This window comes from Xanthomonas codiaei, assembly GCF_002939785.1.
In the GTDB taxonomy this organism is placed as follows: Bacteria; Pseudomonadota; Gammaproteobacteria; order Xanthomonadales; family Xanthomonadaceae; genus Xanthomonas; species Xanthomonas codiaei.
Genome location: NZ_MDEC01000021.1, coordinates 1 through 90,682, shown reverse-complemented (window position 1 = coordinate 90,682; position 90,682 = coordinate 1). Strand labels below are relative to the sequence as shown.

General features: G+C 65.3%; 84 protein-coding genes and 4 pseudogenes. 42 read left to right on the top strand and 46 right to left on the bottom strand.

Annotated elements, in window-relative coordinates; translation table 11 throughout:
• Both XcodCFBP4690_RS15175 and XcodCFBP4690_RS15170 read left to right on the top strand, forming a co-directional pair.
• A partial coding sequence (locus tag XcodCFBP4690_RS15175) for a transposase (RefSeq protein ID WP_146091915.1) occupies positions 1–464 on the top strand: 464 nt, incomplete at its 5' end.
• Between the two features lie 8 nt (positions 465–472).
• A pseudogene (locus tag XcodCFBP4690_RS15170) lies at positions 473–1,201 on the top strand (XVIPCD domain-containing protein); the annotation flags it as partial.
• A gap of 123 nt (positions 1,202–1,324) precedes the next feature.
• Here the strand turns inward: XcodCFBP4690_RS15170 and XcodCFBP4690_RS15165 are convergent.
• A protein-coding gene (locus tag XcodCFBP4690_RS15165) for an IS3 family transposase (protein ID WP_104542104.1) occupies positions 1,325–2,427 on the bottom strand; the annotation gives its coding sequence in 2 pieces (ribosomal slippage) (positions 1,325–2,178 and positions 2,178–2,427; 1,104 coding nt in all).
• A gap of 90 nt (positions 2,428–2,517) precedes the next feature.
• Positions 2,518–3,176: pseudogene (locus XcodCFBP4690_RS15160) on the bottom strand (transposase); the annotation flags it as partial.
• 584 nt (positions 3,177–3,760) lie between these two features.
• Here XcodCFBP4690_RS15160 and XcodCFBP4690_RS15155 point away from each other — a divergent pair.
• The 4 genes from XcodCFBP4690_RS15155 to xopF1 all read left to right on the top strand — a co-directional run bounded on the left by XcodCFBP4690_RS15155 (position 3,761) and on the right by xopF1 (position 11,532).
• Positions 3,761–5,146: a hypothetical protein gene (locus tag XcodCFBP4690_RS15155; RefSeq protein WP_244183674.1), complete on the top strand. Its 1,386-nt coding sequence runs from the start codon at positions 3,761–3,763 to the stop codon at positions 5,144–5,146.
• A 504-nt stretch (positions 5,147–5,650) separates the two neighbouring features.
• Positions 5,651–8,503 (top strand): HrpF/NolX family T3SS translocon protein, encoded by a 2,853-nt coding sequence (locus XcodCFBP4690_RS15150; RefSeq protein ID WP_104542084.1) that lies wholly within the window; start codon positions 5,651–5,653, stop codon positions 8,501–8,503.
• 567 nt (positions 8,504–9,070) lie between these two features.
• Positions 9,071–9,514, top strand: coding sequence for an Hpa3 family type III secretion system protein (gene hap3, locus XcodCFBP4690_RS15145; protein WP_104542082.1), 444 nt, complete (start codon positions 9,071–9,073; stop codon positions 9,512–9,514).
• Entirely contained in the window at positions 9,511–11,532 is a 2,022-nt protein-coding gene (xopF1, locus tag XcodCFBP4690_RS22475; RefSeq protein WP_146091914.1) for a type III secretion system effector XopF1, read from the top strand. Before hap3 ends, xopF1 begins: the two co-directional genes overlap by 4 nt.
• Positions 11,533–11,636: 104 nt before the next feature.
• On the opposite strand, the gene xopZ is transcribed toward xopF1, so the two are convergent.
• The 13 genes from xopZ to sctU all read right to left on the bottom strand — a co-directional run bounded on the left by xopZ (position 11,637) and on the right by sctU (position 25,608).
• Positions 11,637–15,599 carry a XopZ family type III secretion system effector gene (gene xopZ / locus XcodCFBP4690_RS15135; protein WP_104542080.1) on the bottom strand — a complete coding sequence of 1,321 codons (3,963 nt, stop codon included), beginning with the start codon at positions 15,597–15,599 and terminating at the stop codon, positions 11,637–11,639.
• Positions 15,600–15,835: 236 nt separating this feature from the next.
• The gene (locus XcodCFBP4690_RS15130) at positions 15,836–16,945 is read right to left on the bottom strand and encodes a pectate lyase (RefSeq protein ID WP_167394645.1); all 1,110 of its coding nucleotides are present in this window, start codon (positions 16,943–16,945) and stop codon (positions 15,836–15,838) included.
• Between the two features lie 172 nt (positions 16,946–17,117).
• The gene (locus XcodCFBP4690_RS15125; RefSeq protein WP_104542078.1) at positions 17,118–17,600 is read right to left on the bottom strand and encodes a CesT family type III secretion system chaperone; all 483 of its coding nucleotides are present in this window, start codon (positions 17,598–17,600) and stop codon (positions 17,118–17,120) included.
• 54 nt (positions 17,601–17,654) lie between these two features.
• On the bottom strand, positions 17,655–17,927 hold the full coding sequence (hrpE, locus tag XcodCFBP4690_RS15120) for an HrpE family protein (protein ID WP_104542076.1): 273 nt from the start codon (positions 17,925–17,927) through the stop codon (positions 17,655–17,657).
• An 85-nt stretch (positions 17,928–18,012) separates the two neighbouring features.
• On the bottom strand, positions 18,013–18,255 hold the full coding sequence (hrpD6, locus tag XcodCFBP4690_RS15115; protein WP_104542074.1) for an Hrp regulator HrpD6: 243 nt from the start codon (positions 18,253–18,255) through the stop codon (positions 18,013–18,015).
• Positions 18,256–18,265: 10 nt separating this feature from the next.
• Positions 18,266–19,213, bottom strand: coding sequence for an HrpD5 family protein (gene hrpD5, locus XcodCFBP4690_RS15110; RefSeq protein WP_104542072.1), 948 nt, complete (start codon positions 19,211–19,213; stop codon positions 18,266–18,268).
• Entirely contained in the window at positions 19,210–20,022 is an 813-nt protein-coding gene (locus XcodCFBP4690_RS15105; protein ID WP_104542070.1) for a 4-hydroxyphenylacetate catabolism regulator HpaA, read from the bottom strand. The genes hrpD5 and XcodCFBP4690_RS15105 overlap by 4 nt, the downstream gene beginning before the upstream one ends.
• The gene (sctS, locus tag XcodCFBP4690_RS15100; protein WP_104542068.1) at positions 20,019–20,279 is read right to left on the bottom strand and encodes a type III secretion system export apparatus subunit SctS; all 261 of its coding nucleotides are present in this window, start codon (positions 20,277–20,279) and stop codon (positions 20,019–20,021) included. Before sctS ends, XcodCFBP4690_RS15105 begins: the two co-directional genes overlap by 4 nt.
• Positions 20,280–20,283: 4 nt before the next feature.
• Entirely contained in the window at positions 20,284–20,928 is a 645-nt protein-coding gene (gene sctR, locus XcodCFBP4690_RS15095; RefSeq protein WP_104542066.1) for a type III secretion system export apparatus subunit SctR, read from the bottom strand.
• A complete protein-coding gene (sctQ, locus tag XcodCFBP4690_RS15090; protein ID WP_104542064.1) occupies positions 20,915–21,829 on the bottom strand; it encodes a type III secretion system cytoplasmic ring protein SctQ in 915 nt (304 codons plus the stop codon). The genes sctR and sctQ overlap by 14 nt, the downstream gene beginning before the upstream one ends.
• A 129-nt stretch (positions 21,830–21,958) precedes the next feature.
• The gene (gene sctP, locus XcodCFBP4690_RS15085) at positions 21,959–22,603 is read right to left on the bottom strand and encodes a type III secretion system protein SctP (RefSeq protein ID WP_167394642.1); all 645 of its coding nucleotides are present in this window, start codon (positions 22,601–22,603) and stop codon (positions 21,959–21,961) included.
• Positions 22,603–24,525 (bottom strand): FHIPEP family type III secretion protein, encoded by a 1,923-nt coding sequence (locus XcodCFBP4690_RS15080; protein WP_104542062.1) that lies wholly within the window; start codon positions 24,523–24,525, stop codon positions 22,603–22,605. Before XcodCFBP4690_RS15080 ends, sctP begins: the two co-directional genes overlap by 1 nt.
• Positions 24,526–24,534: 9 nt before the next feature.
• Positions 24,535–25,608 (bottom strand): type III secretion system export apparatus subunit SctU, encoded by a 1,074-nt coding sequence (gene sctU / locus XcodCFBP4690_RS15075; RefSeq protein ID WP_104542060.1) that lies wholly within the window; start codon positions 25,606–25,608, stop codon positions 24,535–24,537.
• 212 nt (positions 25,609–25,820) lie between these two features.
• Between sctU and XcodCFBP4690_RS15070 the strand changes: the two genes are divergently transcribed.
• From XcodCFBP4690_RS15070 to sctC, 9 genes are all read left to right on the top strand, one after another.
• Positions 25,821–26,276 carry an HrpB1 family type III secretion system apparatus protein gene (locus tag XcodCFBP4690_RS15070; protein ID WP_104542058.1) on the top strand — a complete coding sequence of 152 codons (456 nt, stop codon included), beginning with the start codon at positions 25,821–25,823 and terminating at the stop codon, positions 26,274–26,276.
• A gap of 31 nt (positions 26,277–26,307) precedes the next feature.
• The gene (locus tag XcodCFBP4690_RS15065; RefSeq protein ID WP_104542056.1) at positions 26,308–26,700 is read left to right on the top strand and encodes a type III secretion protein HrpB2; all 393 of its coding nucleotides are present in this window, start codon (positions 26,308–26,310) and stop codon (positions 26,698–26,700) included.
• Between the two features lies 1 nt (position 26,701).
• Positions 26,702–27,466 (top strand): type III secretion system inner membrane ring lipoprotein SctJ, encoded by a 765-nt coding sequence (gene sctJ, locus XcodCFBP4690_RS15060; RefSeq protein WP_104542054.1) that lies wholly within the window; start codon positions 26,702–26,704, stop codon positions 27,464–27,466.
• Between the two features lie 9 nt (positions 27,467–27,475).
• Positions 27,476–28,105: a type III secretion protein HrpB4 gene (locus XcodCFBP4690_RS15055; RefSeq protein WP_104542052.1), complete on the top strand. Its 630-nt coding sequence runs from the start codon at positions 27,476–27,478 to the stop codon at positions 28,103–28,105.
• The gene (sctL, locus tag XcodCFBP4690_RS15050) at positions 28,090–28,785 is read left to right on the top strand and encodes a type III secretion system stator protein SctL (RefSeq protein WP_104542050.1); all 696 of its coding nucleotides are present in this window, start codon (positions 28,090–28,092) and stop codon (positions 28,783–28,785) included. The genes XcodCFBP4690_RS15055 and sctL overlap by 16 nt, the downstream gene beginning before the upstream one ends.
• Positions 28,782–30,110 (top strand): type III secretion system ATPase SctN, encoded by a 1,329-nt coding sequence (gene sctN, locus XcodCFBP4690_RS15045; RefSeq protein WP_104542048.1) that lies wholly within the window; start codon positions 28,782–28,784, stop codon positions 30,108–30,110. Before sctL ends, sctN begins: the two co-directional genes overlap by 4 nt.
• Entirely contained in the window at positions 30,103–30,612 is a 510-nt protein-coding gene (locus XcodCFBP4690_RS15040) for a type III secretion protein HrpB7 (RefSeq protein WP_104542046.1), read from the top strand. Before sctN ends, XcodCFBP4690_RS15040 begins: the two co-directional genes overlap by 8 nt.
• Positions 30,609–31,439, top strand: a complete 831-nt coding sequence (gene sctT, locus XcodCFBP4690_RS15035) for a type III secretion system export apparatus subunit SctT (RefSeq protein ID WP_104542044.1) — start codon at positions 30,609–30,611, stop codon at positions 31,437–31,439. The genes XcodCFBP4690_RS15040 and sctT overlap by 4 nt, the downstream gene beginning before the upstream one ends.
• Before the next feature lie 176 nt (positions 31,440–31,615).
• Complete coding sequence (sctC, locus tag XcodCFBP4690_RS15030) at positions 31,616–33,439, top strand: type III secretion system outer membrane ring subunit SctC (RefSeq protein WP_104542042.1); 1,824 nt, start codon at positions 31,616–31,618, stop codon at positions 33,437–33,439.
• A 78-nt stretch (positions 33,440–33,517) separates the two neighbouring features.
• Here the strand turns inward: sctC and xopA are convergent, their stop codons facing one another.
• The gene (xopA, locus tag XcodCFBP4690_RS15025) at positions 33,518–33,910 is read right to left on the bottom strand and encodes a XopA/Hpa1 family type III secretion system protein (protein ID WP_104542040.1); all 393 of its coding nucleotides are present in this window, start codon (positions 33,908–33,910) and stop codon (positions 33,518–33,520) included.
• A gap of 427 nt (positions 33,911–34,337) precedes the next feature.
• On the opposite strand from xopA, the gene XcodCFBP4690_RS15020 reads away from it, so the two are divergent.
• On the top strand, positions 34,338–34,859 hold the full coding sequence (locus XcodCFBP4690_RS15020) for a lytic transglycosylase domain-containing protein (RefSeq protein ID WP_372360531.1): 522 nt from the start codon (positions 34,338–34,340) through the stop codon (positions 34,857–34,859).
• 122 nt (positions 34,860–34,981) lie between these two features.
• Here the strand turns inward: XcodCFBP4690_RS15020 and XcodCFBP4690_RS15015 are convergent, their stop codons facing one another.
• The gene (locus XcodCFBP4690_RS15015) at positions 34,982–35,596 is read right to left on the bottom strand and encodes a LysE/ArgO family amino acid transporter (RefSeq protein WP_104542036.1); all 615 of its coding nucleotides are present in this window, start codon (positions 35,594–35,596) and stop codon (positions 34,982–34,984) included.
• 107 nt (positions 35,597–35,703) lie between these two features.
• Between XcodCFBP4690_RS15015 and XcodCFBP4690_RS15010 the strand changes: the two genes are divergently transcribed.
• Both XcodCFBP4690_RS15010 and XcodCFBP4690_RS15005 read left to right on the top strand, forming a co-directional pair.
• On the top strand, positions 35,704–36,597 hold the full coding sequence (locus tag XcodCFBP4690_RS15010) for a LysR family transcriptional regulator ArgP (RefSeq protein WP_104542034.1): 894 nt from the start codon (positions 35,704–35,706) through the stop codon (positions 36,595–36,597).
• Positions 36,590–36,934: a GNAT family N-acetyltransferase gene (locus XcodCFBP4690_RS15005; protein WP_146091913.1), complete on the top strand. Its 345-nt coding sequence runs from the start codon at positions 36,590–36,592 to the stop codon at positions 36,932–36,934. Before XcodCFBP4690_RS15010 ends, XcodCFBP4690_RS15005 begins: the two co-directional genes overlap by 8 nt.
• Positions 36,935–37,199: 265 nt before the next feature.
• On the opposite strand, the gene XcodCFBP4690_RS15000 is transcribed toward XcodCFBP4690_RS15005, so the two are convergent.
• Genes XcodCFBP4690_RS15000 through XcodCFBP4690_RS14990 form a run of 3 tightly spaced genes read right to left on the bottom strand, consistent with a single transcriptional unit; the run spans position 37,200 to position 39,124 of the window.
• A complete protein-coding gene (locus XcodCFBP4690_RS15000; RefSeq protein WP_208622752.1) occupies positions 37,200–37,721 on the bottom strand; it encodes a PaaI family thioesterase in 522 nt (173 codons plus the stop codon).
• Positions 37,722–37,751: 30 nt separating this feature from the next.
• The gene (locus tag XcodCFBP4690_RS14995; RefSeq protein WP_104542030.1) at positions 37,752–38,312 is read right to left on the bottom strand and encodes a thioesterase family protein; all 561 of its coding nucleotides are present in this window, start codon (positions 38,310–38,312) and stop codon (positions 37,752–37,754) included.
• Positions 38,309–39,124 carry an alpha/beta hydrolase family protein gene (locus tag XcodCFBP4690_RS14990; RefSeq protein ID WP_208622751.1) on the bottom strand — a complete coding sequence of 272 codons (816 nt, stop codon included), beginning with the start codon at positions 39,122–39,124 and terminating at the stop codon, positions 38,309–38,311. The genes XcodCFBP4690_RS14995 and XcodCFBP4690_RS14990 overlap by 4 nt, the downstream gene beginning before the upstream one ends.
• 139 nt (positions 39,125–39,263) lie before the next feature.
• On the opposite strand from XcodCFBP4690_RS14990, the gene XcodCFBP4690_RS14985 reads away from it, so the two are divergent.
• The 4 genes from XcodCFBP4690_RS14985 to XcodCFBP4690_RS14975 all read left to right on the top strand — a co-directional run bounded on the left by XcodCFBP4690_RS14985 (position 39,264) and on the right by XcodCFBP4690_RS14975 (position 41,398).
• A complete protein-coding gene (locus XcodCFBP4690_RS14985; protein ID WP_104542026.1) occupies positions 39,264–39,875 on the top strand; it encodes a TetR/AcrR family transcriptional regulator in 612 nt (203 codons plus the stop codon).
• A 225-nt stretch (positions 39,876–40,100) separates the two neighbouring features.
• The gene (locus XcodCFBP4690_RS22765) at positions 40,101–40,262 is read left to right on the top strand and encodes a hypothetical protein (protein WP_167394641.1); all 162 of its coding nucleotides are present in this window, start codon (positions 40,101–40,103) and stop codon (positions 40,260–40,262) included.
• 506 nt (positions 40,263–40,768) lie between these two features.
• On the top strand, positions 40,769–40,999 hold the full coding sequence (locus tag XcodCFBP4690_RS14980) for a DUF1653 domain-containing protein (protein WP_104542024.1): 231 nt from the start codon (positions 40,769–40,771) through the stop codon (positions 40,997–40,999).
• A 63-nt stretch (positions 41,000–41,062) separates the two neighbouring features.
• On the top strand, positions 41,063–41,398 hold the full coding sequence (locus XcodCFBP4690_RS14975) for a hypothetical protein (RefSeq protein WP_104542022.1): 336 nt from the start codon (positions 41,063–41,065) through the stop codon (positions 41,396–41,398).
• Between the two features lie 315 nt (positions 41,399–41,713).
• Here XcodCFBP4690_RS14975 and XcodCFBP4690_RS14970 read toward each other — a convergent pair whose 3' ends face one another.
• From XcodCFBP4690_RS14970 to XcodCFBP4690_RS14950, 5 genes are all read right to left on the bottom strand, one after another.
• Positions 41,714–42,451 carry a DNA/RNA non-specific endonuclease gene (locus XcodCFBP4690_RS14970; protein ID WP_064510124.1) on the bottom strand — a complete coding sequence of 246 codons (738 nt, stop codon included), beginning with the start codon at positions 42,449–42,451 and terminating at the stop codon, positions 41,714–41,716.
• 587 nt (positions 42,452–43,038) lie between these two features.
• Entirely contained in the window at positions 43,039–45,171 is a 2,133-nt protein-coding gene (locus tag XcodCFBP4690_RS14965; RefSeq protein WP_104542020.1) for a methyl-accepting chemotaxis protein, read from the bottom strand.
• Positions 45,168–45,596 (bottom strand): type 2 periplasmic-binding domain-containing protein, encoded by a 429-nt coding sequence (locus XcodCFBP4690_RS14960; protein WP_104542018.1) that lies wholly within the window; start codon positions 45,594–45,596, stop codon positions 45,168–45,170. Before XcodCFBP4690_RS14960 ends, XcodCFBP4690_RS14965 begins: the two co-directional genes overlap by 4 nt.
• Positions 45,597–45,606: 10 nt before the next feature.
• Positions 45,607–46,776: a hypothetical protein gene (locus tag XcodCFBP4690_RS14955; protein WP_104542016.1), complete on the bottom strand. Its 1,170-nt coding sequence runs from the start codon at positions 46,774–46,776 to the stop codon at positions 45,607–45,609.
• A 501-nt stretch (positions 46,777–47,277) separates the two neighbouring features.
• A complete protein-coding gene (locus XcodCFBP4690_RS14950) occupies positions 47,278–47,679 on the bottom strand; it encodes a Rid family hydrolase (protein WP_104542014.1) in 402 nt (133 codons plus the stop codon).
• 124 nt (positions 47,680–47,803) lie between these two features.
• Between XcodCFBP4690_RS14950 and XcodCFBP4690_RS14945 the strand changes: the two genes are divergently transcribed.
• The gene (locus XcodCFBP4690_RS14945; RefSeq protein WP_104542012.1) at positions 47,804–48,730 is read left to right on the top strand and encodes a LysR family transcriptional regulator; all 927 of its coding nucleotides are present in this window, start codon (positions 47,804–47,806) and stop codon (positions 48,728–48,730) included.
• Positions 48,731–48,996: 266 nt separating this feature from the next.
• On the opposite strand, the gene XcodCFBP4690_RS14940 is transcribed toward XcodCFBP4690_RS14945, so the two are convergent.
• From XcodCFBP4690_RS14940 to XcodCFBP4690_RS14925, 4 genes are read right to left on the bottom strand one after another with little or no spacing between them, the layout of a single operon-like run.
• The gene (locus tag XcodCFBP4690_RS14940; protein ID WP_104542010.1) at positions 48,997–49,656 is read right to left on the bottom strand and encodes a DUF2894 domain-containing protein; all 660 of its coding nucleotides are present in this window, start codon (positions 49,654–49,656) and stop codon (positions 48,997–48,999) included.
• Positions 49,653–50,318 carry an OmpA family protein gene (locus XcodCFBP4690_RS14935; protein ID WP_104542008.1) on the bottom strand — a complete coding sequence of 222 codons (666 nt, stop codon included), beginning with the start codon at positions 50,316–50,318 and terminating at the stop codon, positions 49,653–49,655. The genes XcodCFBP4690_RS14940 and XcodCFBP4690_RS14935 overlap by 4 nt, the downstream gene beginning before the upstream one ends.
• Complete coding sequence (locus tag XcodCFBP4690_RS14930; protein ID WP_167394640.1) at positions 50,315–52,975, bottom strand: DUF802 domain-containing protein; 2,661 nt, start codon at positions 52,973–52,975, stop codon at positions 50,315–50,317. The genes XcodCFBP4690_RS14935 and XcodCFBP4690_RS14930 overlap by 4 nt, the downstream gene beginning before the upstream one ends.
• 10 nt (positions 52,976–52,985) lie before the next feature.
• On the bottom strand, positions 52,986–53,723 hold the full coding sequence (locus tag XcodCFBP4690_RS14925) for a DUF3348 domain-containing protein (protein WP_167394639.1): 738 nt from the start codon (positions 53,721–53,723) through the stop codon (positions 52,986–52,988).
• A 475-nt stretch (positions 53,724–54,198) separates the two neighbouring features.
• On the opposite strand from XcodCFBP4690_RS14925, the gene XcodCFBP4690_RS14920 reads away from it, so the two are divergent.
• Positions 54,199–54,411: a hypothetical protein gene (locus XcodCFBP4690_RS14920; RefSeq protein ID WP_104542002.1), complete on the top strand. Its 213-nt coding sequence runs from the start codon at positions 54,199–54,201 to the stop codon at positions 54,409–54,411.
• Between the two features lie 126 nt (positions 54,412–54,537).
• Here XcodCFBP4690_RS14920 and XcodCFBP4690_RS14915 read toward each other — a convergent pair whose 3' ends face one another.
• Together XcodCFBP4690_RS14915 and XcodCFBP4690_RS14910 are read right to left on the bottom strand one after the other, a co-directional pair.
• A complete protein-coding gene (locus XcodCFBP4690_RS14915) occupies positions 54,538–54,756 on the bottom strand; it encodes a hypothetical protein (protein WP_104542000.1) in 219 nt (72 codons plus the stop codon).
• 9 nt (positions 54,757–54,765) lie between these two features.
• Positions 54,766–55,017 carry a YkgJ family cysteine cluster protein gene (locus XcodCFBP4690_RS14910; protein WP_244183671.1) on the bottom strand — a complete coding sequence of 84 codons (252 nt, stop codon included), beginning with the start codon at positions 55,015–55,017 and terminating at the stop codon, positions 54,766–54,768.
• A 423-nt stretch (positions 55,018–55,440) separates the two neighbouring features.
• On the opposite strand from XcodCFBP4690_RS14910, the gene XcodCFBP4690_RS22760 reads away from it, so the two are divergent.
• Positions 55,441–55,602 (top strand): hypothetical protein, encoded by a 162-nt coding sequence (locus tag XcodCFBP4690_RS22760; protein ID WP_167394638.1) that lies wholly within the window; start codon positions 55,441–55,443, stop codon positions 55,600–55,602.
• A 211-nt stretch (positions 55,603–55,813) separates the two neighbouring features.
• Here the strand turns inward: XcodCFBP4690_RS22760 and XcodCFBP4690_RS14900 are convergent, their stop codons facing one another.
• The gene (locus tag XcodCFBP4690_RS14900) at positions 55,814–56,977 is read right to left on the bottom strand and encodes a zinc-dependent alcohol dehydrogenase (protein WP_104541996.1); all 1,164 of its coding nucleotides are present in this window, start codon (positions 56,975–56,977) and stop codon (positions 55,814–55,816) included.
• A 247-nt stretch (positions 56,978–57,224) separates the two neighbouring features.
• Between XcodCFBP4690_RS14900 and XcodCFBP4690_RS14895 the strand changes: the two genes are divergently transcribed.
• Positions 57,225–57,854, top strand: coding sequence for a DUF4142 domain-containing protein (locus XcodCFBP4690_RS14895; protein ID WP_104541994.1), 630 nt, complete (start codon positions 57,225–57,227; stop codon positions 57,852–57,854).
• Between the two features lie 238 nt (positions 57,855–58,092).
• Here XcodCFBP4690_RS14895 and XcodCFBP4690_RS14890 read toward each other — a convergent pair whose 3' ends face one another.
• A complete protein-coding gene (locus tag XcodCFBP4690_RS14890; protein WP_104541992.1) occupies positions 58,093–58,959 on the bottom strand; it encodes an SDR family oxidoreductase in 867 nt (288 codons plus the stop codon).
• Between the two features lie 218 nt (positions 58,960–59,177).
• On the opposite strand from XcodCFBP4690_RS14890, the gene XcodCFBP4690_RS14885 reads away from it, so the two are divergent.
• A complete protein-coding gene (locus XcodCFBP4690_RS14885) occupies positions 59,178–59,819 on the top strand; it encodes a DUF6766 family protein (protein WP_104541990.1) in 642 nt (213 codons plus the stop codon).
• A gap of 103 nt (positions 59,820–59,922) precedes the next feature.
• Entirely contained in the window at positions 59,923–60,108 is a 186-nt protein-coding gene (locus XcodCFBP4690_RS14880) for a hypothetical protein (protein ID WP_104541988.1), read from the top strand.
• 217 nt (positions 60,109–60,325) lie between these two features.
• Here the strand turns inward: XcodCFBP4690_RS14880 and cydB are convergent.
• The 3 genes and pseudogenes from cydB to XcodCFBP4690_RS14865 form a co-directional block, all read right to left on the bottom strand.
• A pseudogene (cydB, locus tag XcodCFBP4690_RS14875) lies at positions 60,326–61,349 on the bottom strand (cytochrome d ubiquinol oxidase subunit II).
• Positions 61,340–62,749 carry a cytochrome ubiquinol oxidase subunit I gene (locus tag XcodCFBP4690_RS14870; RefSeq protein ID WP_104541986.1) on the bottom strand — a complete coding sequence of 470 codons (1,410 nt, stop codon included), beginning with the start codon at positions 62,747–62,749 and terminating at the stop codon, positions 61,340–61,342. Before XcodCFBP4690_RS14870 ends, cydB begins: the two are co-directional and overlap by 10 nt.
• 268 nt (positions 62,750–63,017) lie before the next feature.
• Positions 63,018–63,299, bottom strand: coding sequence for a hypothetical protein (locus tag XcodCFBP4690_RS14865; RefSeq protein ID WP_104541984.1), 282 nt, complete (start codon positions 63,297–63,299; stop codon positions 63,018–63,020).
• A gap of 521 nt (positions 63,300–63,820) precedes the next feature.
• Here XcodCFBP4690_RS14865 and XcodCFBP4690_RS14855 point away from each other — a divergent pair.
• Both XcodCFBP4690_RS14855 and XcodCFBP4690_RS14850 read left to right on the top strand, forming a co-directional pair.
• Complete coding sequence (locus XcodCFBP4690_RS14855) at positions 63,821–65,101, top strand: sigma-54-dependent transcriptional regulator (RefSeq protein ID WP_146091912.1); 1,281 nt, start codon at positions 63,821–63,823, stop codon at positions 65,099–65,101.
• On the top strand, positions 65,101–65,340 hold the full coding sequence (locus XcodCFBP4690_RS14850; RefSeq protein WP_104541978.1) for a hypothetical protein: 240 nt from the start codon (positions 65,101–65,103) through the stop codon (positions 65,338–65,340). Before XcodCFBP4690_RS14855 ends, XcodCFBP4690_RS14850 begins: the two co-directional genes overlap by 1 nt.
• Before the next feature lie 98 nt (positions 65,341–65,438).
• On the opposite strand, the gene XcodCFBP4690_RS14845 is transcribed toward XcodCFBP4690_RS14850, so the two are convergent.
• Together XcodCFBP4690_RS14845 and XcodCFBP4690_RS14840 are read right to left on the bottom strand one after the other, a co-directional pair.
• Positions 65,439–66,338: a manganese catalase family protein gene (locus tag XcodCFBP4690_RS14845; protein ID WP_104541976.1), complete on the bottom strand. Its 900-nt coding sequence runs from the start codon at positions 66,336–66,338 to the stop codon at positions 65,439–65,441.
• 129 nt (positions 66,339–66,467) lie between these two features.
• Entirely contained in the window at positions 66,468–66,974 is a 507-nt protein-coding gene (locus XcodCFBP4690_RS14840; protein ID WP_104541974.1) for a YciE/YciF ferroxidase family protein, read from the bottom strand.
• A 424-nt stretch (positions 66,975–67,398) separates the two neighbouring features.
• Between XcodCFBP4690_RS14840 and XcodCFBP4690_RS14835 the strand changes: the two are divergent.
• A pseudogene (locus tag XcodCFBP4690_RS14835) lies at positions 67,399–67,590 on the top strand (hypothetical protein); the annotation flags it as partial.
• A 15-nt stretch (positions 67,591–67,605) separates the two neighbouring features.
• Here XcodCFBP4690_RS14835 and XcodCFBP4690_RS14830 read toward each other — a convergent pair.
• Positions 67,606–68,823: an FAD-dependent oxidoreductase gene (locus tag XcodCFBP4690_RS14830; RefSeq protein ID WP_104541972.1), complete on the bottom strand. Its 1,218-nt coding sequence runs from the start codon at positions 68,821–68,823 to the stop codon at positions 67,606–67,608.
• Positions 68,824–69,101: 278 nt separating this feature from the next.
• On the opposite strand from XcodCFBP4690_RS14830, the gene XcodCFBP4690_RS14825 reads away from it, so the two are divergent.
• The 5 genes from XcodCFBP4690_RS14825 (at position 69,102) to XcodCFBP4690_RS14800 (ending at position 73,805) form a co-directional block, all read left to right on the top strand.
• Positions 69,102–70,400: a sensor histidine kinase gene (locus XcodCFBP4690_RS14825; protein WP_104542092.1), complete on the top strand. Its 1,299-nt coding sequence runs from the start codon at positions 69,102–69,104 to the stop codon at positions 70,398–70,400.
• The gene (locus XcodCFBP4690_RS14820) at positions 70,397–71,173 is read left to right on the top strand and encodes a LytR/AlgR family response regulator transcription factor (RefSeq protein WP_104541970.1); all 777 of its coding nucleotides are present in this window, start codon (positions 70,397–70,399) and stop codon (positions 71,171–71,173) included. Before XcodCFBP4690_RS14825 ends, XcodCFBP4690_RS14820 begins: the two co-directional genes overlap by 4 nt.
• Before the next feature lie 34 nt (positions 71,174–71,207).
• On the top strand, positions 71,208–71,579 hold the full coding sequence (locus tag XcodCFBP4690_RS14815; protein ID WP_104541968.1) for a hypothetical protein: 372 nt from the start codon (positions 71,208–71,210) through the stop codon (positions 71,577–71,579).
• Positions 71,580–71,894: 315 nt separating this feature from the next.
• Positions 71,895–73,490, top strand: coding sequence for an APC family permease (locus XcodCFBP4690_RS14805; RefSeq protein ID WP_104541964.1), 1,596 nt, complete (start codon positions 71,895–71,897; stop codon positions 73,488–73,490).
• A gap of 24 nt (positions 73,491–73,514) precedes the next feature.
• Positions 73,515–73,805, top strand: coding sequence for a hypothetical protein (locus tag XcodCFBP4690_RS14800; RefSeq protein ID WP_104541962.1), 291 nt, complete (start codon positions 73,515–73,517; stop codon positions 73,803–73,805).
• Positions 73,806–74,070: 265 nt separating this feature from the next.
• On the opposite strand, the gene XcodCFBP4690_RS14795 is transcribed toward XcodCFBP4690_RS14800, so the two are convergent.
• Positions 74,071–74,673: a hypothetical protein gene (locus XcodCFBP4690_RS14795; protein ID WP_244183669.1), complete on the bottom strand. Its 603-nt coding sequence runs from the start codon at positions 74,671–74,673 to the stop codon at positions 74,071–74,073.
• A 371-nt stretch (positions 74,674–75,044) separates the two neighbouring features.
• On the opposite strand from XcodCFBP4690_RS14795, the gene XcodCFBP4690_RS14790 reads away from it, so the two are divergent.
• Entirely contained in the window at positions 75,045–75,977 is a 933-nt protein-coding gene (locus tag XcodCFBP4690_RS14790) for an oxygenase MpaB family protein (RefSeq protein WP_104541958.1), read from the top strand.
• A 49-nt stretch (positions 75,978–76,026) separates the two neighbouring features.
• Here XcodCFBP4690_RS14790 and XcodCFBP4690_RS14785 read toward each other — a convergent pair whose 3' ends face one another.
• The 5 genes from XcodCFBP4690_RS14785 to XcodCFBP4690_RS14765 all read right to left on the bottom strand — a co-directional run bounded on the left by XcodCFBP4690_RS14785 (position 76,027) and on the right by XcodCFBP4690_RS14765 (position 82,113).
• Positions 76,027–78,096 carry a M13 family metallopeptidase gene (locus tag XcodCFBP4690_RS14785; protein WP_146091911.1) on the bottom strand — a complete coding sequence of 690 codons (2,070 nt, stop codon included), beginning with the start codon at positions 78,094–78,096 and terminating at the stop codon, positions 76,027–76,029.
• A gap of 148 nt (positions 78,097–78,244) precedes the next feature.
• A complete protein-coding gene (locus XcodCFBP4690_RS14780) occupies positions 78,245–78,940 on the bottom strand; it encodes a glycosyltransferase (protein WP_104541954.1) in 696 nt (231 codons plus the stop codon).
• A gap of 257 nt (positions 78,941–79,197) precedes the next feature.
• Positions 79,198–80,193, bottom strand: coding sequence for an aldo/keto reductase (locus XcodCFBP4690_RS14775; protein WP_104541952.1), 996 nt, complete (start codon positions 80,191–80,193; stop codon positions 79,198–79,200).
• Between the two features lie 360 nt (positions 80,194–80,553).
• Positions 80,554–81,123 (bottom strand): flavodoxin family protein, encoded by a 570-nt coding sequence (locus XcodCFBP4690_RS14770; protein WP_104541950.1) that lies wholly within the window; start codon positions 81,121–81,123, stop codon positions 80,554–80,556.
• 93 nt (positions 81,124–81,216) lie between these two features.
• Positions 81,217–82,113 carry a LysR family transcriptional regulator gene (locus XcodCFBP4690_RS14765; protein WP_104541948.1) on the bottom strand — a complete coding sequence of 299 codons (897 nt, stop codon included), beginning with the start codon at positions 82,111–82,113 and terminating at the stop codon, positions 81,217–81,219.
• A 237-nt stretch (positions 82,114–82,350) separates the two neighbouring features.
• On the opposite strand from XcodCFBP4690_RS14765, the gene XcodCFBP4690_RS14760 reads away from it, so the two are divergent.
• From XcodCFBP4690_RS14760 to XcodCFBP4690_RS14750, 3 genes are all read left to right on the top strand, one after another.
• A complete protein-coding gene (locus tag XcodCFBP4690_RS14760; RefSeq protein WP_104541946.1) occupies positions 82,351–83,157 on the top strand; it encodes a dioxygenase family protein in 807 nt (268 codons plus the stop codon).
• Positions 83,158–83,273: 116 nt separating this feature from the next.
• Complete coding sequence (locus tag XcodCFBP4690_RS14755; RefSeq protein WP_104542090.1) at positions 83,274–84,518, top strand: putative DNA modification/repair radical SAM protein; 1,245 nt, start codon at positions 83,274–83,276, stop codon at positions 84,516–84,518.
• Between the two features lie 135 nt (positions 84,519–84,653).
• Positions 84,654–86,099, top strand: coding sequence for a UdgX family uracil-DNA binding protein (locus XcodCFBP4690_RS14750; RefSeq protein WP_104541944.1), 1,446 nt, complete (start codon positions 84,654–84,656; stop codon positions 86,097–86,099).
• Between the two features lie 369 nt (positions 86,100–86,468).
• Here the strand turns inward: XcodCFBP4690_RS14750 and XcodCFBP4690_RS14745 are convergent, their stop codons facing one another.
• On the bottom strand, positions 86,469–87,026 hold the full coding sequence (locus XcodCFBP4690_RS14745; RefSeq protein WP_167394637.1) for a fasciclin domain-containing protein: 558 nt from the start codon (positions 87,024–87,026) through the stop codon (positions 86,469–86,471).
• 293 nt (positions 87,027–87,319) lie between these two features.
• On the opposite strand from XcodCFBP4690_RS14745, the gene XcodCFBP4690_RS23140 reads away from it, so the two are divergent.
• Positions 87,320–88,114: a hypothetical protein gene (locus tag XcodCFBP4690_RS23140; RefSeq protein WP_244183668.1), complete on the top strand. Its 795-nt coding sequence runs from the start codon at positions 87,320–87,322 to the stop codon at positions 88,112–88,114.
• A 632-nt stretch (positions 88,115–88,746) separates the two neighbouring features.
• A complete protein-coding gene (locus XcodCFBP4690_RS14735) occupies positions 88,747–90,384 on the top strand; it encodes a Na+/H+ antiporter (RefSeq protein ID WP_104541942.1) in 1,638 nt (545 codons plus the stop codon).
• The last annotated feature ends 298 nt before the right edge of the window (positions 90,385–90,682 follow it).

The window sequence follows — 90,682 nt, the reverse complement described above, 5'->3', positions numbered from 1 at the left end:
GCGAAAGCGGACCACGTGCCGGCTACGACGGCTACAAGCGCAAGAAGGGCAGCAAGGTGCACATGGCGGTGGACACGCTCGGCCACTTGCTGGCAGTGCAGGTCACCCCAGCCAACGAGCAGGAACGCGCCCAGGTGCGATCGCTGGCGCAGGAAGTTCAGTATGTCACGGGCGAGACGGTGAAACTGGCGTTCGTCGATCAAGGCTACACCGGCGAAGGGCCGGCCGAAGCTGCGCAGGAGGAAGGCATCGAGCTGCACGTCGTAAAACTGCCGGAGGCTAAGAAAGGCTTTGTATTGCTACCGCGCCGCTGGGTCGTAGAGCGCAGTTTCGGTTGGGTCAATCGGTTCCGACGCCTGGCCCGTGATTACGAACGCCTACCGGAAACCCTGGCCGGACTCCACTTCGTCGTCTTCTCCATCCTCATGCTTGGAAATGCCGCGTCTCTATTTCAAAGTTCATAACACGCTCTAGGCCATTCGTGGATGATGGAACAATCCGCATCGGCGAATCTTCGGATATGGTTCGTCGAGTGCAAAAAACGTTGAATGCCGAGGGCTACCGAGGTGCGGACAACCAGCCTCTTCAGGAAGATGGTGTCTATCGCCTGTCGATGCAGGCAGCATTGATGAACTACCAGGAAGCTCGTGGCCTTTCTAAGACGGGTGACATTGATCCTGCTACGTTGCAGCAGATTGCTCCGCGCACCTTTCCGCCTGAGGTATATAGAGACGATCACGATGCGGAGCCAACGTATCGAAATATTCAGGGCGCCGCGCCGTCACAAGACCCGCTACATCGTCAAGCCGAAGATGCGGTGCGCCGCCTTGAACATGGTCTTGGCCGAGACTATGACGACAATAGCGCTCGGCTAGCCGCTAGTAGTGCGTGTCTAGCCAAGGAAAATGGACTGTCCCGGATCGATCATATTGTGTTGAGCAATCAAACAGCTTCCGTGGGGCAGGGCGAGAATGTATTCGTTGTCGAAGGAGCATTAGATAATCCTGCTCATATGAGGGCATATATGAAAACGAGCGACGCTATTGCACAGCCGGTAGATCAGTCCCTCGCACAATTGCAGGCGCTGAATGAAACGCAGCGGCAGCAACAAGCCCAGCAACAAGTCCAGCAACAAGTCCAGCAACAAGTCCAGCAACAGGATCAGCAGCTCGGTGGGCCTCAGCCTCCTCAAATGGTATGAGGCTGTTGAAGCCGTTGCTTCTACCGGCGTCCTACGCGCCTTCAGATGGCCCTACAGGTGCATTGTCACCGTCTTTGGGCTTGCACTCGACCCGACGTCTCCCATCCTGAGTAGCAGGCGGGTCTAGAGTCCGGGGTTGATGATATCGGTGTTGGCCAGCCGATGGGCATACGCTGAAGGCGTCATGCCACCAATTGCTCTTTCGGGACGCTCCTCGTTGTATTCGCGTCGCCAGCGCTCGATGTTGGTACGTGCATGCAGCAGTGTGGGGAACCAGTGCTCGTTGAGGCATTCATCACGTAGCCGGCCATTGAACGATTCCACGTAGGCGTTCTGGTTCGGCTTACCGGGCTGGATGAGCCGAAGCTGCACGCCACGACCATACGCCCAGGCCACCATGGCCTGGCCGCAGAACTCTTTGCCGTTGTCGGTGCGGATCACCTTCGGCAGGCCGCGACTGTGTGCCAGTCGCTCCAGCACCCGCACCACGCCGTGGCCGGAGATCGCGCGTTCCACCTCGATGGCGAGCGCTTCGTGTGTCGCATCGTCGACGATCACCAGGCACTTGACCGCCCGGCCCTCGGCGGTGCGGTCGAACACGAAGTCCATCGACCACACCTGGTTGGCCTGCTCTGGTCGCAGCAGCGGCTGACGCTCGCCGATTGGCACCTTCTTGCGTTTGCGGCGCTGCACTTGCAGCTCCTGCTCGCGGTACAGCCGCTCTACACGCTTGTAGTTCACGATGCGGCCTTCTTGCCGGAGTTTGAGATAGATCATTCCCACGCCGTAGCGGCGATGGCGATGCGCCAATGCCAAGATGCGCTCGCGAAGTTCGACGTTGCGATCCTCGCGTGGGCAGTAGCGCAGCGCACTGGCGCTCATGCCGATCGCGGCCAAAGCCCGGCGCTCGCTGGCGCCACGTCCCATCCACGCGCGCACCAGCGCACGACGCGCCGGTGCGCTGACTATTTTTTTTGCAGCGCATCCTTGATCAGGTCGTTCTCGAACACTTGCTCGGCCAGCAGCTTCTTCAGCCGCGCGTTCTCAGCCTCCAGGTCCTTGAGCCGCTTGGCGTCGGGCACGCTCATCCCGCCGAACTTGCTGCGCCACAGGTAGTACGAGGCCTCGCTGAAGCCATGTCGCCGGCACAGATCCTTGATCGCCACGCCGGCCTCGGCCTTGCGCAGAAAGCCGATGACCTGCTCGTCAGTAAATCGTTTCTTCACGTCCAATCTCCTTCGGGTAGGGAATTGGACTCCAAACTGGCGTGCTACTCAAAATTGGGGGGACGTCGAAGCACCCGGAACGGATGCTCCGCGCCTGTCCATCCCGGTATAGCCGCTGTTGCCGCACATATGTCCTCCTTCCGTGCAGCAACCTCTAGGCCTGCGTATTCGATGGCCGCAACGTTGGCTGCCGTGCACTCCACGTGGTGCACCAGCCAGGGCTCATCATCCATGGCGCTGATTGACCTTCTCGTCTGCGTCACTCCGGATCAGGTTCACCATCGTGATTATTGGCAGAACTGCGTGCGGCAATAACCGTTGCGTCCACGATGGTTCCACCGCGCAGGCTCTGGCCTTTGCGCGACAGGTGCGCATTGACCTGTCCGAATGGCTTGCGTACCAAATCGTGCGTTTCCAGCAGCCGATGGAAGTTGAGGGGCCGTGGTCTCGTCCGGCACATCATTCAGCCCGCCGATCTTCGCAAAGCGGTGCATCGACGACGTGCACTACAAAGCATCTTCGGCCGCTGGGTCGCTCAGTGCTTACCGCTGCTGCAGAAGGTGGATACGCAGTCTCGTGTCCAGCCCATACGGCTGCCGACCCGGCTGGCCCGACTTCGGCTAGTGCGGCTCGATCGGTGCCAACAGCTCCTACCGCGGCAGCACTCGATCCATCTCGGCCAGAAACACCTCTCGACGCGCCCGGCTGCGCTTGCCGTTGTACGCCGCATCGCCGAACGACAGGCGCATCGTTGTCGTCCCATTGGGCGATGGGCGATGGGCGATGGTCGCAGGGTCAGAGGAACTTGTTCAGAGTTTCCGCAAAAGACGCAGTGCCTTTGTAGCGGAATGGTATCAATCCGTCTAACTCTTCCCGGTCGTACCAGCGACACGCCGCAACAGGTAATGCGCGCCTCGTCGCATCGCCTTCCTGCCGGTGATTTCGCATCCTCGCTCTGCCTTTCGCTCCGGTCGGCAGTTCCGATGTCAGGTGTCGGCATACTCGACCACTGCGCCATCTCGATGACAGAGAGAGATTCATCGTGCTGCGAAAACTGCTTCGGAGTATTCCAAAGCACCATTCCGGTGCGGATCATGGCAACGTGCAGTGCACTCCGGCTCTAACGACGCCAGTGGTCCCGAGCGAACCGCCGGCACTGGGGCGAGCGCCTAGACGGCCTACGGGCACAGCAATGCGGCGCTCCGCAGCGAGCAGCGCGTCGCGCAGCCAACCAGTTGCCCCACGTCATCGGCCAGCGCCGTGCACGGTGGATAGCCTTCCGCCCACTCAACGGGGCGAGATTCACTTCCACTCATCCGATAGCCGCCCATTCATGCCGCCCGCGGTGCCGCAGCAACCGCTGGTTCCTCGCCAGACGCTGGGCGCGTTGTTGGAACAGGAGCTAAATCAGGAGGCGCGACTGCTCAGGCAGGCTCGGCGTGAGGCGCTGAAACAACTCGTGGACCTTGCGTTGCCCGACGGAGGAAAGACAATGAATCGGCTCACCGCGCGGGCGGCCAGGATGCAACCGATCACCGCGGCTGATCGATGGCAGGCGATCTGCAAAGGCGTTCCCCAGCCGATGCAAGGCAAGCGAAGGGCTGCGTTCGAGGCGCTGGTGCGCAGCGATTTGATGGCCATCGCTCGTGCCGGCCAGATCGATCCCTGGGCTGCGGTCGGCAAAATGGCCGAAGCGCTCGACGAGGGCATTCTAGGCAAAGGTGTGCTGGCCAGCGACCGGGAAATGCTTGATGAAGTATTGAATGGCTTGTCGATCGATCGCCTGTACACGCGGCTGAATCTCAAAATGACCGACGACACCATGCCCGCTTTCACCAGCGCGCAGGAACAGGCGCCGAGAGAGTTGGGAGCCGGCCGGTCCAACAGTGTGTACGAGGTCCAGGTCCGCAAGACCGATGGCGCGGCGATGAACGCGGTGTTCAAACCGCTCGACCCCGAACCACCTGATCCGGAGCACTGGAGCGTGGTTGCCAGGTTGACAGGTATTTCCAGGGAAGATCCGCAAACGGCGATGCGCAATCTCGCAACGGTGGCCTATGCAAGGAAGCTTGGGTTTGACGTGATCGTTGATACGCATGTGGCACCGATCAACCTGGGTCAAGACCCCTTCAACCCCGAGCTGGGCCTGATCATGGAGCGCGCGCCGGGAAAACCTGCCGAAGAGATCGATGCTTCCACGCTGGCCCAGGCGAAGGTCTGCGCTGAAGTGATGAAACTACAGCTGCTCGATCATTTGACGGGTGAGGCTGATCGCCACGATAAGAACTATTTCATCCATGTCGAGTCCGATGGTCGTGCCAAGGTCACGGGCATCGATAACGACAACTGTTTTGGCAAGGAGCTGACCGCCCCCGACGCGGCACAGCCGGACCTGGAAGATCCGCAACGAAGGGCGTTTCATGGCACCGCGCTGCCGCCGGTAGTGGACACCGAGATGGAGCGAGCCGTCCTTTCCCTCACCGAAGAGGATATTCGCTCACTGCTGGAAGATAAACTCGACGATGCAGAGATCGCCGCCGCAGTCCAGCGCTACCATGGCGTGCGGAGACATCTCATGGAGCTGCGAAATGCCGGCCGGATCATCGAGCCGCACGACTGGGGCCGGGCAGATGTACAGCAACTCCTGACCCCTGAGAACAGCTACCTGGGCCGCGAACGCGAATATGCATGGCTCGCGGATGGACAGGCCGTGCCGTAAGGCTGCTGCTCCGCAAGAGATGGCGGGCAAGTCTTGTGTCCCGCACGCAGGCGTTGCGGATCAGAATCTCCCGGTCGCGGATTCGCGAACAGGCAGCTAATGACGAACGTGGCCCCATCGTGGAGCTTCGGGACATCAACGCTGGGGTGCTGTGCATCGACGGAGCAGCGTGGCGACGCCGCTCCGAGCAACGAGCGCCGAACACATCCCTGACCTCGCTCCGATAGTTCACAACGCTGCCGGGAAACGCAGCACGCTGTGGTGCGCCATCACATTCTCGACTAGCGTTGGTCATGCTGTTTCTGTACTGATGTCCGACAAACGACGTCGCACGCACACTCTGCTTTCTGCGTTTTTATCGCCAAAATAGTTCATAGGCGCACCCGGCCGATTTCGGCGGTGGCAACATTTGTGTTCGCCGCACGAGACATGCCCGTACGGCCGTATGAGCATCTACTCATATACAGACGCTTTGTCCTGCTTTGCCACTGCGAGGCCGCATACATGTCGCTCAACACGCTTTCGACTGGAAGCACCACGGCTCTGTCTCTCCTTTCACTGGATGACTCATCGTCCGCAGAGTCGACCGAATGCGATTCGTCGATGAACCAATCCGATCTGTTGCTCGCGATAGATACCCTGTTCCTGGAGCAGATCTATCGTTTGATGGCCGCCGCCTACGGCAACGCGCCGAGCACGTGTCCCAGCGGAGGCGTTTTGGGGCCGGCCACGTATTCAGACGATGATCTGCAAGCGAGCCAGCCGATCGAGAAACGTACCTCCTGGCCGTCGTTATCGACACCATTCGATGCCAAGGACATCAAGGGATCCAGGCTGCCGCCGGCGGTGGATGGTTCATCGGTGACCTGGGACGGCGGCGCGCTCACCGCATCGGAGCTTCAGATCGTTTCGACACTCAATCAGCACAAGGACAAGATGCCGCTCGAGTTCGCAAAACTCGACGACAGGATCAACGACCCGTCCACGCCTGCCGATCTGAAGAGCGCGCTGCAAGGCTTGCAGAAAGACCCGCGCCTGTTCTTTGCCATCGGCTCACAGGGCGATGGCAAATGCGGCGGCAAGATCAAGGCCGAGGACTTGTGGGATTTTGCAGACCACCATCAACAGGTGACCGATCTGGGCGGGAAGAATGCCGAGTTCAATCCCAGGAACATCAAGGGAGCGACACCGCCGCCCGCCGCAGAAGGTTCATCGGTAACCTGGGATGGCGGTACGCTCACGCAGTCCCAGCTTGAGATCGTCTCCACGCTCAATCAGCATCGTGACATGACGCCGATCGAGTTCGCCAAGCTCGACGAAAAGATCAACGACCCGGCCACGCCACCCGACTTGAAGAAAGCGCTGCAAGGCCTGCAGCAGGATCCCGGCCTGTTTTTCGCGATGGCGGCTCAAGGGCACGGCAAACACCATCATGACGACCAGGGCAAGTGCAACGGTAAGCTCATTGCCGCCAACCTCTATGATTTTGCCGACCGTCACCCGCAGGTGACGGCACTGGGGGGGAAGAACGCGACCTACAATCCAGAAAAAATGAAGGGCCGCGACCTGCCGCCACCGGTGGACGGCTCTTCGGTCACCTGGAATGGCGGGACGCTCACCCAGGACGAACTGGAGATCGTCACCACGCTCGATCGCCACAAGGACAAGCTGCCGCTCGCATGGGCCGATCTCGATGCGAAGATCAACGATCCGGCGACACCGCCGGATCTGAAGAAGGCCTTGACGGACCTGCAAAAAGACCCGCGGCTGTTCTTCGCCATCGGCTCGCAGGGCGATGGCAAATGCGGCGGAAAGATCAAGGCCGGCGATCTCGGCAAGTTCTCGGCCGGCCACGCGCAGGTAGCGGAGTACGCCACCAAGCAGGCCAAGGGCTACACGCAGAACTATGTGGCGTCCGACAGCCCGGACAAGACCGAACCGACGGTCATGACCGAAAGCGACGCAATGCGTGAGTTCTATCGCTACTCGGACTATCTGCCGAAGGACCTGAACCAGGACGCGTTCAAGCATCTGGTCGAAGGCGACGACAAGACCCAAAAACGCCCGCCGCAGGTCATTGCCGCCGCCCAGTATTTCCGAGAGCATCCCGATCGGTGGAAGGCGCTGGCGGGAGACTCGGGTTCGATGAGTACACCGGATTTCCTGCAGACATCCGCAACCCAGATACACCTGACCGCGCCCGAACTGAAAACGCTGGACACCATCAACAGTCACCAGGACGCGTTCTTCGGCGACGGCAAGGAGGTGACCCGCGACAAGCTCGACACCATCGTCAAAGACGACAAGGCCGACCCCGCAGTTCGCGACGCTGCCAAGCAGCTGCTGGGCGACCCGCTGCTGTTCGGCTTGTTGAACAACTCCATCACCGGCTACAAGAAGCCCCACAGCTTCTTCGGCGGCGGCCATGTCGTCGACTCAGGCAAGATCAGCAAGAAGGACTTTCGGCAGTTCTACGATCATATGACGGCGGCCAACAAGACCGTCGACAAATCGCCGACGCATGCGGCCACGTCGCCCGACCAGAAGAAGGCTGTTTCCGACATGTTGATGGGCAAGGCCGATCAGCCCGACATCAAGAAGAAGAAAAAGGACATCGGTACCGTCGGCAAGGGATTGCACGAGTTCCTCAAGTGGGACGCCAAGATCCTGGATTGGGCCTCCGTCGGACTGAGTGCATTGAACGGCATCCCCATCATCGGCGAGTTTGCCGATGCAGCAGCGCTGGCACTGGAGAGCGAAGCGCAGGCGGCGCAGGTGCTCGACACAGCATTGCAAGGCGGCGACATGAAGCTCGCATGGGAACTGGCCGGCATCAACATGGCGGGTGCGGCGATTGGCGCTGTCGGCGGACCTACCGCCAGGCTCGCGGCCAAGGGGGCAGCCAAGGGGGTCGCCGAGGGCGCAGCCAAGACAGCAGGCGAGAGCGCGGCCAAGGGGGCGAGCAAAGGGGCAGGCGAGGGTGCAGCCAAGGGAGCGAGCAAGGGGACGACCGAGGGTGCAGGCAAAGGCGCGGCCAAGGGAACAGCGGAGGGCGCAGCCAAAGGAGGCAAGGGGACAGCCGGGCGGCAAAAGCCAACTGATGCGGTTAAAGGTTATTTAGTAGGTACCGGCATCAGCAAATCGACTGAGATGCTCAAAGTGCCCGTGTTGGCAGGTTTGCATTACGAAGAGATGCGATTGGACAAGGAGAAGAAGGAAGGCGAGATCCGCCAGAATCTGGAGAGCGCAGGTGGCGTGCCGATCGGAAAAATGAGCATTCCCAAGCCCATTGCAGACAATTTCGAGGCGGATATGAAGGAAAATCTCAGGAGCTTGAGGGGTGGGCGGCGTCGGTAATGATCACTCCCAATCGGCATCCTATTGCGCGAACGGACGGGCGATCAACCTGATCGCCCGATTCGTCAGTGCGCTGTTCGACTCATTCTGCAAGTACGCATTTGGGGAACCGGAGGCGTGCCAGCGCCAGTCAAGTAAAGATGTCGTTTTGTATGAGCAGACTTGCTTACTGATCCGATATCCGTGTTTGAGCAAGAAAAGCGCAAAGAGGACATGTTTCTTGCGATTTCCGGGCTGCTCGACCTGAAGATCTCTGGCGTGTGCGGTAGGTGCGCGTCCGGCGAGACAGTCAAGATAGCACGCTTGCTAAAAGCGCTTGCCTACGCCGCTACGGAGTATGCGTGTTGTTCCGCTACCCGCGGTCTTTCATGCGATTCATCTGTCGCTCCGCGGACATGGGCTGCGTATGACACAGGTCTCGATCGCGCGATTTCCAACAGGTGGACTTCGTGTGCGGCGCGAGTCATTCGCGGTGTCTTGTGCGGGGGTGCATCGCGAGCCAGATACTGCGTCCTACCGAAATGGTGTATCGGTACCCATCGCATAATTTCTCGAGGATTTCGGACAATGTCGGAACTGGGAAATCTCCACGCAGCGAACGACACATTTTTCACCAACCTGGGAGTCCGTCTTGGGTTACCTGAGGAGCTTGCGCAGCGACTTGGCCAAGGCGAAACCATCCTTGGTCCTGCGGGCATGTTGTGCCGTGTCCACGCGCAGATGCAGCAGGGCGAGATGACGGCGTTTCCGGAAGTGATCATGCCATTGGCCGCACGTGAACTCGGCGGCGAGGATGTGGTGACGCTGCTGGCGCTGCAGGAACAATTGCTGACCCAATACGGCTGGCGGCTCACGCTCTCGGACCTTGGTCTGCTCTGTGTCTGCCCGCTGTTAATCGAACGCACGCCCGATGCCGTGGCCACTGCGCTGGAGCGCGGGCAAGTTGCCGCACGTGTGGTGCTGGACGCGCTGGTGACGCAGGCCGGCAGCACGGCCGAGGTGGCCTCATGAAGCTCTCCGGCAACATCGGGACCTCTCCCAGCGGCCGCGCAACGTCTCCTGCGCCCACACGTCCGACGCATGCCGAGGAGGCCGTCGCCCTGTCACAGGCGGAAGTGCCAACCGGGCCGCTCGCCGGCCTGCCCTCTTCGGGCCAGGTATTGCGCGGTCGCCGCGCACCGGTTGCACGTCGCGTGACCACCGACGCAAGTCATGCCGAGTCCTCGCATGGTGCATCGCATCGCTCGGGGTCCTCGCAGTCATCGCATTCTTCCGAGTCGACGGACGCAGCGTTTTACACTCCGTACGCAAGCTCCGCGTCCTCGGTCGTCGATGAGCCGCACGCGCCTGCCGCTGCAGCGACCTATGCGCAGCGCAGCGCAGCGGCGGCCGCTGAGTTGAAGGCGCAGCTACGGACTCGCCTGGGCAATCTGCACTTTGCAGAGCCCTCGGAGGAGCAGGAGGCACTGCAGGCCGCGTATCTGGAATGGGCGGACGCGCGCGTGGACGAACGCATCGCCGCGTTCGGGCCGGATGCCGGATACCAGATCGTCGGCGATATGAAGACGGCAGGCGCAAAGGCAGCGTGGCCGATCGCTTACGAGTGCCTCAGGGCCTTCATCATCGGCTCGATGCGGACCCCATTCGGTCTCGCCGCGGGTGCAGCCTACGACGGCGCGCGTGCGCCCGGATCGGAGACGCTGAGTACGACGGCGCTGTCCGGCGCGGTGGCGGGCCTGATGTCCTATACCAGCGATACGTTGCTGATCCCGGCGATGGATCGGCGCGCGCGTGTTGCCAACCTGCCGCGGTTCCAGACCATCGACCCCAAGATCCTGGTACCCGATCCGCCGCCGGCCCTGCTGGAAATCACTGCCGAGGGCAAACGCTTCACGCGTCCCGGCGAAGGCAACACCGAAACGCTTCCCAAGCTCAAGGCGCAGACCTACGACCTCCGCCAGGGCATCATCCAGTGGCAATCGACCCTGGACGACAAGTCCCTGGACACCTTGTTGCTCAAGCCGACGATCAACGCGGGGTTCAACGCGGCGCGGCAGACCTCCGACGACCCGGGCACGCGCACGCCAGCCGGCCAACTGGGTCTGAGCGCGCTCGCCATCGGCGGGGCAGGGGTGGTGCAGAAGGCGATACTCGAAACCGGCAAGGCGGTTGCGAGTACCGGCCAGATGCGCGTGCCCGATCTGCTTGGTGGACAGCAGCGGCTGAACCTGTTTGCGCTGGCATTGCCGGACAAGACCCGTCGGCCCGCGCAATGGTCCGACGCTGTGCGTTTCCCCAACTACCTGCTGGAAACCGGGATGGAAGGCCTGGCGTTGGCCAGGCAGGCCTTGAGCACCACCAACGCGGTCACCACTGCGGTACGCGATGTGCTGGTCCGTCACATGCTCAGCAACGTGATGGTCAATTTCGCCTCGCTCGGGGCCGGCCGCCTGATCGCTTCGCCCTTGCGTGGCGGTAACGCAAACGGCAGCGTTGCGGGCGAAGCCATCAATTCCACCGCCACGATCGTGCAACAGGCAGCGCAGACACTGTTCAACGATACGGTCTGGAATGCGCTCAAGGCCAAGAACGGCGCCAACACCACCCAGGCGACGCGCCTGGACCAAGAACGCGCCGCCAACGCCGCCGATCATCAACGCACCATCGCAGGCACGCTTCAGGCGCTGGCCGAACCCATCGAGGTGGCGATCGCGCTGTTTTCGGCGCCGACATCGGCAGAGATTGCGCGCGCCGTGGAGGAGGGGCAGCCGCTTGCGCCTGCAACTGGGCCGCTGGCAGGGAGATTGTGTGAAGCCCTGGAGGAATTGCGCACGGAGATCGGCACGCAATCCGTCTCGATTGCGACGATCGACACTGTGCTCGACCGCCTGCACGCTGGGCAGGCGGCGATGTTCAGCGGCGTGCCAAGCAACGACCTGACCAATACACTCAAGACCGAGCTACAAAAGCTCAGGCAGGCATTGCACCAAAGCGAGGAACTTCGCCAGTGGGAAGACGGCAGGCCGTGAGCGATCGATCCCGCAGCTGATCCACAGCGTACGCCGCAACGACAGACGCAACCGCCCTTGCGTCTGTCGCTTGTCGGCGGCCCCGGCGCAGTCTGGTGCGCGGCTCACGTGCGAACACTGGGAGTACAACGGGGCTCTGCGGCGCGCGGCACCGTTTCGTACGCTGGCCATTGACCGACCGTGCGCATGGCCTCGGCGATGCGGTTGCGCTGGCGCTTGACGATGAAGTCCAGGCCACGTTCTTGGATCAGTTTTGCCTTCTCGCGGACCAGCAGCAACGTCGGCTCCCATACGGCAGGCTGCTGCAGCAACGCGTCGAAGGCGGTGCGCTCGGCGAGTGCACGTGTGTCGTCACCAGCGTCCTGCGCCACCAGTGCAAGTGCGCGGTGCACGTCCAGCAGCGGCGCAACTTCGCTGCGCAACGCCTCGTCGGCGAACAGCGCAGCCAGCGCGTTGCCATCGGCAAAGCGCCTGGCCTGCTGCATGAAATGCTCCAGTTGCAGCTCTGCCAGCACGGGCTTCAAGGCCTGGTCGACATCGTTGCCCAGCTTGACCATGCCGTAGTCGGCCCAGCGCTCCCATTGGGTGCGGACCAGGCGCTCGAACGCTGCGAACTGCGCGAAGTCGGTTGCGCGGTCGCTGCGGGCCGGATCGATTTCACCACCAAACTGGAACAGTGTGCAGAAGGCGGTGGCCACGTCCGCGCTCACTTCCGCGACATACCCAGCATCGAGTGCCGAGACCGTGGTGCTGGCCGCAGGCGTCGCCGATGCGCCTGTGCGTGGATGCTTGGCAAGCGCCAGTTGCACGCCTGCCGTCAGGCGTGCAGCCACTTCCACCCGGCGTGCGGCGGTGGCGTCGCAGTAGTGCGTGGTCATGTAGCCTGCCACGGTCGTCGTTGTCCAGCCCAGGTCCTGGCGCGATCTGACGCCGAGCCCAAGCGCGGCGCCCGCGCGGCGGCCGTGCGCATCGCCTGCACGCACGCCGGCACTGACGCTGGCGCTGCATTCGGTGCCCTGGCTGACGCGTGCGGCCTGGTCGATCAGCCCGACGCTGGCATCCGGATGCTCGGCCAGCAATGCCTGCATCCAGTCCGCGCCAATGGGGTGTGCGGACGGATCGGGCGTTGCGCGGCGTATCAGCTGCTCCAGCATGCGCAAGAATGCCTGTAGCAGCTCCGGTTCGCGGCCCTTGCCCAGCCGCGGAATACGGATCTGCAGGCCGTCTTCCACGCCGGTCTCGCGCCGATAGCGCCAGTCCACGGCGGCCGAGACCCCTGCTGCGGCGTAGTCGCTTTCCATATCGATGCCATAGCCGACAGTCAGGCCTGCTCCAAGCTGGCGCTGCGTCGCGGATTGGCGGCTGATCTGCAGGTACAAGCCGGTGCGTCCCATGTAGAACTCCAGCGAGGCATCGCGATTGCACTGCATGCTCGCGATCAGTCGCGTGCCCAGGCCGAAGGCAGACCCTGCAATGGCAGCTGCCGCCGAAAGCGGTGCGAGATTGACGCCCGAGGTGTGTTGGCAGGTCATGCGCCAGCGGTCGCGCCATTCCAGGTGCGAGAGCATGTCGCGCAGCAGGTCCAGCAATGCCTCGGGGTGGGCCAGGGCGCCGGTACCGGTCTGCTTCGTCAACTGCAAGGCCTTGTCGACGGCGGTGTCGAAATGCGCCAGGCAGTCCTCCGCATGGGCGAGCCACAAGCTGGCCTGCGGCGAGGGATCGCTTGTTTGCAGCTCCGCCGCTCGCTCTGCGTGCTCCGCCCGCACCGCAGACAGGCAGTGACGCAACAGATCGAGCGCGGCTGGCGCGCTGCAGCGGCCGCTTCGCACCTGCTCCCAGGCACGCTGCAATCCTTCCGGTGCCGTTGCCTGCACCGCTGTGCCGCCCGGGGCCCGGGATGCCTGCGCCTGATGGTGGTCGTGCAGTGCTGCGGCACGCTCGGTGATGCGTGCAAGGGTGGCGGCATCGAAGACCACGCGGCTGCGGTCCACGTCCTCATCGACCCATTGCAGCAGCTCGGCCGCCGCCTGCCAGTGCAACTCGGCCTGCGATGGAACACCGCCCTGCGGTCGGGCCGCATGCAATGCCCCCAGGTAGCCGATCAAGGCAGCCGCGGCGTGCTCCAGGGCCAGGTTGGCGCGTCGACGCGGTGTTGGCAGTGCGGTGGCCGATGCGACCTCCAGCCCCTCCGGCAAGGCATGCAGTGGATTGGGAGCGCTCGCGTGTGCACCGGCAGAATGCGGCGAGGTGGCAGTGCGCACTGCCTCGCCGAACGCCTGCAGGTGGGCGTTTGCGCGCGCATACGCTGAATCCGGAGCACGCGACTCGTAGCCGTTGCGCAGCGCATGGTAGGCCGCGCGTTCGTCGTCGCTGCAGGTGCGCAACGCGTGTGCCGGGTCGGCCGCGTGCAGGGCGATACCGGCGGCGCGGCGGGCTCCGCTCAGCCAGCACCGCGTGGCGGTATCTTCCACAGGCGTGGCGCGCAGCAGCGCATCGGCCCGCAACGCAATCCGCGCGATGTCCTGGCGGCCGGGGTCGGCGGCACGCTCGTGGCGCGCCTGGATCAGCTGGCCGAGTACCTGACGGCCGCGCGGCACCCGCGCCAGCGTCTCCAGCCAATGCGTTGTTGCCACCTCGATCGCTGCACGGGGAATGGCGGAGTGCTCGCCCATCGTCGTGCCCGGCGGGTCCTCGGGCCGTTCCGGATCGGCGGGAATCAGCGCGCTCCAGGTGCTGCCGTGGACACGGTCGAAGGTGGCCAGCAGCAGCGCCGCGGCCTCAGCGCGGTTGTCGCCCAGCACACCGGCCACCGCCGAGCGTAGCGCACCTAGCGCGATGGCCACGATTCCCGCTGCAGGCACGGCCTGGTCTGCGAAACGCGTGGTGGACAGCCCGCTCGCCCAGGTCGACAGGCGGTTGCGCAAGGCAGTGGCAGTAGCGGCATCGGTTGCGCTGGATGCGGTCTGCGCAATCTGCGCGGCAATCAGCGCGTCCGAGGCGGCCTGCAGCGCCTGGCTGGCGCGCAGATCATCGGCCGCTGCGCGGTCAACCTCCTCCTCGAGCGATTGAGTCAGATCTGCCAGCGCCGGCAGCAGTGCACGCAGATCGTCGGCGCGTGCAGCGGTCTCGAACAGGTCGTCGGCTACGATGAGTGCAGACTGCAGCGCCTGCGCCAGTGTGGTGTCGAGGCTGGCGGCGCGCACTTCCATGCGTTGCAGCATGGCCTGTTGTTTCTCGCGCAGGGTGGAGAGGTGCTGCGCGTGCTGGTGCTGCTTGCGGATGCGCTCCAGCTCGGCTTCGTGCGTGAGCAGGTCACGCAAGCGCGCTCGACGCCCGTTTGCAGCAGGCGCCGGCATGGCCGTGAGCTGGTCCAGTTGCTGCTGCAGCTGCTGCTCAGTGCGCGTCAGGCGCTCGCTGCAACCGGCAATGTGCGTGCGGAGCAATGCGCTCCAGGTGGCCAGCACCTGTTGGCGTTTGCGGGTGTCGTTGGCACGGTCGGCCAGGCGCGGTGCGCGTCTGGCATGCAGGCTGGTGTCCTGCTCCAGGCGATCGATATGCAGCAACACCAGGCGCTCCAGCGCTGCGGCCTTGCGCATGGCGATCCGGGCGTCGCTCAGCCGTTGCGAGGCGGAGAACGTCGCTATCTGCAAAGGAGCGAGGGTGTGCCAGTCGCTGTGTTCCGACCGAGCCGGCGGTGCAGGCTGCGCAGAGGTGCCCTGGTAGCGCAGCAGGCGCGTATGGTCGGGAGTGGACTGCCGCGCGATGCCCACCGCCGTACCGGCGAGTCGGGCGAGTTTCTGCAACGACTCCCGCACGCCGCGCAGCCTGGCTGTCTTGCGTGGTGCAGGCGTGCCCCGCTCGGCATCGGCAGCGGCTGCGGTGTAGCGATGCACCCGTGCGGCCACATCCAGTTCTGCAGCGCGTGCCTCGGACTCGGCCGCTGGGCCATCCAGTTGATGCAGTCGGTGATGGGCCTGCTTGTGCGGCGACGGCGTACCCGCATGCGCTGCGCCACGGCTGTTGCCAGGTAGCCCAAATGTCGTGGTGGAAGGGCGGATACGGGTCACGCTAGACACCTCGCGTGTGGATCTACAGTCATGCCCTGCCTTGCGATTGGCGAGACAACACACGTACCCCAAATCCTCGCGCCATCATGCTTGAGTGCCAACCGCGCAAGACAAGAGGCCGCGCCCGATGCGCCGGCGTGCGGCGATCTAGCCCCCAGCAGGCGCCGATACCCGGCAGGTGCATCAATGCAGTGCATCTGCCGGGTATCGGCGCACAGCGAACGTGCGGTGTGCAATCAACCGCTGTAGGCCTTGTGGCCAATGCGTGTGGCCCCAACGGCCTGGGACGCGTTGGGTGCAATCACCTCTTCGGGCGCATCGGTCTTCGTGTCTCTCAGTAGCACGGTCGCGCCTGGCGAATCGGTGCGGAAGATCGCCTCCTTGACCTGATTGAAGTCGCAATTCTCAACCTGGAGGTGCGTGTCGATATCGGAATGCCCGCCATTGGTGCGGAACACCTTGCCGGCGCCGTTGACGGTGCAGCCCGACATCACCACGTCGGCGGTGCCATTGTCCTGCACGACCTTGTCTGCGGCGCCGTTGAAGGTGCAATTGATGATCTCGACCTTCGGCCGGCCGCTGACCTCCGGGCTGGAACCGGCAATGCGCGCATCATGATCGCGGTTGCCCTGGCCATCGATGGTGACCGCATCCTCGCTGACGTCTTCGTTGACGCAATTGACCATCTTGCCGCTGCCGATGAAGTGCACACCGTCGCCACCACCTTTCATATGGACATTGCACAGGCTGCCGCCGTCTTCGACGATGAAAAGAGGCTGCTGGTGCTCGTCCTGATCGCCCTTGCCCAGGCTGGGGCCGCCGATGTAGGTCTGACCCTTGCCGTCGAAGACCTCGCCTTTGTGCACCACGATGGGCTTGTTCTGCACGCCGGGGGGAGCGGTGACGACCTTGCCGGAAGGCAGCGGCGCTTGCGTGCCGCTGGGGTTGGACGTGACCGGCTGGCCATTGCCGGGCGGCGTTGTCGGTCGACCCGGGTTGCCGGGCGATGCGCCGTTGCCTGCTCCGTTTGCGCTGTTGCCACCGTTGCCCTTGTAGCCGCCGCCATTGCCGCCACTGCCATCGCCGTTTCCCCTGCCGTGTTGTCCGCCGGGGGTGGTCGAACAGGGCGGGCCCGAAGGCGGCATCGAGGGTGCCGGGTTAGGGGTGGCCGGTAGCTGGCCGTCACTGGATGCCCGATCCTGTCGTTGCAGCATGTCGCTGAGCATGCGCTGCATGCAGTACGCCAGCATGCTCATGATCACAGCGGTGAGGGCTTGCTGCGACGACAGGGAGAACGAGGACGGTTGTAGACTCGCAGTGGTGTTGGAGGGGATGGCGAGATTCATTGGCGAGTGTCCTTGCGGAAGATGAATGGCGGAAGAAATCCTGCTAAGGGGATAACAGCAGGGCAGCGTGGTCATGTGACACGGCGCAGCGGATGCGCAAGCCGCAGCTGGCGTGCTGCCGAGTCATGCCTGTCTCGGTGCAAGCATCAGCACGCATGCCAGGTCTGGCATCTCATGCACGTAGCCACAGATAGTTTCCCGTCGCGATTCCTTCGAACATTTCGTCGTGTGCAATGAAGATATTGTTGTTCCAGTAACGGCCATGCTCGGCGTAGTGGGCGAGCAGATCGCAGATCCACGCGCCGTCAACGTCGTCGTCCAGCGGGACGCGCACGACCAGGACGATCACACCGGCATCGTTCAACCCGAGTTGCGCCTGGTCCTGCGCATAGACCGACAGGTTGGCTTCCAGCAACAGCCGAAACACCGTCAGGGTCCGTCCCGCAGGAGCAAGGCCGTAGGAGATGCGTAGGTAGAGCGCTTCTTCCTCCGGTGCTTGCTGTGCTTCGTCGTCGGCCTGGGCAGCGGGCATATGCAGATAGACTTCAAACCCGTCCACCCACAGCACGCGTTTGCTGAGCACTGCCTGCACATCCGGCAGGTCCAGTGCTTCGCACATCTGCTGAACGATCGCTTCGAATCGGCCGTTGCTCATCTGTCGTACGACATGCGCAGGGCCATGCACCGGCCCTGCGTCATGTCAGGCCAGTTATTGGCCAACCAGCTGCTTCGCGTTGTCGCCTGCTTTGCCGATGAACTTGTTGAGCGCCACGTTGAAATCGACTTCGTTCTTCTTCTCGGTCAGGTAGTTGTTCATGCGCTCCTGTGCTGCGGCCGACTTGCCGATGCCGCCCATCAGGCTAACCATCTGATTCTCCGAAGTCTGAGTGCTAGCGTGGCTGTCCCATCTGCTTGAAAAGTCTGATGTGATCAGGTCCCCTCCCTGGCCCAATCGCGACTTTAGTGACTGTAACTCTAACATGCGAATACTCCTTAGCTAAAGACAAGTGACGTGGAGCGCCTACCGGCGCGTTTTGCTTGACCAGTGTGGCCAAGGAACTCGATGGTCAAGGCATGCTGGCGATGTGCGCAACGATGTCGCGCGCGGCGTTGAGGCCGTCATGCAAGACGGTGAAATCGTTGCGCTCGGCCTGATCGCTCGCTGCAGCCCAGTGCAAACGGAGTTGTTGGGCTGTCGTGTGCAGCGCTGCATCGATGTTGCGCAGTCGCTCGCCGGAGAGATCCTCCGCCTTGGTCTGCAAGATCTTGCTCATATCCTGGGTGACCGTGTCGGTCATGGCATCGAACATGGTGCGGTTCTCATGGCGCCGCCTGCTGCGGCAGGGAAGTCAGATGTTTGGTGCCGTCCGGGGTCTCGACGTAATGCAAGCCGTCGGCAAGCAGCGCGGCATCGTAGTTCGCTGGCGGTTTGACCGACGGGTCCTGCTGAGTGATGTCCACGTGCAGCTTGCGGATTTCCGGGCCCAGATCGCTGCGCAGGTCGGCGAGCCGCCGGATCGCACGCTCCGCGTTGTCGCTGCTGCCGGCAATGGAAAAAACCCCATGGCCGTCGTAACGCACGCTCAGATCGCGGTCTGCCAAGGTATCGCGCAGGGTTGCCAATACCTCATCCACCACCACCACATCGACCGTCACCGCATGTTGATACCGATGCAGTTGCGCACGCAGGCGTGCCGCATCCGCGCTGCTTGTCACCAGACCCTCGACCCGCACGCGCGCACCGACACGCTCCACGCGCGCTTCAGGCAAGCCCAGCTGTTTCAGCAGGAATCGAACCTGATTGAATTGATTGTCCTGGCTGTGCGGGGCAGCGGCATTGGAGAGAAATGCCGGCAGCAGGGAGGGCAACAGCGCTGCGGCGGCCAGCGCTAGCATGGCACCCACCACTGCGCGCATCGCAGCGCCCCTGGGGCTGCGTGGCGGGGGTGTTGCCGGTGGCGCGGCTGGAGATAGCAAACGCTCCAGCAGCGCCACATCGTCCGGCCAATCGGCCGCAGCCTCGCCGATGCACAGCACCAACGGACCAAAGCGCACTGGATGCAGCGCAACAAACGGTGTTGTTGGCAACGCGTCGCTGCGATAACGAACTTGACCATCTGCATCCACCTCGATAATGAGCGGGCGATCAGGCCAGTCTTCGATCCGGATCTCGGCCTGGGGATCGGCGGCTAATGTGTAGCTGCCTGGCTGCAAATCTAATCGCGCGCCGGCGTGTATTCCCGTCAGTATGCGAAGTTGCATGGTCATGCACGAATCCCCCGAGAGGTCCCGTTTTGGTGTTCCATCAGTAGCGTGTTCAGGCGCGTGATGCCACGCGCACAATCAGCGGGTTTGCGCGGCTTTCGCGCGCTGATCAGTATCAGTGGCAGCAGCAAGTTGTAGCTGCGCAACTCTGGTGTGGGCTCCGGTTGCGCGTGCACCATCTCCGCCAGGCGTTTGCGCAAGGTGTCCATGGGTTCGGACAAGCTGCTCGCTAGGCCCGATTGCAGGTGCTCGCGCATCAACATCCACACCATGGCGGTCAGCGATACGGCGCCCGGATGGGCAATGCCGATGTCACGCAACTCAACGAACGCAGCGGTGAGGGCGTGTCGTCTGACCGTCTGGTCGGAAGCCTGCGTTGCCGCATAGCGGTCGATGACTGCCTGGACGCCCGCTCGCACATCCTCGTCCGCGTGTATCGGCGCGACGCTTGGCCACGTCTCTGCCTGCGGGTCGCTGGCCTGTGCGCGACCACCCGCGCTTTGCTGGTCGTCCTGGCTTTGTCCCTGCTCCTGGGGTTGAGCGGCAGCGATGCTGACGCGGCCGCGTAGGGCCGATACGCGCGCCGCTTCGGCGTCTTCCTGTTCGGTGGCGTCGAGCTCGTCGTCCATGCCATCCAGCGAGCGCATGCCGCGTCGCCGCTTGCGGGGCGGAGCAGGGCGCAGACGGGGGGCATGATGGGGCGTGTCCGCCAGTGGCTGCGCGCCAGTGGCCGGCGCATCGGCATGGTGGTGCGAGGCGCCTGGCGCAGTCGGCGAGCGCGGCACAGACCCTGGGAAAATGCGCCTGATCATGGAAAGGCCGCCTGCATCAGCGCCTGGCCGAACTGCATGATCGCCGAGGCCCCCCAGGGTGCGGTGAACGCGATGGCGGCCACCACCACCACCAGCTTGAGCGCGAACGAAATCGACGCATCCTGCAGCGACATCACTGCCTGTATGAAGGCGATCAGCAAGCCTGCCAGCGCGGCGACGCCGACCACGGGCAACGACACCTTGAGGCATAGCAACAGGGCTTCGGAGGTCAAGCGCACCAGATCGTCATGCTCCATGGCGTCACCGATAACTCAAAACCAGGCCGTGGATCAGCATCGACCAGCCATCCAGCGCCACGAACAACAGCAGCTTGAACGGGATGGCCACGTTGGTCGGCGTCACCTGCGAAAGACCCATCGCCATCAGCGCATTGGCCACCACCAGATCGATCACGATGAAGACCAGATACAGCAGAAATCCGATGCGGAACGCTTCGGTCAGCTCACTGAGCGTGAACGCCGGCGCCAGCACGAGCAGATCGTCCGGCTTTAGCGTGTCGGCCTTGTCCTTGGGCCAGATCTGCTGCGCCGATCGCATGAAAAAGGCCTTCTCGCGCTCGCGCGTGTGCTTGAGCAGGAACTGCCGAAATGGTTCGCGACAGGCGTCGAGCAGCACCACCACGCGGCTGTTGTCGGCACCGGCACTGTAGTTCTGCGCCGCCTTGAACGCCTCCATGCCCACCGGCGCCATCACAAAGCACGACACCAGCAGCGCTACGCCATTGAGCACCATGTTGGGCGGCACCTGCTGCACGCCGATGGCATTGCGCAGCAAGCCGAGCACGACCACGATCTTGGTGTAGGAGGTGACCACCATCGCTGCGAAGGGCAGCAGGCCCAGCATGATGACCACCAGCAGCAGCGAGCCGACATCAGGCATCTGCATGTGCGGTCTCCGACATGCTGAGGATCTGCACGCCAAGATGTTCGCCCACCGCCAGCAGCCTGCCGATGCCGATGGTCTGGCCATAGACCACCAGACGGATGTCGGCCTGATCCACCGGCACCGGCAGTTCGAGGATGTGGCCGGGCTGCAGGCCAGATAGAACCGACAGCGATAGCGCAAGTTGGTCCACTTCCAGTTGCACAGGCAGTTCCAGTGCCGCCATGTCGGTGGTGGACGGCGAGGGATCGGACGCGGGCGTATCGTGCTGCATGACAGGTGCGGTCTCCAGGCTCATCTGTTGCGGGTTCAGGCGTACCGAAGCGCGCAATACCGCACCTCCGGGGATGCCCCAGAGCAATTGGCCGCTGCGCAGAGGAGCCGGGCCAATCGCGTGCATCAGCACATCGCCCGGGCGCAGCGATTGCAGCAGTGTCGTCGGTGCCGTGCGCTGGCCGATGCGCAGGCGTGTGCGCAAACGCAGTTCGCTCAGCCAGGCAGGCAATGGCGACGACGTCGCCAGCGCAGCGGTCGCGCTTTGCAGGGCGGCAAGCAGCAGTGGGCTGGCGGTCTCTGCGATCGCATCGATGCCGCCCAACGTGATGCCGATATCGAGGCAATCGACTGCGTCTGCAAAGCGCTCGAACGCAACGACCTCGGCAGCACCCAATCCCAGCGGCTCGAAGGCGTGCAGCGGCTCGCTCAACAGCACACCGGCGATCGCCGTGCGCAAGGTGGCATCGCCTTCGTTCAACAGCAGCGCCAGGCTGTCACGTGCGGCGATCCGCAACTCCAGGCTGCCGCTATCGAACTGCAGCTGCAGGCGCGCCGCCTCCGCTGCCCGGATACCGCGACGGTGCGGGGTGAAGCTGCAACATCGCGCGGTACGCCGGTCGCACAGCATCCTGCCGAGCTGCGCACGCGCAGCAGGGACGCGGGTTAGCGCGTGCGACAAGTCGCGTACCGGTGACGTTGGGCTCTGCTCGGTTAACAAAGCGGGGTCCCTCGATATGGCTGTTCTGCATGTGCGGCGCTAGACGACCTCGATGCTGATCGGAAGCGTGTCGCTGAGCGCAGCCTTCAATGCGGTATGCAGGCGCTTTCTTCCATTGCAAAGTACCTCGCGCGTCTCGGGCGAGCCGCTGTCGAAGCGAAGCAGTAGCTGGTCTGGCGAAAGCCTCAAGAACAGCCTGGTCTGCGGCAGGATGTCGTGGTTGATCTCCAGCCAGGCCTCCCAGATTCCTGCACCGCGCACCGGCGTGGCATTGCAGAACTCTGCCACCCGCAGCGCGATGTGGTGGATGGCCATCTGCGCGCGTTGGGTGCGGATCCATTCGGTGGCGATCTGCCGCCCCAAGGTGTCGCTGTCCTTGCTTCGGGCGATCCGTCCACGATTGCCGTCGTCCAGGCAAGGGGGCGCGCCTGGCGGCGCAGGACCCTGGCTGTCGCTGGCAGCATCGGCCGCGTCGGGCAGCGGCTGAGCATCGTCCTCCTCCCCCTCTTCGTCCTCCGGCAATACCACGTCCGGCAATCCGGGAAGCACGTTGCCCAGGCGTCGGCGCAGTTGCATGAAGCCGAGACGCTGGGTCGCCTGCACCGGCGTGGGCGCTGTGTGCGGCGGCGGCAATGGCCCGGCGACTGGCAGAATACGCACGTGGCGGACCGGTGGCCTGCGCATCAGGCCACCACTCTGCCGATCGGCTGCAACTGCACGTCTGCGCCCAGTTCCTGGAACGAATACACCTCCAGCCAGTCCAGGCGCGCCTCGATCATGCGGCGCACATAACGGCGCACATCCATCGATGCGACCACTGCCAGTGGATGCCGTGCCTGATCTGCGACGATGCGTTCCACCTGCTCGACCAGCTGACCGGCCTGCTCCGGCGGCAGGGCCAGGAAATTGCCTGCCGGCGTGGCGCGAATCGACTGCCGGATCAACTGTTCCACTGCGTGGTCGAGCATGACCGCCGGCAACTGCCCGGTGCCTGCGGTCGCCGTGTGCGCAAGATAGCGGCCGAGATCGCAGCGCACATACTCGGTCAGCATCAGCAGGTCCTTTTCCTTCGGTCCCCACACCACCAGGCTTTCCAGGATGCTCTTGATGTTGCGCACCGGGATGCGTTCTTCCAGTAGCCGCCGCAGCACGTCGGCGATGCGCTGGGCGGGCATGGCCTTGTTGACCTCTGCCACCAGCCCGGGATAGTCCGCGCTTACCTGTTCCAGCATCCACTGCGTTTCCTGGATGCCGACGAACAGATGCGCGCGTGCACGCAGCGGCGCGATCGCCTGCTGGGCCAGCGCCTTCTGCAGGTCCGCGGTATCGCTCAACGCGCTGCGGGTTTCCGGAACGTCGTGAATCAGCACTTCGTACTGCAGGTCCTGCAGGCTATCGCTTTGCCAGATCGCAATGCCCGGAAACGGCAGGCCCAGCACCTCCACCAACTGCCGGCGCTCGTTCTCGATCGCCTGATCCAGCAGCGCCGGGTCCAGCCGCGCAGCCAGTTGCGGCGACAGGCGCATCGACAGGGGCGAGGCGAAATCCGGAGCGCTCTTGCGGATGTGCGGCGCATCGCCCTTGGCGCCCTTGCGGCTGGTCGATGGCAGCGTGGGCCGATCGCTGCCGCTGACATCGCGTTGCCTGCGCCAGATCGTATAGCCGCCCGCGCCCACTGCCGCCGCCAGCAGCAGAAACAGCACCGCAGGAAATCCCGGAACGAACGCAAAGCAGGCAAGCAGCACGCTGGCGGCCATCAGGGCGCGCGCATTGCCGGTGAGCTGGCGGCCGATCTCGAGCCCGAGCGAGCTGGTCTTGGCCTCGTTCTCGTTGGCGACGCGGGTGATCATGACGCCGGCCGCCACCGAGATCAGCAGCGAGGCGATCTGCGACACCATGGCATCGCCGACCGACAGGATCGCAAAGCGGTTGGCCGCCTCGCCTGCGCTCATGCCGTGGTAGGTCACGCCCACCACGATGCCGGCCAGGATATTCACCATGGTGATCACCAGGCCGGCGATGGCATCGCCCTTGACGAATTTCATGGCGCCATCCATGCCGCCGTGCAGTTGACTCTCGATGGCCAGTCGCGCGCGTTTGCTGCGTGCTTCGTCTGCGCTCAGATTGCCGCCGCGCAGGTCGGCATCGATGCTCATCTGCTTGCCGGGCATCGCGTCCAAGGTGAAGCGTGCACCCACTTCCGCAACGCGCTCGGAGCCTTTGGCGATCACGATGAACTGCACCGTGGTGATGATCAGGAACACCACCAGGCCCACCACCAGGTTGCCGCCGACCACCAGCTCGCCAAAGCTCTCGATGATGTGGCCGGCCTCGGCATGCAGCAGGATCGATTTGGTCGAGGCGATATTCAACGACAGCCGCAGCAGCGTGGTGAACAGCAGCAACGAGGGAAACGACGATAGCGAGAGCGAGTCGGGCACATACATCGTGACCATCAGCAGCACCACACTCAAGGTGATGTTGATGCCCAGCAGGGTATCGATGAGCGGAGTGGGCAGCGGCAGGATCATCAGGCCGATGACCGCCACCACCAAAGCGGCAATCGCCACTTCACCGGTGTATGCAAAGTACCGTGTCACGCGCATACGATCTCCCTAGCAGGGCAGCGGACCGCTGCCATCATCGTTGCCGCGGCCGAGCTCATCGACCCAGCGCAGCACCACTGCCACCGTTTCGAACAGCGATTCGGGAATCGCCTCGCCCAGTTCGACCTGATGCAGCGCACGCGCCAGGGGCGGGTTCGCCACGATCGGAATGCCCTGATCGTTTGCATAGGCACGCAGTTCCAGCGCGGCATCGTCCACGCCCTTGGCAACCACTTGCGGCAGACCGAAGCCGTCCGGTTCATAGGCCAGCGCAACGGCGTAATGGGTCGGGTTGACCACCATCACCTTGGCCTTGGCGACGCGCTCGCGCGGGTCGCCGAAGACCAGTTCCTTGGCCAGTTCCTTGCGCTTTCCCTTGAGTTCCGGGTCGCCTTCGCTGTCTTTGTGTTCGCGCTTCTGCTCGTCCTTGCTCATGCGTTTGTCGCGGATGAACAGCCAGCGTTGTACGCTCCAGTCCGCCGCGCCGACCACCACGAACACCAGTACCGCCAAGGCACACAAAATGCCCAGCGCACGCCAGCCGATCTGGGCGATGTCAGGCGTTGGTTGATAGGCTAGCCCGATGATCGTGGGCATCAGTGCGCGCAGGCCGTACCACAGCACCACACCGATCACCGCGGCCTTGATGCCCAGCTTCAGCAGGTTGATGAGACTTCGCAACGAGAAGAGCTTTTTGACGCCGTTCACGGGATTGAGCGACTCGAACTTGGGCGTCACCGGTTTGAGCGATGCATTGAGCCCGGTCTGCAGAAAGCTGCCGATCAAGCCGGCGGCCAGGCACGAGACCACGAAAGGCAGGGTCAGCCACGCTGCCTGGATGCCGATGCGACCGAGCGCCCGATTCAATCCGGTGGCATCGCGCGTATTGGCGATGAAATCCAGCCCGATCGACATCAAGGCGTGCAGGTGTTCGACGAAATAGCTGCCTGCCAGCTTCATCACCAACAACGCGGCCAACAGCACGGCTGCCGCGGTGACGTCCGGACTGACCGGGACCTCCCCATCCCTGCGCGCATCCTGCAGTTTCTTTTCGGTCGGCTTTTCGGTCTTCTCATCCGACATGGCGATCTCCGGACGCGGTTGCTGCCTGGCGATTCTGGTTGAGCCAGTGCCAGGCGATCCGCTGCCAGGGCGAACGCGTGCGTGGCTGTACGAAGCACGCTGTGTTTGTTCGCGATGGTATTCGGATATTCGCTTCTGAAAGGTCATGGCTGGCGCCGATGCGTACGTTACGCACGCATGCTGTCCACAGCCATTGAATGACGAGGTGCGGTATGGAAAAGACCAAATGTCCCGGGTCGGTCGTGACTGGGCTGATCGAACTGATCACGGTGGGGCTGACGCACGAGAAAATCGAAGAGGCCGCAGCGGTGCTGGCCGCCGTGCGGGTGCTGCGGCCGGAGCTGAAGGCGCTGGATACCTTCGATGCCTGGATCGCAATCAAGCGCGGCAGCTATCTCGAGGGTGCGCGCCTGCTGCGCGAGCTGGAGGCCGATGCCGGCTCCAGGCCGTTGTGCAAGGCCTTGTATGCGTGCTGCCTGTTTGCAGTGGGCGACCCCTCGTGGCATGGCATTGCAGACAGCCTGATCGAAGAGGACGCCGATGCCGATGCGGTTGGCCTGGTCAAGGCGCTGTCAGGACGCTACACGCCGGCGCCCATGCAGCCGGCATCGGTGACCGAATCCACCGCGCCGATGGAAGTTCCCAGCGCGCAGTATCTGCGCGCCTGATCCGAACCTCCCCCAGCCTGCGGAACATGCCATGACGCTCATCCCTCCTGTTGCACCGATCCCTGCCAGTTCCGGCCTGTCCACGTCCGTGATATCGCCGACGGCAGCGCCGAGCCAGGCGCTCGTCAACCGATTCCAGGCGCTGATGCAGTCCTCCAGCCCGATGCCGCCTGCCGTGCAGCGCGTGGGAGAGCCCAGCATGGTGAGCCGGATGGTCGACGTGCAGAACGATGGCGTGCGCACCATCGCCGAGCATATCGATGCCTTCAGCACACAGGCGCCAACCATGGGCCTGCAGGAAATGGTCTCGCAACAAATGAAGCTGATGCATGAGCTGACCATGGTCGGCTTCAACCTCAATGTCAGCGTCGGCGTGGCGCAGTCGGGCAAGAACGCCGTGCAGACGCTGTTCAAGAACCAGTAGCATGCGAAAGCTCGGATATCTGCTGGTGTTGCTCTTCGCACTGCTGCTGTCTGGCTGCAGTCAGCAGCTCTATGCCGGGCTGACCGAGAACGACGCCAACGACATGCTCGCCGTGCTGCTGACCGCCGGTGTGGATGCGGAAAAGCTCACGCCCGACGACGGCAAGACCTGGGCGATCAACGCGCCGCACGACCAGGTGGCTTATGCGTTGCAGGTGCTGCGCGCGCATGGCATGCCGCGGGAACGACATGCGAATCTTGGCGAGATGTTCAAGAAGGACGGCCTGATCTCCACGCCCACCGAAGAACGCGTGCGTTTCATCTACGGGGTGTCGCAGCAGCTGTCGCAGACCTTGTCCAATATCGATGGCGTGATCACGGCCGATGTGCAGATCGTGCTTCCCAACAACGACCCGCTGTCTACCTCGGTCAAACCTTCCAGCGCTGCGGTGTTCATCAAGTTTCGCGTCGGTAGCGATCTGACCAGCCTGGTGCCCAGCATCAAGACGCTGGTGATGCACAGCGTGGAAGGGCTGACATACGAAAATGTCAGCGTGACTTTGGTGCCGGGCGGGGCCGAAAGCGATGCGCAGTTCTCTGCGTCCGCGCCTCAGCGCACTTGGCCGTGGCCGTGGCTGGCCGGATGCGCGCTGGCGCTGTGCGTGGCGATGGGCGCGGCAGCGCTGTATTGGTGGCCGAGCGCCGATGCAAGCCGTTGGGGCGGTTGGCAGCGCCTGCGCGCGTTGTCCAGGAAACACCCTGGGTGAGGCTGGCCGATGGACGAGGCACGGATCGACAACGCGGCACTGTGGCTGCAGCAATGGACGGCGACCATGTCCGCCCTGGCGCAATCGCTGGATGCAGACAGGGTGGCCTACTGGCTGGGCCCGGTCAGTGCGGTGAGCTGGGAACGCGCGCCTGCGCAGCATCGTGCGCGCGTGATCCAGGCCTGGTCGGGATGCTCGAGCATGCAGGTCTCTGCGCTGCAGCCACTGGCCAACCGACTGGTCATGCTGGCGCCCGACCTGCTCGCCAAGGTGTTGATGAGCCGCGCGTTGTTTTCGCGCGTACTGGCGCTGCGCCGCTGCATCGAGCGCGAGCACCTGAGCTGGTTCGAGCAGTGCCTGGGGCCGGCGGTGCTTGAGCATGTGCGCCATCGCGCGGCCAGCGGCACGATAGTGCCGCTGTTGCCGCGCGACGCCGACCAGGCGGCATGGGTCGGCGATGGTTGGCGTCGGTTGGCAGCCGATGGCGCCTGGTCCGACCCCTGCATCGCCAAGGTGATAGCGCTGTCCTTGCCGTTGGGCGCCGTCCAGGTGGCGCCCGTCGCTGCAGATGGCGAGAGCGATGCATTCCTGCAGGCGCTGCCCACCCTGTTGCCGGAGCTGCCATGCATCTGTGGCTGAGGTCCATCCCGGAGGCGATCGGCCTGGACTGCGATGTCATCCCGCGCGAGGCCTTGGCCTGTGTGCTGGAACTGGACGCAGCGACCGCGCAAGTGCATGCGCGTTGCGCGCAGACGCTGGCCGACGCCCAGGCACGTGCGCAGGCGCTGATCGACGATGCCCAGCAACAGGCCGAGGCGATCCTCGACGATGCCCGGGACAAAGCCGAGCGCAGCGCACGGCTGGGCTATGCCGCCGGATTGCGCCGTCAGCTCGATGAGTGGAACGAGCGTGGTGTGCGGCATGCCTTCGCGGCCGTGGACGCCGCACGGCGCGCACGCGAGCGCCTGGCCGGGGTCGTCGCGCATGCCTGCGCACAGGTTCTCCACGGGCACGACCCCGCTGCGCTGTACGCACGCGCCGCCCACGCGCTGGACGGTGCCCTGGACGAGGCCAAGGCCTTGCGGGTGAGCGTGCATCCGGATGCACTGGACGACGCGCGTCGCGCCTTCGACGCGGCCGCGGCGGCCGCCGGCTGGCCCATGCCGGTGGAGGTGTGCGGCGACGCGCGTGTGGCCCTGGGCGCATGCGTGTGCGAATGGGATACCGGCGTGTTCGAAGCGGATCTGCGCGATCAGCTCCGCAGTATCCAGCGTGTGATTCACCGCGTCCTGGCCGCGCCACAGGGGGGGGCTGGATGACTGCTGAGTTGCCGGTGCTGGAGGCAACGCTCGAGCGCGAACTGGCTGCGCTGGTCTTCGGTCGTCGCTACGGCAAGGTGGTCGAGGTGATCGGCACCATGCTCAAGGTTGCCGGGGTACAGGTCAGCCTGGGCGAGGTGTGCGAGTTACGCCAGCGCGATGGCATGCTGTTGCAGCGCGCCGAGGTGGTGGGCTTCAGCCGCGATCTCGCGCTGCTGGCGCCATTTGGCGAACTGGTGGGCTTGTCGCGCGAGACGCGCGTGATCGGATTGGGGCGTCCGTTGGCGGTGCCGGTCGGATCGGCGTTGCTGGGACGTGTGCTTGACGGCTTGGGTGAGCCGGCGGATGGCCAGGGACCGGTCGCTGGCGACGGTTGGGTCCAGATCCAGGCGCAGGCGCCCGACCCGATGCGTCGGCGCCTGATCGAACACCCGATGCCGACCGGGGTGCGCATCGTCGATGGCCTGATGACGCTGGGCGAAGGCCAGCGCATGGGTATTTTCGCCGCCGCCGGCGTCGGTAAGAGCACCCTGATGGGGATGTTCGCGCGCGGCACGCAGTGCGATGTCAACGTGATCGTGCTGATCGGCGAGCGCGGACGCGAAGTGCGCGAGTTTATCGAGATGATTCTTGGCCAGGACGGTCTGGCGCGCAGCGTGGTGGTGTGCGCCACCTCCGACCGCTCCTCCATCGAGCGCGCCAAGGCCGCCTATGTCGGCACCGCCATCGCCGAATATTTTCGCGATCAGGGCCTGCGTGTTCTGCTGATGATGGACTCGCTGACGCGCTTTGCCCGTGCCCAACGCGAGATCGGCCTGGCCGCCGGCGAGCCCCCCACACGTCGCGGCTTTCCGCCGTCGGTGTTTGCCGAGCTGCCACGCCTGCTCGAACGTGCCGGCATGGGCGAGACCGGCTCGATCACCGCGTTCTACACCGTGCTGGCCGAGGACGACACCGGCAGCGATCCGATCGCCGAAGAAGTGCGCGGCATCCTGGATGGCCATCTGATCCTGTCGCGCGAGATCGCCGCCAAAAACCAATACCCGGCCATCGATGTGCTTGGGAGCCTGAGCCGGGTGATGAGCCAGATCGTGTCTGCTGAGCAACGCCAGTACGCCGGCCAGCTGCGGCGTCTGCTGGCCAAGTACAACGAAGTGGAGACCCTGCTGCAGGTGGGCGAATACCGCCAGGGCAGCGACGCGGTCGCCGACGAGGCGGTCGCCAGGATCGATGCGATTCGCGACTTCCTCAGCCAGCCCACCGACCAGCTCAGCGACTACGACACCACCCTGGAGCAGCTTGCCGGCGTGATCGACGATGCGTGAGCGTGCCAGCACCTGGGCGAGGTTGCAGCAATTGAAGACGCGCCGTCATGAGCGGATGCAGGAGCGTCTGAGCGACTGCAGGCGTGCACTGGAGCAGTGCGAACGCGAGCGCGCCAGTTGCAGTCAGGAGGCCAGCGCCTGCAGCACGCGTCTGGCCGCGTTCGATGCCACGTTGGCCGACCGAGCCGGCGCCGGTGAGCCGATCGGCATCGAGGCGATCCTGCAGCACCAGCGCTTTCGCGCCGTGCTGGAAGAGCGCTGCCGCACCGCAGAGCAGGCGCTGGTGGCAGCGACGCAGGCGCTGCAGAGTGAACGCGAAAAGGTCGCAGAGGTGCAGCAGGCACTGAGCAGGCTGCAGGCGCAGGCGCAGGTGTATGCGGAGAAAGCCGCCAGCGCGCAGCGTGCCTGGCACGCCCAACGCGAAGCGGCCGAGGAGGAAGACGCGATCGAAGCGTTGGTCGGCCTGCGTCTGCATCGCGCCGCGCGTGGAGCGGGGCGATGAACGACACCGCCAACGCGCTGCTGGCGCTGTCATCCCAGGGCGTGTCGCTGCTGACCCTGCTGGCACTGTGCGGGGTGCGCGTGTTCGTGATGTTCTTCGTGCTGCCAGCCACGGCACAGGACAGCCTTCCCGGAATCGCGCGCAATGGCGTGATCTATGTGCTGAGTTCGTTCATTGCCTACGGGCAACCGGCCGATGCACTGGCAAGGATCGCAGCGACCGGCCTGGTGGGGCTGGTATTCAAGGAAGCATTCATCGGCCTGCTGATCGGCTTTGCCGCATCCACGGTGTTCTGGGTTGCCGAGAGCGTGGGCCTGCTCATCGACGATGTGTCCGGCTACAACAACGTGCAGATGACCAACCCGTTGAGCGGTGAGCAGAGCACGCCGGTGTCCACGGTGTTGATGCAGCTGGCGATCGTGTCCTTCTACGCGCTGGGCGGCATGCTGATGCTGCTCGGTGCGCTGTTCGAATCGTTTCGCTGGTGGCCGCTGAGCCAGCTCACGCCGGATATGGGCGCGGTCGTCGAGTCCTTCGTCATCCAGCAGACAGACGGCATGATGGCCGCCATCGTCAAACTGGCCGCACCTTTGATGTTGGTGCTGGTACTGGTGGATCTGGCCATCGGTTTTGTAGCCCGCGCTGCCGAAAAGCTGGAGCCATCGAACCTGAGTCAGCCCATCCGTGGAGTGCTGGCATTGCTGCTGCTCGCATTGCTGACCAGCGTGTTCATTACGCAGTCCGGCGATGCACTCGGCTTCCTCCACTTCCAGCAGCAGTTGCACGATGCCGCCAACATCGGCGGAAAAGGGGGTGCGGCGAATTGATGATTGTTGAGACATCCACTGCCGTGCGCTGCCTACACTGACCGCACGCGCCAGCGATGCGGTGCCCGACGCCGTGTCTGCAGGCCGGCTGCACGCGGCACGCAACTCCCGGCTGGCGCCTGCCTGCCGGGCGCCACTCCGTTGACATCTTTCATTTGCTTTGCAGAGGGAACGCCATGGCATCTGCCTGTCCTCCAGTTCACCGCCATCGACGCGCGCCATTGGCCGCCGCGTTGTTGCTCAGCCTGCTGCCGTTGCTGCCGCCGCATGCCAATGCCGCGCAGGTGCCGTGGCATTCGCGCAGCTTCAAGTACGTCGCCGACCACAAGGATCTCAAGGAAGTGCTGCGCGACCTGTCCGCCAGCCAATCCATTACCACCTGGATTTCACCGGAAGTGACCGGCACGCTCAGTGGCAAGTTCGAGGCCAGCCCACAGAAGTTCCTCGACGATTTGTCTGCGACGTTCGGCTTCGTCTGGTATTACGACGGCGCCGTACTGAGGATCTGGGGTGCCAACGAAACCAAGAGTGCGACCCTGAATCTGGGTGCCGCCTCGACGAGTGCACTGCGCGATGCGCTCGCGCGCATGCGGCTGGACGATCCGCGCTTCCCCGTTCGCTATGACGAGGCCGCGCACGTGGCGGTGGTGTCCGGCCCACCGGGTTACGTGGATACCGTCACCGCGATCGCAAAGCAGGTCGAGCAGGGCGCACGCCAACGCGACGCCACCGAAGTGCAGGTGTTTCAGCTGCATTATGCGCAGGCCGCCGATCACAGCACCCGCATCGCTGGCCAGGACGTCCAGGTGCCGGGCATGGCCAGTCTGTTGCGCAGCATCTACGGCGTGCGTGGCGCATCAACCGCAGCGCTGCCCGGGCCGGGCGCCAATTTCGGGCGGGTACAACCGATCGGCGGTAGCTCGTCCAATACTTTCGGTAACAGTGCTCAGGGCCAGGCTGGCGGAGGCAACGGTAATAGCGGCATCCTCGGCTTGCCGGCCTCGTGGTTCGGCGGCGGCTCGCCGTCCGATCGGGTGCCGGTCAGCCCGCCGCTGCCGGGCACCGGCGCCAATGCGCCGGCCAGTGTGTGGCCAGAGCTGAGTCAGGCCAGACGCGACACGCCCTTGGCTGTGGATGCAGGCGGCAACGGCGAGTTGGCGTCCGATGCGCCGGTGATCGAAGCCGACCCGCGCAGCAACGCGATTCTGATTCGCGACCGCCCGGAGCGGATGGCCGCCTATGGTGCGTTGATCCAGCAGCTCGACAACCGTCCCAAGCTGCTGCAGATCGACGCCACTATCATCGAAATCCGCGATGGCGCCATGCAGGATCTCGGCGTGGACTGGCGTTTCCACAGTCGACGTGTCGATGTGCAGACCGGCGACGGGCGGGGCGGTCAGCTTGGCTATGATGGAAGTTTGAGCGGCGCGGCCGCGGCAGGCGCCACGGCTCCGTTGGGCGGCACCCTGACGGCGGTCCTGGGAGATGCGGGACGTTATCTGATGACGCGCGTGTCGGCGCTGGAGCAGACCAACAAGGCCAAGATCGTCTCCACCCCGCAGGTGGCGACGCTGGACAACGTGGAAGCGGTGATGGATCACAAGCAGCAGGCATTCGTGCGTGTCAGCGGCTATGCATCCGCCGACCTCTACAACCTGTCCGCCGGTGTGTCGCTACGCGTTCTGCCGAGCGTGGTGCCGGGCTCGACCAACGGACAGATGCGCCTGGATGTGCGGATCGAAGACGGACAGTTGGGCGCCAATACCGTCGATGGCATTCCCGTCATTACCTCCAGCGAGATCACTACGCAGGCGTTCGTCAACGAGGGGCAGAGCCTGCTGATCGCCGGTTATGCTTCCGATAGCGACCAGACCGATCTGAACAAGGTGCCCGGGCTGTCCAAGATTCCACTGGTCGGCAATCTATTCAAGCATCGACAGCAGAGCGGGTCGCGGCTGCAGCGGTTGTTCCTGCTGACCCCGCATATCGTCTCTCCCTGAGCAGCGTCTCAAGGGGCTGTCAATGCTGTTGGAACGTGCAGGCTGCCGCGCGGGTCGGCAGCCTGCACGCAGTGCCCATCAGGCCTGGCCAGAAATGCCCGACAGGTTGGGATTGAAACCGCCACCCAGATCGTTTCCGCCCAGGCTGCTGCCAAACGAACCGCCACCGCCCATGCCGCCGGCGCCCTGGTTCTGCATCAGCTGCATCACGATCTGCATCAGCATCAGCGTCAACGGACTCAGGCCCTGCTGACCATCCTGTGGCTGGTCGTCTCCGCACTCCTGATTCGCATCGCTGCCCTGGCTCTGCTGGAGCATCATCATGATGAACATGGCAAGCAATTGATCCAGCTGCTGCTCGGAGCCAGCCGAGGATGCGTGCTGACCGGAGTCCTGAGTTCGCTGGGGCCCGATGCCCATCGTATGAAGATTGCTGAAGTTCGAAAAGTTGGTTCCGATAGATGAGTCCATGGTGATTCCCGTCTCATGTGGTTGACTGGGTGCATTGCGATTGCCGGATAACTGCAACGGCAAGCTAACCTCGGGGGACGCTACGCTGCCCCGCCCGCAAGGTAGAAGAGGCAACGGCGATGCATCCGTCAGGACGCGAAAGCGCGCATTTGCTTGCGAACGGGAGGGCATGGAGATCTCCGGAAATGCCGGAAAAAATCTGCATTGCAACGCGGAACGCGGTGATTTCGCTTATTTCATGGATGCTTCGTACACAACGTATCGGAGTGCGAACAGCAACGTTATGTTTGCGCGATGACGCGGGGAAGTTGGATCGAACGAGGATGCGTGTCCACTCCGCCGCGTTGCTGGAATCAACGAAGACCAGGTGACAGAAATGGCAGAGACCAATACGCCGACCACGTGCGCATCTGCACACGGCACACAGATGTGGCATCCACGGCATTGGGCCAGGCTCTCCAGGGACATTCGCGTTGACGAGCGATGGTGCGCACTCCAGTCCCGCCATCCCGACGCGCCTCGACGACGCGTGTGGCTTGCGGTGGCGTTGTTATGCGCCGCGCCGCTCGCACGCGCAGACTGTTTTGAAGAAGCCGCCGGTTATCAACACGTCAATCCCTGGGTGTTACGCGCCATTGCGTGGCAGGAATCCCGTGGGCGTGCCGACGCGATCCACCGCAACAACAACGGCACGATCGATTATGGAAAGATGCAGATCAATTCGATCCATCTGCGGCGCCTTTCCAGCTACGGCATCTCCAGGGATGCGTTGATGCAGCCGTGCGTCAGCGTGTATGTCGCCGCGTGGCGTCTGCGCGAGATGACGAACAAATACGGCAATACCTGGGCTGCCGTAGGCGCCTATCATTCCGAGACGCCCGCGGAGCGCGATAAATATGCGCATGCGATCCACTCGATCCTGATCAAGCGCGGGGTAGTCGTCGAATGATGCTATTCAGACGGATCCACCCCCGATGGGGAATGACCTAGCTGCGAGGCGCGAGATCTGTTCGCTCTTCGACTTCAATATCTGGGCCGCACACTCCCGTTGACAGATATGCATCCCTTGAGTCAAAGCGGACGCACCAGCAGCGCAACGCCAAGGCCGGCCATGAACAGGGCGATCAGTGCATCGAGCACGCGCCAGGCGGTGGGGTTGCGGAAGATGGGTTGCAGCAGGCGGGCGCCGAATCCGAGCGTGGTGAACCAGGTGACGCTGGCCAGGCAGGCGCCGAGGGCGAATATCCACCGCAGCTGGCCGGGGTAGCGGGTGGAGAGGCTGCCCAGCAGCACCATGGTGTCCAGGTAGACATGCGGATTCAAGAATGTAAAGGCGGCGCAGGTCAGCATGACGCGCGCCAGACCCGTCTGATCGCGACCGCTCTCCGACAGCCCCGGTGTTCCCTGCCAGGCGCGTCGGGCAGCCAGGAGGCTGTAGAACAGCAGGAAGCCGGCGCCACCGAAGCGCAGGACATCGAGCAAGCCGCTGTAGCGTTGCACCAGGACACCGATGCCGGCCACGCCGAGCAGGATCAGCGTGATGTCGCCCAAGGCGCACAGGGCGACCACCTGCGCGACATGGCGACGCTTCACACCCTGGCGCAGCACGAAGGCATTCTGCGCGCCAATGGCCACGATCAGGCCGGCACCCGAGAGAAACCCGGAGATCAGGGGCGCGATGGACATCGTTCGGTTCCATTCCACTTGGCTGCGGGCAGGATGGGTTGGATCATGCCATTAGACAAACGCGTAATCCTGTCTGACCATTAGAACAACTGATTCGAGGGCGCGCGATGATCCTGATGCATCCGCAGCTGGCGGCGTTCCTGGCGGTGCTGGATGAGGGCAGCTTCGAGTCTGCCGCGCGGCAGCTGTCGATCACGCAGTCAGCCGTGTCCCAGCGCATCAAGGCGCTGGAGGACCGCCTGGGTCAGCTGCTGATCGTCCGACGCGCGCCCTGCAGCCCTACCGCGGCCGGCCAACAGCTGTTGCGGCGCGTGCGCCCCCTCCAGGCGCTGGAGTCGGAAGTGGCCGATGAATTCATGCCGGCAGGACGACAGGGCCAGGCGCATGCGGTGGCGATCGCCGTCAACGACGACTCGCTTGCGACCTGGGTGATCGCGGCGCTGGCCAGCCTGCACAGCGAGCATGGCTATGTGCTCGACGTGCGCGTGGATGACCAGGATCACACGCTGGAGTTGTTGCGCAATGGCAGTGTGCTTGGCGCGGTGACATCCGAACCCCGGCCGTTGCAGGGCTGCAATGTGCATCGGCTGGGTGCGATGCGTTACGTCGCCATCGCAGCGCCAGGATTCGTGCAGCAGTACTTCGGCGATGGGGTGTCCGCTGCATCGCTGGCGGCCGCGCCGATGCTGGCCTTCAACCGCAAGGACGATCTGCAGGCACGCTACATGCGGAAGATCACCCGGGCGAAGCTGTCGCCCCGGGTGCATTACCTGCCCACCTCGATGGGATTTGTCAGTGCAGCTGCGATGGGGATGGGCTGGTGCCTGGCGCCCGATACGCTGGCGGCATCTGCGGTGGAGCGCGGTGCGGTGGTGTTGATGGACCCGGCACGGCACGTGGATGTGCCGCTGTACTGGCAGTACTCGGCGGTGAGATCCAGCACGCTGCAGCACATCACCCAGGCGATCAGGGCGGCCTCTGCTGCGGCGATGCATGGATGATGCGCGGCTGTACCGCATGAAGCAGCGAACTACCCGGCGGTGCAGCCGCCAGGCGACTGCGGGCGGTACCCGGAATCTGCATGACCACATCAGCGACCGGGCGACGTTTGCCTATCCGTGCGATGCGTTCGTGCTGCCGGACCACCGGGGCAGAGGATTGATCCAGGCACTGATGGCGGCGATCCATGTCCGTCCTCACCTGCAGGGCTTGCGGCGCTTCGCCCTGGTGACCAGCGCTGCCCACGGGCTGTACAGCGCGTTCGGGTGTACGGCGTTGCGTAGCCTGCAGTCCTGCATGGAGCGTCATGTGCCGGGGATGTATTGCTTGCAGCGATGAGCGGTCCCCAGCCGGCAAGGGGATGGGTGTGACGGTACGGGCGAGCGTTTTTTTCGCCGCTTGGCAGATCGAATGCAGCAGCACTCGCAGGCGCGACAGCGCCGGCGACCGGCGCCGGTTTATGCGGTCCGTATCGCCACGGCTCCCAGTGCTGCTGCATTTTTTTCCAGCGGCCAATCCTGCCGTAGATGGTCGGTGTCGCGGGCAGGCGCAACAGCGCTTCCGCCACCGCGTTCGATGCTGGAAGCGGTCAGAGCACCTGCTGTCAGTCGCGCACGCTGGCACCGACCGAAGCACTTCCGATGGTGTGGCCGATTGCCTCGGCAGGTGCCTCCATGACCAGCAGCGTGGAGTTGGCCGATGCCAGTAGGGTGCCTTTGCCATCGACCAGGCGTGCCTGTGCGAAGGCGACGCGTCTGCCGCAGGACAGCACTTCGCCGATCGCTTCGATCCGTCCGGTCCTGCGCGTCACTGCCTTGTGGTAGGACACCTTGAGTTCGAGCGTGGTGTAGCGCTGCGTGGCCGACAGCAGCGTATGCGTTGCACAGCCGCAGGCCGAATCGAGCAAGGTCGCAGCGTATCCGCCGTGGACGCTGCCGATGGGGTTGTACGCGTGGGTGCCGGGGACACCGGCGATGACTACACGCCCCGGTGCCGCATCGGCGAAGTCGAGCTTGAGCGACGCAAAGATGCCGACCCTGCGCGAATGCTGCATCAGCGCCTGTACTTGCGATAAGCCGTCCTTGCCGGCGGCAAGCAGGTCGATCAATGGGATATCGGTGTGCATGCGTGTTCGCTCGAAGGGGGGATGCAGGGGCTACGCGCCAGACCAGTCGTCGGCGTCTTCCTTGAGCGCGGCATCGGATGCGATCAAGGCCTGCGCGGCGCGACTGAGGGGCGGCGAGGTGGTGTCCTGGACGCCCACCGCGCGCAGCACGGTCTCGGCTGGCACGAAGACGCGGTGGCGTCGGTCGTACATGCCGGTGAGCAGCAGGGCGCGTGCGGCGATGCGTTGGTCGGGGCCGATCAAGACACGCTGTTCGATGACGATGCGCGTGCCGGACCAGCCCACCAGGCGGGTTTGCAGCTGAAAGCGACGCAAGGGTTTGAGTTCGCGCCGGAACTGGATGCCGCCGGCGCCGACGATGGGCGCCCATCGTCGGCGCATGGCGATGCCGGCCAGGCCGGTGCGCATCACCAGGTCGAGCCGGCCCAGGTCGAAGATGGTCCAATAGCGGCCATTGGTCATGTGCAGGTTGGTGTCGATATCGGTGGGCAGCACGCGAAACCTCAGCTGCGACACGCCGAAGGGCGCCTGCAGCTTCGGCCTAAACCACGACATCGCCAGCAAGGCCAGCAGGCGAAACCAGAGATTCATGCCGAGTGCTCCGTGGCGAGGATGGCGTGGTCGGTGCGGCGATCGAACCAGTCCAGTGTCTGTTGCCACAGCAGTGCGCCGATCTGCTTGAAATAGCCCATGTGCCCGAGACGGCCGCCGACGCTGGCGGGGTCGATGTCCAGGCGTGTCAGCGGTGCATTGCAGTACGCCTGCACGAAGGCATCGCGCGAGGCGGGCAAGGCCCAGAGATCGTCCAGCGCGTTGGCGGCCACCATCGGCGTGGACACGGCGCGATATGGGGCGTCGATCCCGGCCATGGCCGGGTCGTCGAAGAAGTAGCGCGGAAACCTGCACCAATGCCGCCACTGGCGATACGCGTTGGCGGGCAGGTCTTCCCCCATGCCCAACAATGCCCAGGGGCTGTAGCCCTTCCACCAGGTGAGCGGCGGCAGCACCAGGTGCCACATCGCCAGCACGCGCAGACGCTCGGCCGCAGGCATGTAGCCGTGCCAGCCGGCGCCCGTGCCGTAGAGATAGCATCCACGGACCAGGTCGTGGTTGGGCAACAGCCCGAAGGCATGCCCGCCGAAGGAATGGCCCACCAGGTACAGCGGCAGGTCGGGATCGGCCATTGCTGCCACCGCGGCTGTCAGGTCCAGATAGGCCCAGTCCAGCAGCTCCATCTCGAAGCCTTTCAACGCGGCAGGCCGCGACAGGCCGATGCCGCGGTAGTCGAAGGTCAGCGTGTCGAACCCGCGCGCGGCGGCGAAGCAGGCAAACCGTCGATAGAACCCCTGCGGCACGCCGGTGGCCCCGGCGATCACCAGCCGCGCGCGCGCTGCGACGGGCATGCGGTAGCGCAACGCGCCAAGCGTGTAGCCGTCTGCCGCCGTCAACCGTACAGAGCAAGGCTGCACCGATGAAGAATTTATAACGATCGTCATAATTCGGCACGCTAAGCTATTGCGGTCGTTTGATCAAGGAACCGGCGTGAAGCCTCGTCGTCCAGATGTGCAGCAGCGTGTGGTAAGCGCGGCGGCCGAGATGCTCGCCCAGCACGGGCTCAACGCCACCAGCATCCGCGAGATGTCCAAGCGCGCGCAGGCGCCGCTGGGCTCGACCTACCACCACTTCCCCGGCGGCAAGCAGCAGGTGATCGGGCTGGCGGTGGAGTGGGCGGGGGCGCATGCCGCGCAACTGCTGGACGCGCAGCTGCAGGACGGCCTGCGCCGTGGCGTGGCCGGGTTCATGGCGGCATGGCGCGCGCGGCTGCTGCACAGCGAGTTCCGTGCGGGCTGCCCGGTGCTGGCGGCGGCGGTGGAAGAGCCGATCGACGCGGCCGGCCGCGATGGCCTGCATGCGGCCGCGGCCGCGTTCGCGCTGTGGGAGATGCGCTTGGCCAACGCGGCGATGCGTGATGGCGTGCCTGAAGAGACCGCACGCGATCTGGCGGCGCTCATCATCGCCAGCATGGAAGGCGCGGTGGCGCTGTGCCGGGCCAAGCAGGACATTGCCGATTTCGATCGGGTGGCGCGGCAACTCGCGCGGTGGCTGGAACTGGCTCTGGCGCGCACCTCGCCACAGGACGGCGGCGCGGCGTGAGTCTGCCCATCGCACACCCCGGTGCTGGCGACAGCGCAGCGCCTGCGCAGGATCGTCGGGTGGACGCGGCCGACACTGCGGATGACCGCTTGCAAGACGATGGCTCCGCACCGGCCCGGCGACGGGCGGCAGGATGGCGGCGCTGCTGTCGCGCACGCTGGCGACGCATGCATCACACGGCCGGGAGGAGGGTAGGCCGGCGGCCTTCTGCCGCAGGAGTTGAGCATGCGCACCCACCACACCGGCGCCCCACGCATCGAGGAGCCGGGCCAGGCGAACGGAGTCCGGGCACCCGGCAAGCAGGAAGAGCCGCTGCCGGACGGCCCGGACGAGAATACCGAGATCGACGACGATGCTGACGACCCCGAGATCGAGGAGGATGCGTAAGCAGATCGATTAGGTGTGGCGATGGGGCTGCAGGAGTGGGTGGACAGCCGGCGCCGCGACATCCTCTGCTGCACTGCGCATGCGGGGCCCGGGCTTGCCACTGTCCGCTGACAGAGCCGACGTTCTGATCGATGCGCGCGGGCTTGCCGGCCTGCCGGCGTGCGGTCGGTCAAGCTGCTGGAACCCAGCTGGTCGACACCGCCGCAGCGTGGGTCATGAAGGCGCGCGTGAGCCGCCAGCCGCGTGCTTGGTCCACCGGCCATCGTCCGTGCGTGTCTTCTACAAAGCTGTGGCCCCCGATCTGCCCGTCATCGTCCCGCCCAGACAGACATGCTTGCCGCTTCGACTGCCGCTTGCTGCGTCGTTGAAGCGCCTGGCGTTGGATGTTGCCAGGGCGGCGTTTCACTGAAGCTCCCTGTCGCCGAGCCGCTCGCACCGCGACGGCTCGCGAGCCATTGCTGCGCAAGCGCCTACACTACAGGGCCTGCCTGATCGGACCCATTGCCATGGACACGCTGCCGCCACTGCCGACGCTTGCACTGGGCCACTATCGGCACTTCAAGGGTGGCCGCTACGAAGTGCTCGGCCTGGTGCGCAGCAGCGAGACCCTGGAACCGCTGGTGCTGTATCGGCCGCTAGATAGCGAGATCGGGCTATGGGTGCGGCCCTATGCGATGTTCGTCGAGCAGGTGGATGTGGACGGTGTCCTGCAGCCACGCTTTGCACGCGAGGGGTGAGCGCGGCTGTGGCGATCCTCCCATGCGCGGTGCGCAGATCTTGATCCACGGCAGCACAGCGCGATGACTGCATCGCATGCTCCCCTCACCACGCCGGACGGCCGCTACCTGGTCGTGCGGGGTCGGCTATGGCGTACCGCCAATCCGCACCTGAGCGCGCAGGTGCGTGCCCGCCTGGTCGCCGAACTGATGGAGGCGCGACGTGCTGTCAAGGCGGCACTGGCTGCGAAGAACGCAGCCCAGCTGGCGACCGCGCGTGGCGCAGTGAACGCCGCCAAGGTGGCGTTGGGAGAGCGCGGCCCGGTGTGGTGGACCGATGGCGCGAAGGACCTCAATCGGCACCTGGTCAAGAACACGCCCTATGCCGCGTGGTTTGCCGAACATGCGCCCACGCCCTGATCGGGAGCAATGCCACCGTGGAGTCGCCCCGGCGCCGGCTACATGCATGACCTGCATCCGGCCCTCGCGGGATGCGTGAGTGGCCTGATCGCTGCGTGCTGCGTGCCGGCCCATCACGGCGTCGTCGATGACCACGCCCGGTCCATGCAATCGGCTGCAAACAGAATCGCGTCGGGATCGAGCGACCTGTCGCGATCATGGCTGACGCTTTTCCTGGCATCGGCAACGCGCGCGCGTTGCGCAGCATTGCGTTGGCGGGAAGCAACATCGCCCGCCTGATCCAGGCGGGCGATGGACTGCGATGGGTAGAACCACTCAGCCCAGGTCGCAATTGCTCGGCTGCGGCCAGGTGGTGGCAGGCAGCATCGCCTTGACCGCCGCCGGTGCGGTGATGCCGATGGTGCTGGCGCCGTACAGGTCTTCGAGTTCGTCAATGCTGACGATGTAGCTGTCGAGCGAACCCAGGTTGGCGCTATTGGGAATCAGCCAGCTGATGGCGCGGGTGCCGCCGCCCGGGTTGGCGGTGATGATGGTCTTCCAGAAGAAGTCCGGTGTGCGGATCCCGTGGCTGGCCAGGAAGTAATCGTTGCTGGTATCGCTGTAGATCACGCCGCCGTAGACCTGCACGCTGGCGATGTCGCGATAGCACTCTGCCACATTCTCGGCACGCACCCAGATGCCCTGATTGAAGCTGGACACCTGCGGCACGATGTTGGACATCAGGTTGGCGCGGCGGATATAGGTCGCGTTGTAGTCCATGTGGTTGGAGGTCACCAGATGGCCGCGGTCGTAGCCGGAGCGCACGCTGGCATACGAAGCGGTGGAGGTCTGCCCGGCGCAGCCGCTTGGCAACTCGGTATCGAGGTTGAAGCTGGACGGACGGGCGGCCGAGCCGGTGTCGGCCTGCAGCACGTACTCATAACGCAGCGCGGTGCGATTGGTGCAGTCGTAGCGCAAGGTGTAACCCCCCTTGTTGAGGGTGACGACCTGGGCATTTGCAGTGGCACTGACAGCGGCAAGCAGCAGAACGACAAACAGGGTCCGTAAGCGCATGGGAGTGAATCTCCTTGGAATCAATCGGACGCACGAAGCCACCGCCGACTGCGGGTGGGCAGATCGACGCTCAGCGGACGCGCGCTGGAAGGGGACGACAATGGGCTCGCTGTCTAGCGAGCACGACAGCTATCGCATGCGGATATTGCTCGTTGGTGACGTATGCGTGAAGAATGTGCGGTCGCACCAGTTTCTTCGATAAAAATGTGATTTGAGTCGCTTATTTTCCAGCCGTGGCGGGTGCGCAATAAGCATCTGGTAATGCCTTGCGCGCACTGACGCGGCTGCCGATCACGCTGTGCAGTGCTGCACTGCCACGCCCGCGGGCAATGCACACGTCGCTGCGCCCGGGTCTCCACGCCGCTCGCGGCCAGAGACATGCCGGCATCCGAACGGCGATGGACCACGCCAGGGCGAGGCGGACACGCCATAGAAATAGGTGTCCATGCCGCACGCACGCACGCCCGACGCAGCAGATATCGCCGCGGATCGGCCGTGTGGTCGATGCCAGTGGATAGATGAGCCCTCCATCCGCAACCGTGCGCAAGGAGGGCAGCGACGCATCCGACGATGGTCGGTTTCAACGACTAGGCGACGTCTCTTTCCAGGTGCTGCGCGCTTGCAGCTTCCAGCTGGAACAACGAGACCAGCTGGGTCAGGGTGCTGGACTGCTTTTCCATCGCGCGTGCGGCGGCCATGGCTTCTTCCACCAGGGCGGCGTTCTGCTGGGTGGTCTCGTCCATCTGGATGACGGTCTGGTTGACCTGCTCGATGCCGGCCGACTGCTCGCTGGATGCCGCGGTGATCTGCGCCATGATGTCGGTGACACTGTTCACGCTGGCCACGATCTCGGTCATGGTGGCGCCGGCGGTATGCACCAGCGCCGAGCCTTCGGCCACCTTGCCCACCGAGGCATCGATCAATTCCTTGATTTCCTTGGCGGCACCGGACGAGCGTTGTGCCAGGCTACGTACCTCGCTTGCCACCACCGCGAAGCCGCGGCCCTGCTCGCCGGCGCGTGCGGCTTCCACCGCGGCATTTAAGGCCAGGATATTGGTCTGGAAGGCGATGCCGTCGATGACGCTGATGATCTCGGCGATCTTCTTCGACGAGGCCTCGATGCCGGTCATGGTGCCCACCACCTGGTTGACCACCTCGCCACCCTTGGCGGCCACGCCGGCGGCGTTGCGTGCCAGTTCGTTGGCTTGATGCGCGTGTTCGGCGTTCTGCCTGACGGTGGAGGTGAGTTCTTCCATCGAGGCAGCGGTTTCTTCCAGGTTGGCGGCCTGCTGCTCGGTACGCCGCGACAGGTCCTGGTTGCCCGCCGCGATCTCGCCGGCCGCCGTGTCGATCTCCGCCGACGAATGCTGGATGCGCCCGACGATATCGGTCAGGCGCTCCACCGTGGTGTTGGCATCGTCGCGCATGCGCGCGAACACGCCGGCGAAGTTGCCCTGCATGCGCGTGGTCAGGTCGCCGCTGGCAATGGCCTGCAGCACCCGCGACAACTCGCCCAGGCTCTTGTCCGAGGTGCTCATCAGGTGATTGAGGTCGATCACGATCTGGCGGAAATCGTGCTCGAAGGCAGTTTCGTCGCCGCGTGCGCTGAAGTCGCCGGCGGCCGCGGCGGCGGCCAGCCGCTTGATCTCGCCGTTGATCGACAGCAGGCTGGCGCGCACGTCGTTGATCGATTGGCTGATCACCGCCTTCTCGCCAGGCAATGCCTCCAGCTGCTGCGACAGGTCTCCGGCGGCATAGCGTTCGGTCAGTGCCACGATCTGCATGGTGACCGCGATATGGCTGGACACCAGCAGGTTGCTGGCGCGCACCATGCTGCCGAATTCGCCGGGAAATTCCTGTTCGGCGATGCGGTGGCTGACGATGCCGGCCTCGTGCTTGTGGCCCATTTCCGTCTGCGCCTGAATCACCCGGCGCAGCTGGCGCTGCATGCTGTCCATGGCCTGCAGCAGCTGGCCGACTTCATCGTTGCGGTCGATCGAGATGGTGTTGTCCAACTTGCCCGAGGACACCGCATGCGCGATGCCCACCGCACGGTTGAGTGGCTGGGTGATGGCGCGGGCGACGATCCAGCCAAACCCAATGCACACCAAGGCGCCGACCAGGCCCAGCACCAGACCGCCGATACTGGCCGTCACCGAGCTGTCCACGGCCTCCTGCACCGTTCCGCGAAAGCGTGCATCGGCGCGCTTCTGCATGGCGGTGAGGGTGGTGCGGTAGGTCTCCAGCGCCGGGGCCATGGCGCTCATCTGCTGCGCATCGGGCTCGCGTTGCTCCACGAATGCGGCAGCTACGCCATGGGCCAGGCTGTAGTAGTCGTCGAACTGCTTGCCCAGCTGGGCAAGCTCCTTAGCGTTGGCCGGATCGGCCTTCTGCAGTTTCAGGTAGGACGCGTGGATATCGTCGGCCACCGGCTTGGTGGCCGCCAACATGTCCGCATCGCCTGCGGCAGCTGCACCGTTGAGCCCGTTGATGAGCTTGTCCAGCGCGGCCACGTTGCGGGTCATCGCGTCGAGCATCGGGAAATGCACGTCGCGCACCGCCTCCAGGCGGACGTTGTTGCGTTGAAACACCAGTGTGCTGAAAGCCACATAGCTCGACAGGCAAACGATTGCCACCGCTGCCGGCATCAGGATTTTCCAGAACAACGGTAACGACAGGATGCGGCGCATGATGTGGCTCTCGAGCAGGTGGCGGATCACGGCTTCAGGACGACCTTGACGCTGGCGTCGACAGCACCGGCGCTGATGTAACCGATCGCCCCCGGCGTGGCGGCGACCGCCTTCTTGACCGCATCGTCGCCGCTGACGCGCTTGGGACGCTGGGCCTTGCCGGTGAACATCAGCTGCGACCAGTACGACTTCAGCTGCGCCGCATCGCGCGAGGCGACCTTCTTGTAGAACTCATCGCGCGTGGCGGCGCCTTCTTCCTGGTCGATCGGCACTGCCGCACCGCCGCCGGGCAGGCTGTTGGACTTGGCCAGGAAGATCTGCGAGACCTGCGCGGCGCTGAGGCTGTCCGGCCCACCCTTGGCCGCCATCACCACCACCACATCGGCGCTGGCCGAGAACGCCACACTCGACAACACGGCAAGCACGCAACCTGCCAGGGATTTGGAAAGATTCATGGGCGCTCTCTTAGAACACGAAGTCGACGGACGCCGACAGCAGGTTGTAGCTGCCGCCCGGACGGAAGCCCGGCTGGATGTTGTTCAACGACCCGAACGAGCCGGCATTGTTGTTGATGTGGCTGGCCTGCAGCTTGACCGCCATGCTTTCGCGCACGTCCCAGCGCAACGAGGCGGTGAAGCTGTGGCGGCCGCTTTCGGCCTGTGCCACGGCGCGACGCATCACGCCGACCGGGTCCTGGCCCGCAGTGACGGTGGGGCCCTTGCGGTCGACGTTGGCGTAGGTGATCGACGGAGTCAGCGTGCCGAAGCGGCCACCGACGCTCAGATATCCGGCAGTGGTCTTGCCGTTGAGCGAAGGCGAGTAATCGGCCTGGATCACTTCGCTGCGCAGGAACCAGCTGCCCGGGTCATACGCATAGCCAACGCTGGCGAAGCTGCCGTCCACGCCATAGGTGGAGATGCGGTCGGCCAGGGCCGGATTGATGCGTTGGTACACCGAGAACAGCCGTTCCAGCTGCGGCGTATCGAAATCGGTGGTGCCCACGATGTAGGCGGCACGGAAGGTGGACGCGCCCGACTCCAGCCCCAGGGCAAGCCCGCGCATGGCGTACACGTCGGCCTTCTTGGAATTGATGCGGCCGTAGAAACCCTGCACGCTGACCACGCTTTCGCCGGCGTTGACGGTGTACACGCCTTCGACGCCATCCATCGGCAGCAGGTAGTTGTAGACCTCGTACGGCGGACGTACCCATGGGGTGGCATAGCCCACGCGCTGGTATTCGGACAGCATGTACAGCGGTGCGGTGATGCGGCCCAGGCGGGCAGCGAACTGCGGGCCAAACTGGTACTTGACGTGCGCCAGGGTCACCTTCGGATCGTAATCGCCGCGCTCGGCGTATTCGCTGGTCACCTGCAACACGCCGGTGAACTTGTCGGTGAAGTTGGCATTGACCTGGCCGGCGATGCGCGAGTCCGGGCGGGCCGAGGTGGAGTGGCTGGCGCCGGCGCCTTCCACCGTCTGGATATCCGGCGTGAAGTCGGCCTGATCTTCCGTCGAATGCACCACGCCCAGCGTGCCGAAGCCGCTGAAGGTAAACATGGAATCCTCCTGCGCATGGGCGCAGGTCGACGCGGCCAGGGCAATCGCACCGCTGAGCAGTTTGACGGTCAATTTCATTGCAATCTCGGCTGAAGAGTGACGGACGCGGCGTCGTGAACGCACGCGGCATGACGGTGATGAGCGTCTCAACGCTCGTGTCACCGGTAGCGGCCGTCTGCCGTCTTGCTTTAGCGGGTTTTTTACAACTCCGCCCAACAGTTAAGACTGATGAAAAATCCAGGAATGAACGATAGTCGGCTGCTATCGACGCGATACATTCGGTCTTGCCTGGTGCCCGTCGCCGGTGGCTCGGACGTGATCGTCCACGTGTCAACGCAGCCGCATGCGCTGCCAGGCGCGGCAAGGGCATGCCAGCGTCGCCGCGTCGGTGGCGTCGCCGCCGGGCGGCAGACGTGTACCGTGTTCGGTAGGGTGCAACGGCAACCACTGCAGTGCCGTGCCACGCGCTGGCGCTGCGCGCGTGGCGATCATGGGCAGCAACCGGCGAGCGCAACGGCGGTCTTCCGCTGGCAGCGGCGAGCAGGGCCATGCAATGGCCCGGCTCGCCGCCCCGCGCAGTTACCGATCGGCCTTCGGCAATTTGACGATCACCTTGATCTCGAAGCGGAAGCCGGCCAGCCAGGTCACGCCCACCGCCGTCACGGTGGGGTAGGGCGCCGGACCCCAATAATCGGCCCAGCGCCCCCAGGCAGCCTCGAAGACCACCTCGGGGTTGACCATGAACAAGGTGACATCCACCACGTCCTGCGAGGTGCAGCCGGCGGCACGGAGTACGGCATCGAGATTGTCGAACGCCCGTGCGATCTCCGCATCCAGGTCCGGCTCGGGCGAGCCGTCCTCGCGGCTGCCGACCTGGCCGGCAACGAACATCAAGCCATCGGCACGCACCGCCGGCGAATACCGGTGGCGTTCGTACAGTGCATGGCGGCCCTGCGGAAAAACAACGTCACGTGTTGCCATGGAACTCTCCCTGGACGACATCAAGAATGGAGGTCCACCCTAAACGCCTAGAGGCGCGCGATAAATGCGCGGTCTCGACCAACACTGTTTGTAGAATCCAAACAATCTTGGTGCAGGAGCGCTGATGGACCGGTTCGATGCGATGCAGGCGTTTGCGCGTGTGGTTGAGACCGGCAGCTTCACCAAGGCTGCCGACACCCTGCAGATGAGCCGCGCCAGCGTCACCCAACTGGTGCAGCAACTGGAGGCGCGCCTGCGGGTGACCTTGCTCAACCGCACGACACGTCGGGTGGCGGTCACTGCCGATGGCGCGGCCTACTACGAGCGAGTGGTGCGCTTGTTGGCCGACATGGACGATGCAGAAACCAGTTTGTCCGACGCCTCGCGCGTGCCACGCGGGCGGCTGCGGGTGGATGTGCCCAGTCCGCTGGCCCGGCTGATCCTGATGCCGGCGCTGCCCGCCTTCCATGCGCGCTATCCCGACATCCAGTTGCACATGGGAGCCAGCGACCGGCAGATCGATCTGATCGGCGAACGTGTCGACTGCGTGGTACGCGGTGGTACCGGCATCGACCCGTCGCTGGTGGCGCGCCATGTGGGCGACCTGCAGGCCGGCGTTTACGCGGCGCCGAGCTATCTGGCACGCCTGGGCACGCCGACGCACCCGCGCGAGCTGGAAACCACCGCGCACCGCACGGTGGGTTTCATGCGCTGGGACGATGGTGTGCCGTGGCCTTTGGTCATGCAGCGCGATGGCGAGCAGGTGAAGGTGCAAGGCCGCTATGCGGTGGCCTGCGACGACGGCAATGCCTACCTCGCCGCCGGGTTGGCCGGCATGGGCGTGCTGTGGTTGCCGCAGTACATGGCGCTTGCGCCGCTGAGCCGTGGCGAGCTCGTGCCGGTATTCACCGACTGGTCTTTGGAGCCGATGCCGTTGTCGATCGTGTTTCCGCCCAACCGGCACGTGAGTACGAAGGTGCGTGCCTTCATCGACTGGGTGATTGCGCTGATGCAGGAGCATGCGCCGGTGATCACACCGGCGATGCGATGACAGTGGCGTCGCACCCTCGACGTCCTGCGTGCGCCCATGTGCCCGCTGCAGGCGGGAGTCGGCAGCGTATCGGCCCAGCTGCGCAAACCGGGCGTGCGACGACCGCCTGAGGCGAAGTGCTTGCAGCGACGCGCGCGGCCCCGCGCAGACCGGGGTGCTTGCCACTGATGCGGCGCCGTCCTGTCACCTGCCAGGCATGCAGTGGGTGATTGCGACTGTTACTGCAACGGCGTCACGGCCACTGCCGCCGCGGGGCAATGCCGCCCTCAGCTGCGCCGCTTCGCAGCGCCGCTGCGGCTGCGCTTTCTTGCCGGCGTGCCGACCGGCGCCGCGGTTTCGTCGGCCAGCACCCCGCCGGTATGCATCTGTTCCAGCCAGGACAAGGCATCCACATAGCCGAGGAAATGCTGCAGATATCCCGGCGAGCGTTCGCGCATCAGGCTGATGCAGCGATGCACCAGCACGCTGGAATTGAGCGGGCCGGCGTCCTTGGGCGCGTCCTGCAGCGATTGCCGCACCTGGCTGGCGGTGCGCACGGTGGTCCAGGTGCGACGGAAATCGTCCAGTGCCGGCAGCTCGGGAAACTGCAGTGCATCGGCGGCGGCGGTCCTGCGGCTGTCCACTTCCATCAGCGCCGCGTGGCCGACGAGCTGGTCGCTCAGTGCAGCCAGCCGGCTGCGTTGGGGCGCGGGCGCGACAGCGCGGGATGTCGCGCGCGCCGCGGCCTGCTTGATCACTGCGGCGTACTGATCCACCAGCACGGCCAGCCTGTCTTCCAGTACCGCACGCACCGCCGCGTCGGCCTGCGCCTCGGCGCGCGCTGCCAGGGTCTGCAGCAGGTGGAAGCGCACCGGATCCACCTGGCCGGCCCCTTCGGCGTGCCAGCGTTGCAGGCGCGCGCGCGCGGTTGCTGCCTGCCTGCTCATCGTGGCGATGCAGCCGGCGCCGGCGCGTCGTGGCGCCTGGTGGCTGGACGCGCAATCGGTGCGATCTCCACCCGGCGGTTCTTTGCCCGGCGCGCTTCGTCGGCGTTGGAATCCACCGGTTGCTGCGAGCCGAAGGCGGCGGCGAACACCGAGGCGGCGGGCACGCCTTCGGCGATCAAGGCGCGGGTCACGGTGAGCGCGCGTTGCGCCGACAGCTCCCAGTTGTCGGCGTAGCGGCGATTGCCGCCCAGCACCGGGCGGTCGTCGGTGAATCCGCTCACCATCAGGATCTCCTGGCGCGCGGCCAGGTACTGCGCCAGTGGCGCGGCCAGCGACTTCAACACCTCGCGGCCTTCCGGCTGCAGCTCGTCGGAGTTGAAGGCGAACAGCACATTGCCGCGGATGCCGATGCGGCCATCGACCAGGGTCACGCGGCCGGCCGCCAGCGGCGCGGCCAGCGCATGCTCCAGCGTCTTGCGGCGCTGCGCCTCGGCCTGCTGCTGCTTGACCGCCTCGTCCAGGCGGCTGGACAGCTGCAGCTGCACGCCGATTACGCCGACCAGGATCAGCACGAAGGCGCCCAGCAGCACCGACATCAGGTCGCCGAACGCGGCCCAGATCGGGGTGCCCGATTCGCCGTCGATTTCGATCTCGTCGCTCATGCCGGCTCCGCGGCGCCGTCATCAGTGCCGCGACCACGATCGAGCTGGCGCAGTTCCTCGATGATCTGCTTTTGCGACAGCATGCTCAGGTCCACCACCTCGCGCGCCTGCGCCACGTAATAGGCCAGCTGGTCGTCGCTGCGTGTCAGCGAGGCATCCAGCGCAGTGGCGACGTGCTGCAGGCGCTCGTTGAGTTCGCCGGTGGCGCTGCTGAACAGCTGCACCGCCATGCCGAAGGCTTCGCCCAGGCTGGCCACCTCCAGTGCGCTGCCGCTGACATGCGCAGCCACCGCGCCGAGCTTGCCGGTTTCGCTGCCGATCTGCTCGGTGAGCTGGTTGCCCACGCGCTGCAGCAGATCGGCCGAGGTGGTGACCAGCGCGTCCACCGCCTCGCGTTGTTCGGTGGAGGCGTGATTGACCGCGTTGAGCAAGGTATCCAGCGTGGCCAGCAGGCGGCTGCGTTCTTCCAGCATGGCGGTGTCGCGCACCATGCTCTCGGACAGGCTCTGGCGCAGTTCGGCCACCACGTCGGCGGCGGCCTTGGGCGCTTCGGAGGCGATCTGCATCAGGCGCGAGACTTCGCCGATGGTGGCGCTGGCCTGCGCCTGCGCCTGCGTGGACAACTCGCTCGCCGTGCTGGCCAGGGTGTCGCAGATGGTCTGCTGCTGCTGCGCCACGCGCGCGCCGGTCTGTTCCCACTGGCTGCTCAGCGCTGCGCTCATGCTGGTGAAGCGCTCGCTCCACAGCGCCAGGCGCTGGGTGTCGCGTGCTTCCAGGGCGGCCTGCAACTCGCCATGCGACTGCTGCAGGCTGCCGACCAGGGCGGCGGCCTGCGCCTGGAAACTGGCACTTGCCGTGGCCAGTGCGCGCTGATGCTCGTCGGCCAATGCCGCGCCGGCCTGCTGCTGCTGCGCCAGTGCCTGTGTCCAGGCAGTGGTCGCCTCGTTGCTGGACTGGTCCAGGCGCGCGGACACCGCAGCGACCAGTGCGCTAGAGCGTGTATCGAAGGTGCTGGCGAATGCGCTCAGGCTGCGCTGCAGGTCCTGGGTGAGTGCGTGGTTGGCACGCTGCTGTTCGGCCACCGCCGAGGTCCAGCCTGCCGCGGCGGCGGCGGTGCTTGCCTCGAAGCCGGTGGTCAGGCCTTCCAGTTGCTGCTGCACAGCCTGCCGGACGCCGTCCTGCAATGCGGTGGCTTGCAGGGCCAGTTGTTCCAGCGTGGCCTGCACCTGCGTGCCGATCGATTGGGCGGCGCTGCGTTGTTCGGCCAACAGTGCCGTCCAGTGCTCGGCGGTGGTGGCGTTGCTGCGTGCAAGGCCCGCATCGAGCGCATGCAACTGCTGTTGCACGGCCACGCCAACGCTGTCCTGCAGCGCGGCGCTGCGCTGGTCGGCCCGGGCCAGGGCCGTTTGCAGATGCTCGCCGAGCGCATGCTGCGTGCGCTCCTGCGCAGCCAGTGCGGCCTGCCAGTGCTCGGCCGCGGTGCGCGCGCTGTCTTCGAAGCCGGCACTGAGCCCGAGCAATTGCTGTTGCACGGCCGTGCCCACACCCTCCTGCAACGCGGTGGCCTGCAGGGTGACCTGCTCCAGCGTGGCCTGCACCTGTGCGTTGAGGGCGGCTTGCGCCTGCTCCTGTGCGGCCAGCGCGCTGGCCCAGTGCGTGGCGGCACTGCTGGCACTGCGTTCGAAGCCGCTGCTGATGCCGTCCAGTTGCTGCTGCACCGCCTGGGCCAGCCGCTCGTGCAAGCTGGCGGTGTCGCGCGCGATGCTGGCCATGGTGGACTCCATCGCCGGCTGCAGGGCCGCGCCGACCGCGCGTGCGCTGGCGGCGACGCCCGCCTGCAACGACTGCTCCATCGAGGTCGCCAGCCGCGCATACGCCGCTTCGGTCCTGGCGTGGAACTCGGCCTGCTGCGCGGCCAGGCGCTGATCTGCGGCGATGCTTTGCTGCTCGATGCTGCCCATCAACGCCTGCAGCCGATCGATCAGCGCGGGCATCAGGGCGCTCTGTTGCTGCTGCAGCTTGAACGCCTCGCCACGCTGATGCGCTTCGGAATGCGGATGCAATTCGACTGCGATCTTCAGGTCCAGCCGCTGCGCCGCCTGCAAGCGCTCGCGCCGGCATAGCGCCGACAGCAGTCCGAGCATGGCCGAGCTGGCAACGCCGGCGATGGAGGTCCCGAAGGCGAAGGCCAGGCCCTCCACCGGGGCGGCCAGCGAGCCGCGAATGGCCTGCAGGTCGGTGGCGCTCTGCAGCGCAAAACCGGTGCCCTTGAGCGTGGCCATCATGCCGAGCAGGGTGCCGAGCATGCCCAGCAGCACCAGCAGGCCCACCAGGTAGGGCGTGAGCACCGGCGCCGGCAAGGCCACGCGTGCGCCCTGGATGCGCAGGCGCACCGCGTTGCGCAAACCGGGGTGCAGTTGCTGCAGCCACGCATCCAGCGCGGTGGGGGCCGTGGTCACCCCGGCAAGCGCGGTGTCCAGCGTGCTCGTGGCCTGGCGATAGCGATACAGCTCCAACGCGCCGGCCACATAGCAGGCGCCGATCACCGCCGCAACGCAGGCACCCAGCGGGTTGGAACCCAGATAGCCGATACCGACCCAGCAAACCGCCAGCAGGCCGACGAGAAACACACACACGTGTACGAGAGTTCTGAACATGACGTCCCAGTTAGCGGGTACGAAGCGCTGCAAGCAGGCCTTCGATCGGGTGAAAACGAACATCCAGTTCGGCGAGCAACACGCTCTGCATGTCCTTGCGGAAGATATCCAGCCAGCCATCGGACACCGCGCGCGGCGCGGCCTCGCTATCGGCTGGCGAGCCAGACGCAAGCGCGGCGTCGCGCAAGCGTTCGAAATGCGTCCCGAGCAGGCCCGGCACGGTGTTCAACAAGGTCTGTTCGCGGGGACTCAAGGTCAGTTCCATCACCGCGTCCACTTCGGCCAGCCGTGCCATCTCGCTGGAGACCAGCGCCAGCAGGTCGCGTAGCCGTCCACGCAGGTCGCCGGTGGCGGTGCGCATGCCGCGTTGCATGGCCAGATAGTGCTGCCGGAACGGGGCGTAGTCGGGCGGGGGGGGCGTTTCCTGCGAGTCGGCAGCATTGCGCGCGCTGGCCCGCAGCCGGGCGACCAGTGCCTCCAGATCGGCCACGCTGCTGGTGGCCAGCTCCGCCCGCACGCGCGCGCAGGCGTCGGCATCCAGCGGGCGTGGCTCAGGCAGGTCGTCGGTGTCGGGCAGCCTGCCGTCCAGCGCCCTGGACACGGCCACTGCGCGCGTCCAGTCGATCCACTGGCTCAGCCGGTCGGCCAGCGCATGGTTGGACTGGGCGACGCGGACATCGCTCAGACGTGCCAGCAGGCGAATGAATGCCGGGCCCGAGAGGGGCGCCGGTGGAGCAGCTTTCGCCATTGTTCCGGTCAAAGACCGCGCATTTTACACGGGAATGTGCGCCGTTCGGCGCTTTGCACCGCCGTTGCGGACAGGTCGCGCCGGCGCAGGTTGGCGGCATTCAGGCGGCCTGATGGGGGCGCAGCGGTCTTTGCGGCTTGGCAGGGACGGATGTGCAGGGCGGGACATGTGAATCGCGCTGCGAGTCGGGGGGGGGGGCCAGGTCAGCGGCTGCACCGCGGTGGCGCCGTGGCAGTCGCAACGCCTGAGCGCAGCGGGCTGGTCGGGGCGGTGCCGGGCTGGCTTTGCAAGGCCGGCACCGCCTGGGGTGGCGCCTCCGAAGCCGCCGATGGGAAGCGCATGCCTATTGACGCCTGCTCGTCTACGCACTCTCTAACCAATTCAGGTTTGCCGGAGCTGTCGCACGACTGCCGCGGTTTTGTAAGCTGAACGAGTATAAGCCGCGGGCCGGGGAATGCCCCATCGAGGTAACACAATGGACCACTCCGACATGCAAGTGTCCGATCTGCTGGTCTTGGAGCTGCAAGGATTCCACGAGGCCTATGGCCGTGGACCGGACTTCTGGGACGCGTATCAACGCATCATGGGCATCGCGGCGCAGGCCGGCGGCAACATGATCCACCTGGCCAACGAGATGGCCTCACTGGCGCAACGGCTAGGCGCGATCGATCGCGCACAACTGCTGTAACTGGCGTTGCGCACGTCCCCTGGCGTGTCGCTGCTGGCGGCGCCAGCTGCAGCGCGTAGGCAAGCCGCACGCTCGCCAACGCATGGCTACCACGTCGCTGCAGCGCAGATGTGGGTGGCTGGCGTCTTACTCGGTGGCGGCGGCGGGTTTTGCGGCCACCGCGGTGGCAACGCCTTCGCTGGCGCCGCGCTTTTTGTCGCGGCGCAACGGCGTATCGCCCAGGCGTTCGATCGCACCGCCGGATTGCTGAAACGCTTCGAGGTCGGCGGCCAGGCGCTGTTCGGACAGGCGCGGCTTGCCTGGCTGGTTGCTCACGGTCATCGACTGGCGGCGGGAGTTATTCATCGCGAAACCTCATGCGTTGTACAGCGTCAAGGGAATGCCCCGCCGGCGTTGATCGTCGTAGGTGGCACGCACGTCGCGGCAATAGGGGCCGGACATGACGAAACGCCGGCAGATTGCCGGGCGCGTGTCGTAGATCGAACAACACATGCGTGCCGCATCGATGGCCACGCACCAGCCTTCCTCGTCGCGCGCCATCACGTGCCAGCCCTCCGGCGTCACGCTGGTCAGATGGTGTGGGATGCGGTCGGATGGATCGACCATGACGGTGAGCCGGCAACAGACGGCATCGCAGCGTTCGCAGAGAGTCTTGATGGGAAGGCCAGGTAGAGGGAGGGCACGCCGGGGCCCGGGGTGCCTTTGCACCATACACCTCGGATGCGTCGCGATGTGAAGCGGCGCTGGTGCCCAGGCGTGCAGCCGCGTCGCATTTGCCCTTGCGTCAGCACGATGCGCAGGTTCGTCGAAGGTGATCGCCGTAGCGCGTGCGTGGCGGATCATCAAGAGCTGACCGGCGCGCAATCAGCAAAAAGCGCGGCACGCGGTGAACCGGCGATCGGCAGGCAACCGTTGAAGCGCCCGCCTGTATGCGTTGGCTTTGTCGTATCGATGCGAAGGTAGGATTCACCTCTGCCGTCGCTTCTGCGCCGTAGCCTGTGATGCATCCACACCATCCAGGAGATCGCCATGACCACGCATCGCACCGACACCCGTGTACCCCACGGCGCGCAGGAGCAAACCCAGGACGATCACGCCAAGCAGGATGCATTGCAGGACGAGGCGGTGGAAGAAACGTTTCCGGCCAGCGATCCTGTCTCACCGTTCGTGCCCGCCAAACCGCTGGACTGACGATGGGAATGCGTACAGCGAGATCGTGCATGCGCCGATGACTGTTGCGGGGCAGCGGGCGGCGGCAATGCCCGCCTGCATCTCGCCGCCGCAGCGGGAGGGCTTCTTACGGTCGGCAACTGCGTAAGATTGGAGCCCAACAGGCCAGGACACATCATGGCCGCTACTGCATCGACGCCAGCTCCCGCGCGCGATGCAGTAGCGCAGGGCCTTACGGCGTCAGCACCACCTTGCGGCAATCGTCCTGCTTCTTGTCGAAAATGTCGTAGCCGCGCGCTGCGTCGGACAACGACATGCGGTGCGAAATGATGGCACTGGGCTTGAGTTCTCCATTGCCGATACGCTCAAGCAGATACGGCATGTGCTTCTGCACGTGGGTCTGACCCATCTTGAAGCTCAGGCCCTTGTCGAACGCATCGCCAAACATGAAGGCATGGATGAAGCCTGCATAGACGCCCGGCACGCTGACCACGCCACAGCGGCGGGTGGCCGCGATGCACTGGCGAATGGCCACGCCGCTGCTGCCTTCCAGCTTCAGGTTGGTCAGCGCAGTTTCGATCGTGCTGCCCTCGGCTTCGAATCCGACCGCCTCGATACTGACATCCACGCCGCGGCCGTCGGTCTGCGAAACGATCACGTCTGCCGGATCGTCGATCTCGTCGAAGTTGATGGGGATGACGCCGTATGCCTTGGACGCGAAGTCCAGCCGATACGCGTGGCGATCAACCATGAAGATGCGCTCGGCACCCAGCATCCTGCAGCACGCCGCGGCCATCAGGCCGACCGGTCCCGCGCCAAAGATAGCCACCGTCGACCCCTGCTTGACGCCGCCATCGATCACCGCCTGATATCCGGTCGGCAAAATGTCCGACAGGAACAGCACCTGCTCATCGTGTAGCGCGTCGGGCACCACCAATGGCCCGACATTGGCCTTGGGAACGCGGACGTACTCTGCCTGGCCGCCGGAGAGGCCGCCGTACAGGTGACTGAAGCCGAACAGGGCTGCGGGCGGGCGGATGTCCTTGTGGTTCAACGCAGCGCCCTTGCCGGTGTTGGTGGTTTCGCAGGCAGAGAACTCCTGCAGCATGCAATGGAAGCATTGTCCGCACGCCACCACGAACGGAATCACTACACGGTCGCCACGCTTGACCGCGGTGACATCCGGGCCGACGTCTTCGACGATGCCCATGAACTCGTGGCCGAGAATATCGCCTTGCCGTAGATCCGGAATCTTGCCGCGATACAGATGCAGGTCCGAACCGCAGATGGCGGTGGCAGTCACGCGCAGGATCAAATCGTCACGTTCGACCAACACCGGGTCGGGGACGGTCTCGACCCGTACGTCGCGTGAGCCGTGGTAGTTGAGGGCAAGCATGGCGAACTCCGAGAAGCCGTTGCAGTCACGGCGATGTCAGGCAGTGTTCGCAGCTATGCGTTAAGCCGAGCGATGGGCGGCGTGCGTGCGATGTGCACACGGTGGCCGTAGCGACGCAGCGTTGATGTCCAGGTCACGTCTGGATAACTCTTGCACTCGCACCCTCGCAGGACGCGTCGCTGTTGCCGGCAACGCACTTCCAACCACTCACATTCGACGCCTCGGGGCGATCAGACAGGAGACAACGATGGGACTTCTCAGAATGGTGACTGCAGGTGCCGTGGGCTACGTGGCTTATAAAGCGTGGCAGCGTCGTCAGGAGCAGACTAGCCAGGTGCCTGACACCCAGGCTGTCCTGCAGGATCGTCAGGCCGTCACTGCCCGTGGCACCACGCCGCCGCATGGCGACCCGCTGCGTACCACCGGTGGTGCGGGCAGCGACCGTCAGCAGGCACTCGGTGCGCTGTCGATCTTCAACGAGCAGGAACGCACCCTGGCCCAATTGGCGGTAGGCAAGGGCGTGGATGGGCCGCTGCTGGAATTCGCCCGCAAAATGGATGAGGCGCACAGCGCGGCATTGACCGACCTCAGCCGATTCGCGCCCGATCGCGCTGGCACACAGGCCCAGGCTGCGGCAGCACGTTCGGAAGGCACGCGCAAACAGCTCGAACAGCTGCATGGTCAGGCATTCCAGACCCAGTATCTGCAGACCAGCGTCGCCAGCCACGAGCGCGCGCTGTCCCTGCTGGATACGCAGCTCAGCAGCGAACCCGGCTCCAGCGATCTCGGCAAGGAGCTGCAGCGCATGCGCGGCACCATTGCCGAACATCTGGAGCACGCCAAGGCACTGCGCGCAAAGCAAACCCAGCCGCATTGATCAGCTGCAGCATCCAGGTCGTCGAGAGAGCTCGGGTGGGATGGGGCGATCGTACCGACCGCCCCTCCCGCAGCGTTGGCGATTCGCTTTCACCAATCGCCGTCCATCTTGCACTGTTTGTCCAGGTGACCCGGTCCAGGCGATGCGTGGATGAAACGCGTCGCATCGGAAAATGCAAAGGCCCGCTGCGCCTGAAGGCGAAGCGGGCCTTGTCGATGCGATGCGCGTTGGACGCGACCTACAACGTCACTGCGCCGCCGGCAACGGTCAGCAAGGTTCCGGAGGTATAGCTGGCGGTATCGGCTGCCAACATGACGTAGGCCGACGCCAGTTCCACCGGCTGGCCCGGACGTCCCATCGGGGTCTGCGCACCGAAGTTCTGTACCGACTCTTCGTCCATGCCCGCCGGAATGAAGGGCGTCCAGATCGGGCCGGGCAGCACCGCGTTGACCCGGATGTGCTTGTCGGCCAGCACACCGGCCAGGCCGATGGTCAGGTTGGCCAGTGCCCCCTTGGTGGCCGCATAAGGCAGGATATTCGGCGTCGGTTTCTTGGACTGCACCGACGCGGTGTTGATGATGGAGCCGCCATCGGTCATCAGCGGCACCGATAACCGCACCAGGTTGAAGGCTGCGTGGACATTGGTGTCGAAGGTCTTGCGCCACTCGTCCAGCGTGATGTCCTCAAAGCTCTGATAATAAGCCTGGTAAGCAGCGTTGTTGACCAGGATGTCGAGGCCGCCAAAGGCAGCTTGCACCTGATCGATCAGCGACTGGGCCTGATGCTCGTCGCTGATGTCGCAGCCCACCAGCAGCGCCTTGACGCCAGCCTTCTCGATCAGTGCGCCAATCTTGGCGGCGTCCTCCTGCTCGGCAGGAAGGTAGGCGATGGCCACGTCCGCGCCCTCGCGTGCGTACGCGATCGCCACGGCCGCACCGATGCCGCTGTCGCCGCCGGTGATCAATGCACGCTTGCCCTTCAACTGGCCATGCCCGACATAGCTGTCCTCGCCGTGGTCCGGGCGCGGGTCCATGCGTTCGGTTTTGCCGGGGAAGCTTTGCTGTTGCGGCTTGAAGGGCGGGCGCGGGTAGTTGGGTAAGGGCATGGTCGTCTCCTGGGGTGTGCAGCGCGGGAATGGGCTCGAGTGTGCGCATGCATACGTCAACGTCCGGGCTAGGTCATGTCGCCGGCATGTGTGCTGCGCGCCAGATGGCCAACTTTCTCCGCACGCAGGCACGAGGCGCATGCGGTCGATACCTGCGAATTTCATGCGGCCGCCGCCGGCGACGTTCGATACTGCCCTTCCTGTCCGGAGGGCCTGCCATGTTCCTGCGTCGCAATGGGCTGTCGTTGTGCCTGCTCGCGCTGACCCTGCTGTTGATCGGGGCGCAGATCTACGCCGGGCTGCATGCCTATAACCAGGAGCTCGCCGAGCAGGGGCTGCCTGCGCTGCACCTGGCAGCGTATCTGCATAGTCCGCATTTCATGTCCGCGCTGTTCGAGAACTGGGAGAGCGAATTCCTGCAAATGGGGATGTATGTACTGCTGACGGTCAAGCTGCGTCAGGCCGGTTCGGCAGAGTCGCGCCCGCTCGATGCCGGGGAAGAGCAAGAGCGGATTCGTCCGGGCACGGTCCCCTGGCCGGTGCGCGCCGGCGGCTGGTGGTTGCGCCTCTACGAGCACTCGCTGGCGATCGCCTTCGGCGCGCTGTTCCTGATGAGCTTTGTGCTGCACCTGATCGGAAGCTGGCGCCTGGAGCTGCTGGAGCGCCTGCACAAAGGGCTGCCCCCGATCAGCGTGCTCGACCACGTCACCGATGCCGGCTTCTGGTTCGAATCGATGCAGAACTGGCAGAGCGAGTTTCTGGCGGTGTTGTCGCTGGTCGTGCTGACCATCTGGCTGCGGCAGAAGGGCTCGCCGCAGTCCAAGCCGGTGCAGGCTCCGCATACGCAGACCGGCAGTTGAGCGATCGCGGTGCGTGCAGCATTCACGCCATCGCGCGGCATCGTTCACCGCCGTGCAATGCGCGCCGGCCTAGCGTGGAGCATCGACAGCGCAGGAGAACGCAATGGGAAGCGAACCGAAGAAGCCATGGGGTCCCGAATCTGACCAGGACAAGCCGTTCATTCCGCAGGAGCAGCGCAACGAACGCGCCGACTGGAAGGTGCACGACATGCCCGACGAGGACCGCGACGTCAACAAGGCCGATCCAGAGAACGACTACGAACGGCCGGATGGCTCCGAGAAACGCTGAGGCGAGCGGCCAACGCGCAGGGGAAGCCTACGAATGCGGGCGCTCCTCCAGCTGCAGAGGTCGGGACAACGTCATGCGCAGAGCTTGGGCATGCGATTGAGCGATCGGCGTTAGTTCGGCCAGTGCCGTGTGTCTGTCTGCAGGCAGGCCGTCCACGCCGCCGCCGCCTGCAGCAGTGCCGGCCATTGCCGTCATCGCAGGTTGCAGCAGGTTGCATTCAATGATGCTGGTGGTACCCGACGTCGGCGGCGATCTTGCCGCGGAACACGCGGTACGACCAGACGGTGTAACCGAGCACCAGCGGCAACAACACGATCAGCCCCACCATCGGGAAGACTTGCGATGAAGGCGGCGAAGCGGCCTGCCAGATCGTGAAGCTCGGTGGCACCAGATACGGCCACATGCCCAGGACCAGGCCGATGAAGCCCAGCACGAAGATCGCCAACGTCAACAAGAAACGGCGAGGCGTCGCTGCGCGAGCGATCGCTGCTGCGCCACAATGCAAGGGCCACCGCGGCGGTGATCAGCGGTATCGGCGACAGCCACCAGAAGTTGCCGTGCTCGAACCAGCGTGCCATCACGTGCGAGCTCAGAAACGGCAACCAGGCGCTGACCAGGACAAGGAAGGTCACCACCACGCCAACCAGCGGCTTGGTCAGCTGCCGCGCCAGCGCATGGGTGCGGCCGTCGGTCTTGAGGATCAACCAGGTGCTGCCAAGCAACGCATAGCCGAATACCAGCGCCGCACCGGTAAGGATGGTGAACGGGCTGAACCAGCCGAACACGCCACCGGTATAGCGGCCATTGTCCAGCGGCATTCCTTCCACCAGGGCGCCCAGGATGATGCCTTGCGCGAATGCGGTCAGGATCGACCCGCCGATGAAGGAAAGCGTCCACAGCCGCCGCGACCGATGCGCCTTGAAGCGGAATTCGAACGCCACGCCGCGAAACACCAGCGCCATCACCATCAGCAACACCGGCAAGTACAGCCCCGACAGGATCACCGCATAGGCGGCCGGGAAGGCGGCGAACAGGCCTGCGCCGCCAAGTACCAGCCAGGTCTCGTTGCCGTCCCAGATCGGCGCGGCCGTGTTCATCATCAGGTCCACTTCCTGCTCGTCGCGGGCAAACGGCGCCAGCATGCCCAGCCCAAGCACGAAGCCATCCAGCACCACGTACATCAGCACGCCGAAGCCGATCACCCCGAACCACACCACCGGCAACCAGTAGCTCAGTTCCATGGTGGATTCTCCTGTTCCAGGGAAGTATCGGCGGCCGACAACGGACGTGCCGGCGTATGTTCGCCGCCGGCCACGTCCGGCCCATCGCGGCTGGCCTGCGGGCCGGCGCGGACCAGTTTGGTCAGATACCAGATGCCGAAGCCGAACACGAAGGCATAGCCCAGCACATACACCAGCAGGGACACCGCAACGGTCACCGTCGATTGCGGGCCCACCGCATCGGCCGTGCGCAGCAAGCCGTAGATCACCCACGGCTGGCGGCCGATCTCGGTGACGAACCAGCCAGCCACCAGCGCAATGAAGCCGGCCGGCAGCATGGCATTCCAGGCCAGAACCAGCATTCGTGCATGCAATCGGCCCCGCCACCACGCCAGGGCAGACAGCCAGGCCAGCAGCAACATCGCCATGCCCAGGCCGACCATGATGCGGAATGCAAAGAACACTGGCGCCACCGGAGGCCGCCGATCGCGCGGCACCGAGGTCAACGGGGTGATGTCGCCGTCGGTGCTGTGGGTCAGGATCAGGCTGCCCAAGCGCGGGATGGCCACCTCGTAGTCGTTGCGCTCGGCCTCGGCATTGGGCAGCGCAAAGACCACCAGCGGCACGCCGGTACCGGCCGCGGCGCCATGCCAATGCGCTTCCATCGCCGCCACCTTGAGCGGCTGATGTTGGAGTGTGTTCAAACCGTGCTGGTCGCCTACCAGGATCTGGATCGGCAGCACGATGGCTGCAAAGGCTACCGCCAGCCGCAACATGCGCCCGGCCGCATCCACATGCACGCCCTTGCGCAGGTAATAGGCACCGACGCCACCGATCACGAAGCAGGTGGTGATGAACGAGCCCAGCGCCATATGGACCAGGCGATACGGAAACGAGGGATTGAAGACGATCTGTGCCCAGCTCACCGGCCGCACGATCCCCTCGACCATGCTGTAGCCCTGCGGCGTATGCAGCCAGCTGTTGGACGACAGGATCCAGAAGGTGGACACCAGGGTGCCGATCGCCACCATGCAGGTGGCGAAGAAGTGCAGCCGTTCCGAGACCCGGCCCCAGCCGAACAGCATCACGCCCAGGAAGCTGGCTTCCAGGAAGAACGCGGTGAGCACTTCGTAGCTCAACAGCGGTCCGATCACGCTGCCGGCGATGCGGCTGAGCTCCGGCCAGTTCGCCCCGAACTGGAACGCCATCACGATGCCGCTGACCACCCCCATGCCGAAGGACACGGCGAAGATCCGCAGCCAGAAGAAGTACAGCCGCTTCCAGGCCTCATCGTGCGTGCGCAGCCACCGCCATTCCAGAAATCCCAGGAAGTTCGCCAGCCCGATGGTGAAGGCCGGGAACAGCACATGAAACGAAATGACGAAGGCGAACTGGATGCGGGACAGCAGCAGCGCTTCCACGTGGATCTCCCGGGGACTGAGTGCGCGTACGGTGGCGAAGGCTGCGTCGGTGCCGCAGCGACCAGGCGGTGTAGGCAACTCCGATGGTCAGGTCGCCTGCGCGCAGGCGCGCAGGACAGGCGGCCCTCGCTCGCCCTGGCGGCTTCAAGCGTGCGCGCAGACTGCGCAGAAAAGCGTGACCCGATACCTCTTCCCGGCTGCAGACCCATGCATTTCGGCTCGCATGCGTGCCAGGTCCTGGCACGCGCCGCATCGGCGCTATGCCAAGCTAGACCGCACGCAAATGCCGCAGGCAACGCGGGGCCAGCCAGTCGGCAAGCTGCGCGTGCATCGTGCCAGGGGTCAGGCACAGCGACCGGCGCACCCGTTGGATGGCGTCCTGCTCGCTGAGTTGCGGATGCGCGTTGAAGGCCTCGCATACGGCGCGCACCGTTTGCTCCGGAATCCCCTCGAATTGGTGATAGCCCAGCTGGCCGCGTCGATGCTCCTGACGCCAGTAGTCCAGCTCGTCCTGTACATCGGCCTGACGATAGACGGTCACTGCTTGCATGGGGCACCGCGCTCGGTCGCTTTTTCGCGAGTGTCGACCCACCGGAAGAACGACGCCGTGAGCGCGATGTGCACGCGCTCTGCACATTCGGCACGTAGGCTGTTAGCACCGCTCCGATATCGGGTTGCCCTGCGATATCGCGCCGCTGGCCCGACGCCTGGCCAACGACATCGTGGTTGCAACGCAGCAGTACAGCGAGCTGGTCCGCTGCTGCTTGTACAACCGGGTTCAACGAAAAAACCGGACCGAGAACGCGCAAAACCTTGCGCTGTTTGGCGTTTCGACAGTCCCGATACGGTTGCCGAGCCCAACCATGACGCTTGGCACTGGCAAATTGCAGGCCGGCCCTGCGTACTGCGAGCACCGTCCACACGGCGAGCTCGACTAGGGGGTAGAGCGCCGTCCCGATCATCGGCACGATGCGTGCGCATCCATACTTGTGGTGACATGTCAGCGCGCTTTCGCGCGGCCGTCACAATTCTCAACTGAACATGTACTAGTCATTGCGGACAGAAGCGCTCATGGACCGTCTTTCCTGCGCCATCATCGACGACGACGTGGAGTTCTGCGATCAGGTGGTGGAACTGGCCACCGATAGCGGCTTCCGCGCCAAGGGCATCCACACCCTAGGCGAAGCCAGCCGTTGGCTGGACAGCAACTTCCCGGATTTACTGGTGGTGGATGTCGGTCTGCCCGATGGCAGCGGCTTCGACCTGATCGAACGGCTGGACCCGGATCACACCCCGCAGATCGTGGTGGTGTCGGGCGACTATGCCTATGAAACCCAGGGGCGCGCGCAGCAGTTCGGCGTCAGCGAGTTCCTGACCAAGCCCTTCGCACCGGAGCGCCTGGAGCGTGTGCTCGGCGGTCTGCGCGAAGCGCAGCAGGGCAACCTGGGCATCATCGGCAATAGCGACAGCATCGCGCTCCTGCGCAAGGACATCGTCCGCGTGGCGCCAACCGACCTGAATGTGCTGGTGACCGGCGAAACCGGTACCGGCAAGGATCTGGTCGCGCGTGCCATCCATCGGGTGTCCGGCCGTCGCGGCCGTTTCGTGCCGGTCAATTGCGGTGCGATTCCGGAAGAACTGCTGGCCAGCCAGCTGTTCGGCCATGAGCGTGGCAGCTTCACCGGCGCCGATCGCCGGCATGCCGGATTTCTGGAACAGGCAGCCGGCGGCACGCTGTTCCTGGACGAAATCGGCGAAATGCCCAAGCGCCTGCAGGTCTACCTGCTGCGTGCGATCGAGTCGCGCAGCTTCATGCGGGTTGGTGGCAACGAAGAAATCCCGCTGGACGCGCGCGTGGTCGCCGCCACCCATCAGCATGTGCAACGCGAGCAGGCCGTACTGCGCGAGGATCTGTTCTACCGCCTCAACGAGTACCCGATCCAGGTACCGCCGCTGCGCGAACGCCGCGGCGATGCACGCGTGCTGGGCCTGCGCGCCATCGACGAACTCAACGTCAAGTACGGCAAGCGCAAGCTGCCGACCAAATCGCTGCTGCGCTACCTGGCCTATCACGCCTGGCCGGGCAACGTGCGCGAGCTGCGCTCGTTCATCCATTATCTGTATCTGCGTTCGGATGGCGATCTGCTGAGCGCACCGGATGTGGAGCAGACCGTGCCTCATGCCGCCGAAGACGGCTTGCTGATTCCTGCCGGCTGGACCATGCGCCAGGCCGAGGACGCCATGATCGAATCGGCATTGGCACGGACGCGCTTCAACAAGAAGGCGGCCGCGCGCGAGTTGGGCATCAGCGTGCGCACGCTGCACAACAGGCTCAGCGATAAGGATGCGTAGTGGCTGACGCACCGACCGAGCGGCGCGAACTGCTGCATCAGCTGCGCAACCGGCTCAATGTGATGGGCTTTGCGCTGTATGCCCTGCGTGGCGACAGCTCCAAACCCATGGAAACGCTGCGCAATGCGCATCAATCGGCAACGGCTCTGCTCAACCAGCTGGGCGAGCAAGAGCGCGCCTTGGAGCAAGCCATGCACACGCCCGCAGACACCGCGCCAAAGGACGCCATCGGCAGCTGAGGCCAGATGCCGACGGCGGCGTGGTTCGACCACGCCCGGGCGGCTGAGAAGTGGTACCGGTGCCTGCGCAAGGTGGACGCCGAGGCGTCCACCTCGATTCAGTGCTGGATATCGCCGGTGGTGGAACCGGCGCCCGGTCCTGCGCCCAGATCCGCGCCAGTGACACGATCCAGCTCCGGGTTGGACAGCAGCCGCTGCGACATGGCCGCGACGGCCTTGGCCTGCGATGCATCGAGTTTCACCGATGCTGTCCCGTCCCCGCCATCCACGGCTGCCTGTGCATCGCGATCGGCCACCATCTCCCACTGCTCGCCGGTATTCCAGGGGCCGACCGCATCGCCTTCGCCTTGCGACATGTTGTAGTACGTATCGGTGAAGCGCGGGTCGCCCGGCAACTTGCCCGGCGGGAAGTTCGGTTCGATCGCGTACAACGCCTTTTCGAAGGATTTTTGATGCGCCACTTCGCGTGTCATCAAGAAACGCAACGCATCGACGATGCCGGGATCGTTGGTCACCGTGATCAGGCGCTCGTACACGAGCTTGGCGCGCGCTTCGGCGGCGATGTTGGAGCGCATGTCGGCCGTTGGGCAGCCGATCGAATCCACATACGCGGCCGTCCACGGCGCTCCGGAAGAGTTCACCAACGCCGGGCCACCGCCGTAGAGAATCTGCTGAGTGTGGCTGGTGCTGTTCTGGGTCATGCGACGCATGTCCATCGCTTCTTCCATGCCTTCGGACAGTACTGCCTTGGGGCCCTGATTGAGCATGGCGATGATGGAGCCGATGATCTCCAGGTGGCTGAGTTCCTCGGTGGCGATATCGAACAACAGGTCCTTGCGGCCTGGATCGCTTTCACCCAGCGCCTGGGTGAAATAGCGCATGGCGGCGGCGAGTTCGCCCTGCGGCCCACCGAACTGCTCCAGCATCAACGTGGCCAGCTCCGGATTGGGCTCGGCAACGCGCACGGTGTACATCAAACGCTTGTTATGCATGAACATGAAAGTGTTCCTTGGCTGGCGCCCGGCAACTACGACGACTCGGTGAGCGTGCAGACACATGGGGGCATTGGCTATGAAGGCCCGCAAGGACTGCGGGCCTGTGCAGGGCGTTGCGCCCTGCGGGATGCATCAGGCCGCCTTGCGGGCCTTGGCGGCTTTCTGGTTGCCGCCCTGTTCGGCGAGCAAGGTCAGCTTTTCGTCGGTGGCTTTCTCTTCTTCCAGCGTGGCCAGCAGCAGCGGCAGCGCATCGGCATAGCCCAGCTGCTTGGCCATGGCGGCGATGGTGCCGTAGGAGGCGATTTCGTAGTGCTCCACCTTTTGTGCGCCGCCGATCAGCGCCGCATCGCGCACCGGGCCGGCCTCGATCTCGTCGATGACTTCGCGGCTTTCTTCCACCAGGCCTTCCATCGCCGCACACTTGATGCGTTTGAGCTTGATGCCGAGCAGCTCCACCACCTGGTCGATGCGTTCGATCTGGCCCTGGGTCTCTTCCAGATGGGTTTCGAATGCGTCCTTCAACTTCGGCTCGGTGGCGGCGCGGGCCAGGCGCGGCAGCGACTTGGTGAGCTGTTTCTCGGCGCTGTAGATATCCGACAGCTCGTGAATGAATAATTCTTCGACGGTCTTGATCGCCATGGGTGGCTCCTGGAATGGGCAGAGAGGTTGGTGGTAATGGCGCCCCCGCAGGTGCGGGGGCACCGTCTTGCCGATCGCGTTGCAACCAACGCGTACGTAATTGCCGGCGGCACTGCGATGTGGACGCAACTGTCGCGGTCTGCTGCGACGGAGCGGCGCGCCTGCAAGGCGGTGCTGCGTGATCGCCAAGCTAGCGTCGCAGGTGTTAGCGGGATCGGTGCATCGGGTGATCCCGACGCGACAACGGCCTGTGCCGTAGCGCAGCAGCACTCGCGTGTCGTCCAACGAACGCAAGCGGTGACGATTCGATATGCCACCAGGTACGCGCATGCCAACGGCCGCGCAGCTGCATTGCAACGATTGGCTGCATGCCAACGCGCGGATGCGTTACAACACCGCATCACCGGCAGACGCGAGACACTGCATGACACCGTTGGATAAACCGTTACGCCGCGAACTTCATATCGGCGAGCAGGTCTACACGCTGGTCATCGATCCGCATGGCCTGAAACTCGTGGAAAAAGGCAGACGCAAGGGCGTGAGCCTGCGCTGGGACGAGCTGGTCAGCGGCGATGCGGCAGTGGCCCGTGCGCTGCAGGCCTCGCTGGAAGACCGCTATGGGCGCGGCGACTCAGCTGGCCGGGAACAGACGCGCCAGTTCGCGCACGGCCGCTTCGCTGGCGGCGCGGTCGGGCATGGCGTCGGCATTGTCGAAATCGTTGGCGCCTTGCGACTGCACCAGCAATCCATCGCGACGCGGCACCACGTTGAGGTTGTGGCCGCGCCAGACCAGCCCATAGATGACCTCCGGTTGCGGGATCAGGCGTGCGGTCTGCCCGCGCACCGGGATCACGCTCGTATCGCCGAGCAGGGCGCGCGCGCCGTAGCCGGTGGCATTGACCAGGATCTTTTCGTGCAACTGACCGAACTGGCGCGGGTCTTCGAAACTGCGCGTGTACAGTTCGCCGCCGGCCTGCAGGAAGTCCTGCAGCAGCAGGCGCGCGTAGGCGCTGATGTTGAAGGTCAGCTGGCCATAGCGGCGCACGAACGGCACCGGGAACGGATGGCTGCCGGCCGCCAGTGGCTGCGAACGGGGGCCAAGATCGCGCAGCAGCGTGCGTTCCAGCGGTGGGTAGTCCGGTTCGTGCGCTTCGGCCGATGCGATCGGTTGATCGAACGGCAGGTCCGACAACACGTAGCCATCGCGCCATTCGATCGGCTCGCCGGGCAGGCCGAGCAGGGTCTGGTAGCGGCGAAAGGAGATCCGCGCCATCTCTTCCCAGCGCGTCTTGAAATCGGCGTCGGCGTACGCGCTGGTGCACACGCGCGAATCCGGCGACCACACCCCGGTGGCGTAGAACGAGCGCACGTCCGGCAGGCGCTCGCGCGCATAGATGCGCACGCGCAGGCCGGCGCGTTGCGCCACCACCGCCGTGGTCAGGCCGATCGCGCCGCAGCCGATCACCGCCAGCTCGCGGGCGTCGGCATCGGCGGCGCGCACCAGCCGCAGTGCATGTTCTGCGGCGCCCCACGACAGCGACCAGCCGCTGCCGCCGTGCCCGTAGTTGTGCACCACCGTCTTGCGACCGGTGCGTTCGGCCTCGATGCGTGGGCCTTGCGCGCGGAACGGCCGGGTGCAGCCGTCGATGGCGATGATGCGGTCGACCGACGCACGCATCGGTACCAGCGGCGGCGCTGCGGCGAAGCGAGCGGACAACGCATCCGGCGGCGAAGACGCGGGCAAGGCTGTGGACGCTGCGGTGCCGGTCTTGCCGGCGGCGGCCCAGCTGGCGGTCGAAGCAGCCGCGAGCGCAAGCCCGGCGCTGTGCAGGAAATGACGTCGGTGCATGCGATTCCCGGGATGGTGGGTGGATGGCCAGGCCGTCGTCGGGTGACTGCGCGCTCATGGCGGACGCCGATGGTACTGCCATCACTGGCGACATGGTCGCGCTGGCCAGGGACGATGGCCAGCGCGACGCCGCAACCGCAACTGCTGCCAGGTCTGGCCGGGTTCGTCCGCCGAATCCGGCATTTGGGGTCGCGTCGGCGGCCATTCGTCGCCTGGGGCTGTCGTCGCCACGCGTGGCGGCTATGCTCGCTCCCGTCCACCCAACGAGCGCCTTGTCCGTGTCTGCCAGCGTCTTTCTGATCGTGCGTCTCGTGTTCGCCTGGGCTGGCGCATTGGTGGTGGCGGCGATCATGTGGGCGCAGCTGTTCGGCTCGACCGGTGCGTTCTTCGGGCTGGTGTGCATCGTGTTGCTGACGCTGGCCCTGATGAGCGCGATCACCCATGTGCGGCGCGTGCGCCTGATCGCCGGGCGGTTGGATCACGACACCTTGTCTACCCGCCAGCGGCGTCAGATCGAGGTGCCGCTGGAAGCGCGGGCCAGTTTCGCGGTGGTGGAAGAGGCGGTGCGTGCGCTGCCGCGCGTGCAGGACATCGAGTGCGCGCCGGGCAGCCTGCTGATCCGCGCACGGGTGCGTCGCATCGACCCGTACGAAGGCCGCAAGCCCTCGCGCTGGAATCTGTTCGCGCGCTTTGCCATCACCCACAACCAGGTGCTGGCGACGATCACCCCGGGGCAGGGCACCAGCAGCGTCACCGTGTTGTGCGAGCCCGACGCCGGCGCCTGGGTGGATCTGTTCGCGGTCGACGAAGGCAGCAACTACGAGAACGCCGAGGCGATCAACCGCGCAGTGGTACGCCGGGTTGGCGAACAACGCCGCGACGAGCAGGCGGCAGTGGAGCAATCGGTGATGGAGAAGGAGCTGGCGGTGGCGCGGCTGAACCTTCTGCATGCCCAGGTGGAGCCGCATTTCCTCTACAACACGCTGGCCAGCGCGCAGGTGCTGGCGCGGACCGATCCGCCGCGTGCCGACATCATGATCGGGCACCTGATCCAGTACCTGCGCCGCTCGCTGCCCAGCGCCGACGATGCCACCTCCACCCTGGGCGAGGAACTCGAACGCACCCAGGCCTACCTGGAGATCCTGCGCATCCGCATGGGCGCGCGGTTGGCGCTGCAGGTGGAAGTGCCCTACGAACTGCGCAGCCTGACCCTGCCGTCGATGATGCTGCAGACCCTGGTGGAAAACGCCATCAAGCACGGACTGGAACCCAAGCCCGGCGGCGGCACCGTGTGGATCCTGGCACGCCGTCTCGACGATCAGGCCACGCTCACCGTGGCCGATGACGGCCAGGGCTTCAACACGCACAGCCATGGCACCGGCATCGGCCTGAAGAATCTGCGCGAGCGCCTGCAGCTGATCTACGCCGGCCAGGCGAGCTTTGCCATCGTCTCCAATTTCCCCAGCGGCGTGGCGGCCACTATCACCCTGCCGCTGCCGGCGCCGCTTGCCAACCAGCTGCGGCAACCGCCGCCGTTGCCCGAGGCTGCGGTTTCCATCGCAAAGGGGCAGGCATGAGCGCGCTGCGTGCGGTGATCGCCGAAGACGAGGCGCTGCTGCGGCAGTCGTTGCTGGCGCTGCTGGCCGAGGTCTGCCCGCAGCTGCAGGTGGTGGGCGAGTGCGAAGACGGCGCCGGCGCGCTGGAGGCCATCGCCAGCCAGCAGCCGGATGTGGTGTTCCTGGATATCCGCATGCCCGGGCTGACCGGCATCGAGGTGGCGCGCGCGATGCGCGAGGTCAGTCCGCGTACCCAGGTGGTGTTCGTCACCGCCTACGACCAGTACGCCATCGATGCCTTCGAACACGGCGCGGTGGACTATCTGCTCAAACCGATCAGCCGGCAGCGCCTGCAGGCCACCTGGCAGCGCGTGCAGCAACGCGCCGCCGCCGGCCAGCCCGATGGCGGCCTGCTGGAGGCCTTGCTGCAGCGCCTGTCGGCACGCCCGGCCGCCGCCAATGCGCCGGCGCCGCTGGCCTGGCTGACCGCCAGCAGCGGCCGCGAGACGCGCCTGATCGCACTGGACGAGGTGGCGTATTTCCAGGCCGATCAGAAATACACCACGGTGATGACCGCCGCCGGCGAAGCGGTGCTGCGCACCCCGCTGCGCGAGTTGCTCGACGCGCTCGACCCGCAGGTGTTCAAGCAGGTCCACCGCTCGACCATCGTCAACATGAAGGCGGTGGCCTCGGTGGTCCGCGACGACACCGGCAAGGGCCGGCTGCACCTGCGTGGCCGCAGCGAGACGCTCACCGTCAGCCAGCCCTTCATGAGCCTGTTCCGCGGCATGTAATCCCCCGTTCGCATCGACTGAAAGGACTGCCCACATGCGCCTGCTCGCCTCCCTGGTCTATTGCCTGCTGGCCCTGGCCGGCTGCCACGAACGCACCGGTACCACTTCGATCACCCGCGCCATCAGCGATGGGCGCGATGTGATCTTCAGCAAGACCTTGGTCACCGACACCGAGACCAACGTGCATTGCCTGGCCAGCAGCAGCGGCCAGTGCCACTACCTGGTGTACGAAGAGCAATGCCCCGCTGCTGCTGTCGGCAGCAGGGCGCCGGCGGCGGGCTGCGCACGCCGCACGCTGGACCAGTTCGCGCTGCTGCCGGGCCAGATCCGCGCCCTGCGCGGCATGACCAAGGCCGCGCACACCTGCGTGGATGCCACCGCCCCCGGCGCCGACTGCCACGGTTAGGACGTGCCCATCGTGCGGCGACAGGCGACAGGCGACAGGCGACAGGCGACAGGCGACAGGCAACAGGCAACAGGCAACAGGCAACAGTGCTTGCACCTGCAGTTGCCGCGATCGTGGGAAGCTGCCACGTCCGGCTGATGCTGCCTGCTTGCGCAGATGCGCATGCTGCCGCCTGCGCGCAAGCCCGGGCCACCGAGGCAATCGACGTCCGCGCTGTACAGATACGGGCTGAATACGCACTGACGGCAAGCGGCCGCTTCTGCGATGATTGCCGGCTTGTGCCGGTTCACGGCGCCATCACTGTCAGGCTTCTTCATGTCCGAACATTCGTTGCGCCGCGACGTCGGCCCCTTTGCGCTCATGCTCACCGGCCTGGGCTCGATCATCGGTTCTGGCTGGCTGTTCGGCGCCTGGCGCGCCGCCGGGCTGGCCGGTCCGGGCGCCATCTGGGCCTGGGTGCTGGGTGCGGCGATCATCACCACCATCGCGCTGTCCTATGCCGAACTGGGCGCCATGTTTCCCGAATCCGGCGGCATGGTGCGCTACAGCCATTACTCGCATGGCTCGCTGGTGGGCTTCATCGCCGGCTGGGCCAACTGGATCGCCATCGTCTCGGTCATCCCGGTCGAAGCCGAGGCCTCGGTGCAGTACATGGCCTCCTGGCCCTGGGCCTGGGCGCAAGGGCTGTACGTGCAGGCGCCTGGCGGGGCTGGCGAACTGTCGGTGCCGGGCCTGCTGATTTCGGCGGTGCTGGTGTTGGTTTACTTCTTCCTGAACTTCTGGAGCGTCAAGCTGTTTGCGCGCTCCAATACCTTGATCACCGTGTTCAAGCTGGTGGTGCCGGCCGCCACCGGCGTGGCCTTGATCGCCAGCGGCTTCCATAGCGAAAACTTCAGCGTCGGCATCCACGGCGATGCGCATGTGATCGACCTGGCCGCGGTGCTCACCGCGGTGGCCACCGCCGGCATCGTCTTCAGCTTCAATGGCTTCCAGAGCCCGGTGAACCTGGCCGGCGAGGCGCGCAATCCCGGGCGCAGCATCCCGTTCGCGGTGCTGGGCTCGATCGCGCTGGCCACGCTGGTCTACGTGATCCTGCAGGTGGCCTACATCGGCGCGGTGCCGCCGGACCTGCTGGCCAAGGCCGGCTGGCACGGCATCGACTTCCGCTCGCCGTTCGCCGAGCTGGCCATCATCGTCAACCTGCATTGGCTGGCGATGCTGCTGTACATCGATGCGTTCGTCAGCCCCAGCGGCACCGGCATCACCTATACCGCCACCACCGCGCGTATGGTCTACGGCATGGAGAAGAACGGCACCATGCCGGCCGTGCTGGGCAAGCTGCACCCGGTCTGGGGCGTGCCGCGCATGGCGATGTTCTTCAACCTGGCGGTGTCGTTCGTGTTCCTGTTCTTCTTCCGCGGCTGGGGCACGCTGGCGGCGGTAATCTCGGTGGCGACCATCATTTCCTACCTCACCGGCCCGATCAGCGCGATGGCGCTGCGTCGCCACGCACCGGAACTGCACCGCCCGCTACGCATCGCCGCGTTGCCGGTACTGGCCGGCGTGGCCTTCGTGATGGCCACCGAGCTGCTGTACTGGGCGCGCTGGCCGCTGACCGGCGAGATCATCCTACTGATGGTGGTGGCGCTGCCGGTGTACTGCTACTACCAGGCCAAGCAGGGCTGGCCGGATCTGCGCCGCAACCTCAAGGGCGCGGCCTGGATGATGTGCTACCTGCCCACCATCGCATTGGTGTCGTGGGCCGGCAGCACCGACTTCGGCGGCCATGGCTATCTGAGCTACGGCACCGACCTGGTGGTGGTCGCGGCAGTCGGCGCGGTGTTCTACATCTGGGGCGTGCGCAGCGGCTGGCGTACCCCGTCGGTGGAACAGGCGGTGGCGCGGGCTTGAGTGGCTTGCGCAGCTGCGCTTGCAATGCAGACTCTCCGCAAGATTGTCTTGCATTCCATACGTGGCCAGCAGCCCGGCCTTGAGGCGCTGGTCGCGCAATGGATGGACAAAGGCATCAAGTATGTTGGCGTGGTCGGCGTGGATGCCGCCGGCATCGAGGAGCTGATCGATGATGTGTGCGTAGGAGATGGATCAACCTCCTACTTCATGCTGACTGCCGCACACGGCCCGGGCGAGACAGTCGAAGATGCGGTTTTCCTGGCAGAGCTATTGTCGGGCGAGTATGAAGGTCCGGTGCGGGTGGTTGAGTTTTAGCCCAGCGCTGGCCAGAAGCCAGGTCAGCGCATCGTGCTGAGCACAGCGAATGCATGCAGTAGCTTGAGGTCATCGACAACCCTGCATGCGATACGCTGCGCCCTTGCGGCAACGGAGTGAGTTCGCTTCGCGGCAGGTGATGAAATGCCAAATGCTGGCTTTGAACACACGAACGGCCGGTGCGTGTGCACCGGCCGTTCGTGTATCTGACCCGCTGTTCAACGCACATCCCGCCTGACTGCAGGCCTTGGGCGTGGTGCGTCGTCTACCCCGCGTTGGCCACCAGCCGCGGCGCGCCATCGAAGCGGTCCAGGTCGCGCAGTAATTCCGTATAGCGACGCAGCCGGCCCATCTCGCGCATGTTGACGATGTCCTCGTGGCGCAGTTCGCGCTTGGAGGTCACCTCCTGCTTGTAGCGCAGCACCTCCGGGTAGCGCCGCGTCATGTCCAGGGCGTCAGCAACGCACTCGACCGAGTCGGCATCCGGCGCGACGCGTGCGCGGCTGTTGAAGGCGCGCAGCCAGCGCTCGAAGCCTGCGCTGTGATCGAACAGGTCGGCGATGTACCACATGATGAACAGGATCGAGGCCCAGGAGGTGAAGATGATCACCACGCGACTGAAGGTCAGGTGGTAATCGTTCTGCCATAGCTGATGGGTGATGACACCCAGCAGGACCAGCGAGATCGCCTGCCAGCCGATGATCGAGGCGATCACCCACTGCTTCTTGGCCACCTTGAGCAGATCGAGCTCTGCATCGAGCTGCTCATCGGTCTTGTCGCGCCAGAAGGCGACCTGCTCGTCGAAGGAGCGCCGATGGAGTGCGTTGTCCTGCAATAGCAGGCCCAAACCCTGGAACAAAGCGATCATGACAAGCTCCTGACGGATGGCTGGTACGAGCGGCTTGCTGCACCGGTGGTGGCTGGTGCCCTGGAGCGACCGACGCGCCGTCGTACGATGCGGGGCGGATGTTGGACGACCCTAGTTCTAGCACTTTCGCTGTGCATGGCAATGCCTGGAGCGAACCGATGGCCGCGCAATCCTGCGCAGCCGCGCACAAAACGCTGAATTCAGGCGGTTTGGCGGCCATGGCGCACAACCGGACCAGCCGTGCGCGGGCGATCTTGTTGCACTGCACACCGAGCCACGCGGCAGGCGCGCCATCTCGGCCGCGCCTGCCAGGCGCGATCGGCCGCCACATCCATGGGGTTGGATCATCGGCGGGCCGGTATCATCGCCGCATGTCTTCCGTTTTACGCACGCTCACTGCCCCCGCCGCCGAACAGATCCGCCGCTGGGTGCTGGGCGCGTTTCCGCGTGGCCAGAGCAGCATCGAATACGACCAGCCGCTGGGCGACCCCGGCCTCTTCGGGCCCGACAGCGTCACCTGGCGCGTGCATTCGGAGTTTCCGGGCATGTTGTCCGGTGGGCTATGTGCCTTGATGTTGCAACTGCTGCACCCGCGCGCGCTGGCCGGTGTCTACGACCACTCCAACTTCCGCTCCGACCTGATCGGGCGGCTGCGCCGTACCACCAACTTCGTGGCCGGCACCACCTACGCGCCGCAGGCCGAGGCCGAACAGCTCATCGCGCGCGTGCGGCGCATCCATGCGCAGATCCGCGGCCACACCGCCGACGGCGTGCCTTACGAGGCCAACGACCCTGCGCTGCTGACCTGGGTGCATGTGACCGAGGCCTACGGGTTCCTGCAGGGCTGCCGTCGCTATTGCCGCGACGTGCCGGTGGCCATTGCCGACCGCTACTACGATGAGGCACGGCGCGTGGCCGAAGCGCTGGGCGCCAGCGAGGTGCCTGCCAGCGAGGCTCAGGTGGAGGCCTACTTCGCCTCGGTGCGCGGCGAACTGCGCATGGACGCGCGTTCGCGCGAGGTACTCGACATCCTGACCAGCATCCGGTTGCCGGTGCCGGCGGCCGGATTGTCGCGCGGCGTCTTCCTCGGCGCCGGCACCGCATTGCTACCCGCCTGGGCCAGCGACATGCTCGGCCGCACCACGACCCAGCGCGCACAGGCGCGCGCGTCGGCGCGCGTGTTGCGCAGCCTGTCGCCGCTGTTCCGCACGGCCTTGCGCGATGGCCTGTCGGCGCGCGCCTGCCGCCGCATGCAGCTGCCCCCGGCTACGTTGCTGGAGTGGCCCGCACCTGCGCGAGTGTGACCGGTCGCGAACGGCCTGCGCGGTCAGCCCCGCAGACCGCGGCGCATCGCTACCAGATCCTGACCCGTTGCTCGGGTGCCAGATAGAGCTGCTGGCCTTGCTTCACATCGAAGGCCGGATACCAGGCGTCCAGGTTGCGCACGGTCTGCGCGCGGAAGCGGCCGGGTGCGTGCACGTCGGTGAGCACGGCGTTGCGCAGCGCCGCATCGCGGTACTTGCCGCGCCAGGCCTGGGCGAATCCCAGGAAAAAGCGCTGATCCGGGCTGAAGCCGTCGATGGTCCGTGGCTGCTTGCCCTGCAGCGACAGCTGGTAGGCGTCGTAGGCGGTGGCCAGGCCGGCGACATCGGCGATGTTTTCGCCCAGGGTCAGCTTGCCGTTGACCGAGAGATCGTCGAATGGCTTGTAGGCGCCGAACTGCGCGGCAAGCGCGTTGCCGGCGGTTTCGAACTTCTTCAGATCCTGTGGCGTCCACCAGTTGTGGAGTTCGCCGTGTTCGTCGAACAGGGCGCCCATGTTGTCGAAGCTGTGGCTGATCTCGTGGCCGATCACCGCGCCGATGGCGCCGTAGTTCACGGCATCGTCGGCCGCCGGGTCGAAGAACGGCGGTTGCAGGATCGCGGCGGGGAAGATCAGGCGATTTTCCAGCGGCACGTTCAGCGCGTTGACCTCCTGCGGCAGCATGTACCACTCGCGGTGATCGACGGCCTTGCCGAGCTTGGCCAGATTGCGGCGGTACTCGAACAGGCCGGCGCGTTCCACGTTGCCCAGCGCATCGTCGCGCCGCACATCGAGGGCGCTGTAGTCGCGCCAGCTGTCCGGGTAGCCCACCGCCACCGTCAATCCGGCGATCTTGGCCTTGGCGTGCTGCTTGGTCTGCGGTGTCATCCACTCCAACGCATCGATGCGCTTGTCGAACGCGGCGATCAGGTTCTTGACCATCTCTTCGGCGCGCGCCTTGGTCTGCGCGCTGACGTATTTCTGCACATAGCGCTTGCCCACCGCTTCGCCCAAGGCGGCGTTGGTGGCGTCGATGCCGCGCTTCCAGCGCTGGCGCTGCTGCGGCGTGCCTTCCAGGGTGCTGCCGTAGAACGCGAAGCGCTCATCGGCGAATGCCTTGGACAGATACGGCGAGGCGCGATCGAGCGCGCGAAAACTCAGGTAATCCTTCCAGGTCTGCAGCGGTTCGGAGTGCACCAGCGCCGACAGCCCGCTGATCGCCTGTGGCTGCCAGACGATGAAATCCTGCTGTGCCTTGAGACCTGCGGCATCGAAGAACACGCCCCAGTCCAGGCCCGGTGCGCGATGGACAAAATCGGCCTGTTTCCAGGCGTTCGCACCGGCCTGGACGTTGTTGGTCTGCTCGGGGCTGGCATGCACGCGCGCCATCGCCGTTTCAAGCGCCAGGATGCGCTCGGCCCTGGCCTGTGCATCGTCGATGCCGGCCAGCTCCAGCAACTTGACGATATGCGCGCGGTAGGCCTCGCGCAGCTGCGCCATGCGCCCGCCGTCCAGGTAGAAGCTGCGCTCGGGCATGCCCAGGCCGCCCTGCACCAGATACGGCACGTAGCGGCCGGGGTGGTGCAGATCCTGCGAGACCCACAGGCCGAACAGACGGTCGGTATGGAAATTGGTCGCGTTGAGCAGATCCACGTCGGCGCGCAATTGCCCGCCCAGGGTCCGCGCCAGCGCCTGCTTGTCGTCCAGTTGCGCAATCGCCTCCAGCTCCGGTTGTACCGGATGCACGCCCTTGGCCTCGATGCTGGCCTCGTCCATGTAGGCGGCGTAGTAATCACCGATCTGCTTGTCTTCGCCGGTGACGCGGTCGTTGGCGGCGGCGCCTTCGATGATGTCGCGACTGTGGCGTTCGGTGTCGATGGCGATGCCGACGAAGCTGTTGAAACTTGCGCGGTCCTCGGGAATCTGCGTGTGCCTGACCCAGCTCCCATTGGCATGGCCGAAGAAGTCGTCGCCAGCGGCCACGCTGCGGTCCATGCCTGCGGTATCGAACCCGAACTGGCCCAGCTTGGGTGCGCTGGGCGGCGGGGTGGCATGCGTATCGCCGGCGGGCGCGGCGCCCTCGCGGTGGCAGGCTGCAGTGGTCAGGGACGCGGCAGCCATGGCAGCGATCAGGACAGGGCGATGCAAAGAAGCCATGCGGTGCAACTCGAAACCGGAACAAGAACGGCAGTGTAAGTGGCCTGCGCTGCCACGTCCCGATTCGAGGGCAGGTGCCGGTGCGTGATCGCCGGCCATGGACACGCCCGGTTCAGCGCCGCCGCTGGTACCAGAAGCCCAGCGCGTCGCGGGTCTGCAGCATGCGCCGCCCGCGCCACAGAAAGCGCAGCAGCAGGCCCAGGTGTTCGCGCTTGGAAAAACTGCGCAATTTGCGGTCGGAGGTATGCACGGTCTGGCGCAGGATCACGAAGCGTCCGCGGCGCGCCAGCGCGCGACTCAGGGCCACATCCTCGCCAGCGTAATACCGCGTATCGAAGCCGCCCGCGCTGATGAAGGCCACGCGCGTGCAGAACAGAAAACACCCTGGCGCGATGCCGGCAATGCGGAACAGCCAGCCGAAGATGGCCTGGGCAGTGCGTTCGACCCATACCCGCTTGCCATGCAGATGCACCTGCGCGCCTCCGCCCACCGCACCGGCATCCAGTGCCTGCAGCGCTGCGCCAACCACCTGCGGGTTGACCTGGGTGTCGGCATCCAGAAACAGCAGGCGCTCGCCATGTGTGGCCTGCGCGCCTGCGTTGCGGGTGGCGGCGATGTGCCGCAGCTGCACTTCCAGTACCCGTGCACCGTTGGCGCGTGCGATGGCGGCGGTGTCGTCGTCGCAGGCATCGGCCACCACGACCACTTCGTAGTCCAGCTGCATTGCCTGCGCGCAGGCATGCAGGCAGTGCAAGGTTTCGCCGATCAGTGCGGCCTCGTTGTGGGCGGGGATCACGAAGGACAGCATGGGTGCGGCCCGTGCAAAGACGGCGGTCAGTGTGCGGGCAGCGGCGATGCGGTGGTGTGAGCGCGCGTCCACCGCGCCGATCCGCTACCGCGATGCAGGCGGGATCCGGACGGAGAGTCCGGGTGGAGCGTGCAACGCCTGCCCTGTGTAGACCGGTTGCAAGGCCTGGCGTTTGGGGTCTGGCAAATCACTGCCGGCAAATCACCGCATGAGCCCGGCTGCAAGACCGCCGCGACGAGACGGCCATGCGGCAGTGCTCAGCGATGCACCGAGCCCATGGTCGCTTCCGGATACCGGGTGCCGGCCGCGGCCTGTGGCGGAAAGATCGCATCGATGCGCGCCAGTTCGTCCGGCATCAATGCCACATCGAGCGCGGCGAGGTTTTCCTCCAGGTAGGCCAGGCGCTTGGTGCCGGGGATGGGGACCAGGTCCTGGCCCTGTGCCAGCACCCAGGCCAGGGCCAGTTGCCCGGGGGTGATGCCCTTGTCGGCGGCAATCGCCTTGACCTGCTCCACCAGCTGCAGGTTGCGGGTGAAGTTCTCGCCCTGGAAACGCGGCGAATGGCGGCGGTAATCGTCGGCATCGAAGTCGTCGGGCGAGGAGAACGCACCGGTGAGGAAGCCGCGCCCCAGCGGCGAGTACGGCACGAAGCCGATGCCCAGTTCACGCACGGTGGCGAACACGCCGTTGTGTTCCGGCTCGCGCGACCACAGCGAATATTCGGTCTGCACCGCAGTGATGGGATGCACCGCATGCGCACGGCGAATGGTGGTGTCCGCCGCTTCGGACAAGCCGAGGAAGCGCACCTTGCCCTGTTCGACCAGGCGCGACATCGCCCCCACGGTGTCTTCGATCGGCACGTTGGGGTCCACGCGATGCTGGTAGTACAGGTCGATGTGCTCCACGCCCAGGCGACGCAGGCTGGCTTCGCAGGCCGATTGCACGTAGGCCGGGCTACCATCGATGCCGCGCGCTTGCGGATTGTCCGGATCGAGCTTGATGCCGAACTTGCTGGCCAGGAAGACCTCGTGCCGGCGCGTGGCGATCGCCTTGCCGACCAGTACCTCGTTCGTGTGTGGGCCGTACATGTCGGCGGTATCGAGCAGGCTGACACCCTGGTCGAGCGCGCGATGGATGACCGCGATCGACGCCGCTTCATCGCTGCGATCGCCATAGAACGCGCTCATGCCCATGCAACCCAGGCCAAGTGCGGAAACGGTGGGGCCGGAACGGCCAAGCGTACGGGTTTGCATGAGGGGGCGGCTCCGTGCAGCGGGGTAGGCGGGCAGGGTGGTGTGGTGGGCGTTAGCGCGATGTGGGTCGAGCGCGAAGGTCTGGATGCCCAGGGCCGGTGGTCATCGGCCGCAGCAAGCGTCCAGACCGATCGCCACATCAACCGCGACAACACGTGCGCCCGACCGCAGGCGCCGTCGATCATCGATCATCAGCACATCGCCTGCCGCCTGCCGCCTGCCGCCCGCAGGCTGCCAAGGCGGCAAGGCCATCGATGCAGCGGCACTGGCGCGGCCGTCCCACGCACGCATCCGGCATGCGTTGCCACCGGCGTGCATCCACCTGCGCCAGGCAGGCAGACGCGCGCCGATGCCGGTGGCTCAGCCGCTGAGCTTGTTGGCGAAGTCGGCAACGCGCTTGCCGAACAGCCGGGCGGTCTCCAGGTCGCCAGCGCGCGGCGCCTCGTCCGGCGAGGCATCCGATGGCGAGATGGCCAGCGCACCGCCCCAGCCGCCGGTCCAGTTCACGTCCTGCGGCCCGTGCGCCTTGGTGTTGGAAGGCGGCAGGCCGGTGCCGACCCAGACCTGCCCGTGCTGCTGCGACAGGGTCCACAGGTACTGGATGGTGGCGTACTTGTCGCCATTGGCCGAGGCGGAGTTGGTGAAGCCGGCCGCGACCTTGTCCTTCCATGCCTGCGCAAACCACGGCTTGGAACTGTCGTCGGCAAATTTCTTGAACTGCCACGCCGGGCCGCCCATGTAGGTGGGGCTGCCATAGATGATGGCATCGGCGGCGGCGATCGCGTCCCAGGCACCGTCGGGCAGGTTGCCGTCCTGGCCGATCCGGTACAGCGTGGCTTCGGCCACGCTGGCGGCTCCTGCATGCACGGCTTCGGCCTGTTTTGCGGTATGACCGTAGCCGCTGAAGTACACGATGGCGATCTTGCTCATGGACGCTCCTGCCGGATGAAGGGGCCCGATTGTGCGCACACCAGGCGCGACAGGAACATGACCACGCACGGGACGAACTGTTGTCGTGGCCGTTCAGCCGGGCGCCGGCTCGGCCAGGCACTGGACCAGGTAATCGATGAAGCTGCGCACCTTCGGCGCCAGGTGGCTGCGGCTGGTGTAGACGGCGAAGATGCCGATGTCGCCGAGTTCGTACTCGGGAAGGATGCGTACCAGGCGGCCGCTGGCCAGATGTGCGGCGGCCAGGAAATCCGGTTGCATCACGATGCCCTGGCCGGCCAGCGCCGCCGCATTGAGCACATGACCGTTGTTGGCGCGCAGCCCGCCATGGACGCGCACGGCGATATCGCCGTCCGGCCCGTGAAAGCGCACCTCGTCGCCGCTCGGCGAGTAGTGGTAGAGCAGGCATTCGTGGCCGGCCAGATCGGACGGATGCGTGGGGGTACCGGCGCGTGCCAGATACTCCGGCGCTGCACAGGGCAGCAGCCGGACCGTGCCCAGTTGTCGCGCGATCAGCATCGGGGCCGGCTGGCGGGTGATGCGGATGGCGACATCGAAGCCCTCTTCGACCATGTCCACCAGCCGATCGGACAGCGACAGGTCCAGGTCCACCTGCGGATAACGCGCCCGAAACCCCGGCAGCAGCGCGCCCAGGCGCTCGATCCCGTAGCTTACCGGCGCATTGACCCGCAGCACGCCGGCCGGCTCCAGCGCCTGCGCGCCAATGGTGGCCTCCAGGTCGTCCAGGTCGGCCAGCAGCTGCAGGCAGCGATGGTAGTAGGCGGTGCCGGCGCTGGTCAGGCTGACCCGGCGCGTGGTGCGATTGAGCAGGCGGGTGCCCAGGCGTTGTTCCAGCGCGGCGACCTGCCGGGTGACGCTGGCCGTGGAGCGGTCCAGCGCCTCGGCGGCGGCGCTGAAGCCGCTGCGCTCGGCGACGGCGGTAAACACGCGCATCGCATCCAGGGTGTCCATGAGCGTTCGATTATTGCTGTGGTCGCAATAAATTATCCGAATCTGATGCGTTTATCAGAAATTTGCAGGTAATACCCTGTCGAGGTTCTTGAGCGAGCGCCTGTCCTGCCCGCCAACTCGGCGGTGGTTGGGAATATCCGGCGCTGTGGGCGTGCCGATCGTGCAGCCGCCGCCGGGCGATGGCACGTTGCGCCGAGCCGGCGCGTCGAACCCTGTTGTCTTTTCGAGGAGTCACTCATGCATCGCATGCCATCGCTGTATATCTCGCACGGATCGCCGATGACCGCCCTGCAGCCGGGCCAGGTGGGGCAACGGCTGCAGGAACTGCGGCAGCGGCTGCCGCGGCCGCGCGCCATCGTCGTGGCCAGTGCGCACTGGCTGGGGCGCCGCCCGCTGGTCAGCAGTGCGGCGCGGCCAGCCACCATCCATGATTTCGGCGGCTTCCCTGCGCCGCTGTACGAGTTGAGCTATCCGGCGCCTGGCGAGCCAGCCCTGGCGCAGCAGGTTGCGCGGCGGCTGGAGCAGGCCGGGCTGCATCCGCAACTGGACCCGCAGCGTGGTTTCGACCACGGCGTGTGGGTGCCGCTGCGGTTGCTGTATCCGGCGGCGGATATCCCGGTGGTGTCGGTATCGATCCAGCCGGAACTTGGCCCGGCGCACCAGTTCGCGCTGGGGCGCGCGCTGGCGCCGCTGCGCGAGGAGGGGGTGCTGGTGATCGGTTCCGGCAGCATCACCCACAACCTGCACGATTTCCGCCAGGGCTATAGCGCCGAGCGCGAAGCGCCGTACGTGCGGCCCTTCATCGACTGGACCGAGCGCAAGCTGCTGGACAACGATATCCCGGCCTTGCTCGATTACCGCCGCCAGGCACCGTATGCCGAGCGTGCGCATCCCAGCGACGAGCACCTGTTGCCGCTGTACGTGGCGATGGGCGCGGCCGGGAGCGAGCAACTCGGCGCACAGCGCATCGATGCCGGTATCGACCAGGGTTTCCTGGCCATGGACCTGTATCGCTTCGACGGCCACACCGCGCTTGCCGCCTGAGCAGGCAAGCATCGAGTGCAGCCGTGGCAGTGGCTGCACCCGCATGCTCTGAAGCATTCACGATGAACCAGGCCGCAGTCTCATAGGCTGAGACGCCCAGGTTGCATGCTGCCCGCGTGAAGATCCTCGACAAGCTCGCCGTCCTCGCCGACGCCGCCAAATACGACGCGTCCTGCGCCTCCAGTGGCGCCAACAAGCGCAATTCGCTGGGCACCGGCGGCATCGGCAGTACCGAGGGCATGGGCATCTGCCATTCGTACACGCCCGATGGCCGCTGCGTGTCGCTGTTGAAGATCCTGCTGACCAATTTCTGCGTGTTCGATTGCGCGTACTGCGTCAATCGCGTGTCCAGCAACGTGCGCCGCGCGCGCTTCACGCCTGAAGAAGTGGTCACGCTGACGCTGGATTTCTACAAGCGCAACTACATCGAAGGCCTGTTCCTGTCCAGCGGCATCATCCGCAACTCCGACTATACGATGGAGCAGCTGGTGGAAGTGGCGCGGCAGCTGCGCGAAGAGCATCACTTCGCCGGCTACATCCATCTCAAGACCATTCCCGATGCTGCGCCCGACCTGTTGGCTGCGGCCGGCCGCTATGCGGACCGCCTGAGCATCAATGTGGAACTGCCCACCGAGCAGGGTCTGACGCAACTGGCGCCGGAAAAAAGCGTGGGCGGCATCCGCTCGGCCATGGGCGAGCTGCGCTGGCGCATCGAGGAAAACCAGCTCGAGCGCAAGGCCGAAACCGTGCGTCGTGCCAAGCCGCCGCGGTTCGCGCCGGCTGGGCAGAGCACCCAGATGATCGTTGGTGCCGACGATGCCAACGACCGCAGCATTCTGGACACCAGCCACAATCTCTACGGCAATTACCGCATGCGCCGGGTGTATTACTCGGCCTTCAGTCCGATTCCGGACGCTTCGTCCAAGCTGCCGCTGCAGGCGCCGCCGCTGCAGCGCGAGCATCGGCTCTACCAGGCCGACTGGTTGCTGCGGTTCTACGAATTCAGTGTGGAGGAGATCGCGCCGGCGCAGTCCAGCGGCATGCTGGATCTGGACGTGGATCCGAAGCTGGCCTGGGCGCTGCGCAATCCCGAACGCTTTCCGGTGGATCTGAATGTGGCGCCGCGCGAGATGCTGCTACGGGTGCCGGGCCTGGGAACCCGCAATGTGGAGCGGCTGCTGTTGTCGCGCCGGCATGCGCGCCTGCGCGTGGGCGATCTGGCGCGGTTGCGGGTGCCGATGAAGAAGCTGCTGCCGTTCGTGAGCGTGCTGGATCATCATCCGCGCCAGCGCCTGGACGATCCGGTGCGGTTACGGGCGCAGCTGGCGCCGGCGCCTCGGCAGGCGAGTCTGTTCGATTGATGCCTGTCCCTTCTCCCGTCGGGAGAAGGTGCCCGAAGGGCGGATGAGGGTACGGCCGCATGCAGCAGCGGAAAGTCCTGGGTGCCGCCCGTAAAGCGAAGGCGATGGCGAGAATCGAGAGGCCAGGTGTAGACGATGTTCAGCGCTGAGGTGGAACCTGCGTGGAGTTTCGAGGCGTGGCGTGCGCTGGCGCGGGCGGGGTGGTGTGCGCAGGTGGAGCCTGACCATGTGGCGTGGAATGGGGGCGCGCAGGGTGGGTTGCTGATGGGCCAGGGGCTGTTGGAATTGCCGGTGCTGGCCGCACCGCCGCGGGTGTCGGCGGATTTCATGCAGCTGGCCGCATCGGTGCTGTGCCATCGCGATCCGCAGCGGCATGCGGTGTTGTATCGGTTGTTGTGGCGGATTGCCTCGGGCGAGAAGGCGCTGCTGGAGCGCGCCACCGATGTGGACGTGCATCGCTTGCGGCAATGGCAGAAGGCGGTGCAGCGCGATACCCACAAGATGAAGGCGTTCGTGCGCTTCCGCCGGCTGCCGGGCGAAGAAGAAGACTTCGTGGCCTGGTTCGAGCCGGAACATCACATCGTGGACCGCGTTGCCCCGTTCTTTGCACGGCGCTTCGCCGGCATGCGCTGGGCGATCCTGACCCCGTATCGCAGCGTGCGCTGGGATGGCCATGCTCTGGCATTCGGCGAGGGGGCCGTGCGTACACAGGTGCCGGCCGACGACGCGCAGGAGACCCTATGGCGCACCTACTATGCGCACATCTTCAATCCGGCCCGGCTCAATCCCACCATGATGCGGCAGGAAATGCCGCAGAAATACTGGAAGAACCTGCCCGAGGCGGCGCTGCTGCCGGAGCTGATCCGCGAAGCCGGTGTGCGCGTGCGCGAGATGGCCGAGCGCGCACCCGAGCCGGTACGCCGCCGGGTGCCGGCGGCGCCGGTACCCGCTGCCGTCGAGGCGACGCAGAGCATCGCGCAGCTACGCGCGGCCGCGCGCGATTGCCGACGCTGCGAGTTGTGGCGGCCGGCCACCCAGACCGTCTTCGGCGAAGGGCCGGAGGATGCGGCCGTCATGGTGATCGGCGAGCAGCCCGGCGATGAAGAGGATCTGAGCGGGCGTCCCTTCGTCGGGCCTGCCGGGCGCCTGTTCAACATGGCCTTGGGCGAGTTGGGCGTGGATCGCAGTGGGTTCTACGTGACCAATGCGGTCAAGCACTTCCGCTTCGAGCAACGCGGCAAGCGCCGCCTGCATCGCAACCCCGAGCGCACGCATGTGCAGGCCTGCAGCGGCTGGTTGCAGGCCGAGCGTGCCCAGTTGCGTCCCGCGCAGATTGTCTGCCTGGGCGCTACCGCGGCACAGGCGGTGCTGGGCAGCAGGTTTCGGCTGATGCAGGAGCGCGGGCAGTGGCTGCGCCTGGACGATGGCACGCCGGTACTGACGACCGTGCATCCGTCCTGGGTGCTGCGGCAGGGATCGGAGGCGGCGCGGGAGGAGGGCTATCGCGGCTTGGTGGAGGATCTGCGCCAATTGCTTTCGGCGCCCGGCGTAGCGCCAGCGCGTGGCGCCCACACCGCTTAGACGAGGACCAACGGCACGTGGAAACGCTCCGAGGACGCCTGGAGACACAAGAGCGCCTGGTCAAAAAGATGCGCGTGCATGCGCACGCGCACGGTGTCGCTGCTCGATTGACACCAAGGGAACGCGCGGCACGCCGCGTGTTCCGTCACCGCCGTGTTGCGGCGATGGTGCAGCCTGCGTTGGCGGGGCCTTGCGCAAGGCAAGCAACCGCATGAGGCAGGTGCCGCTGAGGTGCAGGGGCGTCCAGGCATGCGGGAAGGCATCCCAATGACGCTTTGCGCGGGCCCGGGCGCCCCTGCATGACACGTTGCTCAATTGCCGCCAAGGGCGATCGCCCGGTCGCACTGACCGGGCGACTGCATGCGGGGTTTACGGCATCAAGACCTTGTCGATCACGTGGATCACGCCATTGCTCTGCATGACGTCGGCAGTGGTGACGGTGGCGGTATTGCCCTTGGCATCGGTCAGGGTGACCTTCTTGCCGTTGAGCTTTGCGGTAAGCGATTCGCCCTGCACGGTGGTGAGCATGGCGCTGCCGCCGCCGGCCTTGATCTTGGCGATCAGCGAGGCCGCATCCACCTTGCCCGGCACCACGTGGTAGGTGAGTACCTTGGTCAGGGTGGGCTTGGACTCGGGCTTCAACAGCGTATCGACAGTGCCGGCCGGCAATGCGGCAAAGGCGGCATTGGTGGGAGCGAAGACGGTGAACGGGCCTGGGCCTTTCAGGGTCTCGACCAGGCCGGCGGCCTTGACCGCGGCGACCAGGGTGGTGTGATCCTTGGAGTTGGCCGCGTTGTCGACGATGTCCTTGGTGGCCAGCATCGGCGCACCGCCCACCATCGGGTTGGAGGCGGCGTACACCGGCGCCGTTGCGCTGGTGAGGGCAATGGCGGCGGCAATGGCAAGCGACTTCAATGAGGTCTTCATGAGGCAGCGATCCTTTGGGTAGGCGGGCGCCGGCTGGCGACCGTAGACCCTGATACGCCGCAAGACGCGCGCCGGATGCATCACGCGATCTTTACTTTATCGAAATTTCTGCCTGGGCTCGCTGCCGGCCATGGCATGGCGTCAGGTCGGCCTTGGGCCACGTGCGTTCGGGGGGAATGCAGCGTCACGGCTGTTCACATGGGCCTTATGTTGCACTGCACCTGGCGCGCTGCTCTGCACGTGCATATGGCAAACCGCTGCGCTGTGGCCCGTTCGACCAGATGCCACGTGCAATGCGGTGGATATTCTCAAGCAATGCGCTGGCGTCTGGTTGCAGGCATGCCGGCGGACTCCGGAAGTCGTACCGATGTTCGCTTCCATGCAAATGCAGTCAGTACGTCGAACGTAATCTCGCTCACCCCACATGTCTCATCGAACGAGGCTCGCCTGGAATGACCTCGACACCACCGCATCGCACCACATCCGTTCTCGCCGCCTGTCTGGCCGCAGCTTGCCTGGTGCTGTCAGGTGGTGCGCGGGCCGCGATGGAATCGCAGGAGCCAACTGCTGCTGCACAGGCGCCCGCCGCTGCTAGCTATCGGCCGCACCAGCAATGGCGCGTTCCGGGGGAATGGGAATTCACTGTCGATTCGGTGCGCGTTGCCAACGTCAGGCTGCGCGACGATGGTGGCGGCGCCTGGATGCCCAGGCAGGTGGTGGTATTGACGTACAGCTACAGGAATCTGGGCTTCGACGACAGCGCCAACTTCACCAATGGCGGGCCGTCGACGCTGGCATTCTCAAAGGCCCATCTCGGCATGGTCGATGCGAACGATTCGGAGAATGTCGGCTCAGGCAGCTATCCGGTGCGCATTGCGCTGGTGGAGGACGTCGAGGGCCGCAAGGTCGGGCAGGAGATGATCAAGGCGCAGTGGCCGTTCGCCTTTGCGAAGAAGGTCAGGACGGTCAAGGTCACGGTGGAGCATTACGATTCCAGGCTGGTCCTGCATGTGGCCAGCTTTGTGGTCCCGGTACAGGCTGCGCTGCCTGCGAAGCAGAGCGGTCACACGCCTGCCCGGTACACCTGATCCGGCCATGCACATGCCTTGCCAAGCGGTGCTGGTGCCGATCGGCGCTGGCGTGCGTGAGTCCCATGTTGGTGCTGTCTGCAACGGCGGCTGGTCACGCGCGCGCTCGGCGTACCGGGTTCTGCAGCGAGCGCGTGCCCCTCGAGCAGGTGCTGCCCTGAAGCAGGTCCATCGCACAGTGATCGGTCAATCACGATGGGCCGCGCGCAGCAGTTTGACCAGGCGAACCTGCGAGACCACGCAGCGCGATAGCGCCGGGTGAAGGCAGACATGGCGGCTTGCGCTGCACGGCGATCCGATCGCTTGATCGGACCTTGCAACTGCGCTGGTTGCTCACGCCAGCGTCGCCGACGCTGGCGGCGAAGACGACGCGTGCATGGCACCGCACGACCCGGGGGGCGCACGCAATCAGGCCGGTGTCCAGTGGCGCCCACTCAAAGCCACAGCATCCGATGCCAGCCACGGCATGCAGGTGACGCGCCGGTGTCCACGTGCAACGCAGCCCCAGGCGCAGCGCGTGCGGCAGCGGTGGTTTCATCACCGGTTGCAAACCGGTATGTTCCCGTAGGTGCGTTGCCTGGCGTCGCCATGGACGGTGCGGCGCGCGGCCATCTTTATCTTCCGGGTTTTGCATGCATTCGATCGATGTCGTCCTCGCCATGTTGCTGGCGGTCGCGGCCAGCGGTTATCTGATCCGCATCCTGCCGTTCTCGCTGCCGTTGCCCTTGGTGCAGATCGCGCTGGGCGCGGTGGTCTCCGGCGTGTTCGATGCAGGGCACGAGCTGGAACCGGAACTGTTCTTCCTGCTGTTCCTGCCGCCGCTGCTGTTTCTCGATGGCTGGCGCATTCCCAAGCAGGGCCTGTTTCGCGACAAGGGGGCGATCCTGGAGTTGGCGCTGGGGCTGGTGATCTTCACCGTCATCGGTGCCGGCTTCCTGATTCATTGGCTGATCCCGGCCATGCCGCTGGCGGTGGCCTTCGCGCTGGCGGCGATCATTTCGCCGACCGACCCCGTTGCGGTGTCGTCGATCGCCTCCAAGGTGCCGATTCCCAAGCGGCTGATGCACATCCTGGAGGGCGAGTCGCTGCTCAACGACGCCTCCGGCCTGGTGTGTTTCCAGTTCGCCGTGGCCGCGGTCCTCACCGGCACCTTCTCGGTGGCGACCGCTTCGCTGACCTTCCTCTGGGTAGCGCTGGCCGGGCTGGGACTGGGCGTGGCGACGACGTTCGGCCTGAGCCGGGTGCAGGGCTGGATCTGGCGGCATTTCGGCGAAGAGCCCGGCTCGGCGATCCTGGTCAACCTGCTCACGCCCTTCGCCGCCTACCTGCTGGCCGAAGCCTTTCATGCTTCCGGCATCCTGGCCGCGGTGGCCGCCGGCATCACCATGAGCTACGTGGAAATGGCCGGCAACGCGCCGGGCAACATGCGCCTGCAGCGCTCGGCGGTGTGGGACACGGTGCAGTTCACCTTCAACGGCATCATCTTCGTGCTGCTGGGCGAGCAGTTGCCGGGCATCCTGGATGGTGCGGTGCGCAGCGTGCAGGAGGCCGGTCATCTCAATCCGTGGTGGCTGGCGGTGTACGTGGCCACCATCAGCACCAGCCTGATGGCATTGCGCTTCGTCTGGGTGTGGCTGTCGCTGCGCTGGAACATCTTCAAGGCGCAACGCCGCGGCGAGCAGCATGTGAGCCCGCCGTGGCGGATCGTGGTGGCGGTGTCGCTGGCCGGCGTGCGCGGCGCCATCACCCTGGCCGGCGTGCTGACCCTGCCGCTGGTCCTGCAGGACGGTTCGCCGTTTCCGGCCCGCCAGCTGGCGATCTTCCTGGCGGCCTCGGTGATCCTGGTGTCGTTGCTGGTGGCCAGTGTCGCGCTGCCGCGCCTGCTGCGCGGGCTGGAATTGCCGGAAGAAGAAGACGAGCAACAGAAGGAAGACCTGGCGATCAAGGCGGCCTCGCAGGCGGCGCTGGAGGCGGTGGAAAAGCTGCGCCAGCGGCTGGTGGAAGACAGTGCGCATGCCGAGCGCTACAACGCCGCCGCCAACCAGGTCAGCCAGCGCTACCAGCGCAAGCTGGGCGCGGTGGACATGGCCGAGACCGACCCGGAAGAGGCCGGTGCCTTCGATCAGGCCTTGCGTCAGTTTCGCCACACCGCGCTGGTGGCCGAGCGCAACGAACTGTTCAAGCTGGCCCGGCGGCGCGAGATCTCCGACGACCTGTCGCGGCGGCTGGTGCGGAATCTGGATCTGATCGAGTCGCGCAAGCGCGCTTGAGCGCGCTGACGCGCGGGATTCGGGATTCGGGAATCGGGATTCGTAAAAGCAAAAGCAAAAGCCCGGGCAATGACCTTTTGCCGTAGGAGCACACCCGGGCGCGACAGGGCTGTCCCGACACCTCTGGACGTGCCGGCTAGAGAATCGGAAATCGCAGCGGCCATGGCGATGACCACGGCTGCGGTAGGAGGCGAGACGCATTCTCTGGACAGCCCGTCGCGCCCGGGTGCGCTCCTTGTATCTGGACATGGTCGCCTAACAGCGTTATGTCTTCCGACTGATCATCGGAGCAGATGCA

Bases quoted from the DNA above. Each gene is read 5' to 3' on its own strand.
- XcodCFBP4690_RS15155 (WP_244183674.1), top strand. From the start codon at position 3,761: ATGCCGCCCGCGGTGCCGCAGCAACCGCTGGTTCCTCGCCAGACGCTG.
- XcodCFBP4690_RS15150 (WP_104542084.1), top strand. From the start codon at position 5,651: ATGTCGCTCAACACGCTTTCGACTGGAAGCACCACGGCTCTGTCTCTC.
- hap3 (WP_104542082.1), top strand. From the start codon at position 9,071: ATGTCGGAACTGGGAAATCTCCACGCAGCGAACGACACATTTTTCACC.
- xopF1 (WP_146091914.1), top strand. From the start codon at position 9,511: ATGAAGCTCTCCGGCAACATCGGGACCTCTCCCAGCGGCCGCGCAACG.
- XcodCFBP4690_RS15130 (WP_167394645.1), bottom strand. From the start codon at position 16,945: ATGAATCTCGCCATCCCCTCCAACACCACTGCGAGTCTACAACCGTCC.
- XcodCFBP4690_RS15125 (WP_104542078.1), bottom strand. From the start codon at position 17,600: ATGAGCAACGGCCGATTCGAAGCGATCGTTCAGCAGATGTGCGAAGCA.
- hrpE (WP_104542076.1), bottom strand. From the start codon at position 17,927: ATGTTAGAGTTACAGTCACTAAAGTCGCGATTGGGCCAGGGAGGGGAC.
- hrpD6 (WP_104542074.1), bottom strand. From the start codon at position 18,255: ATGTTCGATGCCATGACCGACACGGTCACCCAGGATATGAGCAAGATC.
- hrpD5 (WP_104542072.1), bottom strand. From the start codon at position 19,213: ATGACCATGCAACTTCGCATACTGACGGGAATACACGCCGGCGCGCGA.
- XcodCFBP4690_RS15105 (WP_104542070.1), bottom strand. From the start codon at position 20,022: ATGATCAGGCGCATTTTCCCAGGGTCTGTGCCGCGCTCGCCGACTGCG.
- sctS (WP_104542068.1), bottom strand. From the start codon at position 20,279: ATGGAGCATGACGATCTGGTGCGCTTGACCTCCGAAGCCCTGTTGCTA.
- sctR (WP_104542066.1), bottom strand. From the start codon at position 20,928: ATGCAGATGCCTGATGTCGGCTCGCTGCTGCTGGTGGTCATCATGCTG.
- sctQ (WP_104542064.1), bottom strand. From the start codon at position 21,829: ATGCTGTGCGACCGGCGTACCGCGCGATGTTGCAGCTTCACCCCGCAC.
- sctP (WP_167394642.1), bottom strand. From the start codon at position 22,603: ATGCGCAGGCCACCGGTCCGCCACGTGCGTATTCTGCCAGTCGCCGGG.
- XcodCFBP4690_RS15080 (WP_104542062.1), bottom strand. From the start codon at position 24,525: ATGCGCGTGACACGGTACTTTGCATACACCGGTGAAGTGGCGATTGCC.
- sctU (WP_104542060.1), bottom strand. From the start codon at position 25,608: ATGTCGGATGAGAAGACCGAAAAGCCGACCGAAAAGAAACTGCAGGAT.
- XcodCFBP4690_RS15070 (WP_104542058.1), top strand. From the start codon at position 25,821: ATGGAAAAGACCAAATGTCCCGGGTCGGTCGTGACTGGGCTGATCGAA.
- XcodCFBP4690_RS15065 (WP_104542056.1), top strand. From the start codon at position 26,308: ATGACGCTCATCCCTCCTGTTGCACCGATCCCTGCCAGTTCCGGCCTG.
- sctJ (WP_104542054.1), top strand. From the start codon at position 26,702: ATGCGAAAGCTCGGATATCTGCTGGTGTTGCTCTTCGCACTGCTGCTG.
- XcodCFBP4690_RS15055 (WP_104542052.1), top strand. From the start codon at position 27,476: ATGGACGAGGCACGGATCGACAACGCGGCACTGTGGCTGCAGCAATGG.
- sctL (WP_104542050.1), top strand. From the start codon at position 28,090: ATGCATCTGTGGCTGAGGTCCATCCCGGAGGCGATCGGCCTGGACTGC.
- sctN (WP_104542048.1), top strand. From the start codon at position 28,782: ATGACTGCTGAGTTGCCGGTGCTGGAGGCAACGCTCGAGCGCGAACTG.
- XcodCFBP4690_RS15040 (WP_104542046.1), top strand. From the start codon at position 30,103: ATGCGTGAGCGTGCCAGCACCTGGGCGAGGTTGCAGCAATTGAAGACG.
- sctT (WP_104542044.1), top strand. From the start codon at position 30,609: ATGAACGACACCGCCAACGCGCTGCTGGCGCTGTCATCCCAGGGCGTG.
- sctC (WP_104542042.1), top strand. From the start codon at position 31,616: ATGGCATCTGCCTGTCCTCCAGTTCACCGCCATCGACGCGCGCCATTG.
- xopA (WP_104542040.1), bottom strand. From the start codon at position 33,910: ATGGACTCATCTATCGGAACCAACTTTTCGAACTTCAGCAATCTTCAT.
- XcodCFBP4690_RS15020 (WP_372360531.1), top strand. From the start codon at position 34,338: ATGTGGCATCCACGGCATTGGGCCAGGCTCTCCAGGGACATTCGCGTT.
- XcodCFBP4690_RS15015 (WP_104542036.1), bottom strand. From the start codon at position 35,596: ATGTCCATCGCGCCCCTGATCTCCGGGTTTCTCTCGGGTGCCGGCCTG.
- XcodCFBP4690_RS15010 (WP_104542034.1), top strand. From the start codon at position 35,704: ATGATCCTGATGCATCCGCAGCTGGCGGCGTTCCTGGCGGTGCTGGAT.
- XcodCFBP4690_RS15005 (WP_146091913.1), top strand. From the start codon at position 36,590: ATGGATGATGCGCGGCTGTACCGCATGAAGCAGCGAACTACCCGGCGG.
- XcodCFBP4690_RS15000 (WP_208622752.1), bottom strand. From the start codon at position 37,721: ATGCACACCGATATCCCATTGATCGACCTGCTTGCCGCCGGCAAGGAC.
- XcodCFBP4690_RS14995 (WP_104542030.1), bottom strand. From the start codon at position 38,312: ATGAATCTCTGGTTTCGCCTGCTGGCCTTGCTGGCGATGTCGTGGTTT.
- XcodCFBP4690_RS14990 (WP_208622751.1), bottom strand. From the start codon at position 39,124: ATGCCCGTCGCAGCGCGCGCGCGGCTGGTGATCGCCGGGGCCACCGGC.
- XcodCFBP4690_RS22765 (WP_167394641.1), top strand. From the start codon at position 40,101: ATGCGCACCCACCACACCGGCGCCCCACGCATCGAGGAGCCGGGCCAG.
- XcodCFBP4690_RS14980 (WP_104542024.1), top strand. From the start codon at position 40,769: ATGGACACGCTGCCGCCACTGCCGACGCTTGCACTGGGCCACTATCGG.
- XcodCFBP4690_RS14975 (WP_104542022.1), top strand. From the start codon at position 41,063: ATGACTGCATCGCATGCTCCCCTCACCACGCCGGACGGCCGCTACCTG.
- XcodCFBP4690_RS14970 (WP_064510124.1), bottom strand. From the start codon at position 42,451: ATGCGCTTACGGACCCTGTTTGTCGTTCTGCTGCTTGCCGCTGTCAGT.
- XcodCFBP4690_RS14960 (WP_104542018.1), bottom strand. From the start codon at position 45,596: ATGAATCTTTCCAAATCCCTGGCAGGTTGCGTGCTTGCCGTGTTGTCG.
- XcodCFBP4690_RS14955 (WP_104542016.1), bottom strand. From the start codon at position 46,776: ATGAAATTGACCGTCAAACTGCTCAGCGGTGCGATTGCCCTGGCCGCG.
- XcodCFBP4690_RS14950 (WP_104542014.1), bottom strand. From the start codon at position 47,679: ATGGCAACACGTGACGTTGTTTTTCCGCAGGGCCGCCATGCACTGTAC.
- XcodCFBP4690_RS14945 (WP_104542012.1), top strand. From the start codon at position 47,804: ATGGACCGGTTCGATGCGATGCAGGCGTTTGCGCGTGTGGTTGAGACC.
- XcodCFBP4690_RS14940 (WP_104542010.1), bottom strand. From the start codon at position 49,656: ATGAGCAGGCAGGCAGCAACCGCGCGCGCGCGCCTGCAACGCTGGCAC.
- XcodCFBP4690_RS14935 (WP_104542008.1), bottom strand. From the start codon at position 50,318: ATGAGCGACGAGATCGAAATCGACGGCGAATCGGGCACCCCGATCTGG.
- XcodCFBP4690_RS14930 (WP_167394640.1), bottom strand. From the start codon at position 52,975: ATGTTCAGAACTCTCGTACACGTGTGTGTGTTTCTCGTCGGCCTGCTG.
- XcodCFBP4690_RS14925 (WP_167394639.1), bottom strand. From the start codon at position 53,723: ATGGCGAAAGCTGCTCCACCGGCGCCCCTCTCGGGCCCGGCATTCATT.
- XcodCFBP4690_RS14920 (WP_104542002.1), top strand. From the start codon at position 54,199: ATGGACCACTCCGACATGCAAGTGTCCGATCTGCTGGTCTTGGAGCTG.
- XcodCFBP4690_RS14915 (WP_104542000.1), bottom strand. From the start codon at position 54,756: ATGAATAACTCCCGCCGCCAGTCGATGACCGTGAGCAACCAGCCAGGC.
- XcodCFBP4690_RS14910 (WP_244183671.1), bottom strand. From the start codon at position 55,017: ATGGTCGATCCATCCGACCGCATCCCACACCATCTGACCAGCGTGACG.
- XcodCFBP4690_RS22760 (WP_167394638.1), top strand. From the start codon at position 55,441: ATGACCACGCATCGCACCGACACCCGTGTACCCCACGGCGCGCAGGAG.
- XcodCFBP4690_RS14900 (WP_104541996.1), bottom strand. From the start codon at position 56,977: ATGCTTGCCCTCAACTACCACGGCTCACGCGACGTACGGGTCGAGACC.
- XcodCFBP4690_RS14895 (WP_104541994.1), top strand. From the start codon at position 57,225: ATGGGACTTCTCAGAATGGTGACTGCAGGTGCCGTGGGCTACGTGGCT.
- XcodCFBP4690_RS14890 (WP_104541992.1), bottom strand. From the start codon at position 58,959: ATGCCCTTACCCAACTACCCGCGCCCGCCCTTCAAGCCGCAACAGCAA.
- XcodCFBP4690_RS14885 (WP_104541990.1), top strand. From the start codon at position 59,178: ATGTTCCTGCGTCGCAATGGGCTGTCGTTGTGCCTGCTCGCGCTGACC.
- XcodCFBP4690_RS14880 (WP_104541988.1), top strand. From the start codon at position 59,923: ATGGGAAGCGAACCGAAGAAGCCATGGGGTCCCGAATCTGACCAGGAC.
- XcodCFBP4690_RS14865 (WP_104541984.1), bottom strand. From the start codon at position 63,299: ATGCAAGCAGTGACCGTCTATCGTCAGGCCGATGTACAGGACGAGCTG.
- XcodCFBP4690_RS14855 (WP_146091912.1), top strand. From the start codon at position 63,821: ATGGACCGTCTTTCCTGCGCCATCATCGACGACGACGTGGAGTTCTGC.
- XcodCFBP4690_RS14845 (WP_104541976.1), bottom strand. From the start codon at position 66,338: ATGTTCATGCATAACAAGCGTTTGATGTACACCGTGCGCGTTGCCGAG.
- XcodCFBP4690_RS14840 (WP_104541974.1), bottom strand. From the start codon at position 66,974: ATGGCGATCAAGACCGTCGAAGAATTATTCATTCACGAGCTGTCGGAT.
- XcodCFBP4690_RS14830 (WP_104541972.1), bottom strand. From the start codon at position 68,823: ATGCACCGACGTCATTTCCTGCACAGCGCCGGGCTTGCGCTCGCGGCT.
- XcodCFBP4690_RS14820 (WP_104541970.1), top strand. From the start codon at position 70,397: ATGAGCGCGCTGCGTGCGGTGATCGCCGAAGACGAGGCGCTGCTGCGG.
- XcodCFBP4690_RS14815 (WP_104541968.1), top strand. From the start codon at position 71,208: ATGCGCCTGCTCGCCTCCCTGGTCTATTGCCTGCTGGCCCTGGCCGGC.
- XcodCFBP4690_RS14805 (WP_104541964.1), top strand. From the start codon at position 71,895: ATGTCCGAACATTCGTTGCGCCGCGACGTCGGCCCCTTTGCGCTCATG.
- XcodCFBP4690_RS14800 (WP_104541962.1), top strand. From the start codon at position 73,515: ATGCAGACTCTCCGCAAGATTGTCTTGCATTCCATACGTGGCCAGCAG.
- XcodCFBP4690_RS14795 (WP_244183669.1), bottom strand. From the start codon at position 74,673: ATGATCGCTTTGTTCCAGGGTTTGGGCCTGCTATTGCAGGACAACGCA.
- XcodCFBP4690_RS14790 (WP_104541958.1), top strand. From the start codon at position 75,045: ATGTCTTCCGTTTTACGCACGCTCACTGCCCCCGCCGCCGAACAGATC.
- XcodCFBP4690_RS14785 (WP_146091911.1), bottom strand. From the start codon at position 78,096: ATGGCTGCCGCGTCCCTGACCACTGCAGCCTGCCACCGCGAGGGCGCC.
- XcodCFBP4690_RS14780 (WP_104541954.1), bottom strand. From the start codon at position 78,940: ATGCTGTCCTTCGTGATCCCCGCCCACAACGAGGCCGCACTGATCGGC.
- XcodCFBP4690_RS14775 (WP_104541952.1), bottom strand. From the start codon at position 80,193: ATGCAAACCCGTACGCTTGGCCGTTCCGGCCCCACCGTTTCCGCACTT.
- XcodCFBP4690_RS14770 (WP_104541950.1), bottom strand. From the start codon at position 81,123: ATGAGCAAGATCGCCATCGTGTACTTCAGCGGCTACGGTCATACCGCA.
- XcodCFBP4690_RS14765 (WP_104541948.1), bottom strand. From the start codon at position 82,113: ATGGACACCCTGGATGCGATGCGCGTGTTTACCGCCGTCGCCGAGCGC.
- XcodCFBP4690_RS14760 (WP_104541946.1), top strand. From the start codon at position 82,351: ATGCATCGCATGCCATCGCTGTATATCTCGCACGGATCGCCGATGACC.
- XcodCFBP4690_RS14750 (WP_104541944.1), top strand. From the start codon at position 84,654: ATGTTCAGCGCTGAGGTGGAACCTGCGTGGAGTTTCGAGGCGTGGCGT.
- XcodCFBP4690_RS14745 (WP_167394637.1), bottom strand. From the start codon at position 87,026: ATGAAGACCTCATTGAAGTCGCTTGCCATTGCCGCCGCCATTGCCCTC.
- XcodCFBP4690_RS23140 (WP_244183668.1), top strand. From the start codon at position 87,320: ATGCGGTGGATATTCTCAAGCAATGCGCTGGCGTCTGGTTGCAGGCAT.
- XcodCFBP4690_RS14735 (WP_104541942.1), top strand. From the start codon at position 88,747: ATGCATTCGATCGATGTCGTCCTCGCCATGTTGCTGGCGGTCGCGGCC.